The sequence below is a fragment of the Streptomyces sp. CRCS-T-1 genome, from assembly GCF_024442335.1.
Taxonomy (GTDB): Bacteria; Actinomycetota; Actinomycetes; order Streptomycetales; family Streptomycetaceae; genus Streptomyces; species Streptomyces koelreuteriae.
This window is the reverse complement of record NZ_CP101651.1, coordinates 6599643-6695000: the sequence shown is the minus strand read 5'-3', so window position 1 is coordinate 6695000 and position 95358 is coordinate 6599643. Positions and strand designations below refer to the sequence as shown.

94 protein-coding genes, 1 rRNA gene, 1 pseudogene and 1 riboswitch (2 of these 97 running past the window's edge) are annotated in these 95358 nt (G+C 71.5%); of the genes and pseudogenes, 54 read left to right on the top strand and 42 right to left on the bottom strand.

Features of this window, described 5'->3' with window-relative positions; translation table 11 throughout:
- Both NNW99_RS30340 and NNW99_RS30335 read right to left on the bottom strand, forming a co-directional pair.
- Positions 1-193, bottom strand: a 16S ribosomal RNA gene (locus NNW99_RS30340); it reaches 1332 nt to the left of the window's first position.
- A gap of 537 nt (positions 194-730) precedes the next feature.
- Positions 731-1372, bottom strand: coding sequence for a DNA-3-methyladenine glycosylase (locus NNW99_RS30335; protein ID WP_215122355.1), 642 nt, complete (start codon positions 1370-1372; stop codon positions 731-733).
- A 145-nt stretch (positions 1373-1517) separates the two neighbouring features.
- On the opposite strand from NNW99_RS30335, the gene NNW99_RS30330 reads away from it, so the two are divergent.
- From NNW99_RS30330 to NNW99_RS30320, 3 genes are all read left to right on the top strand, one after another.
- A complete protein-coding gene (locus NNW99_RS30330; RefSeq protein WP_215122354.1) occupies positions 1518-2300 on the top strand; it encodes a sporulation protein in 783 nt (260 codons plus the stop codon).
- 41 nt (positions 2301-2341) lie between these two features.
- Positions 2342-2881: a YbhB/YbcL family Raf kinase inhibitor-like protein gene (locus NNW99_RS30325; protein WP_215122353.1), complete on the top strand. Its 540-nt coding sequence runs from the start codon at positions 2342-2344 to the stop codon at positions 2879-2881.
- A gap of 208 nt (positions 2882-3089) precedes the next feature.
- On the top strand, positions 3090-3596 hold the full coding sequence (locus NNW99_RS30320; protein WP_215122352.1) for an HNH endonuclease: 507 nt from the start codon (positions 3090-3092) through the stop codon (positions 3594-3596).
- Positions 3597-3680: 84 nt separating this feature from the next.
- Here NNW99_RS30320 and NNW99_RS30315 read toward each other — a convergent pair whose 3' ends face one another.
- From NNW99_RS30315 to NNW99_RS30305, 3 genes are all read right to left on the bottom strand, one after another.
- A complete protein-coding gene (locus NNW99_RS30315) occupies positions 3681-4640 on the bottom strand; it encodes an SPFH domain-containing protein (protein WP_215122351.1) in 960 nt (319 codons plus the stop codon).
- A gap of 131 nt (positions 4641-4771) precedes the next feature.
- Positions 4772-5203: an NfeD family protein gene (locus NNW99_RS30310; RefSeq protein ID WP_215122350.1), complete on the bottom strand. Its 432-nt coding sequence runs from the start codon at positions 5201-5203 to the stop codon at positions 4772-4774.
- A gap of 95 nt (positions 5204-5298) precedes the next feature.
- Positions 5299-6096 carry an ABC transporter ATP-binding protein gene (locus tag NNW99_RS30305; RefSeq protein WP_189730195.1) on the bottom strand — a complete coding sequence of 266 codons (798 nt, stop codon included), beginning with the start codon at positions 6094-6096 and terminating at the stop codon, positions 5299-5301.
- A 161-nt stretch (positions 6097-6257) separates the two neighbouring features.
- On the opposite strand from NNW99_RS30305, the gene NNW99_RS30300 reads away from it, so the two are divergent.
- A complete protein-coding gene (locus NNW99_RS30300; RefSeq protein ID WP_215122349.1) occupies positions 6258-7046 on the top strand; it encodes a hypothetical protein in 789 nt (262 codons plus the stop codon).
- Positions 7047-7244: 198 nt separating this feature from the next.
- On the opposite strand, the gene NNW99_RS30295 is transcribed toward NNW99_RS30300, so the two are convergent.
- The 3 genes from NNW99_RS30295 to NNW99_RS30285 all read right to left on the bottom strand — a co-directional run bounded on the left by NNW99_RS30295 (position 7245) and on the right by NNW99_RS30285 (position 9425).
- Complete coding sequence (locus tag NNW99_RS30295) at positions 7245-7490, bottom strand: chaplin (RefSeq protein WP_215122348.1); 246 nt, start codon at positions 7488-7490, stop codon at positions 7245-7247.
- A gap of 155 nt (positions 7491-7645) precedes the next feature.
- Complete coding sequence (locus NNW99_RS30290) at positions 7646-8287, bottom strand: response regulator transcription factor (RefSeq protein WP_189730201.1); 642 nt, start codon at positions 8285-8287, stop codon at positions 7646-7648.
- On the bottom strand, positions 8280-9425 hold the full coding sequence (locus NNW99_RS30285; protein ID WP_215122347.1) for a GAF domain-containing sensor histidine kinase: 1146 nt from the start codon (positions 9423-9425) through the stop codon (positions 8280-8282). Before NNW99_RS30285 ends, NNW99_RS30290 begins: the two co-directional genes overlap by 8 nt.
- A 236-nt stretch (positions 9426-9661) precedes the next feature.
- Between NNW99_RS30285 and NNW99_RS30280 the strand changes: the two genes are divergently transcribed.
- The 3 genes from NNW99_RS30280 (at position 9662) to NNW99_RS30270 (ending at position 12471) form a co-directional block, all read left to right on the top strand.
- On the top strand, positions 9662-10360 hold the full coding sequence (locus NNW99_RS30280; RefSeq protein ID WP_215122346.1) for an SDR family oxidoreductase: 699 nt from the start codon (positions 9662-9664) through the stop codon (positions 10358-10360).
- Positions 10357-11436: an S-adenosylmethionine:tRNA ribosyltransferase-isomerase gene (locus NNW99_RS30275; protein WP_215122345.1), complete on the top strand. Its 1080-nt coding sequence runs from the start codon at positions 10357-10359 to the stop codon at positions 11434-11436. The genes NNW99_RS30280 and NNW99_RS30275 overlap by 4 nt, the downstream gene beginning before the upstream one ends.
- Before the next feature lie 306 nt (positions 11437-11742).
- Positions 11743-12471 carry a transglycosylase SLT domain-containing protein gene (locus tag NNW99_RS30270; RefSeq protein WP_215122344.1) on the top strand — a complete coding sequence of 243 codons (729 nt, stop codon included), beginning with the start codon at positions 11743-11745 and terminating at the stop codon, positions 12469-12471.
- Positions 12472-12570: 99 nt separating this feature from the next.
- Here the strand turns inward: NNW99_RS30270 and NNW99_RS30265 are convergent, their stop codons facing one another.
- A complete protein-coding gene (locus NNW99_RS30265; RefSeq protein WP_215122343.1) occupies positions 12571-15090 on the bottom strand; it encodes an FHA domain-containing protein in 2520 nt (839 codons plus the stop codon).
- A gap of 241 nt (positions 15091-15331) precedes the next feature.
- On the opposite strand from NNW99_RS30265, the gene NNW99_RS30260 reads away from it, so the two are divergent.
- Positions 15332-17401 carry a streptophobe family protein gene (locus tag NNW99_RS30260; RefSeq protein ID WP_215122342.1) on the top strand — a complete coding sequence of 690 codons (2070 nt, stop codon included), beginning with the start codon at positions 15332-15334 and terminating at the stop codon, positions 17399-17401.
- A 129-nt stretch (positions 17402-17530) separates the two neighbouring features.
- Complete coding sequence (gene serB, locus NNW99_RS30255) at positions 17531-18745, top strand: phosphoserine phosphatase SerB (protein WP_215122341.1); 1215 nt, start codon at positions 17531-17533, stop codon at positions 18743-18745.
- A 70-nt stretch (positions 18746-18815) separates the two neighbouring features.
- Here the strand turns inward: serB and NNW99_RS30250 are convergent, their stop codons facing one another.
- From NNW99_RS30250 to NNW99_RS30235, 4 genes are all read right to left on the bottom strand, one after another.
- Positions 18816-19334, bottom strand: a complete 519-nt coding sequence (locus NNW99_RS30250; protein WP_215122340.1) for a histidine phosphatase family protein — start codon at positions 19332-19334, stop codon at positions 18816-18818.
- Between the two features lie 65 nt (positions 19335-19399).
- A complete protein-coding gene (locus tag NNW99_RS30245; protein ID WP_215122339.1) occupies positions 19400-19606 on the bottom strand; it encodes a hypothetical protein in 207 nt (68 codons plus the stop codon).
- 167 nt (positions 19607-19773) lie between these two features.
- A complete protein-coding gene (locus tag NNW99_RS30240; protein WP_106974401.1) occupies positions 19774-19890 on the bottom strand; it encodes an SGM_5486 family transporter-associated protein in 117 nt (38 codons plus the stop codon).
- A gap of 66 nt (positions 19891-19956) precedes the next feature.
- Positions 19957-21327 (bottom strand): CynX/NimT family MFS transporter, encoded by a 1371-nt coding sequence (locus NNW99_RS30235; RefSeq protein WP_215122338.1) that lies wholly within the window; start codon positions 21325-21327, stop codon positions 19957-19959.
- Between the two features lie 79 nt (positions 21328-21406).
- On the opposite strand from NNW99_RS30235, the gene NNW99_RS30230 reads away from it, so the two are divergent.
- Positions 21407-22099: a FadR/GntR family transcriptional regulator gene (locus NNW99_RS30230; protein WP_215122337.1), complete on the top strand. Its 693-nt coding sequence runs from the start codon at positions 21407-21409 to the stop codon at positions 22097-22099.
- On the opposite strand, the gene NNW99_RS30225 is transcribed toward NNW99_RS30230, so the two are convergent.
- The 3 genes from NNW99_RS30225 to fabG form a co-directional block, all read right to left on the bottom strand.
- The gene (locus tag NNW99_RS30225) at positions 22077-22433 is read right to left on the bottom strand and encodes a hypothetical protein (RefSeq protein ID WP_215122336.1); all 357 of its coding nucleotides are present in this window, start codon (positions 22431-22433) and stop codon (positions 22077-22079) included. The two genes, NNW99_RS30230 and NNW99_RS30225, sit on opposite strands and share 23 nt — an antisense overlap.
- 161 nt (positions 22434-22594) lie before the next feature.
- Positions 22595-23362, bottom strand: coding sequence for an enoyl-ACP reductase FabI (gene fabI, locus NNW99_RS30220; protein WP_215122335.1), 768 nt, complete (start codon positions 23360-23362; stop codon positions 22595-22597).
- Positions 23363-23367: 5 nt separating this feature from the next.
- Positions 23368-24072 (bottom strand): 3-oxoacyl-[acyl-carrier-protein] reductase, encoded by a 705-nt coding sequence (gene fabG / locus NNW99_RS30215; RefSeq protein ID WP_215122334.1) that lies wholly within the window; start codon positions 24070-24072, stop codon positions 23368-23370.
- A 274-nt stretch (positions 24073-24346) separates the two neighbouring features.
- On the opposite strand from fabG, the gene NNW99_RS30210 reads away from it, so the two are divergent.
- From NNW99_RS30210 to tyrS, 3 genes are all read left to right on the top strand, one after another.
- Positions 24347-25870, top strand: a complete 1524-nt coding sequence (locus NNW99_RS30210) for a TldD/PmbA family protein (protein WP_215122333.1) — start codon at positions 24347-24349, stop codon at positions 25868-25870.
- Complete coding sequence (locus NNW99_RS30205) at positions 25867-27261, top strand: metallopeptidase TldD-related protein (protein WP_215122332.1); 1395 nt, start codon at positions 25867-25869, stop codon at positions 27259-27261. The genes NNW99_RS30210 and NNW99_RS30205 overlap by 4 nt, the downstream gene beginning before the upstream one ends.
- A gap of 72 nt (positions 27262-27333) precedes the next feature.
- Positions 27334-28602 (top strand): tyrosine--tRNA ligase, encoded by a 1269-nt coding sequence (gene tyrS / locus NNW99_RS30200; RefSeq protein WP_215122331.1) that lies wholly within the window; start codon positions 27334-27336, stop codon positions 28600-28602.
- A 63-nt stretch (positions 28603-28665) separates the two neighbouring features.
- Here tyrS and NNW99_RS30195 read toward each other — a convergent pair whose 3' ends face one another.
- Entirely contained in the window at positions 28666-28941 is a 276-nt protein-coding gene (locus tag NNW99_RS30195) for a GlsB/YeaQ/YmgE family stress response membrane protein (protein WP_215122330.1), read from the bottom strand.
- A 244-nt stretch (positions 28942-29185) separates the two neighbouring features.
- Between NNW99_RS30195 and NNW99_RS30190 the strand changes: the two genes are divergently transcribed.
- Both NNW99_RS30190 and NNW99_RS30185 read left to right on the top strand, forming a co-directional pair.
- Positions 29186-29581: a DUF3099 domain-containing protein gene (locus NNW99_RS30190; RefSeq protein WP_215122329.1), complete on the top strand. Its 396-nt coding sequence runs from the start codon at positions 29186-29188 to the stop codon at positions 29579-29581.
- A gap of 216 nt (positions 29582-29797) precedes the next feature.
- Positions 29798-30004, top strand: a complete 207-nt coding sequence (locus NNW99_RS30185; RefSeq protein ID WP_189730241.1) for a hypothetical protein — start codon at positions 29798-29800, stop codon at positions 30002-30004.
- Between the two features lie 69 nt (positions 30005-30073).
- Here the strand turns inward: NNW99_RS30185 and moaA are convergent, their stop codons facing one another.
- The 3 genes from moaA to NNW99_RS30170 form a co-directional block, all read right to left on the bottom strand.
- Positions 30074-31063 carry a GTP 3',8-cyclase MoaA gene (moaA, locus tag NNW99_RS30180; protein WP_215122328.1) on the bottom strand — a complete coding sequence of 330 codons (990 nt, stop codon included), beginning with the start codon at positions 31061-31063 and terminating at the stop codon, positions 30074-30076.
- A 171-nt stretch (positions 31064-31234) separates the two neighbouring features.
- Positions 31235-32860 carry a cation acetate symporter gene (locus tag NNW99_RS30175; RefSeq protein WP_215122327.1) on the bottom strand — a complete coding sequence of 542 codons (1626 nt, stop codon included), beginning with the start codon at positions 32858-32860 and terminating at the stop codon, positions 31235-31237.
- Complete coding sequence (locus NNW99_RS30170) at positions 32857-33213, bottom strand: DUF485 domain-containing protein (RefSeq protein ID WP_215122326.1); 357 nt, start codon at positions 33211-33213, stop codon at positions 32857-32859. The genes NNW99_RS30175 and NNW99_RS30170 overlap by 4 nt, the downstream gene beginning before the upstream one ends.
- A gap of 255 nt (positions 33214-33468) precedes the next feature.
- Between NNW99_RS30170 and NNW99_RS30165 the strand changes: the two genes are divergently transcribed.
- From NNW99_RS30165 to NNW99_RS30155, 3 genes are all read left to right on the top strand, one after another.
- Complete coding sequence (locus NNW99_RS30165; protein WP_215122325.1) at positions 33469-34998, top strand: S8 family serine peptidase; 1530 nt, start codon at positions 33469-33471, stop codon at positions 34996-34998.
- 69 nt (positions 34999-35067) lie between these two features.
- Complete coding sequence (locus NNW99_RS30160; RefSeq protein ID WP_215122324.1) at positions 35068-36588, top strand: S8 family serine peptidase; 1521 nt, start codon at positions 35068-35070, stop codon at positions 36586-36588.
- A gap of 243 nt (positions 36589-36831) precedes the next feature.
- Positions 36832-37857 (top strand): CopD family protein, encoded by a 1026-nt coding sequence (locus NNW99_RS30155; protein WP_215122323.1) that lies wholly within the window; start codon positions 36832-36834, stop codon positions 37855-37857.
- A 3-nt stretch (positions 37858-37860) separates the two neighbouring features.
- On the opposite strand, the gene NNW99_RS30150 is transcribed toward NNW99_RS30155, so the two are convergent.
- Entirely contained in the window at positions 37861-38541 is a 681-nt protein-coding gene (locus tag NNW99_RS30150) for a lysoplasmalogenase (protein WP_215122322.1), read from the bottom strand.
- On the bottom strand, positions 38538-39584 hold the full coding sequence (locus tag NNW99_RS30145) for a sterol desaturase family protein (RefSeq protein ID WP_215122321.1): 1047 nt from the start codon (positions 39582-39584) through the stop codon (positions 38538-38540). Before NNW99_RS30145 ends, NNW99_RS30150 begins: the two co-directional genes overlap by 4 nt.
- A 290-nt stretch (positions 39585-39874) precedes the next feature.
- Here NNW99_RS30145 and NNW99_RS30140 point away from each other — a divergent pair, with 290 nt between their 5' ends.
- The 3 genes from NNW99_RS30140 (at position 39875) to NNW99_RS30130 (ending at position 42052) form a co-directional block, all read left to right on the top strand.
- Positions 39875-40864 (top strand): DEDDh family exonuclease, encoded by a 990-nt coding sequence (locus tag NNW99_RS30140; RefSeq protein ID WP_215122320.1) that lies wholly within the window; start codon positions 39875-39877, stop codon positions 40862-40864.
- 107 nt (positions 40865-40971) lie between these two features.
- On the top strand, positions 40972-41205 hold the full coding sequence (locus NNW99_RS30135) for a hypothetical protein (protein ID WP_215122319.1): 234 nt from the start codon (positions 40972-40974) through the stop codon (positions 41203-41205).
- Positions 41206-41254: 49 nt separating this feature from the next.
- Entirely contained in the window at positions 41255-42052 is a 798-nt protein-coding gene (locus tag NNW99_RS30130; RefSeq protein WP_215122318.1) for an SURF1 family protein, read from the top strand.
- Between the two features lie 483 nt (positions 42053-42535).
- Here the strand turns inward: NNW99_RS30130 and NNW99_RS30125 are convergent, their stop codons facing one another.
- Entirely contained in the window at positions 42536-44704 is a 2169-nt protein-coding gene (locus NNW99_RS30125; RefSeq protein ID WP_215122317.1) for a carbon starvation CstA family protein, read from the bottom strand.
- A 237-nt stretch (positions 44705-44941) separates the two neighbouring features.
- Here NNW99_RS30125 and NNW99_RS30120 point away from each other — a divergent pair, with 237 nt between their 5' ends.
- Genes NNW99_RS30120 through NNW99_RS30100 form a run of 5 tightly spaced genes read left to right on the top strand, consistent with a single transcriptional unit; the run spans position 44942 to position 49966 of the window.
- A complete protein-coding gene (locus NNW99_RS30120; protein ID WP_215122316.1) occupies positions 44942-46489 on the top strand; it encodes a sodium:solute symporter in 1548 nt (515 codons plus the stop codon).
- A complete protein-coding gene (locus tag NNW99_RS30115; protein ID WP_215122315.1) occupies positions 46486-47064 on the top strand; it encodes a sigma-70 family RNA polymerase sigma factor in 579 nt (192 codons plus the stop codon). Before NNW99_RS30120 ends, NNW99_RS30115 begins: the two co-directional genes overlap by 4 nt.
- Complete coding sequence (locus NNW99_RS30110) at positions 47061-47387, top strand: hypothetical protein (protein WP_215122314.1); 327 nt, start codon at positions 47061-47063, stop codon at positions 47385-47387. Before NNW99_RS30115 ends, NNW99_RS30110 begins: the two co-directional genes overlap by 4 nt.
- A 33-nt stretch (positions 47388-47420) precedes the next feature.
- Positions 47421-49205, top strand: a complete 1785-nt coding sequence (locus tag NNW99_RS30105) for a glycoside hydrolase family 15 protein (RefSeq protein WP_215122313.1) — start codon at positions 47421-47423, stop codon at positions 49203-49205.
- A gap of 5 nt (positions 49206-49210) precedes the next feature.
- A complete protein-coding gene (locus NNW99_RS30100; protein ID WP_215122312.1) occupies positions 49211-49966 on the top strand; it encodes an SDR family oxidoreductase in 756 nt (251 codons plus the stop codon).
- Positions 49967-49984: 18 nt separating this feature from the next.
- On the opposite strand, the gene amaP is transcribed toward NNW99_RS30100, so the two are convergent.
- Genes amaP through NNW99_RS30075 form a run of 5 tightly spaced genes read right to left on the bottom strand, consistent with a single transcriptional unit; the run spans position 49985 to position 52365 of the window.
- Positions 49985-50563: an alkaline shock response membrane anchor protein AmaP gene (gene amaP / locus NNW99_RS30095; RefSeq protein WP_215122311.1), complete on the bottom strand. Its 579-nt coding sequence runs from the start codon at positions 50561-50563 to the stop codon at positions 49985-49987.
- Between the two features lie 6 nt (positions 50564-50569).
- Entirely contained in the window at positions 50570-51283 is a 714-nt protein-coding gene (locus NNW99_RS30090) for a DUF6286 domain-containing protein (RefSeq protein WP_215122310.1), read from the bottom strand.
- A complete protein-coding gene (locus tag NNW99_RS30085; RefSeq protein ID WP_215122309.1) occupies positions 51280-51663 on the bottom strand; it encodes an Asp23/Gls24 family envelope stress response protein in 384 nt (127 codons plus the stop codon). Before NNW99_RS30085 ends, NNW99_RS30090 begins: the two co-directional genes overlap by 4 nt.
- Entirely contained in the window at positions 51660-51845 is a 186-nt protein-coding gene (locus NNW99_RS30080) for a hypothetical protein (protein ID WP_184599696.1), read from the bottom strand. The genes NNW99_RS30085 and NNW99_RS30080 overlap by 4 nt, the downstream gene beginning before the upstream one ends.
- Positions 51846-51891: 46 nt before the next feature.
- On the bottom strand, positions 51892-52365 hold the full coding sequence (locus tag NNW99_RS30075) for an Asp23/Gls24 family envelope stress response protein (RefSeq protein WP_215122308.1): 474 nt from the start codon (positions 52363-52365) through the stop codon (positions 51892-51894).
- Between the two features lie 87 nt (positions 52366-52452).
- Between NNW99_RS30075 and NNW99_RS30070 the strand changes: the two genes are divergently transcribed.
- Positions 52453-53166: a nucleopolyhedrovirus P10 family protein gene (locus tag NNW99_RS30070; protein WP_215122307.1), complete on the top strand. Its 714-nt coding sequence runs from the start codon at positions 52453-52455 to the stop codon at positions 53164-53166.
- 9 nt (positions 53167-53175) lie between these two features.
- Here the strand turns inward: NNW99_RS30070 and NNW99_RS30065 are convergent, their stop codons facing one another.
- From NNW99_RS30065 to NNW99_RS30055, 3 genes are all read right to left on the bottom strand, one after another.
- On the bottom strand, positions 53176-53979 hold the full coding sequence (locus NNW99_RS30065) for an enoyl-CoA hydratase/isomerase family protein (RefSeq protein ID WP_215122306.1): 804 nt from the start codon (positions 53977-53979) through the stop codon (positions 53176-53178).
- A 106-nt stretch (positions 53980-54085) separates the two neighbouring features.
- Positions 54086-54304, bottom strand: coding sequence for a helix-turn-helix domain-containing protein (locus NNW99_RS30060; protein WP_010037790.1), 219 nt, complete (start codon positions 54302-54304; stop codon positions 54086-54088).
- Between the two features lie 352 nt (positions 54305-54656).
- Positions 54657-56255 carry an ABC-F family ATP-binding cassette domain-containing protein gene (locus NNW99_RS30055; RefSeq protein WP_215122305.1) on the bottom strand — a complete coding sequence of 533 codons (1599 nt, stop codon included), beginning with the start codon at positions 56253-56255 and terminating at the stop codon, positions 54657-54659.
- Positions 56256-56412: 157 nt separating this feature from the next.
- Between NNW99_RS30055 and NNW99_RS30050 the strand changes: the two genes are divergently transcribed.
- Positions 56413-56826, top strand: coding sequence for a VOC family protein (locus NNW99_RS30050; protein ID WP_215122304.1), 414 nt, complete (start codon positions 56413-56415; stop codon positions 56824-56826).
- Between the two features lie 200 nt (positions 56827-57026).
- On the opposite strand, the gene NNW99_RS30045 is transcribed toward NNW99_RS30050, so the two are convergent.
- From NNW99_RS30045 to NNW99_RS30035, 3 genes are all read right to left on the bottom strand, one after another.
- Positions 57027-58277, bottom strand: coding sequence for a hypothetical protein (locus NNW99_RS30045; protein WP_251057977.1), 1251 nt, complete (start codon positions 58275-58277; stop codon positions 57027-57029).
- 352 nt (positions 58278-58629) lie between these two features.
- Complete coding sequence (locus tag NNW99_RS30040) at positions 58630-59754, bottom strand: alpha/beta hydrolase (RefSeq protein ID WP_215122302.1); 1125 nt, start codon at positions 59752-59754, stop codon at positions 58630-58632.
- A 380-nt stretch (positions 59755-60134) separates the two neighbouring features.
- Positions 60135-60866, bottom strand: a complete 732-nt coding sequence (locus tag NNW99_RS30035) for a class II aldolase/adducin family protein (protein WP_215122301.1) — start codon at positions 60864-60866, stop codon at positions 60135-60137.
- Positions 60867-61047: 181 nt separating this feature from the next.
- Here NNW99_RS30035 and NNW99_RS30030 point away from each other — a divergent pair, with 181 nt between their 5' ends.
- The 11 genes and pseudogenes from NNW99_RS30030 (at position 61048) to cobC (ending at position 72597) form a co-directional block, all read left to right on the top strand.
- Entirely contained in the window at positions 61048-61596 is a 549-nt protein-coding gene (locus tag NNW99_RS30030) for a GH25 family lysozyme (protein WP_370869213.1), read from the top strand.
- A 144-nt stretch (positions 61597-61740) separates the two neighbouring features.
- Positions 61741-62982: an inorganic phosphate transporter gene (locus tag NNW99_RS30025; RefSeq protein WP_215122300.1), complete on the top strand. Its 1242-nt coding sequence runs from the start codon at positions 61741-61743 to the stop codon at positions 62980-62982.
- Positions 62983-63016: 34 nt separating this feature from the next.
- Complete coding sequence (locus NNW99_RS30020; RefSeq protein WP_184599685.1) at positions 63017-63238, top strand: hypothetical protein; 222 nt, start codon at positions 63017-63019, stop codon at positions 63236-63238.
- Positions 63239-63430: 192 nt separating this feature from the next.
- Positions 63431-63504: riboswitch (cobalamin riboswitch) on the top strand.
- Positions 63505-63624: 120 nt separating this feature from the next.
- Complete coding sequence (locus NNW99_RS30015; RefSeq protein WP_215122299.1) at positions 63625-64566, top strand: cobalamin biosynthesis protein; 942 nt, start codon at positions 63625-63627, stop codon at positions 64564-64566.
- Complete coding sequence (locus NNW99_RS30010) at positions 64563-66074, top strand: cobyric acid synthase (RefSeq protein ID WP_215122298.1); 1512 nt, start codon at positions 64563-64565, stop codon at positions 66072-66074. The genes NNW99_RS30015 and NNW99_RS30010 overlap by 4 nt, the downstream gene beginning before the upstream one ends.
- A 130-nt stretch (positions 66075-66204) precedes the next feature.
- Positions 66205-68226: a putative cobaltochelatase gene (locus NNW99_RS30005; protein WP_215122297.1), complete on the top strand. Its 2022-nt coding sequence runs from the start codon at positions 66205-66207 to the stop codon at positions 68224-68226.
- Positions 68226-68825 (top strand): cob(I)yrinic acid a,c-diamide adenosyltransferase, encoded by a 600-nt coding sequence (gene cobO / locus NNW99_RS30000; RefSeq protein WP_215122296.1) that lies wholly within the window; start codon positions 68226-68228, stop codon positions 68823-68825. Before NNW99_RS30005 ends, cobO begins: the two co-directional genes overlap by 1 nt.
- Positions 68825-70207, top strand: a complete 1383-nt coding sequence (locus NNW99_RS29995) for a cobyrinate a,c-diamide synthase (protein WP_215122295.1) — start codon at positions 68825-68827, stop codon at positions 70205-70207. Before cobO ends, NNW99_RS29995 begins: the two co-directional genes overlap by 1 nt.
- Before the next feature lie 17 nt (positions 70208-70224).
- Positions 70225-70632, top strand: a pseudogene (locus NNW99_RS29990) (cobalamin biosynthesis protein); the annotation flags it as partial.
- 101 nt (positions 70633-70733) lie between these two features.
- Positions 70734-71552 carry a sirohydrochlorin chelatase gene (locus tag NNW99_RS29985; protein WP_215122293.1) on the top strand — a complete coding sequence of 273 codons (819 nt, stop codon included), beginning with the start codon at positions 70734-70736 and terminating at the stop codon, positions 71550-71552.
- Entirely contained in the window at positions 71542-72597 is a 1056-nt protein-coding gene (gene cobC / locus NNW99_RS29980) for an Rv2231c family pyridoxal phosphate-dependent protein CobC (protein ID WP_215122292.1), read from the top strand. Before NNW99_RS29985 ends, cobC begins: the two co-directional genes overlap by 11 nt.
- 34 nt (positions 72598-72631) lie before the next feature.
- Here the strand turns inward: cobC and NNW99_RS29975 are convergent, their stop codons facing one another.
- Positions 72632-73567 carry an SCO1860 family LAETG-anchored protein gene (locus NNW99_RS29975; protein WP_215122291.1) on the bottom strand — a complete coding sequence of 312 codons (936 nt, stop codon included), beginning with the start codon at positions 73565-73567 and terminating at the stop codon, positions 72632-72634.
- Positions 73568-73723: 156 nt separating this feature from the next.
- On the bottom strand, positions 73724-74815 hold the full coding sequence (locus NNW99_RS29970; protein ID WP_215122290.1) for an amidohydrolase family protein: 1092 nt from the start codon (positions 74813-74815) through the stop codon (positions 73724-73726).
- A 120-nt stretch (positions 74816-74935) separates the two neighbouring features.
- Between NNW99_RS29970 and NNW99_RS29965 the strand changes: the two genes are divergently transcribed.
- From NNW99_RS29965 to thpD, 6 genes are all read left to right on the top strand, one after another.
- Positions 74936-76036 (top strand): alanine--glyoxylate aminotransferase family protein, encoded by a 1101-nt coding sequence (locus NNW99_RS29965; RefSeq protein ID WP_215122289.1) that lies wholly within the window; start codon positions 74936-74938, stop codon positions 76034-76036.
- A gap of 369 nt (positions 76037-76405) precedes the next feature.
- Complete coding sequence (locus NNW99_RS29960; protein WP_215122288.1) at positions 76406-76945, top strand: DinB family protein; 540 nt, start codon at positions 76406-76408, stop codon at positions 76943-76945.
- A 339-nt stretch (positions 76946-77284) separates the two neighbouring features.
- Complete coding sequence (gene ectA, locus NNW99_RS29955; protein ID WP_215122287.1) at positions 77285-77791, top strand: diaminobutyrate acetyltransferase; 507 nt, start codon at positions 77285-77287, stop codon at positions 77789-77791.
- A gap of 59 nt (positions 77792-77850) precedes the next feature.
- The gene (ectB, locus tag NNW99_RS29950) at positions 77851-79122 is read left to right on the top strand and encodes a diaminobutyrate--2-oxoglutarate transaminase (protein ID WP_215122286.1); all 1272 of its coding nucleotides are present in this window, start codon (positions 77851-77853) and stop codon (positions 79120-79122) included.
- A gap of 44 nt (positions 79123-79166) precedes the next feature.
- Complete coding sequence (locus NNW99_RS29945; RefSeq protein WP_184599670.1) at positions 79167-79565, top strand: ectoine synthase; 399 nt, start codon at positions 79167-79169, stop codon at positions 79563-79565.
- Positions 79566-79571: 6 nt separating this feature from the next.
- A complete protein-coding gene (gene thpD, locus NNW99_RS29940; RefSeq protein ID WP_215122285.1) occupies positions 79572-80480 on the top strand; it encodes an ectoine hydroxylase in 909 nt (302 codons plus the stop codon).
- 78 nt (positions 80481-80558) lie between these two features.
- Here the strand turns inward: thpD and NNW99_RS29935 are convergent, their stop codons facing one another.
- The 5 genes from NNW99_RS29935 to NNW99_RS29915 all read right to left on the bottom strand — a co-directional run bounded on the left by NNW99_RS29935 (position 80559) and on the right by NNW99_RS29915 (position 85299).
- Positions 80559-81611 carry an aminotransferase class V-fold PLP-dependent enzyme gene (locus NNW99_RS29935; RefSeq protein ID WP_215122284.1) on the bottom strand — a complete coding sequence of 351 codons (1053 nt, stop codon included), beginning with the start codon at positions 81609-81611 and terminating at the stop codon, positions 80559-80561.
- A gap of 97 nt (positions 81612-81708) precedes the next feature.
- The gene (locus NNW99_RS29930; RefSeq protein WP_215122283.1) at positions 81709-82431 is read right to left on the bottom strand and encodes a DsbA family oxidoreductase; all 723 of its coding nucleotides are present in this window, start codon (positions 82429-82431) and stop codon (positions 81709-81711) included.
- A gap of 65 nt (positions 82432-82496) precedes the next feature.
- Positions 82497-83012: a GNAT family N-acetyltransferase gene (locus tag NNW99_RS29925; protein ID WP_215122282.1), complete on the bottom strand. Its 516-nt coding sequence runs from the start codon at positions 83010-83012 to the stop codon at positions 82497-82499.
- Positions 83013-83061: 49 nt separating this feature from the next.
- The gene (locus tag NNW99_RS29920) at positions 83062-83670 is read right to left on the bottom strand and encodes a DUF1349 domain-containing protein (protein ID WP_215122281.1); all 609 of its coding nucleotides are present in this window, start codon (positions 83668-83670) and stop codon (positions 83062-83064) included.
- Positions 83671-83769: 99 nt separating this feature from the next.
- The gene (locus NNW99_RS29915) at positions 83770-85299 is read right to left on the bottom strand and encodes an aldehyde dehydrogenase (NADP(+)) (RefSeq protein WP_215122280.1); all 1530 of its coding nucleotides are present in this window, start codon (positions 85297-85299) and stop codon (positions 83770-83772) included.
- A 150-nt stretch (positions 85300-85449) separates the two neighbouring features.
- Here NNW99_RS29915 and NNW99_RS29910 point away from each other — a divergent pair, with 150 nt between their 5' ends.
- The 6 genes from NNW99_RS29910 (at position 85450) to NNW99_RS29885 (ending at position 91273) form a co-directional block, all read left to right on the top strand.
- Positions 85450-86223 carry an IclR family transcriptional regulator gene (locus tag NNW99_RS29910; RefSeq protein ID WP_189730338.1) on the top strand — a complete coding sequence of 258 codons (774 nt, stop codon included), beginning with the start codon at positions 85450-85452 and terminating at the stop codon, positions 86221-86223.
- A 3-nt stretch (positions 86224-86226) separates the two neighbouring features.
- Positions 86227-86697 (top strand): GNAT family N-acetyltransferase, encoded by a 471-nt coding sequence (locus NNW99_RS29905; RefSeq protein ID WP_215122279.1) that lies wholly within the window; start codon positions 86227-86229, stop codon positions 86695-86697.
- A gap of 90 nt (positions 86698-86787) precedes the next feature.
- A complete protein-coding gene (locus NNW99_RS29900; protein WP_215122278.1) occupies positions 86788-87795 on the top strand; it encodes a hypothetical protein in 1008 nt (335 codons plus the stop codon).
- Positions 87792-89045: a sensor histidine kinase gene (locus NNW99_RS29895; RefSeq protein WP_215122277.1), complete on the top strand. Its 1254-nt coding sequence runs from the start codon at positions 87792-87794 to the stop codon at positions 89043-89045. The genes NNW99_RS29900 and NNW99_RS29895 overlap by 4 nt, the downstream gene beginning before the upstream one ends.
- A 53-nt stretch (positions 89046-89098) precedes the next feature.
- Positions 89099-89761, top strand: coding sequence for a response regulator transcription factor (locus tag NNW99_RS29890; RefSeq protein WP_215122276.1), 663 nt, complete (start codon positions 89099-89101; stop codon positions 89759-89761).
- Positions 89762-89815: 54 nt separating this feature from the next.
- Complete coding sequence (locus NNW99_RS29885) at positions 89816-91273, top strand: penicillin-binding protein 2 (protein ID WP_215122275.1); 1458 nt, start codon at positions 89816-89818, stop codon at positions 91271-91273.
- 96 nt (positions 91274-91369) lie between these two features.
- On the opposite strand, the gene NNW99_RS29880 is transcribed toward NNW99_RS29885, so the two are convergent.
- Positions 91370-92827, bottom strand: a complete 1458-nt coding sequence (locus NNW99_RS29880) for an NCS2 family permease (protein ID WP_215122274.1) — start codon at positions 92825-92827, stop codon at positions 91370-91372.
- 271 nt (positions 92828-93098) lie between these two features.
- On the opposite strand from NNW99_RS29880, the gene NNW99_RS29875 reads away from it, so the two are divergent.
- The 3 genes from NNW99_RS29875 to NNW99_RS29865 all read left to right on the top strand — a co-directional run.
- Positions 93099-93704 (top strand): SigE family RNA polymerase sigma factor, encoded by a 606-nt coding sequence (locus tag NNW99_RS29875; protein WP_215122273.1) that lies wholly within the window; start codon positions 93099-93101, stop codon positions 93702-93704.
- Positions 93701-94591 (top strand): hypothetical protein, encoded by an 891-nt coding sequence (locus NNW99_RS29870; protein WP_215122272.1) that lies wholly within the window; start codon positions 93701-93703, stop codon positions 94589-94591. Before NNW99_RS29875 ends, NNW99_RS29870 begins: the two co-directional genes overlap by 4 nt.
- Before the next feature lie 275 nt (positions 94592-94866).
- On the top strand, positions 94867-95358 hold the beginning of the coding sequence (locus NNW99_RS29865) for an alpha/beta hydrolase (RefSeq protein ID WP_215122271.1). The gene runs 1152 nt beyond the window's last position; 492 of the gene's 1644 nt are visible here — the first part of the coding sequence; its start codon is at positions 94867-94869; its stop codon lies off the right edge, out of view.

The window sequence follows — 95358 nt, the reverse complement described above, 5'->3', positions numbered from 1 at the left end:
CACTCAGGAGAGTGGAGGTGTTATCCGGTATTAGACCCCGTTTCCAGGGCTTGTCCCAGAGTGAAGGGCAGATTGCCCACGTGTTACTCACCCGTTCGCCACTAATCCACCCCGAAGGGCTTCATCGTTCGACTTGCATGTGTTAAGCACGCCGCCAGCGTTCGTCCTGAGCCAGGATCAAACTCTCCGTGAATGTGTACTCGGCCAGTAAATTAATACAGCCGGTCGACACCACGAGAGCGGAACAGTCAGGCGGAATAGGCCCGACCGTTCACAGCGTCCTCGCTGTGTTTTTTCAAAGGAACCTCGTCCCAGCGAATGCTGGAGACGGGGTATCAACATATCTGGCGTTGACTTTTGGCACGCTGTTGAGTTCTCAAGGAACGGTCGCTTCCTTTGTACTCACCCTCTCGGGCTTTCCTCCGGGCGCTTCCCTTCGGTCTTGCGTTTCCGACTCTATCAGATCCTTTTTCGATCCGATTCCCTGTCGGCGGGATTTGCCGTGGGGCCTTGGCTTTCGCCTGTCGGCCTTTCGACATTCACTACGTTAGCCGATTCGCCGTCCAACTCATAATCGAGTCTGTCGACATCGAATTCAGGCATGCGGGCACGCCGAATTCGCCCCTGCTGAGGGGAGTGACTAGGTAGTGGGTTGGCCGCTTCCGAGTGCTGGCGATTGCCGTACCCGTTTCAGCGGCTCGGGCCACATTACGCACCTTGCGAGGACGCGTCAACTTCGACGGCGCCTCGGGACATGGGCGCGATAGGGGCTGACCGTCGGGTCGCCGGCGACCCAGAAGCGCCACGGGTGTACGGCTCCGTCGCCGGACACCCCGGTGCGGGGGCCGTTGAGTACCTGGTCGGAGGGCACGGGAGTACCGGTCAGCATGCGGAGAGGGGTGTCCTCGGGGGTGCACGCGTCCGTGCCGTCCAGGGAGCGGTCCACGCCCAGGGCCGTGGCCAGTCGGGCGGGGCCTTTGGCCAGTTCCTTTTCGTTGCGGGCCGAGAGTCGACGGGTGCGGGCCAGTTCGGCGCCCTCGATGATCTCGCCGGCGCGAAGCAGGACCGCGCTCGCCTTGTCCTCGGGGCCGCACACCAGGTTCATGCAGAACCACATGCCATAGGTGAAGTAGACGTAGACGTGTCCGGGCGGACCGAACATCACGCCGTTGCGGGCCGTGCGGCCCCGGTAGGCATGGGAGCCGGGGTCGTCGGAACCGTCGTAGGCCTCGACCTCTGTGAGGCGGAGGGCGATCGGACCGTCCGGGGTGGTGCGTACCAGGACGCGGCCGAGGAGATCAGGGGCGACATCGAGAACGGGCCGGTCGAAGAACTCCCTGGACAGGGGCGTACGGTCGGGGGTCGCGATCATGCCGTCCGAGGGTACTCAAGACAGGTGGTGCGGCGGGGTGGCCAGCGGGCACCGGCCTTGCCAGGGTGAGGGCATGGAACCGGCCACGGCCGGATCGCGTTTGTATGGATCAAGGATCCACCCGTAGTGGGCGAGAGGGAGAGACATGGCGTTCAAGAAGCTGCTCGCGAGCCTGGGGGCCGGCGGGGCTTCGGTCGAGACGGTGCTGCACGAGGTCAACGTCGTCCCGGGCGGCGTCGTCCAGGGTGAGGTGCGGATCCAGGGCGGGTCCGTGAACCAGCAGATCGAGGGGCTCTCGGTCGGGCTGCAGGCCAAGGTCGAGGTGGAGAGCGGCGACCAGGAGTACAAGCAGGACATCGAGTTCACGAAGTCGCGGCTGGGCGGGGCGTTCGAGCTCCAGGCGAACGCGGTGCACGCGGTGCCGTTCGGGCTGGAGATCCCGTGGGAGACCCCGATCACGATGATCGACGGGCAGGCGCTGCGCGGCATGAACATCGGGGTGTCCACGGAGCTGGAGATCGCGCGTGCCGTGGACTCCGGTGACCTGGACCCGGTCAACGTGCACCCGCTGCCGGCGCAGAAGGCGATCCTGGACGCGTTCATCCAGCTCGGCTTCCGGTTCAAGAACGCGGACATGGAACGCGGTGTCATCCGGGGTACGCGGCAGAAGCTGCCGTTCTACCAGGAGATCGAGTTCCACCCGCCGCAGCAGTACCGGGGGCTGAACCAGGTCGAGCTGAGCTTCGTGGCCGATGAGCAGGCCATGGACGTGGTGCTCGAGATGGACAAGAAGCCGGGGCTGTTCAGCGAGGGCAGCGACACCTTCCGCTCCTTCAAGGTGGGGCTGCAGGACTACCAGAGCACCGACTGGACCGCGTACCTCAACCAGTGGCTGTCCGAGGTCGGCAGCAAGCGCAACTGGTTCTAGGCTCGAGGCTGACTGAACGAAATCGATCAGGAGGTACCGAGGTGACCGAGCTCAAGCGGCGGCCGCTCCCCCACGACTTCCATCCGCCCGTACCGTCGTTCACGGTCACGAGCAAGGATGTCGAGGAAGGTGCGACGCTCCAGGACGCTCAGGTCTACGCGGCCGGCAACACCTCGCCGCAGTTGCGGTGGGAGGGCTTCCCGCCCGAGACCAAGAGCTTCGCCGTGACCTGCTACGACCCCGATGCCCCGACGGGCAGCGGTTTCTGGCACTGGGTGCTGTTCGACATTCCGGGCTCGGTGACCGAGCTGCCGGTGGGTGCGGGCAGTGGCGCGTTCGAGGGTCTGCCCGAGGGCGCGATCCAGGCGCGCAACGACTACGGAAGCAAGGAGTTCGGTGGTGCCGCGCCGCCGCCCGGGGACGGTTCCCACCGTTACGTGTTCACGGTGTACGCCGTGGATTCGGAGAAGCTCGGTCCGGATGCGGACGCTTCGCCTGCCGTCGTGGGCTTCAACCTGCGGTTTCACACCATCGGGCGGGCCCAGCTGATCGGTGAGTACGAGGTGCCCGCCGAAAGCTGAGCCGTCGTCCGGCGATCCCAGCGTTCACAGAACGTTTGCCCGCTCCTGGTCTTGGAATTGATCAGGAGCGGGCATTTTTGTTGCCGGGGGCACGGGGGTCACCCCCCGTGAGAGCAGCAGATATTGCGTTGTCCATCTCGGCGTGCCCGGCCAGAGTTGATCCCAGCCCGCCAGGGGGTGGGCCGGTGCACACGGGAGGTGGGCTGGTATGCGGGACACGCTGGTACTCAACGCGAGCTTCGAGCCGCTGTCGACGGTAACGCTGAACCGAGCCGTCGTTCTGGTGCTTCAGGACAAGGCCGTCGTCGAGCAGGCCCACCCCGAACTGCGGATGCGAGGAGCCGCGGTCGACATACCGGCGCCCCGGGTCATCAGGCTCTGCCAGTACGTACGGGTGCCCTTCCGAAGACGAGCTCCGTGGTCGCGGCGGGGTGTGCTGGTCCGGGACCGGAACCGGTGCGCGTACTGCGGGAGGCGGGCGACGACCGTCGACCACGTGGTGCCGCGGTCGCGGGGCGGACAGGACACCTGGCTGAACACGGTGGCCTCGTGTGCGGAGGACAATCACCGCAAGGCGAACCGGACTCCGGTGGAGGCGGGCATGCCGTTGCTTCAGGAGCCGTTCGAGCCGACACCGGCGGACGCGATGCTGCTGGCGCTGGGGCAGGACGACTTCGACGCGCTGCCGGAGTGGCTGGCGCAGCCCGCCGCCTAGCCGACCTGGCCTGACTGACATACGAAGGGGGCCCGCTTCTCCGGGAAGCGGGCCCCCTCGTGTGTGCCGGGCGTATGTGCCAGGTCAGTCGATGGACGGCTTCTCGCGGCGTTCCTGGGCGGGGACGGCGGCTCCGGAGCCGCCGCCGTTGCCGCCGGAACCGCCGCCGAGGCCGCCGAAGTTGCCCATCGCGCCGGAGAGGCCCTTGAGGGCGTCGCCGATCTCGCTGGGGACGATCCAGAGCTTGTTGGCGTCGCCCTCGGCGATCTTCGGGAGCATCTGGAGGTACTGGTAGGAGAGGAGCTTCTGGTCCGGGTCTCCGGCGTGGATGGCCTCGAAGACCGTACGGACGGCCTGGGCCTCGCCCTCGGCTCGCAGGGCGGCCGCCTTGGCCTCACCTTCGGCGCGCAGGATCTGGGACTGCTTCTCACCCTCGGCGCGCAGGATCTCCGACTGCCGGACACCTTCGGCCTGGAGGATCGCGGCGCGCTTGTCGCGGTCGGCGCGCATCTGCTTCTCCATCGAGTCCTGGATGGAGGTGGGCGGTTCGATCGCCTTGAGCTCGACGCGGTTGACGCGGATGCCCCACTTGCCGGTGGCCTCGTCGAGGACGCCGCGCAGGGCCGCGTTGATCTCCTCGCGGGAGGTCAGGGTCCGCTCCAGGTCCATGCCGCCGATGATGTTGCGCAGCGTGGTGACGGTGAGCTGCTCGATCGCCTGGATGTAGCTGGCGACTTCGTAGGTGGCGGCCCGCGCGTCGGTCACCTGGTAGTAGATGACGGTGTCGATGTTGACCACCAGGTTGTCCTGAGTGATCACCGGCTGCGGCGGGAAGGGGACGACCTGTTCACGCAGGTCGATGCGGTTGCGGATGGTGTCTATGAACGGGACCACGATGTTGAGGCCCGCGTTGAGTGTCCGCGTGTAGCGGCCGAACCGCTCGACGATGGCCGCGCTGGCCTGTGGGATGACTTGGATCGTCTTGATCAGGGCGATGAAGACCAACACCACCAGAATGATCAGGACGATGATGACCGGTTCCATCGTCGTTCCCCGTACCCTTCTCCGCCTCGGCGACTTCGGCAGATCTTATGGTTGTTGAAGATCTTGCTGGTCGAGTCTGTCAGACCGTCGCGTAGCTGGCGAGGAGTTCACTCCAGTTACGTCCTGCGAGGTCACATGACGATCGCAGTGGCTCCCTCGATGTCCACGACGTCCACTTCCTGGCCTACTTCGTAAGCGCGGTCGGTGTCGAGGGCGCGGGCCGACCAGACCTCTCCGGCCAGCTTGATCCGGCCGCCGGAGGCGTCGACGCGTTCCAGGACGACGGCTTGTCTGCCTTTCAGGGCGTCCACGCCCGTGGCGAATTGGGGTCGCTGGGCGCGATGCCGGTTCGCGATGGGCCGTACGACCGCGATGCCGGCGGTCGAGACGACGGCGAAGACCGCGACCTGGGCGACGGCTCCGCCGCCGAAGACGCCGGTGACCGTCGCCGCGGCGATGGCGCCCACCGCGAGCATGCCGAGTTCGGGCATCGCGGTGACCACGAGCGCGATGCCGAGCGCTGTCGCGCCGATCAGCCACCACAGCCATGCGTCGATTTCCACATGGTCATGGTAGGTCCGACGCCCCTGTCGCCGACAGGGCGCCCGGCGTGTGAAATGCCGTTCTTACTCTGGCACTTGTGCGGCGTGGGGCCGGGTCAGGACAGCGGGAGGCCCTGTGCGGTCCAGCGCTCGCCCGCCTGTTCGACGACGAGCGGGAGGCCGAAGCAGAGGGAGAGGTTGCGGGAGGTGAGTTCGAGCTCCAGCGGACCGGCGGCGAGGACCTTGCCCTGGCGGATCATGAGGACGTGGGTGAAGCCCGGGGGGATCTCCTCGACGTGGTGGGTGACCATGAGCATCGAGGGGGCGATGGGGTCCCGGGCGAGCCGGCCGAGGCGGCGGACGAGGTCCTCGCGGCCGCCGAGGTCGAGTCCGGCGGCGGGCTCGTCGAGGAGGAGCAGCTCGGGGTCGGTCATCAGGGCGCGGGCGATGAGGGTGCGCTTGCGCTCGCCCTCGGAGAGCGAGCCGAAGCGGCGCTCCAGGTAGTCGCTCATGCCGAGGCGGTCGAGGAAGGCGCGGGCGCGCCGCTCGTCGATCTCCTCGTAGTCCTCGTGCCAGGTGGCGGTCATGCCGTACGCGGCGGTCAGCACGGTCTCCAGGACCGTCTGGCGCTTGGGCAGCTTCTCGGTCATGGCGATGCCGGCCATGCCGATGCGCGGGCGCAGCTCGAAGACGTCGGTGCCGGGCCTGCCGAGGGTCTCGCCGAGGATGGCGGCGGTGCCCGAGCTGGGGAAGAGGTAGGTGGAAGCGAGGTTGAGGAGGGTGGTCTTGCCGGCGCCGTTCGGGCCCAGGATGACCCAGCGCTCGCCCTCCTTGACCGACCAGGAGACCTGGTCCACCAGAGCCCGGCCCTCGCGGACCACGGATACGTCCTGAAGCTCCAGAACATCGCTCATGAGCGCGTTGTCTCCCCTTGCAGTGTGGCCGGTCTCGGCTGTCGCGTAAGCCTGTGGCTCGGTCCGCCGCGCCGGTGGGCGCAGCCCTCCATGAAATCTACGCCACCGGTCGGTCCGGGCATTCCCTCGGTCCGGGTCTTGGGCTCTCTTAGGGTGGAGGCATGCTCTCGGAACCGCGTGCGGGACGTCTCGCAGCTTGGGGAAATGCCCTTTTGGCCGGACTTGTCTCACCTGATGACGCCGTGCTCGCCATCGTCGGCGAGGACGCGGTGCACCGGGTGGAGGGGCTGCCCGGGGAGTCGGCGCCCGTCGGGCTCACGCTCGCGCTGGGGCGGCTGCGGACGCTCGGGGTGACCGGGCTGCGGCTCGCGCTGCCCGCGCCCGGGCATCCGCTGGGGCTGAGCGGGCCGCCGGAGTTCAACGCGCGGGCGCTCGATGCCGAGCAGGCGGTGCTCTGTTACGGCGCCGCGTTCGGGCTGGTGCCGGAGGTGTACGAGGCCGGGCCCGACGGTGATGTGCATGTCGAGGTCGTCTGGCATGTGCTGGCGGTGCGGGAGGCGCCGCCCGCTGATGTGCCGTCGCTGGGTGAGGCCGAGCGGGAGCTGGCGGAGGCCCTGCGGGAGGCGACGGAGGTGCTGACGCGGCTGGATGTGGCCGGGTCGGGGCCGGTGGCCGCGGCGGCGATCGACGCGTATCGGGCGCGGGCCGAGCGGGGGCGGGAGGTGCTGGCGCCGGGGTACCCGCCGCGGGCGGTTCGGGTGCTGGAGTTGGCACAGCGGGTGGGGACGTTGATCGTGGTGGCGACGGAGAGTGGGCACGGGGGTGCGGTGAGTGCGTCCGAGATGGGGGCGCGGCGGGAGGCGTTGCGGCCGGTGGAGCGGACGGCTCGGCGGGCGCAGGTCGCTGCGTACAACTCCGTTGTGGAGGAGCGGGAGCGGGGCGTGCACTGACTCGGGGGTGTCGTGCTCGGCGTTGGGGCTGGGGGCGGGTGGGTGCGCGGCCCGGCGTAGCGGGGTGCCGCCTGCGCCCACCCGTGCCGCCCCTTGCGGCACGCATGCCCGCAGGCTGGGCGCGGCCGTAAACGACTGACGGCCTCCCGGGCAGGACCGGGAGGCCGGGGTCACCTTCGGCTCGAAGCTGAGGTGAAGTCAGTGGTTGACGGCGAGGTTGCCGAACGCCGGGTTCAGGACGCCGATGACGTTCACGCTGTTGCCGGAGACGTTGACCGGGACGTGCACCGGGGCCTGGACCACGTTGCCCGAGGCGACGCCGGGCGAGCCGATGGCGCTGCCGTCGGCGTGCGAGCCGTTCGTGGCGGAGGCCATGCCCGCACCGGCGGCCAGCAGTCCACCGGTCACCATCGTCACGGCAGCGGCCTTCTTCAGGTTCTTCACTTCTGAGCCCTCCTTGCGATCGCCGCGGCAGGCGCCGCGGCACGCACTGGAGAACGGCGGAGATCCGTCGAGGATGCGCCATGCGAGGGACATTCCCACGACAGTATGAATCTCGGTCCGGAGTGGAACCTTCCGCGTTGCCGCGGCGTGAGCGGTCAGCCGGTCACGCCATGGCGAACGGCCCACAGGGCGGCCTGCGTTCGGTCGGACAGGTCGAGCTTCATCAGGATGTTCGAGACGTGGGTCTTGACGGTCTTCTCGGAGAGGACGAGCGCGCGGGCGATCTCCCGGTTGGAGCGGCCGTCCGCGATCAGGCCGAGCACCTCGCGCTCCCGGTCGGTGAGCGAGCCGGCCCTTCCCGGCCCCGAGTTGGCCTCCTCCTGGGACAGCAGGGCGCCGGCGACCTCCGGCTGGAGGAGGATGTGCCCGGCGTGGACGGAGCGGATGGCTCCGGCGAGGGCGTCGGGGTCGACGTCCTTGTAGACATAGCCGGCGGCGCCCGCGCGCAGGGCCGGCACCACTGTGCGCTGCTCGGTGAAGCTGGTGACGACCAGCACGCGCGCGGGGTTGTCGAGTTCGCGGAGTCTGCGCAGGGCGTCGACGCCGTCCATGCCCGGCATCTTGACGTCCATGAGGATGACGTCGGGCTTCAACTCCTCGGCGCGGTCGACTCCCTCGGCGCCGTCCGCGGCCTCGCCGACGACCTCGATGTCGTCCTGCACCTCGAGGAAGGTGCGCAGGCCCCGGCGGACGACCTGATGGTCGTCGACGAGCAGTACCTTGATCGCGTCAGCCACCGGGGACCTCCATCTCGATCGTGGTGCCCTTGCCGGGCACCGATTCCACGGTCAGCGTGCCGCCGGCCCCGCTCGCCCGGTCCCGCATGGAGACCAGGCCCAGATGGCGCCCCGCGCGACGCACCGCCTGCGGGTCGAAGCCGCAGCCGTCGTCCGTGACGCGCAGGACGGCTCCGGCGCCGCGGCGGTCCAGGGTCACGTCGACGTGGTCGGCGCCGGAGTGGCGCAGGGCGTTGTGCAGGGCCTCCTGGGCGACGCGCAGGACGGCTTCCTCCTGGGATGCGGGCAGGGCCTTCACGCCGTGGCCCTCGAAGGTCACGCGGGCGCTGTGGGCGCGGTCGAGGACCTGGACCTGTGTGCGGAGGGTGGCCACGAGGCCGTCCTCGTCGAGGGCGGCGGGGCGCAACTCGACGACCGCTGCGCGCAGTTCGTCGGCGGCCTCGGCGGCGAGCGCGGCCACTTGGTGCAACTCGCCCTTGGCGCGGCCCGGATCGCGGTCGATCAGGGCCGCTGCCGCCTGGGCGGTGAGGCGCAGGGAGAACAGCTTCTGGCTGACCGCGTCGTGCAGTTCGTGGGCGAGGCGGGAGCGCTCCTCGGCGATGGTCAGTTCGCGGCTGCGTTCGTAGAGGCGGGCGTTGGTGAGGGCGATCGCGGCGTGCTGGGCGAGGATGCCGAGGAGTTCCTCGTCGTCCGCCGTGAAGCCGCAGCCGCCCTCGGGCTTCTCGCAGTTCTTGTTCGCGAGGAAGAGCGCGCCGATCACCTCGTCGCCGTCGCGGATCGGCAGGCCCAGGAAGTCGACCAGGTCGGGGTGGGCCTTCGGCCAGCCCTCGAAGCGGGGGTCCTTGCGGACGTCGGCGAGGCGCTCGGACCTGGCCTCGTGGAGCATCGCGGCGAGGATGCCGTGCTGGCGCGGGAGGGGGCCGATGGCCTTCCACTGTTCCTCGCTGACGCCGTCGACCACGAACTGCGCGAAGCCGCCGTGATCGTCCGGCACGCCGAGCGCGGCGTACTGCGCGTCGAGCAGCTCGCGGGCCGAGGCGACGATCGTCTTGAGGACGTCGCGCACCTCTAGATGCCTGCTCATGGCCAGCAACGCGGAGCTCACCGCGGCGAGGCCGGACCGGGGACCGTGACTCATGTCATCACGGTACCGGCGGGCTGTGACAGCGCGGATCGGACCAGTGGCGGCGGGTGCCCGGTCCGGTGGGCCTAGGTCGCGAGGCCCAGCCGGAAGGGCTACGCGGCCTAGGACCGGGGGCGCCGGGCCGGTGGCGTAGGGCGAAGGGACCCGGTGGATTGCGGCCCGCGTCCGAGGTGGTCGGGGCGGCTCCGTTCCTACGTTGAGGGCACGCGAACACGACAGAGGAGCCGATCATGCCGGTTGCGATCATCACCGGGGCCTCGAAAGGCCTGGGCCGTGCGCTCGCCGAGGCCCTGGCCGGGCGTGGCTGGGACCTGGTGCTCGATGCGAGGGGCGCCGAGGCGCTGGCGGAGGCGGCGGAGGCCGTCTCCGCGTACGGCACGCGGGTGACCGCCCTGCCCGGGGACGTCACCGACGCCGGGCACCGGGCGGAGCTGGTGTCGGCGGCGTGGCGGCTGGGCGGCGTCGACCTGCTGGTGCACAACGCGAGCGCGCTGGGCGCCGAGCCGCTGGTGCGGCTGGAGGAGCTGCCCCTGGAGGGGCTGCGCCGGGCGCTGGAGGTGAACCTCGTGGCGGGGCTCGGCCTGGTCCAGGAGGCGCTGCCGCTGCTGCGGGCTTCGGGGGCGGGCACGGTCGTCGCCGTCAGCTCGGACGCGGCGGCCGAGGCGTACGAGACCTGGGGCGGCTACGGGGCGTCCAAGGCGGCTCTGGACCATCTGACGGCGGTGCTCGCCGTGGAGGAGCCGGGGCTGCGGGTCTGGGCGGTGGATCCCGGGGACATGGCCACGGACCTGTATGCGGCGGCCGTACCGGACGATCATGATCCGCGGCAGGAGCCGGCGGCTGTGGTGCCGGGGTTCCTGCGGCTGCTGGACGAGCGTCCGGCGAGCGGGCGGTACGGGGCTCCGGCCCTGCTGGACGGGGCCCGATGACACCGGCCGTGCGGGTGCCGGAGGAGCTGTCGGCCCGGGTGCCGGTCGAGCAGCGGGGGCCCGGGCTGGGCCGGGACGCCGTACGGATGCTGGTGTCGCGGGGCTCCGAGGTGGCGCATCACACGTTCACGGAGCTGCCGCGGCTGTTGCGGGCGGGGGATCTGCTGGTGGTCAACACCTCGGCCACGCTGGCGGCGGCCGTCGACGGGTGGATCGGGCACGCACGCGTGGTCGTGCACTTCTCCACCTCCGGGGACGACGGCCGCTGGGCGGTGGAGCTGCGGGAGCCCGACGGGCGGGGCACCACGCGTGCGCGTGCGGGTGGGCCCGTGGGTACGGAGGTGCGTCTGCCGGGAGGAGTCCGGCTGGTGCTGGAGGAGCCGCTGAGCGGGCGGAGCGGGCGGCTGTGGTGGGCGCGGGTGGCCGGGCCCGGGGTCGCGGGGCTGCTGCGGGAGCACGGGCGGCCCATTCGCTACTCCTACACGGAGCGGGACCAGCCGCTGTCCGTCTACCAGACGGTGTTCGCGCTGCCGTCGGCGGACGGGGCGGGCTCCGCGGAGATGCCGAGTGCGGCGCGGCCCTTCACGGCGCGGCTGGTGGCGGAGCTGGTGGGCCGGGGGGTGTGGTTCGCGCCGGTCACGCTGCACACGGGGGTGGCGTCGGCGGAGGCGCACGAGCCGCCGTATCCGGAGCGCTTCGCGGTGCCCGCGGCGTCGGCGCGGCTGATCAACGCCGCGAGGGCCGGTGGGGGCCGGGTCCTGGCGGTCGGGACGACGGCGGTGCGGGCCGTGGAGTCGGCGGCGGGTGCCGACGGGGTCGTACGGCCGCGGGCCGGTTGGACCGGTCTGGTGGTGACACCGGAGCGCGGGGTGCGGGTGGTGGACGGGCTGCTGACCGGGCTGCACGAGCCGGAGGCCTCGCATCTGCTGATGCTGGAGGCGATCGCGGGGCGGGCTGCCATGGAGCGGGGCTACGAGGCCGCACTGCAGGGCCGTTACCTGTGGCACGAGTTCGGGGACGTGCACCTCGTCCTGCCCGGAAAGGCCCCTCACGCAGTGCATTGCTCAAGCAACTGACAGTGCAGCAGATCTTCGCCCGATGTGACCCCTCGCATAGGAGCCACGTCACGTACGAACGGACGTAGGAGACAAACTCGACCTATTGAGCGGCAACGACAGTCCAGTCTGCCCCGATTTGCTACTCCCTGATCCACTATCTCCCTTCGTACGTCACACCTTTGCCACGCCATTTTGCGGCCGCTAAGAATGGCTGCCGTCGCTCAGCGCCGTGGGTTCACCTCCGCGGCGTTTGTGTCGGAAACACACCGAGTCCAACGCCGGACGCCGAGCGACTCCCGCGCTATTCGAAGAGGTCCAACCACCATGCCCAAGAACATCTTCAGCCGTGGCCCCAGTCGTAACCTCACCCGTCACCACAAGATCGCCATGGCGGGTGTCGCCACCCTCGGTGCCGCCGCCATCGGGTTCTCCGCGGTGCCGAGCGGCGCTTCGACCAAGACCACGACGGAAGCCGCTCAGTCGGCTCCGGTGGCGTTCAGCAACCAGCAGATCAAGGACGTGAAGGCGAGCGTCACCGACCAGATGGCCGGTGCCAGCCTGAAGGCCGAGCAGATCGAGGCGAAGAAGAAGGCCGACGCCGCGGCTGCCGCCAAGAAGCAGGCCGCCGCCGAGGCCGCGAAGAAGAAGGCCGAGGCCGCGCGTGAGGCCAAGGAGGCCGCGAGCCGCGACGCCAAGCGCGCCGAGGCGAAGAAGGCCGCCAAGAAGACCTACCCGAACAACCTCGACGGCTGGATCCGCGAGTCGCTCGACGTCCTGAAGAAGCACGACATCCCGGCGTCCTACGACGGCATCCACCGCAACATCATCCGCGAGTCGGCCGGTGACCCGAAGGCCATCAACGACTGGGACATCAACGCCATCAACGGCGTCCCGTCGAAGGGCCTGCTGCAGGTCATCCCGCCGACGTTCAAGACCTGGCACGTCCCCGGCACGTCCTGGGACATCTACGACCCGGTCGCGAACATCACCGCCGCCTGCAACTACGCGGCCGACAAGTACGGCTCGATGGACAACGTCGACAGCGCGTACTGAGGTAGCGCGGGACCTCTGCTCGCTGAACGACAAAACGCCGAAGGGCGGCACCCTCCTGACGAGGTGCCGCCCTTCGGGGCGTCTTGCGTGAGGCGATGACTACTTGCGCATGACCTCGGGCTCGTGGCGGCGCAGGAAGCGGGCCACGAAGAAGCCGCAGAGCACGCCGAGCGCGAGGAGCGCGCCCATGTCCATGGCCCAGGCGCCGACCGTGTGCTCCCACAGCGGATCGTTGTCGCCGGCGGTCTCCGGCGGGGCGATCTTGTTGAAGTCCAGCGTGGCGCCGGCGGCGGCGACCGCCCAGCGCGACGGCATCAGGAACGAGAACTGGTTGACGCCGATCGAACCGTGCAGCGTGAACAGGCAGCCCGTGAAGACGACCTGGATGATGGCGAACATCACCAGCAGCGGCATGGTCTTCTCGGCGGTCTTCACCAGCGAGGAGATGATCAGGCCGAACATCATCGAGGTGAAGCCCAGGGCCATGATCGGCACGGACAGCTCGACGAGCGTGGCGCTGCCGAAGACCAGGCCCTCCTCGGGGATCTCCCGGCTGGAGAAGCCGATGACGCCGACCAGCAGGCCCTGCAGCACGGTGATCATGCCGAGCACGAACACCTTGGACATCAGATACGCCGAGCGTGACAGGCCGGTCGCGCGCTCCCGCTCGTAGATGACCCGTTCCTTGATCAGCTCACGGACGGAGTTCGCCGCGCCCGCGAAGCAGGCGCCGACCGCGAGGATCAGCAGGACCGTGGTGGCGGTGCCGTTCGGGATGATCCGGCCGGACTGCGGGTTGACCGGGTTCGGCAGCAGGCCCTTGTCCGCGTCGATGAGCAGGCTGACCGCGCCGAGCACGGCCGGCAGGATCACCATCAGGGCGAGGAAGCCCTTGTCGGACGCGATCACCGAGACATAGCGCCGCACCAGCGTGACGAACTGGGACATCCAGCCCTGTGGCTTCGGCGGCTTCATCGCCTGCATGGGCGGAACCTGTACGGACTGCGGCGCCACGGCGTCGATGTCCGCGGCGTACATCTGGTAGTGCTGCGAGCCCTTCCAGCGGCCCGCCCAGTCGTAGTCGCGGTAGTTCTCGAAGGCGGAGAAGACATCGGCCCAGGTGTCGTAGCCGAAGAAGTTCAGCGCCTCCTCGGGCGGGCCGAAGTAGGCGACGGAGCCGCCCGGCGCCATCACGAGGAGCTTGTCGCAGATCGCCAGCTCGGCCACGGAGTGGGTGACGACGAGGACGGTGCGTCCGTCGTCGGCGAGGCCGCGCAGCAGCTGCATGACGTCGCGGTCCATGCCCGGGTCGAGGCCGGAGGTCGGCTCGTCCAGGAAGATCAGCGAGGGCTTGGTGAGCAGCTCCAGGGCCACCGAGACGCGCTTGCGCTGGCCACCGGAGAGGGAGGTGACCTTCTTCTCCTTGTGGATGTCCAGCTTCAGCTCGCGCAGCACCTCGTCGATACGGGCCTCGCGCTCGCGGGCCGTTGTGTCGGCGGGGAAGCGGAGCTTGGCCGCGTACTTCAGGGCCTTCTTGACGGTCAGTTCCTTGTGCAGGATGTCGTCCTGCGGGACCAGACCGATGCGCTGGCGCAGCTCGGCGAACTGCTTGTAGAGGTTGCGGTTGTCGTAGAGGACCTCGCCCTGGTCGGCCGGGCGGTAGCCGGTGAGCGCCTTGAGCAGGGTCGACTTGCCGGAACCGGACGGGCCGATGACCGCGATGAGCGACTTCTCGGGGACGCCGAAGGAGACGTCCTTGAGGATCTGCTTGCCGCCGTCGACCGTGACGGTCAGGTGGCGGGCGGAGAAGGACACCTCACCGGTGTCGACGAACTCCTCTAGCCGGTCGCCGACGATCCGGAACGTCGAGTGACCGACGCCGACGACATCGGCCGGGCCGAGCAACTGCCCGCCGCCCTTGGGGATCGGCAGGCCGTTGACGTACGTGCCGTTGTGGGAGCCGAGGTCACGGATCTCCATACGGCCGTCGGGCGTGGCGTGGAACTCGGCGTGGTTCCGGGAGACCTGCAGGTCGGAGACGACCAGCTCGTTCTCCAGGGCACGGCCGATGCGCATCACGCGGCCGAGGGAGAACTGGTGGAACGTGGTGGGGCTGCGGTCGCCGTGGGCCGGCGGTGCCCCCGCGGCACCGCCGGGAGCCTGCTGCTGCGGGATGTGCCCACCGGACTGCTGCGGCTGCTGCTGTTGCCAGCCGGCCTGCGGAGCCTGCTGCTGGGCGGGCGCCTGCTGGGCCCAGCCGGGGTTCGCGCTCTGCGCGGCGTAGGGCTGCTGCTGGGGCTGGGCCTGCGGCGTGGCGACGGAGGCCGCGGCGTCGGAGAGGTTCAGACGCGGTCCGTCGGTGGCGTTGCCCAGGTTCACCGCCGAGCCCGGGCCGAGCTCCAGGTGGTGGATCCGCTGCCCCTGCACGAACGTGCCGTTGGTGCTGCCATGGTCCTCGATGACCCAACTGCGGCCGTTGAAACTGACCGTGGCGTGACGCCAGGAGACCCTGGCGTCGTCGAAGACGACGTCCCCCTGCGGATCACGTCCGAGGGTGTATGCCCTGGACGGATCGAGCGTCCAGGTACGTCCGTTTGATTCCAGTACGAGTTCCGGCACTCCATGCCCCACTGAGTTGTCCCCCGAGTTACCCCCGACATGGGGAGTCTAGGGATGTCGAACATCGGGGGGAACTATTTCAGGAGCGGCCCCCTGACCGAAAGTCGGGCCTTGTGAAAACCGCGCACGGACGCCTCGGCCGATTCCGTTGACGGGGTTGAAACCGGGCCGGAGAGTGGTATTTCGTCGCGAGGGGGACATGCGCGGAGTTCCCGCCGCGTAGCGGATCGGGGGGTCTGCCATGGGTGCCGGTACAGGTGTCGAGAGGGCGAGTGACGGCGCGCGCGTGCCGTGGGGGGACGTGCTGATGTCCGCCGTCGCCGCCGTGAGCTGGGCGTTGATCGGGATGGCGGGCACGGCGGCCCTGGGGCTGCGGCTGCTGGAGGCGGACACGGCGGGGTCGTTGGGGCCGATGACCGCGGCGGTGGTGGCCCTGGGGGCGGGTGGTTCGGTCACTCCGTCCGGAGATGTGTCGGTGTTCGGCCTCACGGGCGCGGAGGCGGACACGGCCATCGAGATCACGCCACTGGGGGTGAGCCTGGTCGGGGCGCTGCTGCTGTCGTACTTCTTCCTTCGGTCCTTGCGGGCGGCGGGAGTTGTGATATCACCGGCCGAACTCCTGGCGCGTGCCGGTGCGGTGGTCGCGTTGTTCGTGGCGATGCTGGGCGGGCTGGCCTGGGCGGGGCACGACGTCATCACGATCGACGGCGGCTCGCTGGGGCTGGACGACCTGACCGGCGGGGGCGGGGGCGGAAGCGGCGGCCTGGAGATCCCCGGGCTCGGGGACGCCGGGGACATCGGCGGGCTGCTGCCGGACCGGCTGGGGGACCTGGTCGACGCGCAGGCGGCGGTCGGGTTCTCGGTCGACACCGTGCCCACGCTGTTCGGCGGGCTCGGGTGGTCGGCCGGGATCCTCCTCGTCGCCCTGCTGGCCTCGCGCCGCACGCCGCTGCCGCGGGGGTGGGAGGCCGTGCACCGGGTCGTACGGCCGACCGTTTCCGCGGTGGTGACCGTGCTGCTGGTGGCCGTGGCGGCGGGGTTCGCCGCGGCGGCGTACGCGGCGAGCGGCGACGACCATCCCGGGCGCATCGCCGGCGCGGCACTGCTCGGGGCGCCGAACGGGGTGTGGCTGGGCGTGCCGATCGGCCTGTTCGTGCCGTGGGACGGCCGGGCAACGGGTGAACTGACCCGTTTCCTGCCGGACCCGCTGGACGATCTGCTCGTGGCCCGCCCCGACCAGCAGGTGACGCTGGGGAGGCTGGCCGAGTTGGACGGGCGGGTGTGGCTGCTGGGCGTGGCTGCGGCGCTGATGATGCTGCTGGCGGGGGTGCTGACGGCGGTGCGGTCGCCGGTGGGGAGCGTCGCGGGGGCGGCGGCGGTACGGGGTTCCGGTGCCCTCGGTTTCGCGGGCCGGTGCGCGCTGCGGCTGGGGGTCGCGACCGCGCTGGCCCTGCCGTTGCTGGCCTGGCTGACGGACGTGTCCGTGACCGCCTCCCTGTCCGTACTCGGCTTCGACGCGTTCGGTGCGGGCATCGAACTGCACGGGCATCTCGGCATGGCCCTGCTGCTGGGCGCGGTGTGGGGCGCGGGGGCCGGGGCGGTGGGGGCGTTGCTGGCGTGGGCGAGCGGGGGCGCGGGGCGGTCGGCGGCGGTGTTGGCCCGGGGGGATGGGGTGGCGGGGGCGGGGGGTGGCTCGGGGGTGGGCTCGTACGGCGAGGGCCAGGGCTGGCACGGCGAGGCTGGGCAGCACAGCGAGCGCACCGGCCGACACGGCGAGGGCACGGGCCCGTACGGCGAGGGCACCGGCTGGCCCAGCGCGGCCGGGCGGCGCGATGGGGGCCAGGGCTGGCACGGAGAGGACACGGGCCAGCACGCAGAGAGCACCGGGGCGGCCGGGAGTCAGAGCGAGCAGGCGTCGTACGGGAGGGAAGCCGGGCCCTACGCGCCAGGTACGCCGTACCGGCCGCCGAACCCGGCCACCAATCCCTACCTCCGGGTTCCGGAGGAACTGCGGGAGCCGGAGGACGCACGGCCCGGCGACGCACGCCGGGGCCCGCATGACGAAGGGCAACCGGACGGAGGACGGTCGGACACCCCGGACGCGGGACGGCCGGACACAAGGCCCACCGAACCCGGCAACGGCGACGTGTACGGCGCGCCCACCGTGGCGCGGCCGGTCGGGCCGCCTCCGCGAGGCCCCCGGCAGCCGCCCGGGCCGCGGAGCGGGAACGGGCCGCCTCCCCGGCCGGACGACGGGCCGCCGCCCCCGCCTCCTCCCCCGCCGCCGCGGAAACCGCGGGGCGGGAGGTGATCCCGAGGCCGGAGGGACGCCGTACCGGCACGCAAGATTCACGCCATCGACACGACACCCAGTGTTCGCCGTCCGCCAGCCGGACCTCAGGGGCGGTGTGACCTGCCTGCCCGATACGGTGGAACCACCATGAGCGCATCGCAGACCTCGTCCTCTGACGTCCCCACCCTCCTTGTCAAGATCTTCGGCAAGGACAGGCCGGGCATCACGGCCGGCCTCTTCGACACCCTCGCGGCCTTCTCCGTCGACGTCGTCGACATCGAGCAGGTCGTCACCCGTGGCCGGATGGTGCTGTGCGCGCTCGTGACCGAGCCGCCCCCCGGACTCGAGGGAGATCTGCGGGCGACCGTCCATAGCTGGGCCGAGTCGATGAAGATGCAGGCGGAGATCATCTCCGGCCTCGGCGACAACCGGCCGCGCGGACTGGGCCGCTCCCTGGTCACCGTGCTCGGGCATCCGCTCACCTCGGAGGCGACCGCCGCGGTCACCGCGCGGATCACCAGGACCGGCGGCAACATCGACCGTATCTTCCGGCTCGCCAAGTACCCCGTGACCGCCGTCGAGTTCGCCGTGTCCGGTGTGGAGACCGAGCCGCTGCGCACCGCCCTGGCGCCCGACGCGGCGAAGCTCGGCATCGACGTGGCGGTCGTCGCCGCCGGTCTGTACCGGCGAGCGCAGCGCCTGGTCGTCATGGACGTCGACTCGACGCTCATCCAGGACGAGGTCATCGAGCTGTTCGCCGCGCACGCCGGCTGCGAGGACAAGGTCGCCGAGGTGACGGCGGCCGCGATGCGCGGGGATCTGGACTTCGAGCAGTCCCTGCACGCGCGCGTGGCGCTGCTGGAGGGGCTGGACGCCTCGGTGGTGGACAAGGTGCGCAGCGAGGTCCGGCTGACGCCGGGCGCCCGCACCCTGATCCGTACGCTGAAGCGGCTCGGCTACCAAGTCGGTGTCGTCTCGGGCGGGTTCACCCAGGTCACCGACGATCTGAAGGAGCGGCTGGGGCTGGACTTCGCCCAGGCCAACACGCTGGAGATCGTCGACGGCAGGCTGACGGGCAAGGTCACCGGCGAGATCGTCGACCGCGCGGGCAAGGCGCGGCTGCTGCGCCGGTTCGCGGCGGAGGCGGGCGTGCCGCTGTCGCAGACCGTGGCGATCGGTGACGGTGCGAACGACCTGGACATGCTGAACGCGGCCGGTCTGGGTGTCGCCTTCAACGCCAAGCCGGTGGTGCGCGAGGCCGCGCACACGGCGGTGAATTTCCCGTTCCTGGACACGGTGCTGTACCTGCTGGGCGTCACGCGCGAAGAGGTCGAGGCGGCGGACACCCTCGACACGGTCTGAAGCAGGCAGGAGGGCCCGGCACCGTGCGGTGCCGGGCCCCTGTCACTGCCCCACGGTCACGCGGCGACGGTCACTCGGTCGGCGCCCAGTAGTCGCCCAGCGCGGCCACGCCGGGCTCCACGTTCTTCCATGACCCGGTGAACGACAGGACGGCGAAGGCGGCGGCCGGGAAGCCACGGCGGTCCATCCGCTCGCGGGCGTCGTCCTCGGCCGAGCCCGCCAGGATGTCGGCGAGGCCCTGGATGCCCGGGTTGTGGCCGATCATGAGGACGTTCCGCACATCGTCGGGGGTCTCGTTGAGCACGGCGATCAGTTCGCCCGGGGAGGCCTCGTAGATCCGCTCTTCGTAGACGGTTTTCGGCCGATGCGGGAACTCATGGACGGCGAGCTTCCAGGTTTCCCGGGTCCGGACCGAGGTGGAGCACAGGGCCAGGTCGACTGGGATGCCGGTGTCGGCCAGCCTGCGCCCGGCCTCCGCCGCGTCTTTTCGGCCCCGGTCGGCAAGCGGACGCTCGTGATCGGTCACCTGTGGCCAGTCGGCTTTCGCATGGCGGAAGAGGACAATCGTGCGGGGTTCTGCGACGCTCATGAGATCCAGCTTCGCATGAAACACGCCATGGGGCGCAGGGAGTTGACCACCGGCTTCGGCCGTGCTCAGCGGGCTGTCAGCTGCTGGAGCCGCTCGAAGAGGTGGGTGACCACGGGGTCACCGGTGGCAGCGTGGGCTCCGGAGGGGTTCAGGATCAGGACGAGCAGCGCGGTGAAGAGAAGCGCCGGCAGGGCCAGGGCCCACCAGGGGAGCCTGCTGTCGACGCCGGACCGGGTCGCCGGGTGGGGCGGGGTCTGCGTAGGGGCCGACATGGGTGCCTCCGCTCTTCGAGTGGCCGGTGGCCCCCGTCTCGCGGCCACACCTCGAAGTTACGGAATCGGCGGCGGCCAACCCATCCGGTGACCCACCCACTTGACCCTGACCCTCACCCCCTAGGGGACAGGGGGGCCAGCCCCACCATCGGCGGGGCGAGGGCCGGTCACGGCGAGGCGATCGTGGCGATGACGCCGATGACGATGAAGATCGCGAAGAAGGCGCCGAACACGAGCAGCATCTTCTTCTGACCATGCTGGGGATTCGGATCGAGCACTGGCATGGGGCAAGTGTCGCACCCACCCCGGGCGCGGTACGCCCCGGGGTGAGGCCGACGCCGCGCGCCGGTTCAGCGGCCCGCCTCCTCCTCCACCGTGCGGTCGCGGCCCGCCAGCCAGCCGACCACCATCTGCGGGACCATCAGGGCGCCCATCAGTGTGAGCGGCAGGCCCCAGCCGCCACTGTGCTGGTAGAGGACGCCCACCAGGAGCGGCCCCGGGATGGAGATCAGGTAGCCGGTGCTCTGTGCGAACGCCGACAGCTGGGCCACGCCCGGGCCGGTCTTGGCCCGCATACCGACCATGGTGAGGGCGAGCGGGAAAGCGCAGTTCGCGATGCCGAGCAGCAGGGCCCAGGCCCAGGCGCCCTCGGCCGGCGCGAGATACAGCCCGGCGTAGCCGATCAGGCCGCAGACGCCCAGGGTGAGCACGATCGGGCCCTGGTGCGGCAGCCGGGTGGCCAGGCGGGGTATGACGAAGGCCAGGGGCACGCCCATCACCATGGTGAGCGCCAGCAGCAGCCCGGCGGTGCCCGCGGGCACTCCGGCGTCCCGGAAGATCTGCGCCATCCAGCCCATGGTGATGTAGGCGGCGGTGGCCTGGAGCCCGAAGAAGACGGCCAGCGCCCAGGCGGTACGGCTCCGGGTGATCCGCAACTGCGGCGCCTCCACGCGCGTGGGGTCCGTCCGCACAGGGGTCGAGGTCTCCGTCGCCGCGTCCGGGCCGCGCGTCACCCCGTCGCCGTCGCCGTCGGCCCGCCGCCCCGGCCCCGACGCCGCCGCACGCCCCCGTACGAACGGCAGCCACGGCAGGATCGCCGCGACGGCGAGTCCCGCCCACAGGGCCAGCCCCGACTGCCAGCTCCCGCCCAGGGCGTCGGAGACGGGCACCGTGACCGCGGCCGCGAGGGCCGTGCCCAGGGCGAGTCCCATGGAGTAGACGCCGGTCATGGAGCCCACGCGGTCGGGGAACCACTGCTTGACGATGACCGGCATCAGGACGTTGCTGACGGCGATGCCCATGAGGGCGAGGGCGCTGGCGGCCAGGAAGCCGGCCGTGCCGCCCGCGTACGGCCGTATCGCCAGGCCGGAGGCGATGGCGACCATGCCGGCGCAGACCACGGCGCCCGCTCCGAAGCGGCGGGCGAGCCGCGGGGCCATGACGCCGAAGACGGCGAAGCACAGCGGCGGCACGGAGGTGAGCAGCCCGGCCACGCTGCCGCTCATGCCGAGCCCGTCGCGGACCTCCTCCAGGAGGGCGCCGAGGCTGGTGATGGCGGGCCGGAGGTTCAGGGCGGACAGCACGATGCCGAGGACGAGCAGCCGTGTCGTCCACGCGCGCGTGGACGGGCCGCCCGGTTTCCCGGCGTCGTGCGCGGCCGAGCTGCGAACGGTCGGGGGCGTCATGGTCCGGGTTTCCTCACTAGCCATGAGGCCCATCATAGAATCATGGGATGATTGACTGTCCAATCCGTCCGCTCCTCGGCTGCCGTCCGGCGCCCCGGCCGTGCGAAGGTGAGCCATGCCTCTGAGCCATCCCCGTCGTTCGGCGCTGTCCGAACAGGTCATCGCCGCGCTGCGGGCCCAGATCACGTCGGGCGAGTGGCCGGTCGGCTCCCGTATCCCGACCGAGCCGGAGCTGGTCGAGCAGCTGGGCGTCGCCCGCAACACGGTCCGTGAGGCCGTCCGCGCGCTCGCGCACAACGGCCTGCTGGACATCCGCCAGGGCTCCGGCACCTATGTCGTGGCGACCAGTGAGCTGGCGGGGGTGATGCAGCGGCGGTTCGCCGGCGCCGACCCCCGGCACATCGCCGAGCTGCGCTCCACGCTGGAGTCGTCCGCGTCCCGGCTGGCCGCCGAGCGGCGGACCGAGAAGGACCTCAAGCAGCTCGACGCGCTGCTGCTGCGGCGTGAGGAGGCCTGGGAGTCGGGTGACGCGGAGGCGTTCGTGACCGCGGACGCGACCTTCCACCTGGCCGTGGTCTCCGCCTCCCACAACGACGTGATGACCGCCATGTACGCCGACCTGGGCGAGGTGCTGCGGGACTGGCTGCGCGAGGACGTCGGCGAGGAGCTGACGCCGGAGACGTACATGGACCACGGGCGGCTGCTCGACGCGATCCGCGTGGGAGACGCGGACCGGGCGGGGACGGAGGCGGCCCGCTATCCGTTCCTGTGCCGGCTGGGCGGGATCAGCTCGTCCTCCGGTGGCTGACCCAGGCGGCGTCGACTTCCTTCCAGCAGCGCCCCTTGAGCCGCACGGTCTGCGCGGGCCCGGCCTCCACCGGGGAGCTGTCCGTGTCGATGTCCCACCAGCGGGCGCACTCGACGTGCAGGCTCACGCGGTCGGGCTCCGGAAAGGGGTTGTGACAGTACGCGGTCACCCTGGAGTCGTGGACGCGGATCCGGCACGCGGCACCGAAGGGGGCGGCCCGCTCCCGCTCGTCGTCGTCGGCGGGCACGCGCGCGTGCGGCACCGCCTCGTATGCCAGGGTCAGGACGAGAGCGACAGCGACGGACAGTGAGGCCGTTCGGCGGGACAAGCGCACAAGGGGACCTCCTCGGCCGTGCTGGGGAGGGGACCGCGTGGTGAACGCGTACTCCAGAGTGCCCGGTCACAGGCCTCCCCCGCCCGGCCGGAGCGGCCGAACGGGTGACGCCCCGCTCCCCGCGCGCTGCGGGGAACGGGGCGTCGACGGCGTACGGGAGATCAGGCGCCGATGGCGTGCAGACCGCCGTCCACGTGGATGATCTCGCCCGTGGTCTTCGGGAACCAGTCGCTCAGCAGCGCGACGATGCCGCGGCCGGCCGGCTCGGGGTCCTTGAGGTCCCACTCCAGCGGCGAACGGTCGTCCCAGACGGCGGCCAGCTCGCCGAAGCCCGGGATGGACTTGGCGGCCATGGAGGCCAGCGGGCCGGCGGAGACGAGGTTGCAGCGGATGTTCTGCTTGCCCAGGTCACGGGCGACGTAGCGGCTGGTGGCCTCCAGGGCGGCCTTGGCCGGGCCCATCCAGTCGTACTGCGGCCAGGCGAACTTCGCGTCGAAGGTCAGACCGACGACCGAGCCGCCGTTCTGCATCAGCGGCAGGCAGGCCATGGTCAGCGACTTCAGGGAGTACGCCGAGACGTGCATCGCGGTGGAGACCGACTCGAACGGCGTGTTCAGGAAGTTGCCGCCGAGGGCGTCCTGCGGGGCGAAGCCGATGGAGTGCACGACACCGTCGAGGCCGCCCAGCTCCTCGCCGACGATGTCGGCCAGCCGCCCGAGGTGCTCGTCGTTGGTGACGTCGAGCTCGATGACCTTGGTGGGCTTCGGGAGCTTCTTGGCGATGCGCTCGGTCAGCGTGGGCCGCGGGAAGGCGGTCAGGATGATCTCGGCGCCCTGCTCCTGGGCCAGCTTGGCGGCGTGGAAGGCGATGGAGGACTCCATCAGCACACCGGTGATCAGGACGCGCTTGCCCTCGAGAATTCCGCTCATGGTGATCAGTGACCCATTCCCAGTCCGCCGTCAACGGGAATGACGGCTCCAGTGATGTACGAGGCGTCGTCCGAGGCGAGGAACCGCACCGTCGCGGCGACCTCCTCGGGTCGCGCGTACCGGCCGAGCGGCACCTGCTTCACGATGCCCTCACGCTGCTCGTCGGTGAGCACCTTGGTCATGTCGGTGTCGACGAAGCCGGGCGCGACGACGTTGAAGGTGAGGTTGCGCGAGCCCAGCTCACGGGCGAGGGAGCGCGCGAAGCCGACCAGGGCGGCCTTGGAGGCGGCGTAGTTGGCCTGGCCCGGGCCGCCGTAGAGGCCGACGACCGAGGAGATCAGGACGACGCGGCCCTTCTTGGCCCGCAGCATGCCGCGGTTGGCGCGCTTGACCACACGGAAGGTGCCGGTGAGGTTGGTGTCGATGACCGAGGTGAAGTCCTCCTCGGACATGCGCATCAGGAGCTGGTCCTTGGTGATGCCGGCGTTGGCGACGAGTACCTCGACGGGGCCGTGGTTCTCCTCGATCTCCTTGTAGGCCTGCTCCACCTGCTCGGGGTCGGTGATGTCGCACCTGACGGCCAGGAAGCCCGCCGGCGGCTCACCCGAGCGGTATGTGATGGCGACCTTGTCGCCGGCATCGGCGAAAGCGCGGGCGATGGCGAGGCCGATGCCCCGGTTGCCTCCGGTGACGAGAACCGAGCGGCTCAACGGATCACCCTTTCGATAGCGGTCTGATTACGCCCGCCCGGGCGCCTGGACGACAGACGGCGATGACAGGCGGCTTCTTCGAAAACCTATCGGTCCGGGCACGCCCGCGGAGAATCGGGCACCGACAGTGGCGTAGGGGACTCACTGTCGGGTCCCTACAGAAAGCCACGCACCCGGGGTACGGAAACTCGTGGCCCGCGCGCGTGCGGGACGACATGATCGGAGCAGTCACGCAGTACGGCGACCACGCTCACCTCGACAGAAAGAGACGGCGGTGCCTCATACCATCGACGAGGCCTTCACGGCCCTCCCCCTACGCGCCCTCGCCGACGCGGCCCTCGCACGCGCGCGTGCGCTCGGCGCCGAGCACGCGGACTTCCGGTTCGAGCGGGTGCGGGGCGCCTCCTGGCGGTTCCGGGACGCCAAGCCCGCCGGGTCGTCGGACACCACCGACCTCGGGTACGCGGTGCGCGTGGTGCACGGCGGGACATGGGGTTTCGCGTCCGGCGTCGACCTCAGCCTGGACGCCGCCGCCAGGGTCGCCGGGCAGGCGGTCGCCATGGCGAAGCTGTCCGCCCAGGTGATCAAGGCGGCCGGGTCGGACGAGCGCGTGGAGCTGGCGAGCGAGCCGGTGCACTCCGAGAAGACCTGGGTCTCGTCGTACGAGATCGATCCGTTCACCGTGCCCGACGAGGAGAAGGCCGGGCTGATCGCGGACTGGAGCGCGCGGCTGCTGGCGGCCGACGGGGTGGACCATGTCGACGCCTCGCTGCTCACCGTCCACGAGAACAAGTTCTACGCCGACACCGCGGGGACCGTGACCACGCAGCAGCGGGTACGGCTGCACCCCGTGTTCAACGCCGTGTCGGTGGACGAGTCGAGCGGCGAGTTCGACTCGATGCGCACCCTCGCGCCGCCCGTGGGACGCGGCTGGGAGTACCTGAGGGGTACCGGCTGGGACTGGGAGGGCGAGCTGGAGCGGATCCCGGAGCTGCTCGCCGAGAAGATGCGCGCGCCGAGTGTCGATCCGGGTCTGTACGACCTGGTCGTCGACCCGTCCAACCTGTGGCTGACCATTCACGAGTCCATCGGGCACGCGACCGAGCTGGACCGGGCCCTCGGCTACGAGGCCGCCTACGCCGGCACCTCCTTCGCCACGTTCGACCAGCTGGGCAAGTTGCGCTACGGCTCGGAGCTGATGAACGTCACCGGCGACCGCACCGCCGAGCACGGCCTCGCCACCATCGGGTACGACGACGAGGGCGTCGCGGGCCAGTCCTGGGACCTCGTCAAGGACGGCACCCTCGTCGGCTACCAGCTCGACCGGCGGATCGCGAAGCTGACCGGGTCCGAGCGCTCCAACGGCTGCGCCTACGCCGACTCCCCCGGGCATGTGCCGGTGCAGCGCATGGCCAATGTGTCGTTGCGGCCGGACCCGGCCGGGATGTCGACCGAGGATCTGATCGGGGGCGTGGAGCGGGGGATCTACGTCGTCGGTGACCGGTCCTGGTCGATCGACATGCAGCGCTACAACTTCCAGTTCACCGGGCAGCGCTTCTACCGGATCGAGAACGGGCGGCTCGCCGGGCAGCTGCGGGACGTGGCCTACCAGGCGACGACCACCGACTTCTGGGGTTCCATGTCCGCCGTCGGTGGTCCGGGGACCTATGTCCTGGGCGGCGCCTTCAATTGCGGCAAGGCGCAGCCGGGCCAGGTCGCGGCTGTGTCGCACGGCTGCCCGTCGGCCCTCTTCAAGGGCGTCAACATTTTGAACACGACCCAGGAGGCCGGTCGATGAGCGCGCGTTCCAGCAAGCCGCACGAGGTCGTCGAGCGCGCCCTCGCACTGTCCCGGGCGGACGGCTGTGTCGTCATCGCCGACGAGCAGTCCACCGCCAATCTGCGCTGGGCGGGCAACGCCCTGACCACGAACGGTGTCACGCGCGGGCGCACGCTCACCGTCATCGCCACGGTGGACGGCAAGGAGGGCACGGCCTCGGGTGTGGTGTCACGGTCCGCCGTGACCGCCGACGAACTGGAGCCCCTGGTGCGGGCCGCGGAGGCCGCCGCGCGCGGTGCCGGGCCCGCCGAGGACGCGCAGCCGCTGGTCACGGGCGTGGCCGCGAGCCCGGAGTTCACGGAGGCGCCCGCCGAGACCTCCTCCGCGGTGTTCGCCGACTTCGCCCCGGCGCTCGGCGAGGCCTTCGCACGCGCGCGTGCGGGCGGCCGGGAGCTGTACGGCTTCGCCAACCACGAACTGGTGTCGACGTACCTGGGCACCTCCACGGGGCTGCGGCTGCGGCACGACCAGCCGAACGGGACGCTGGAGCTGAACGCCAAGTCCCCGGACCGGACCCGGTCCGCGTGGGCCGGGCGCTCCACGCGGGACTTCAAGGACGTCGACCCGGCGGCCCTGGACGCGGAGCTGGCGGTGCGCCTCGGGTGGGCCGAGCGGCGTGTGGAGCTGCCCGCGGGCCGGTACGAGACGCTGCTGCCGCCGTCGGCCGTGGCCGATCTGCTGATCTACCAGCTGTGGTCGGCGTCGGGCCGGGACGCGGTCGAGGGCCGCACGGTGTTCTCCCAGCCGGGCGGGGGCACGCGGGTCGGCGAGAAGCTGACCGACCTGCCGCTGACCCTGCGCAGCGATCCGCACGAGCCCGGCCTGGAGTCGGCGCCCTTCGTGATCGCGCACTCCTCCGGCGGCGACGAGTCGGTGTTCGACAACGGGCTGCCGCTCACGGCCACCGAGTGGCTGCGCGAGGGCGAGCTGCGGCATCTGACGACCAGCCGCCACAGCGCGGGCCTGACCGGTCTGCCGGTGGCGCCGGGCATCGACAACGTGATCCTGGACGGGGGCGAGGACCGCTCCCTGGACGAGATGGTCGCGAACACCGAGCGCGGGCTGCTGCTGACCTGCCTGTGGTACATCCGCGAGGTCGACCCGGCGTCGCTGCTGCTGACGGGTCTGACCCGGGACGGCGTGTACCTGGTCGAGAACGGCGAGGTGACCGGCGAGGTGAACAACTTCCGGTTCAACGAGACGCCGGTCGGTCTGCTGGGCCGGGTGACGGAGGCCGGGCGGACGGAGAAGACGCTGCCGAGGGAATGGAGCGACTGGTTCACCAGGGCCGCGATGCCTGCCCTGCGGGTGCCCGACTTCAATATGAGCTCTGTCAGTCAGGGCGTATAACCTCGTACCTGATTACGAGACCAATCGATGGGGCCCGCTCCACGCGGGCCCGCTCAAGGAGATACGAGAACCGTGACGGACATCGTCGACGAGCTGAAGTGGCGCGGGCTTTTCGCCCTGTCCACTGACGAGGACGCTTTGCGCAAGGCGCTCGCGGACGGTCCCGTCACGTTCTATTGCGGCTTCGACCCGACGGCGCCGTCGTTGCACGTGGGGCACCTGGTGCAGGTGCTCACCGTGCGGCGGCTCCAGCAGGCCGGTCACCGGCCGCTGGCGCTGGTCGGCGGTGCCACGGGCCTGATCGGCGACCCGCGTCCGACGGCGGAGCGCACGCTGAACGACCCGGAGACGGTGACCGGCTGGGTCGGCAAGCTGCGTTCCCAGATCGAGCCGTTCCTGACCTTCGAGGGCGAGAACGCGGCCGTCATGGTCAACAACCTCGACTGGACGGAGAACCTCTCCGCGATCGAGTTCCTGCGGGACATCGGCAAGCACTTCCGCGTCAACAAGATGCTGACGAAGGACTCCGTGGCCCGGCGTCTGGAGTCCTCCGAGGGCATCAGCTACACGGAGTTCAGCTACCAGCTCCTCCAGGGCATGGACTTCCTCCAGCTCTACCGCAGGTACGGCTGCACGCTCCAGCAGGGCGGCAGCGACCAGTGGGGCAACCTCACGGCGGGCCTGGACCTGATCCACCGCCTGGAGCCGGACGCCGCGGTGCACGCCCTGGCGACGCCGCTGATGACCAAGGCGGACGGCACCAAGTTCGGCAAGACCGAGGGCGGCGCCGTCTGGCTCGACCCGGAGATGACGACGCCGTACGCGTTCTACCAGTTCTGGCTGAACGTGGACGACCGGGACATCTCCAAGTACATGCGCATCCTGTCCTTCCGCTCCCGTGCGGAGCTGGAGGAGCTGGAGCAGCAGACCGAAGAGCGTCCGCAGGCCCGTGCCGCGCAGCGCGCCCTGGCCGAGGAGCTGACGACGCTGGTGCACGGCGCGGACCAGACGGCCGCCGTGATCGCCGCGTCCAAGGCCCTCTTCGGGCAGGGCGAGCTGGCGGAGCTGGACGACAGGACGCTGGCCGCGGCCCTGTCGGAGGTGCCGCACATCCAGGTCTCCGAGCTCGGCCCGGTCGTCGACCTGTTCGCCGAGGTCGGCCTGGTGGCCAGCAAGTCGGCCGCGCGCCGCACGGTCAAGGAGGGCGGTGCCTACGTGAACAACGTCAAGGTCGCCGCCGAGGACGAGGTCCCCGCCAAGGAGGACCTGCTGCACGGCCGCTGGCTGGTGCTGCGCCGGGGCAAGAAGAACCTGGCGGCCGTCGAGGTCACGGGCGGCTGAGCACGCCTGCGAAGGGGGCCGTCTCCGGTGCGGAGGCGGCCCCCTTCGCCGTGCGCCCCGCCGTCACGCCCGCTGTCTGTCTCCCCGTGCGGCCGTCCAGGCCTTGTCGCCGAGGCCGACGAGGATGATCGCCATCGCCAGCTGGAAGACATGCCGCCACCAGTCGATGCCCGAGGTGGCGTCGACGCCGGCCGCCCGGGCGATGGCGTTGCCGGCGATGCCTCCGATGATGCCCAGGATGACGGTCAGCCACAGAGGCAGATGCTGCTTGCCCGGAATGATCGCCTTGGCGAGCAGGCCGAGTACCAGTCCCACGATGATCGCCCACAACCAGCCCATCGGTGCCTCCTCGTACGGCTCGACGTGAGCTCTACGGCCAGTGTCGGCCCAGGTGCCCTACGCCGCATGCCGGGGATGGCCGTACGCGCCACAGCGCACGCCGTCCACCTCGGCCGGACGGGCCCCGGTCTCGTGGCGGGCGCAGCCGCGGCGTACCGTGGGAGCTGTCCTGGTCAGGTTCCCCGGCCGGCCCGGGACGGCCACGGGGCGGGGAGAGTCCGATACGGGCGGATGGTGGAATGCGATGCGGAAGCAGCATGGCGACGGCAACGTCCAGGTTTTCCGGATCACCGGCGCCCGGACCGGACTTCAGGAGGACGTACGCGGGCGGCAGCGCCGGTACGTGATCTCGATGACGGTCCGCACGATCTCCGTGATCCTCGCGGCCACGTTGTGGAACGTCGAACGGCACGTCGCCATCGTGGCGTTGGTGCTCGGGCTGGTGCTGCCGTACATCGCGGTGGTGATCGCGAACGCCGGGCGCGAGAACGCGCCGTCTCTGCCGTCGACGTTCGTGGCGGCGCCGACGCGTCCGATGATCGCGCCGTCGGAGGCGCGGGACGGCTCCGCGGAATCCGCGGCGGAAGATGCCGCGTCCGGGGCCGCGCCGGGTGCGAAGACCGATTCGCACGAGCGATAGGGACGCGCGGGGGCGGGCACAAACGGAAGTCATCTTCCCGCCAAGCTCAAGAAAAGCTCAGATCAATCATGTTGTTCAGGTGCCGGGCTCGGGGTTACCCGTGACATACTTCGTACGCGCTCCGCATCCCCCGTCGGAGCGACGGACCGACGCCGGGCAGCTCCCCCCGTGGCTGCTCGGCGTCGCCTTTTCTGTGTGCAGTGGTGAGACAAAGCTGTGAGTGACGAGACGCCGATCTGTTCCGCGAAGGGTTGCCGCGTCGACGCGGTGTGGGTGCTTGCGTGGAACAACCCGAAGATTCATACGCCGGAGCGGCGCAAGACGTGGCTGGCGTGTGAGGAGCATCGCGAGCATTTGTCGCAGTTCCTCGGGGTGCGGGGGTTTTTGAAAGACGTGGTGCTTTTCGAGGAGTGGGACGGCTGAGTTCCGGCTTCGTCTGCGGCCCGGTGGGGGTTGTTCGCGCAGTTCCCCGCGCCCCCTTGGGGCGCTCCTCTATCCCCCGATAGCGGACATGGGCCGGTCCGGCTGTACGAAGGTCGGGTCGTCCAAGCCCGCTCCCGCCTTCTTGCCCCACATCGCCAGGCGCCAGATGCGGGCGATCTCCTCGTCGGGGGCGTCGGAGCGGAGGGCGGCTCGGAGGTCGGTTTCCTCTTGGGCGAAGAGGCAGGTGCGTATCTGTCCGTCGGCGGTGAGGCGGGTGCGGTCGCAGGCCGCGCAGAAGGGGCGGGTGACGGAGGCGATGACGCCGACGACATGCGGCCCGCCGTTCACCAGCCAGCGCTCCGCCGGGGCCGAGCCGCGCTTCTCCTCGCCCTCGGCGGTCAGCTCGAAGCGGGTGCGCAGGGAGGTCAGGATGTCGCCTGCCGTGATCATGCCGTCGCGCTTCCAGCCGTGCTGGGCGTCCAGGGGCATCTGCTCGATGAAGCGCAGCTCGTAGTCGTGCTCCACGGCCCAGGCGAGGAGGTCCGGGGCCTCGTCGCCGTTGAGACCCGGCATCAGGACTGAGTTGACCTTGACCGGGGTCAGGCCGGCGTCGCGGGCGGCGTGCAGGCCCTCGATGACGTCCTGGTGGCGGTTGCGGCGGGTGAGGGTCTTGAAGACGTCCGGGCGCAGTGTGTCGAGGGAGACGTTGACCCGGTCCAGGCCCGCCTCCTTGAGGGCGGCCGCCGTGCGCTTGAGGCCGATGCCGTTGGTCGTGAGGGACATCTGGGGGCGCCGGTCGAGGGCCGCGACGCGCTCGACGATGCCGACCAGGCCGGGGCGCAGCAGGGGCTCGCCGCCGGTGAAGCGGACCTCCTCGATACCGAGGGAGGTGACCGCGATGTCGATCAGGCGGACGATCTCGTCGTCCGTGAGCAGGTCCGGCTTGGCCAGCCACTGCAGGCCTTCCTCGGGCATGCAGTAGGTGCAGCGCAGATTGCACCGGTCGGTCAGCGAGACCCTCAGGTCGGTGGCCACTCGGCCGTAGGTGTCGATGAGCACGTGGGCCCCCTCCCTCGACGCGGATCGTGCCCGGAGCACTTCCTCTCCGACACCTGCGAGCCTACGTGACCCCACCGACAACTCCACAGGCCCGATCCCACGACGCACAGCGCGGCCGCGCCGCAGGGACCTGGAGGTTCCTACGACACGGCCGCGTGAGGGGGTTGGTGCTCAGTGGGCGCCGGTGCCGGTCAGAGACCTGACCTCCAGCTCGGCGTACTTCTTGGCGTCCGGCTCCTCCTTGGACAGGACGGTGCCGAGCCAGCCCATGAGGAAGCCGAAGGGGATGGAGATGATGCCCGGGTTCTTCAGCGGGAACCAGGCGAAGTCCACCTCGGGGAACATCGCCTTGGGGTCGCCGGAGACGACGGGCGAGAACAGCACCAGGCCGACGGCGACGATCAGACCGCCGTAGATCGACCACAGGGCGCCCTGGGTGGTGAAGCGCTTCCAGAAGAGGCTGTAGAGGATCGTCGGCAGGTTGGCGGAGGCCGCGACCGCGAAGGCGAGGGCGACCAGACCGGCCACGTTCAGGTCGCGGGCGAGGGCGCCGAGGCCGATGGAGACGACGCCGATGAGGACGGTCGCCCAGCGGGCCGCGCGGACCTCCTCGGCGCCGGACGCCTTCCCCTTGCGGATGACGTTGGCGTAGATGTCGTGCGCGAAGGACGACGACGAGGCGAGGGTGAGGCCGGCGACGACGGCGAGGATCGTCGCGAAGGCGACCGCCGAGATCGTGGCGAGCAGGATCGCGCCCCAGGTGGAGTCGACACCGCCGAGGTGCAGGGCGAGCAGGGGTGCCGCCGTGTTGCCTGACGGGTTGGAGGCGATGATCTCGTCCTGGGAGATCAGCGCGGCGGCGCCGAAGCCGAGGGCGATGGTCATCAGGTAGAAGCCGCCGATGATGCCGATCGCCCAGTTCACGGACTTACGGGCCGCCTTGGCGTCGGGCACCGTGTAGAAGCGGATCAGGATGTGCGGCAGACCGGCCGTGCCGAGCACCAGGGCGATGCCCAGGGAGACGAAGTCCAGCTTGGAGGTGCCGGTCATGCCGTACTGGAGGCCGGGCTCCAGGAAGGCGGCGCCCTTGCCGCTGTTCTCGGCGGCCGTGCCGAGCAGGTCGGAGATGTTGAAGTTGAACTTCAGCAGCACCAGGAAGGTGATGAGGAGCGTGCCGCCGATGAGCAGCACGGCCTTGACCATCTGGACCCAGGTGGTGCCCTTCATACCGCCGATGGAGACGTACACGACCATCAGCAGGCCGACGAGGGCGACGATGAGGATCTTGCCCGCGTCGGAGGTGATGCCGAGCAGCAGCGAGACGAGGACGCCCGCGCCGGCCATCTGGGCCAGCAGGTAGAAGATCGACACGACGATCGTGGACGTACCGGCGGCGGTGCGGACCGGGCGCTGGCGCATGCGGTACGCGAGCACGTCGCCCATGGTGTAGCGGCCGGAGTTGCGCAGCGGCTCCGCCACCAGGAGGAGGGCGACCAGCCAGGCGACCAGGAAGCCGATGGAGTACAGGAAGCCGTCGTAGCCGAAGAGGGCGATCGCGCCCGCGATGCCGAGGAAGGACGCGGCCGACATGTAGTCGCCGGAGACCGCGAGTCCGTTCTGGAAGGCGCTGAACTGGCGGCCGCCCGCGTAGAAGTCGGCGGCGTCCTTGGTCTGGCGGCCTGCCCAGACGGTGATGCCGAGCGTGGCCAGGACGAACAGCGCGAACAGGGTGATGATCAGCGGCCGGTGCTCGCTGGCCTCGTTCGCGGCGAGCAGGGTGTGCTGTACGGAGCTCATGCGCCGCCCTCCATCCGGGTCTTGATGGCCTCGGCCTTGGGGTCGAGCTTCGCGGCGGCGTGCCGCGAGTACCACCAGGCGATGAGGAACGTGGTGATGAACTGGGCGATGCCGAGGACGAAGGCGACGTTGATGTTGCCGAACAGCTTGGTGCCCATGAGGCCGCCCGCGTAGTTCGACAGCAGCACGTACAGCAGGTACCAGGCGATGAAGGCGACGGTCAGCGGGAAGGCGAAGGAGCGGTAGGAGCGGCGCAGTTCACCGAACTCCGCGCTCTCCTGCACCTCGGCGAACTCCTCGGGTGAGGGGAGTTTGTGTTGCTCTTTCGAGGGGGGCGGTGCATCGGTGGACACGGAGAGTCTCCTCGTGACGACGGAAGCGGTTCGAACGGGGGGCGGAGGCGAGTGTCCTCGCGCTCCCTGCTCAACGTCACGGCGGCACGCGAGAACCGGTTCAACTGCCCGGCGTTCTTTCCGAAGTCGTTTCGGCAAACCGTTGCTGGCCAGCGAGAGCGCGGGATAGCTTCGCCCTGAACCACCCGTCATGTACCTGCCCGAGCACCACCTGTGCCTCGGGCCGGTTTCGTTTCCGGATGATGTGGAGACCCCATGTCCCAGCTGCGTTCCAGACGCCGGCTCGCCCTCGCCGTGCCCGTCGTGCTGTCGCTGACGGCCTCGTTGGGCTTTCTGCCCGCCGCCGCGTCGGCCGCCCCGCGCGTGGAGTCGTCCGCGCCCTCGGCGGACGCGCCCCAGCTGGCGTACGTCGTCAACACCAAGGTGGACCGTCGCACCATCTCGTCGGTGAAGAAGGCGATCGGGAAGGCCGGCGGCTCGGTCGTCACCACGTACGAGCGGATCGGCGTGATCGTCGTCCACTCCTCGAACGCCGACTTCGCCACGTCCATACGCAAGGTGCGCGGCGTCCAGTCGGCGGGTGCGACCAGGACGACGCCGCTGACCGCCGCGGGGACGAAGGAGGAGGGCGCGGCGCAGTATCTGACCGACGCCCAGGCCGCGCGGGTCGAGGCCGCCTCGGCGAAGGCGCCCGACAGCGAGCCCCTCGAGGCCGACCAGTGGGATCTGCGGGCGATAGGCGCCGACAAGGCCGCGAAGATCAACCCGGGCAGCCGCAAGGTGACCGTCGCCGTGATCGACACCGGCGTCGACGACACCCACCCCGACATCGCCCCGAACTTCTCCGCGTCGCAGTCCGCCAACTGCGCCGGTGGCAAGCCCGACACCAGCGAGGGCGCCTGGCGGCCGTACACGCCCGAGGACTACCACGGCACGCATGTCGCCGGTGAGATAGCCGCCGCCCGCAACGGCACAGGCGTGGCGGGCGTCGCCCCCGGGGTGAAGGTCTCCAGCATCAACGTGACCGACCGGGCGAACGGCCTCTTCTACCCGGAGAGCGTCGTGTGCGCCTTCGTGTTCGCCGCCGACCACGGCGTCGAGATCACGAACAACAGCTACTACGTCGACCCGTGGCTGTACAACTGCATGGACGACCCGGACCAGCGGGCCATCGTCGACGCGGTCAACCGGGCGCAGCTGTACGCCCAGAAGAAGGGCACGCTGCACGTCGCCTCGGCGGGCAACTCCAACCACGACCTGGACTCGGACGCGATCCTCGACGACTCCAGCCCGGACGACTCCACCCCGGTGGAGCGCACGATCGACCCGCACGAGTGCTTCGACGTCCCGACCCAGCTGCCGGGTGTCGTCACGGTGAGCGCGACGGGCGTCAACCATCTCAAGTCGTACTACTCGACGTACGGCAAGGGCGTCGTGGACGTCGCGGCGCCGGGCGGTGACGGGCGCTACCAGATACCCGACACGCCCTCGAAGAACGGCCGCATCCTGTCCACCATGCCGGGCGGCACCTGGGGCTTCCTCCAGGGCACCTCGATGGCCGCTCCGCACGCCTCCGGCGTCGCCGCGCTGCTGAAGTCCGAGCACCCCAAGGCGTCTCCGGCCCAGCTCCAGGGGCTGCTGAAGGCGCAGGCCGACCGGACCGCCTGCCCCGAGTCCTACGACCAGGACGGCAACGGCACCCAGGACGCCACGTGCGAGGGCGGCAAGCGGGTCAACGGCTTCTACGGACACGGCATCGTCAACGCGCTGCGCGCGGTCAAGTGACCTGTGCATCCTGAGACTTCACGCACCGTCAGCTCGTACCGCTCGTACCGCGAACCTACTGGAGACACCATGACAGCGCCGCACGCGCGCTACCGCCGCGCCGTCGCGATCCCGGCCGGGATGGCGATGGCCACGGCCCTCGCGTTCCTGCCGAACTCCACGGCGACGGCCGCCGTGGACGCCGCTCCGGCGGTCTCGGCCGACGCGACGCCGCTCAGCTACGTGGTCAACGTCAAGCCGGGGCACGGCACTTCGGCGTATGTGAAGAAGGCCGTCGGCAAGGCCGGGGGCACGATCGTGACGTCGTACGACCAGATAGGCGTCATCGTCGTCCACTCCTCGAACCCCGACTTCGCCAAGACCGTCCGCAAGGTGCGGGGCGTGCAGTCGGCCGGGGCCACCCGGACCAAGCCGCTGCCCGCGGCGACGACGGGTGACCTCGGCACGCCGAAGGCGCTGAGCGCGGCCGAGGTCGCGAAGGCCGAGGCCCCCGCCGGGCAGGACCCGCTCCAGCCCCAGCAGTGGGACCTGCCGGCCATCAAGGCGGACAAGGCGCACGAGAAGTCGCTGGGCAGCAAGAAGGTCACGGTCGCGGTGATCGACACCGGGGTCGACGACACGCACCCCGACATCGCGCCCAACTTCGACCGCAAGGCGTCGGTCAACTGTGTGTCGGGCAAGCCGGACACCGCGGACGGGGCCTGGCGGCCGAGCGCCGCGGAGAGCCCGCACGGCACCCACGTCGCCGGTGAGATCGCCGCCGCCAAGAACGGTGTCGGCATGACCGGTGTCGCGCCCGGGGTGAAGGTCTCCGGCATCAAGGTGTCCAACCCGGACGGCTTCTTCTACACGGAGGCCGTGGTGTGCGGCTTCGTGTGGGCGGCCGAGCACGGGGTCGACGTCACGAACAACAGCTATTACACCGACCCCTGGTACTTCAACTGCGGCGACGACCCGGACCAGAAGGCGCTGCTGGACGCGGTCGGCCGGGCCTCGCGGTACGCGGAGAAGAAGGGCGCGGTCAACGTCGCGGCGGCGGGCAACGAGAACTACGACCTGTCGGCCGACGAGATCACCGACCCGTCGTCCCCGAACGACACCACGCCGGGCGACCGGACCGTCGACCCCTCGGAGTGCCTCGACATCCCGACCCAGCTGCCGGGTGTCGTCACGGTCGCCTCGACGGGCGCGAAGGGCATCAAGTCGTCCTTCTCCAACTACGGGCTGGGCGTCGCCGACATCGCGGCCCCGGGCGGCGACTCGACCGCCTACCAGAAGCCGGAGGCGCCGGCCACGAGCGGGCTGATCCTGGGCACGCTGCCGGGCGGCAAGTGGGGCTACATGGCCGGTACGTCGATGGCGTCCCCGCACGTCGCGGGCGTCGCCGCCCTCATCAAGTCGACGCACCCGTACGCCTCCCCGGCCCTGGTGAAGGCCCTGCTCTACGCGGAGGCCGACGCCACGCCGTGCACGGACCCCTACGACATCGACGCCGACGGCAAGGTCGACGCGGTGTGCGAGGGCTCCAAGAACCGCAACGGCTTCTACGGCTGGGGCATCGCGGACGCGCTGGACGCGGTGACCAAGTAGAGCTCATGTGAAGGCACGACGGGCCGGGCGGGGACACCTGCCCGGCCCGTCGTGTGTCCGCGGCTCGCGGGAAGCGCGGTGTGGGTGTTCGCCGGTCGTAGGACCTGCGAAGGCCTGCGTCGGCCCGACTACGCCATGTGAGTGACATCGACTGCGGCTGGGGTGGTCGGCCGCGTCCAAGGCCGACCTGAGTTCGCTCCCCTGGACTTGCCCGATCATGTGAAGGTTGGTGAAGATCTTGGGGTGACCTTGACAAGACCCACGCCAGGAGTGGCCGACAGCGGCGGGCGCGTCGGTGCGGGCCGGGCCGTTGTCGTCCTGGTCCTGGTGGCCCTGGGCGGGCTGATCCCGCTGCTCGGCCCGTCCACCGCGCTGCACGGCACCGGGGAGGCCGCGGCGCCCGGGGCCGGTGGCATCGCCCTGCTGCGCACGGTGCTGTTCGCGGCGCTGTGTGTGCCGGTCGGCGAGCTGTTCGTGAACCGGCTGGCGCGGTCCGTGCCGGGTGCGGAGGGGGCCGTCGGCCAGCCCTTGGACGCGCCCCGCAGTTGGTCGCCCTGCGCCGCCGGCGTCGGGTTCGTCGCCGCCTTGGGGCTCGCCTCGGTCGTGGCGACGGGCAATCTCGTCCCGGGCGGCCTGGCGGACATGGACGTCGGCGGGCTCCACGCGTCCCGGGACGGCAAGCTCGCCCTGCTCGAGGTCAACGCGTTCCTGGTGGCGGGGCTGTGCGCCGTGTCGCGCCGGCCGGCCACGCAGGTGTGGCCACTGGCCGCCGTGGTCGTCGCGGAGGCGCTGCGCGCGCACCCCCCGACCGAGCAGAGCCCGCTGACCGGCTCCGGGCTGACGCTCGTCCACCTGATCTGCGCGGCCTTGTGGGTGGGCGGTCTGCTGCACGCGCTGCGGACCCTGCGCCTGTGGCACGGCCGGTACGGCACCGGGGCGGGCGCGGCCCTGCTGGGCCTCTACGCGCGCGTGGCGGCCGTACTGCTCGCCGCCATCACCGCGACGGGGGTGTGGAGTTCGCTGCGCCGGATGCCGCCGGGGACGATCCTGGAGCAGCTCACGGCCACGGCGTACGGGCGCGCGCTGCTCGCCAAGGTGCTGCTCGTGGCCGCCGTCGCCGCCCTCGCCCTGTGGGCCCGGAGCCGACTGCGCCGGGCGGCCGATCCGCTGTCCGCCTGTGCGCCCGCGCGGGCGGAGGTCGTCGCCCTCGGCCTGGTGATCGCGGTGTCCGGGGTGCTGACGGCCCTTCCGGTGCCCATCCGCTGGTGAGCCTCAGACGGCCCGCATCTCGCCGTACGTCGCGGCCGGTGCCCTGCGCGCGTTGAGCGCCCCCAGCGTGCCGCCGGCCAGCAGGGCCTGCGCGGCGATGTACGTGAGCATGATCCAGAAGTCCGGCCTGGGCAGCTGCGGCCATTCGGCGACGCCGGTCGCGATGAGGGTGTCGGAGAGCAGGAACAGCGCGCCGCCGAGGCCGGCGAAGAGGCCGAGCCGGGTGCCGGAGCGGTACGCCATGGCCGTGAGCAGCAGGCTGTACCCGGCGACGGGCACGCGCAGGTCCGCGGGCAGGTCCGGCCACAGCAGCGCGACGGTCGTGACGAGGGCGATGCCGTAGCCGAGGGCGATCAGGCCCGCACGCGCGCGGGGGACCGCGTTCCGGCTGCCGTACGTCCTGAAGAGGACGAGATAGCAGACATGGCCGGCGGCGAAGGAGCCCATGCCGGCGAGGAAGGCCGGCTCGGCGTCGGACAGCAGCAGGACGTCACCGCCCCAGCCGAACAGCAGGGCGGCCAGCAGCAGCCGGGGCGCCTGGCGCAGAGCGGCCCACAGGGCCAGCAGCGGCATCAGCAGGGGCTTGGCCACGGTGTGCCCGGCGTCGAAGCCGACCGCGAGGGAGACGAGGTCGACGGCGGCGGCGAGGCCGAACGCGGCGAGGAGGAGGCGGGCGGGGGTCACGCCGACGTGCTCTCGCCGGCGGGGGTGGTCGCAGCCGTGGTGGGGTCCGTCGGCGGAGGCGTGGCTGAGTCTGACGGCCGGGCCGGGGCGGATTCCGTGGGCCGGGCCGGGGCCGTACCCGACGCCTTGGCCGTGGCCGTGGCCGTAGCCGTGGCCGTAGCCGTGGCCGTAGCCGTGGCCGTGGCCGTGGCCGTGGCCGTAGCCAGGGGTGCGGGTGCCGGGCCCCAGCCCGGGCCCATGAACACGCGTCCCGCGCGCTCGCGCCAGCTCCGCGCCGCCTTCAAGTCCCTCGCGATGGACACGTATTCGTGCGTCGCCACCTTCACCAGGTTGTACGTGTCGATGTTCTTGGTCAGTCCGTACCTCGGCCGTTCGGTCTCGGGGGCGAACGATCCGAACAGGCGGTCCCAGACGATGAGGATGCCGCCGAAGTTGCGGTCGAGGTAGCCGCCCTGGGAGGCGTGGTGGACGCGGTGGTGCGAGGGGGTGTTGAAGACGAACTCGAACCAGCGGGGCATCTTGTCGATCCGCTCGGTGTGGATCCAGAACTGGTAGACGAGGTTCGCGGAGGAGCAGAACGCGAGGGCGGCGGGGTGCACGCCGGCGGCTATGAGGGGGACGTAGAACGGCCACACGGTCAGGGACGTCCAGGGCTGGCGCAGCGCGGTGGTGAAGTTGAACTTCCGGCTGGAGTGGTGGACGACATGGCAGGCCCACAGGACGCGGATGACGTGGTGGCCGCGGTGGGACCAGTAGTAGAAGAAGTCCTGCCCGAGCAGCATCAGCGGGACGGTCCACCACAGAACGGGCACGTGCAGGGGCGTGAGTTCGTAGATGGCCGTATAAATGGCGAGGATCGGGATCTTCCAGAGGAAGTCGAAGACCAGACTGCCGAGGCCCATGCCGACGCTCGTGGCGGCGTCCTTCGCCTCGTAGCCCTCCGCGTCCTCGTCGGGATGGAGACGGTAGCTCACCATCTCGACCACGGTGAGCAGCACAAAGGCGGGGATCGACCACAGCACGACATCGGGCAGGTTCGGCATGCAAGCACCGTAGGACCGCCGTCCGGCCCCGACTAGACGTTGTTACCCACAAGTATTCTCGACGGTACGCGCTTGCTTCTTGGTGATCTCCACCAATCGGGAGGGGTCGACAAACGGACGACGGGGGTGACGGTGACCACCCGGACGCCCGGCAGAGTGACTGAGCATCGGTCAGACGTACGCCTCGCGAACGGACAGACCGGACAACCTGCCTGAGGGAGTATCGGAAGAGCCGGGTGAACGCACCTGGCGGGCCGCGGTGTCAGTCGTGGCCCGTATCCTCAGGGACCATGCTCGATGACCTGACGACCGCAGTGCCCTCTCCCACGTCATGGCCGGCCGCGTATCCCCAGGGGTACGCGGTTGTTGACGTGGAGACCACAGGTCTGGCCCGGGACGATCGCATCATCTCCGCGGCCGTCTACCGGCTCGACGCGCGCGGCGAGGTCGAGGACCACTGGTACTCGACGGTCAACCCGGAGCGCGACCCCGGCCCCGTGTGGATCCACGGACTGACGAGCGAGGCACTCGAGGGCGCGCCCCTCTTCCAGGACATCGCCGAGGAGTTCACGACCCGGCTCGAGGGACGGGTGCTCGTCGCGCACAACGCCGTCTTCGACTGGCAGATGATCGCCCGGGAGTACGCGCGGGCGCAGCGCGAGGCTCCGGTACGGCAGCGACTGTGCACCATCGCCCTGTCCAAGGAACTCGGGCTCCCGCTGCCCAACCACAAGCTGGAGTCCCTCGCCGCGCACTTCGGCGTCGTCCAGCAGCGGGCGCACCACGCGCTGGACGACGCGCGCGTGCTGGCCGAGGCGTTCCGGCCCAGCCTGAGGGCCGCGGCGGCGAACGGCGTACGGCTGCCGCTGCTGGAGTGCCGGCCGCTGACCGAGTGGTCGGACGGTCCCGCGCCCCGCATCGGACAGCAGGCGGGCTACGGCGGCTACCGGCCGACCAGTTGGCGTCCGGCCCGGAAGCGGCCCGCCTGCCCCTACCCCAACCCGGGGCGCTACGAGGTGGGCGGGCGGCTCAAGCAGGGCATGCGGGTCGCTTTCTCGGGTGACACCTCGGTGGAGCGCGACCTGCTGGAGGACCGCGCGACCGAGGCCGGGCTGCATGTGGCCACCAGCCTGTCCCGGCTCACCAGCCTGCTCGTCACGAACGACCCGGACTCGGGCACGTCCAAGGTGGTCAAGGCGCGGCAGTTCGGCACGCCGGTCGTGGACGAGGCGGCGTTCGGGCAGCTTCTCGCGGATGTGGAGCCGGCGTCGCAGGGGTGACCGGGGGCGCGGCGGCGCCGGGGGGCGACCGTACGGACGGGTGATTGGGCGGCGACTCGCCCGGCGCCCGCTCGCCCGGGCCGGGGTGACGGCTCACCCTGTGGCGCATGGCGACCTGTGAGGTATGTGGCAATCAGTACGGAATGACCTTCGAGGTGCACGCGCAGGGCGCGGTGCACGTCTTCGACTGCTTCTCCTGCGCGATCCACCGCATGGCACCCATCTGCGAGCACTGCCGGGTGCAGATCATCGGCCAGGGCGTGGAGGTCGAGGGCCAGTGGTACTGCGGGGCGCACTGCGCACGCGCGGAGGGAAAGGCGGGAATTGTCGACAAGGTGTGAAACCGTACCCGGCTGATCGCACCCCACGACCGAGTTGTACGGTCGTGGGGTGTACCGCTTCCTGATGTCCCGGCAGTGGGTGATCCTCACACTGATCGCCCTGCTTCTCATCCCCACGATGATCAGGCTGGGCATCTGGCAGATGCATCGCTACGAGGAGCGCACCGCCCGGAACCAGCTGGTCTCGGACGCGCTGGCGGCCGACCCGGTGCCCGTGGAGAAGCTGACGGAGCCCGGGCACACCGTCACCAGCGCCGAGCGGTACCGCACCGTGAGCGCGAAGGGTCGCTTCGACACCGAGGACGAGGTCGTCGTCCGCCGCCGCACCAACTCCGACGACGAGGTCGGCTACCACATCCTCACCCCGTTCGTCCTCGACGACGGCAAGGTCCTGCTGGTCAACCGGGGCTGGATCCCCTCCGACGGCCCGAGCCAGACCGCGTTCCCGAAGGTGCCCGCACCGCCGGCCGGCGAGGTCACCGTCACCGGGCGGCTGATGCCCGACGAGACGACCGAGGCGAGCGGCATCAAGAACCTTCAAGGCCTGCCGGACCGGCAGATCATGCTGATCAACAGCGAGCAGGAGGCACGGCGCCTGGACGCCCGGGTGCTCGGCGGCTACATCGCCCAGACGGCCCCCGAGCCCAAGGGCGACACCCCCGAACTCCTCGGCAACCCGGGCGAGGAGGACGCCGCGCTGAACTACGCCTACGCCTATCAGTGGTGGCTGTTCGCCGCGGCCGTCCCGGTCGGCTGGGTGATCCTGGCCCGCCGCGAAGCCCGCGACCGGGCCCAGAAGGCGGCCGAGGCCGCCGACACGACGGAGACCGAGCCGGCGACCGTGTGACCACGCGGGACGAAGACCGAGCCGACGGCCACGTAACCACCGACGCGACGAAGACCGACCCGGCGACCGTGTGACCGCCGGCAGTCGCCCTCCCCACGGTCCAGGTCGACGGCCGCCCCAGCGTCCAGGTCAGCAGCCGCCCGCGGCCACGTCGACAGCAACGCCCCTGCGGCCGCCCCGGGCCACTGGCGGCGGCACGGCTCAAGCCGAGCCCTGGGCCGTCACCAGCAGCACCCCGGCGGAGCGGGTCCCGACCCAGCGATCAGAGCAGCGCCAGCAGACCGACGACCCGCAGCACGCCCACAGGCCCGTCCCCGGCCCCATCTGCAGGCCCGCCCCCGGTCCGCCGGCAGCACCTCCCCCGCGCCCGCTCCGCCCCCGGGGCCGGTCAGCAGCACCTCCCCCGCGGCCCGGACCCCCGGTCCAGCGTGCGCAGCAGTTCGCGGACGTACCAGGACACGGCCCGTGCCCAGCGCACCGCCCTCATGAGCGGGCTCCCGCCAGGGGCTCGGCCGGCTCCTCTCCCGGCTTCTGCCCCGGCAGCTCGATGCGGGACTCGACGTACGGTGCCTCGGTGGTCGGCAAGGGACCCGGGGCGCGGATCGCCCGTACGCACACCACCGCCGCGTTCACGAGCACCACGGCGACCAGCAGCAGGAAGAGGGCGATCAGGACGCCGTCGACCGTGGAGTTGGTGACGACGGTCCGCATGTCGGCCGGGCTCTTGGCGGGCGGCAGGATCTGGCCGGCGTCGAGGGCGTCGGCGTAGCGGGCGCGCTGGGCGAAGAAGCCCACCTTCGGGTCGTCGGAGAAGATCTTCTGCCAGCCGGCGGTGAAGGTGATGGCGACGACCCAGGCGAGCGGGACGCCGGTGACCCAGGCCCAGCGCAGTTTCCCGGACTTGATCAGTACCGTGGTGCAGACGGCCAGGGCGATCGCGGCGAGCAGCTGGTTGGCGATGCCGAAGAGCGGGAAGAGCTGGTTGATTCCGCCGAGCGGGTCGGTGGCGCCGGTGTAGAGGAAGTAGCCCCAGGCCGCGACAACCAGGGCGCTGCACAGCCAGATGCCCGGCTTCCAGTTGACCCGGCCGGCCGGCTTCCAGACGTTGCCGAGCATGTCCTGGAGCATGAAGCGGCCGACCCGGGTGCCCGCGTCCACGGTCGTCAGGATGAACAGCGCCTCGAACATGATCGCGAAGTGGTACCAGAAGGCCTTCATCGCGGTGCCGCCGATGACCCCGGAGAAGATCTCCGACATGCCGACCGCGAGGGTCGGGGCTCCTCCCGAGCGGGCGATCAACGTCTGTTCCTCCACGGCCTTGGCGGCCTGGGTGAGCTGGTCGGGGGTGATCGTGAAGCCGAGTCCGGCGACCGCGTGGGACGCCGACTCGGCCGTGGTGCCGAGGAGGGCCGCCGGGGCGTTCATGGCGTAGTACAGGCCCGGCTCCAGAGTGGCCGCCGCGATCAGCGCCATGATCGCGACGAACGACTCCATCAGCATGGCGCCGTAGCCGATCATCCGGACCTGGGACTCCTTCTGGATCAGCTTCGGCGTGGTGCCGGAGGCGACCAGGGCGTGGAAGCCGGAGAGCGCCCCGCAGGCGATGGTGATGAAGAGGAAGGGGAAGAGCGAGCCCGCGAAGACGGGTCCCGCGCCCGTCGAGGCGAAGTCGGTCACCGCGTCCGCGCGCAGGACCGGGGCGGCGACCACCACGCCCACCGCCAGCATCGCGATCGTGCCGATCTTCATGAAGGTGGAGAGGTAGTCGCGCGGCGCGAGCAGCATCCACACCGGCAGCACGGAGGCGACGAAGCCGTAGCCGACCAGGCAGAACACGAGGGTCGTGGGGCTGAGGGTGAAGGCGGAGGCCAGGGAGGACTGCTGGATCCAGCTGCCCCCGACGATGGCGAGCAGCAGAAGCGCGACGCCGATCAGGCTGGTCTCGACGACCCGGCCCGGGCGCAGGATGTGCAGCCAGAAGCCCATGAACAGGGCGATGGGGATGGTCATCGCGACGGAGAAGGTGCCCCACGGGGAGTGGGCGAGGGCGTTGACGACGACCAGGGCCAGCACACCCAGCAGGATGATCATGATGGCGAACACGGCGATCAGGGCGGCGGCCCCGCCCCAGCGGCCGATCTCGTCCCGGGCCATCTGCCCGAGCGACTTCCCGTCCCGCCGCATGGACAGGAACAGCACGACCATGTCCTGCACCGCGCCCGCGAAGATCACACCGGCGACGATCCACAGCGTCCCGGGCAGATAGCCCATCTGCGCCGCGAGGACCGGCCCCACCAGCGGCCCGGCGCCGGCGATCGCGGCGAAGTGGTGGCCGAGCAGCACCCGGCGGTCGGTGGGGTGGAAGTCGACGCCGTCCTCGAGGCGCTCGGCGGGCGTGGCCCGGCGGTCGTCGGGCCCCAGCACCCGCCGGGCGACGAAGCGGGAGTAGAAACGGTAGGCGATGGCGTACGAGCCGAGCGCCGCGACGACCAGCCAGACCGCCGAGATCTCCTCGCCCCGGGCGAGGGCGAGGACGCCCCAGGCGATCGCGCCGAGCAGGGAGAGGGCGGCCCAGAGCAGGAGGGACTTCAGGGGCATTCGCCGCTTTTCTGGCGCTGACCGGTCGGATTCGGGCAGGACTGATACGGGCATGGCGGCTCCTCACCGTGGCGGTGGTGTGCGACAGGACCTGCGCGGGGGCCGGTGCGGGGGCGCTTCCCCGACCTGCGCACCTCTCCCGCTCGCTGTCGGTCTGTGCAAGAGTTGCGCTCCCGCCGGAAGTGGATGACACGGCGTTCCCAGAAGATTTCCCGCAGGTTCCCTGTCCTCCGGACGGGCCGTCCGCGCAACTCTCGCGCGAGGGCAAAGGCACACCAAGGACGGTGACCCATGGCTGACGGCGCCATGACCGCGACGTTTCTCGCCGTGATCGGCGGGGCGTCGCTGCTCGCGGTCACCGCACGGCGGCTGCGTCCGGTGGACCGGCTGCCCTCCCTGGAGGGCTGGGCACTGGCCGACCGAAGCCTCGGCCCCGGCTGGACCTGGCTGCTGCTCGGCGGCACGATCTTCACCGCGTACACCTTCACCGCCGTGCCCGGTCTCGCGTACGGCAACGGCGCTCCGGCCTTCTTCGCGGTGCCGTACACGGTGATCGTCTGCCCGCTCGCCTTCGTGCTGCTGAGCCGCCTGTGGAGCGTGGCCCGCCGGCACGGCTATATCACCGCCGCCGATTTCGTGCGGGGCCGGTACGGGTCGCCGCCGCTGGCCCTGGTGGTCGCGCTGACCGGGATCCTCGCGACGATGCCGTACCTGGCGCTGCAGCTGATCGGCATCCGGGCCGTGCTGACGGCCGGAGGCGTCCATCCCCGGGGCCTGGCCGGGGACCTGGTGCTGGTGGCGCTGTTCGCGGGGCTCGCGGTGGCCACATACCGGCACGGGCTGCGCGCGCCCACGGTCATCTCGGCGCTGAAGGCGGTGGCCGTGTTCGGCTCGCTGACCGCCGTGACCTGGCTGGTCCTCGAACGGTTCGGCGGCCCCGGCCCGGTCTTCGACGGCGCCGCGGCGCGGCTGGGCGATCCGGCGCTGCTGCTGTCCCCCGCCCAGCAGCCCGCCTACGCCACCCTCGCCCTCGGCTCCGCCCTCGCCCTGCTGATGTATCCGCATGTGCTCACCGCCGGTTTCGCCGCCGACGGGCCCCGCACCCTGCGCAAGGTCTCGGTGGCGCTGCCGGCCTGGACCGGGCTGCTCGCGCTGTTCGGGTTCCTCGGCTTCGCCGCCCTCGCGGCGGGGGTGCGGGCGCCGCGCGGTGGTGCCGAGGCGGCCGTGCCGATGCTGGTCGACCGGCTGATGCCGGCGCCGCTGGCCGGGCTGGTGTTCGCCGCGATCGCCGTGGGGGCGCTCGTCCCGGCGGCGGTGATGTCGATCGCCGCGGCGACGAGCTTCGTACGCAACGTCTACGTCGAGTACGTCCAGCCGACCGCCACGCCCAAGCGCCAGGTGCGCATCGCCAAGGCGGTGTCGATCACCGCGAAGGCGGGGGCCGTGGCGTTCGTGTTCGGGCTGCGCGACCAGGACGCCATCAACCTCCAGCTGCTCGGCGGCGTGTGGATCCTGCAGATCTTCCCGGCCGTGGCCGTCGGGCTGTTCACCGGGCGGCTGCACCCTCGGGCGCTGCTCGCCGGGTGGGCCGTGGGCATGGTCTCGGGGACGTACCTGGTGGTGCGCGAGGGGTTCTCCTCGATCGTGCCGCTCGGCACCGGCGCCGGGCCGCTGGAGATCTACGCCGGGCTCGCGGCCCTGCTGCTCAATCTGGCCGTCGCGGTGGCCGGCACCCCGGTGCTGGACCGGCTGGGCGTTCCGCGCGGCGCCGACTCGACCGACCTGCCGTCCCGCCTGACCGTCCGGCGACGCCCGGAGACCGGAGCGAACAACCCGTGAGACGCAGACAGAACTCCCCCACCGTGCCCCCGGCCGCCGCCGTGCCCCTGCCTCCCGCGGCTGCCGACCCGGCCGACCTGGAGCGGGAGACGGGCGTGGCCCGCCTCTTCGAGGTGCACTACTCCTCGATGCTGCGGCTCGCGGTCCTGCTGGGCGCCGACGACCCGGAGAACGTGGTGGCCGAGGCGTACTACCAGATCTACCGCAAGTGGCGGCGCCTGCGGGACGCGGCCGCCGCGGAGGCGTATCTGCGGTCCACCGTCTGCAATCTGACGCGGATGCGGATACGCCACCTCCAGGTCGCCCGCCGGCACGAGGAGAACCCGCCGAGCCCGCCGGACGAGATGGTCGCCTCCGCCGAGCACGCCGCGCTGCTGCGCGACGACCAGCGCGTGCTCATCGACGCGCTCCAGCAGTTGCCGCCGAGGCAGCGCGAGGCGCTGGTGCTGCGGCACTGGCTCGGTCTGAAGGAGAGTGAGATAGCCGACGCGATGGGCATCTCCGGCGGTTCGGTCAAGACCCACACGGCACGCGGCATCGCCGCCCTGACCCAGGCGATGGAGGCACGGCGATGAAGGACACGAGCCCGGACCGGACCGGGCACGGCGACGGCCGCACCGAACGCGAGCTGCGCGAGGCCCTTGAGGCCCTGGCCGGCGGCGTGCTCCCCGACCCCGACGCCTATCGCACGGCACGCGGTGAGTGGCTGCGGCGCGAACGCCGGCGGCGGCTCGTGCTCGCCGTGCTGATCGCGGTCGTCTTCACCCTGGCCGTGTTGATCGGTCTGTGGGTGCTCAACCAGACACCGTCGGATCCCGGAGTCATCTTCTCCGGCACCGGCACCGGCACCGCCGCACCCGCCGCCGAGGGCCGGTCACTCCCCCGGCTCCACCCCTGATTGCGGGCCCTACTTGCCGGGAACCCGCACTGCGTGCATACGGGTATCGAGGACTACGCGCTCATCGGTGACGAACAGACGGCGGCCCTGGTGGGCACGGACGGGTCCGTCGACTGGCTGTGTCTGCCCCGCTTCGACTCGGCCGCCTGCTTCGCCAAACTGCTCGGCGACGAGGACAACGGCTACTGGCGCATCGCCCCCGTGGGGGCGGACCGGTGCACCCGGCGCGCCTACCGCCACGACACCCTCGTCCTGGACACCGAGTGGGAGACCGAACAGGGGGCGGTCCGGGTCACCGACCTGATGCCCCAGCGCGACGAGGCCCCCGACCTCGTACGGATCGTCGAGGGGCTGGACGGCGAGGTGACGCTCCACAGTGCCATCAAGCTGCGCTTCGACTACGGCTCGATCATGCCGTGGATGCGCCGGTCCGACGGCCACCGGGTCGCCGTGGCCGGACCGGACTCCACCTGGCTGCGCAGCGAGCCGGAGGTGCGCAGCTGGGGCGAGGACTTCGGTACGCACGCGGAGTTCACCGTCAAGAAGGGCGAGAAGGTCGCGTTCGTCCTGACCTGGCACCCCTCCCACGAGGAGCGCCCGTCGCTCGTCGACCCGCACGAGGCGCTGCGGCACAGCGTCGAGGACTGGCGGGCCTGGGTGTCGCGCTGCCGCTACCAAGGGCCGTACCGGGACGCCGTCGTCCGCTCCCTGATCACCCTCAAGGCGCTCACCTACGCCCCGACCGGCGGCATCGTCGCCGCCCTCACCACCTCGCTGCCCGAGGAGCCGGGCGGGGTGCGCAACTGGGACTACCGCTACTGCTGGCTGCGCGACTCCACCCTCACCCTGGGGGCGCTGCTGGCGGCGGGCTACCAGGACGAGGCCGAGGCCTGGCGGAACTGGCTGCTGCGCGCGGTCGCGGGCGACCCGGCCGATCTGCAGATCATGTACGGCCTGGCGGGCGAGCGGCGGCTGCCCGAGTCCGAGCTGCCGTGGCTGTCGGGGTTCGCCGGGTCCCGGCCCGTCCGCATCGGCAACGACGCCGTGAACCAGCTCCAGCTGGACGTCTACGGCGAGGTCATGGACTCCCTGTCGCTGGCCCGCGAGTCGGGCCTGACCGCCCAGCCGGACGTGTGGGCGCTGCAGACGGCCCTGATGGACTTCCTGCGGACGAACTGGCGCCAGCCCGACGAGGGGCTGTGGGAGGTGCGCGGCGGCCGGCGCCAGTTCGTGCACTCGAAGGTGATGGTGTGGGTGGCCGCCGACCGTGCCGTGCGCACCATGGAGCGCCATCCGGAGCTGGACGGCGACCTGGAGGGCTGGCGCGCGCTGCGCGAGGAGGTGCACCGCGAGGTGTGCGAGAAGGGCTTCGACGCCGAACGCAACACCTTCACGCAGTCCTACGGTTCACGCGAACTGGACGCGGCGCTGCTGCTCATCCCGCGCGTCGGCTTCCTGCCGCCCGACGATCCGCGCGTCATCGGCACCATCGACGCGATCCGCGAGGAGCTGGACCACCACGGGCTGCTGCTGCGCTACACGACCGACGACGCGGACGTCGACGGACTGCCCGGTTCCGAGGGCACCTTCGTGGTGTGCTCGTTCTGGCTCGCGGACGCCCTGTACATGACGGGCCGGACGAAGGAGGCCCGCGAGCTGTTCGAGCGGCTGGTGGGGCTGGCCAACGACGTCGGTCTGCTGTCCGAGGAGTTCGACCCCGTGTCCGGCCGGCAGCTCGGCAACTTCCCGCAGGCGTTCAGCCACATCGGCCTCGTGAACACCGCCCTCGCCCTGTTCGGCGAGGAGGGGGCAGGATAGGGACCATGGATCTTGGACTGAAGGACCGGGTGTACGTCGTCACCGGGGCCACGCGAGGCCTCGGCAACGCTTCCGCGCGCGAGCTGGTCGCGGACGGGGCGAAGGTGGTCGTCTCGGGCAGGGACGACAAGAGCGTCGCCGAGACGGCGGACGCGCTGGGCCCGAACGCGGTCGGGGTGGCCGTCGACAACGCCGACCCCGAGGCGGCGGCCCGGCTGATCGGGGCCGCGCGGGAGAACTTCGGGCGCTTCAACGGTGTCCTGATCAGCGTGGGCGGCCCGCCGGCCGGGTTCGTCGCCGACAACACCGACGAGCAGTGGCAGGCGGCGTTCGAGTCGGTGTTCCTCGGTGCCGTACGGCTGGCCCGCGCCGCCGCCTCCGAGCTGGAGGCCGGGGGCGTCATCGGGTTCGTGCTGTCCGGCTCGGTGTACGAGCCGATTCCGGGGCTGACGATCTCGAACGGGCTGCGGCCCGGGCTGGCCGGGTTCGCCAAGTCGTTGTCGGAGGAGCTGGGGCCGCGGGGGATCCGGGTGGTCGGGGTGCTGCCCGGGCGCATCGACACGGACCGGGTGCGGCAGCTGGACGGCTTGTCGGCGGATCCCGAGGCGACCAGGGCGGCTTCGGAGTCGCGTATTCCGCTGCGGCGGTACGGGGCGCCGGAGGAGTTCGGCCGGGTGGCCGCGTTCCTGATGTCGCCGGCGGCGTCCTATCTGACCGGGGTCATGGTGCCGGTGGACGGCGGAGCGCGGCACGGGTTCTGAGACCCGAGTCCGACGTACTCAACTCACCCTCTCCGCACGGTGCTTGACGCCCCGCAGTCTCACCTCCGCCGGGAGTGAGTCGAGGCCCGCGGAGGTTCTGGCGTGGGCCAGGGCGCCGGTCGTCAGGTCGTGCAGGGCCGTTCCCGGGTCCACGTGCGGCTCCAGCGAGAGCCGTACGCGGGCCTCGGGGGTGGTACGGCGGCCCGTCAGACGCGCGTCGGCGCGGTCCACGCCGTCGGCCTGTTCCGCCTCCCCGGCGAGGGCGCTCTCCAGGGCCCGGCCGCGCAGCAGGGCGCCCTCGCCGTCGCCGGTGTCGACGAGGATCTCGGCGAGGCGGCGCCGGCGGAGGACCGCGACGAGCCACCACAGGGCGAGCAGCAGAACGACGGCGAGTACGGCGATGACGGTCGGCCACCACCAGCCGTCCTCCCGCCAGCGCGTGCGTTCGGCGTCGCTCAGCAGCACGTCGTGCCGGCTGTCGTGGATCCACCACGTGGGCACCGGGGCGCCGAGGCCGACGGCCAGCACCGAGCCGCCCAGCACCAGCAGCACGAGGCCCACGAGCCCGAGGAACACACGGTTGACGATCCGGAGCACCTCCGGTCACCCCTTCCGGCCGGGCCGCCGTACGCGCACCGACACCGCGGGGGGCCGGGACAGCCCCAGCCCGCGGACCGCGTCGGTGAGCACGGCGTCCAGTTCGGTTCGTACGTCGTCCAGTTCACGGAAGTGCGACGCGGCGCGGACCTTCGCCTTGGTCCGGCGCATCCGGACGTCCGCGGACTGCACGCCGGACACCTCCATGGCCCGGTCCCGCAGCGCGGACGCGGCGGCGTCGCGGTGCAGCCCGGCGTGTACGTCGGCGTGCGCGCGCCGCATCGGGAGCACGTCCCGCAGGCCGGGTGTGGCGGCCAGGACGAGCAGCCAGAGTCCGAGGGCGGCGGCCACTCCGGCCCCGACGAGCACCCAGACGTCGTCCAGGGGCCGTTCGGCGAGCTGCTGGGCGAGTTCCCGGCGCCAGCTCATGGCGGGCCGGTCGGCGCGCACGGACGCGACGTCGTACAGGAACAGTCCGGCGAGGCCCAGGAGCAGCAGCGCGACGATGCCGGCGGGGACGCGGCGCGCCGACCAGAAGCGGCTTTCGCGGCCGCCCTCTTCGTCGGGTGCGGCCGGCTGTCCCTCGGCTTCCGTCGGCTCGGACCGGTCGGACTGGTCGGGTCCCTCTCCGGTCTCCGACGGGTCGACGACCGGCAGTCGCTGTGTGCCGCCCTCGGACTCGGGCGGTTCGGCCGGGTCGGTGCCCCGGGGTTCGCTCATCGCGTCCTCCCCTGTGTCGCGCCGTGCCCGGCGACCGGATGGAGCCGCTCCACCTGGACGACGACCTCCGGCACCTCCATGCCCGCCAGGGTGCCCACTCGTTCGACGACTTGGCGACGCACCTGTCGGCAGCGGTCGCCGACGTCGCAGGGGTAGTCGAGTTCGACGTGCACCCGGACGTGGGCGACCTCGTGGTGGACGGCCACGCTCGCGGACGGGCGGCCGGCGTCGGGCGGCAGCGTCCCGACGGCCTCGCGGGCCGCCTGGGAGGCGATCTTCGCGACCACCCGGTCGGCGATCCTGGTCGCGCCGCGCTCTGCCGGCGGGACGGCGGTCAGGGGTCTGTCGAGTTCACCGGCCCCCGTGCTCACGGGCGTCACCGCCGCCGTTCGTGACGTGGACGGAAGAAGTCGCCGAAGTCCATGTCCCCTTCCAGGAACCGGCCGACGACGAAGCCGACGGCGCCCAACGCCGCCACCAGCAGGAAAGCGCCGAATCCACCGAAGTATCCGGCGAATGCCAACGCCATGCCGGCGATCATGCCGACCACGGCCATGCTCATGCGCTCCTCAGCTCCTCAGCCGCTGTGCCGTCCGGTGCCCCGTGCCTCACTGGATCCGCCGCTCGGGTTCCTCTTCCTCCTCGTCCGGCAGCTTCACATCGCTGACCGCGATGTTGACCTCGACGACCTCGAGGCCGGTCATCCGCTCGACGGCGGTGATGACGTTCTCCCGTACGTCGCGGGCGACATCGGCGATCGACACGCCGTAGTCGACGACGATCTCCAGGTCGAGAGCCGCCTGCACCTCGCCGACCTCGGCCTTCACGCCGCGGGTCACCGACTTCGTACCGCCGGGCACCCGGTCGCGTACGGCTCCGAAGGTGCGGGCGACTCCGCTGCCCATGGCGTGCACGCCGTCCACGTCGCGTGCGGCGAGCCCGGCGATCTTCTCCACGACGCCGTCAGCGATGGTCGTCCGTCCGCGCGAGCCCGGGTCTCCGCCACTGCGCTTGGCCAGCGGACTCCTGCGTGCCGCCGGCGATTCGGTCTCTCCGCCCCGGTTCTCCGTCATGTCAGTCATCGGCGTACGTCCTTTTCGGTTGTCGTCCTGCGACCACCGTAAGCACGGTTACGTGGTTGCGCGCCTCTGATGCGGCAGGCTGGAGGAATGACGGCCGACCGGTGGACGCAGGCAGTGAGACATCAGCTGGGCTTCGGCAGGCTCCTGCCGCTGGGTGACGCGCGCGACGGCGCGTGGATCTCCGAGCAGGCGGCCGAGGCGGTGTTGCGGCGCGCGGCCCAGGACGCTCCGGGCGTGCGCCTCGACACGCTCCGGGTCGCGCTCGCCGACCCGGAGGACACCCAGGAGCCGGCCGTACCGGCTCCGCCGAGCGCGCAGCCGCCCGGACCGCTGCGGGTGACGGTTGATTTCGCGGCCACGGCCTCGCAGCCGCTGCCGGCGACGGCGTCCCTCCTGCGGGCGACGCTGGCGACCGCCGCGACACAGCAGCTGGGTCTGACGGTGACGGAGGTGGACCTGCGCGTGGCGGGGCTGCTGGACGAGGAGACGGAACCCGGCCCCGCCGCGGGTCTCCCCGAACCTCCTCGGGCCGCGCGGCCCATGGACGGCGACGAGGGCCGGGTCGCGACCGCCGCCCTCGACGTCCCGGGCGTGCTTCACCTGACCGCCGCGCTGGGCCACCCCGTGCACATCGAGAACCTCCCGGGCGAGGCGGCGCTGCCGCACCGTCATGTCCGGCTGGAACTCGCGGTGGGCGCGGACCACCAGGCCCGTGAGGTGGCCCGCGCGGTGCGCACGGCGGTGCGCAGGACGCTGCCGGACCACCCGACGGTGGCGGTGGTGGTGAGCGGGATCGGCTGAGGTGCCGCCTCAGTCCCCGAGGCCCGCGAGGTCCCGCAGTCGGCGGGCCTGGGCCTGGCGCTCCGCGCCGCGCTGCGCCTCGTATGTGCGGTCCTGGGCGCCGCGCAGCAGCGCCTTGGTCTCGACGACGGCGTCACGGGGCGCGGCGAGGACGGCCGAGGCGAGGTCGCGGACGGTGTCGTCGAGCTGGTCGGCGGGCACGGCCACGTTGGCCAGGCCGGTGTTCACGGCCTCCGCGGCCGTGACGAAGCGCCCGGTCACGCAGATCTCCAGCGCGCGGGCGTATCCGACGAGTCCCACCAGCGGATGCGTGCCCGTCAGATCGGGCACGAGTCCGAGGCTGGTCTCGCGCATGGCGAACTGCACGTCGTCGGCGACGACGCGCAGGTCGCAGGCGAGGGCCAGCTGGAAGCCCGCCCCGATGGCATGCCCCTGGACGGCGGCGACGGAGACGATGTCGCTGCGCCGCCACCAGGTGAACGCCTGCTGGTACTCGGCGATGGTCGCGTCCAGCTCGGCGTCGTCACCACGCGCGAGGTCGATGAACGACGGTTCCCCGTCGAAGCCCTCGGGCGTGAACGCCTGCCGGTCGAGACCGGCCGAGAAGGACTTGCCCTCGGCCCGCAGCACCACGACACGGACGGAGCCCGGCAGCTGCCGACCGGCCTCGGTCAGCGCCCGCCACAGAGCGGGGCTCTGCGCGTTGCGCTTGTCGGGGTTGGTCAGCGTCACCGTGGCGACCGCGTCGTCGACGGTGAGCCGTACGCCGTCCTTGTCGAGTACGGGAACGAGGTCCTTGTCGGGCGAAGCCATGGACGCCTCCGATGTGTGCGGTCAGCTAAGTGACTGCACAGTAACCACCCGGTCGATCAGCCGACCGACCGGGTGGCCACCATCGAAGCCGAGGGGCCACCCGGGGTCAGGCCGTGGCCTTTTTGCCCCGGGTCGCCCCGCCACGCCCTCGCAGCGTGACGCCCGACTCACTGAGCATGCGGTGCACAAAGCCATACGAGCGGCCGGTCTCCTCGGCCAACGCCCGGATGCTCGCACCGGCGTCGTACTTCTTCTTCAGGTCTGCCGCGAGCTTGTCGCGCGCGGCGCCGGTCACCCGGCTGCCCTTCTTCAGAGTCTCGGCCACCCGTGCCTCCTCATGGGAAGTGCGCTCTGGTCTCCTCATGATCACCCCTCCGGGCCTTGATGGCCACCCATTCGGCAAGGTCCGTGAGACAAGGTTGTGACGACGGGAGCACATCCCCACATCCGGAATACGCAATTCCGAAGATCGGCGCCCGTACACCCGAACGGATTGCTCCGGAAAATGCCAGGTCAGAAAGGCGTCGCGGCCGAGCCCGGAAGAATCGGGGGCTCGGCCGCGAAATCGATGTAGGACACACCTCGGTACGAGGAGATCTCACACAGATGATGGATCACCGCTAGGCCGAATGATCCATACGCCGTTGATCACGCATTCGATCAAGCGGCACTGACACTCAGGCCAGGGCGACGAGGTCCGCGTAGTCGGCGCCCCACAGGTCCTCGACGCCGTCGGGCAGCAGGATGATCCGCTCCGGCTGGAGCGCCTCGACCGCGCCCTCGTCGTGCGTGACGAGGACGACCGCGCCCTTGTAGGTGCGCAGCGCGCCGAGGATCTCCTCGCGGCTGGCCGGGTCGAGGTTGTTGGTGGGCTCGTCGAGGAGCAGGACGTTCGCCGAGGAGACCACCAGGGTGGCGAGGGCCAGGCGGGTCTTCTCGCCGCCGGAGAGGACCCCGGCCGGCTTGTCGACGTCGTCGCCGGAGAACAGGAACGAGCCGAGCGTCTTGCGGACCTCCACCAGGTCCAGGTCGGGGGCGGCCGAGCGCATGTTCTCCAGGACCGTGCGCTCCGGGTCGAGGGTCTCGTGCTCCTGCGCGTAGTAGCCGAGCTTGAGGCCGTGGCCCTCGATGACCTCGCCGGTGTCGGGCTTCTCGGCCCCGCCGAGCAGCCGGAGCAGGGTCGTCTTGCCCGCGCCGTTGAGGCCGAGGATGACGACGCGCGAGCCCTTGTCGATGGCCAGGTCGACGTCGGTGAAGATCTCCAGCGAGCCGTAGGACTTGGACAGGCCCTCGGCCATGAGCGGGGTCTTGCCGCACGGGGAGGGCTCGGGGAAGCGCAGCTTGGCGACCTTGTCGGACTTCCGCTCGGCCTCCAGGCCGGCCAGCAGCTTGTCCGCCCGGCGGGCCATGTTCTGCGCGGCGACGGTCTTGGTGGCCTTGGCCCGCATCTTGTCGGCCTGCGAATGCAGCGCGGAGGCCTTTTTCTCGGCGTTCTGCCGCTCGCGCTTGCGGCGCTTCTCGTCGGCCTCGCGCTGCTGCTGGTAGAGCTTCCAGCCCATGTTGTAGACATCGATCTGGGAGCGGTTGGCGTCCAGGTAGAACACCTTGTTCACGACCGTCTCGACCAGTTCGACGTCGTGGGAGATCACGATGAAGCCGCCGCGGTAGGTCTTCAGGTAGTCCCGCAGCCAGATGATCGAGTCGGCGTCGAGGTGGTTGGTCGGCTCGTCGAGCAGCAGCGTGTCCGCGTCGGAGAACAGGATGCGGGCCAGCTCGATACGGCGGCGCTGACCGCCGGAGAGCGTGTGCAGGGGCTGGCCGAGCACGCGGTCGGGCAGGTTGAGCGCGGCGGCGATGGTGGCGGCCTCGGCCTCGGCGGCGTACCCGCCCTTGGTGAGGAACTCCGTCTCCTGGCGCTCGTACTGCTTGAGCGCCTTCTCGCGGGTGCCGCCCGTGCCTGTGGCGATGCGCTGCTCGTTCTCGCGCATCTTGCGGATCAGTATGTCCAGGCCGCGCGCGGAGAGGATGCGGTCGCGGGCGAGGATGTCGAGGTCGCCGGTGCGGGGGTCCTGCGGGAGGTAGCCGACCTCGCCGGAGCGGGTGATGGTGCCGCCGGCCGGGATGCCGTCACCGGCGAGGCACTTGGTGAGGGTGGTCTTCCCTGCGCCGTTGCGGCCGACCAGGCCGATGCGGTCGCCCTTGGCGACACGGAAGGTGGCGTTTTCGATGAGGACGCGGGCACCGGCGCGCAGCTCGATACCGGAGGCGGAGATCACGGACAGACTCCAGGGCGGATACGGGGGCGGGATGGGCGGCTGAGGACGTTCCCGCCGTCTAATGCGCGAGGAGAATGGCCATAGGAGACAGTCTAACGGGGACGTGCAACCACCTTTTGTCTGAGTCAGGCAGCGGGACAACGAGGAAGTGATCGCCATGGCAGGCTCGTCCGGCGGACGTCCGAGCATCTATCCGACGCTGCTCTACGCGGACGCGAAGAGTGCGATCCGGCAGCTCACCGAGGCCTTCGGCTTCACGGAGCTGTCGGTGTACGAGGGCGAGGACGGCTCGGTGATGCACGCCGAGCTGACGCAGGGCAACGGCGCGGTGATGGTCGGCACCAAGGGCCGCGGCGGCGTCTTCGACGCGGCCATGAAGGGCGCGGGCACCACGGGGGTGTACGTGGTGGTGGACGACGTGGACGCACACCACCGCCGCGCCGTCGACCACGGCGTGGAGATCGTGATGCCCCCGACGGACCAGGACTACGGCTCGCGGGACTACATGGCCCGGGACCTCGAGGGCAATATCTGGAGCTTCGGGACGTACGCGCCCGAGATCGCGGGCTGACCCCGCGAATCTCCTAGGGCCTGTCGTTTGGATCAGGTCGCAGGAAATCGGCGGTTCCACGCAATCGCCGGTGAGCGGGGTCTGGTGCGTGCAGCTGCAAGGCGGAGGAGGGCGGCGATGCGGAGCATCGGCAACCGACGACAACGCGGCAGATGTGCGTGCCAGACCCCGCGTCTGCGGCGTGATCCAAACGACAGGCCCTAGCCGCCGCCGGTGTGCACCTGGAACGCGGCCCGGCGTACGGCCTTGGCCAGGGCCGGGTCGGGGTGGGCGGCGGCGAGGGCGACCAGGACCTGCACGGTGCGGGGGTGTCCCACGGCGCGTACCTCGTCGAGGAGCATCGGGACGGTCGGCTGCACCGCGGACTCCAGATGGCGCACCAGCAGCGGGGCCTCACCGTGGTCGGCGACGGCGGCCGCGGTGTCCACCCACAGCCAGGTCGCCTCCTCACGGGTGAGGACCTCGTGGGCGTCCTCCGGGTCGGCCCCGTCGTGCACGGCCAGCCACAGCAGCGCGTACGGCCTGAGCGTCGGCTCGGCCAGCACACCGCGGACGTCGGGCTCGGCGGGGGCGCCGACGACGCGCAGCGCCTCGAAGGCGAGGCCGCGCAGCAGGGCGTCCTCGCCGCGGGCGGCACCGAGCAGTTCGGTGACGGCGCTGCCGACGGGGCGGGCGGCGAGCCAGGCGCGGTACTCGGCGCGGGCCGCGTTCGGGCGGAGCTGGGCGCAGCCGCGGAGCATGTCCTCGGCCGCCTGCTCGATGTTCCCGGCGGGGCTCTGCGCGGCGACGCAGATCTGCTCCAGCTTGACCCAGACGGCCCAGCTCCCGAGCGGGGTGAGCGTGGCCTGGCCGTCGCCGTAGGTGAGGGCGCCGACGGAGGCGAGGGCGCGCAGGGCCCAGTCGAGGAGGGGGGCGAGCGGGGCGTCGGTGGGCTCCGGCTCGGCCACCGGCTCGGGCTGAGGGCCGTAGGGGATCTCGCAGCGTGCGGTGCGCAGCTCGGTGACGCGCTGCTCCAGGAGGTCGAGGAGCTGCTCCACGGGGACGGGTCCGGCGGAGAGCTGGAGGAAGGAGAGCGCCTGCGGCATGGCCGAGACGACCTCGGCGACGGCGGCGGCCTCGCGGTCCCCGGGCTCCGGGTGGGCGAGCGACCAGGCGTCGAAGAGGGCGACCCAGCCGCGCAGGACGGCGCTGTCGTCGCGGTCCCAGGCGCGCAGCCGCCAGCCGGGGCGGGCGCTGTCGCCGTGCACCTCGACGAGGCCGGCGAGGCGGGCGGTGTCCCAGTCGCCTCGGACCTGAGCCGGGGTCAGCCCCAGGTCGCGGGCGGCCCGTTCGGCGGTCGCGTCGGAGAGGGTGGCCTTGCCGTCGGCGGTGGCGCTGTCCCCGCCGGGGCCGAGCGCGGCGTCGGCCCAGCGGGCGACGCGGGCCGCGGCGGCCAGACCTGAGCGCGCCATTCTGGCCAGCTCCGCCGGTGCCGGGGTGCCCTCCGGGGGGCGCGGTGCGGGTCGGCGCGAGCGCCGCTGGTTCATCGCTCTGGGGGCGGCGGCCAGGGGTCGCGGGCGGACGAGTCGAAGCCTGGAGTCGCGCGGGATACGGGACGTCACGGGTGCAGTCTTCCGGTTGACGGTCCGAAAACCCAAACGGAATGTCACGGCGGGCTACGGGGATGGCCAACGCACGGGTTCCCGGGAGCGGCCGAGGCCGGGAACAAGCCAGTGGTACGACGCTAAACGGAATCATCGCGACCGGTCGGCGGGGAGCGGGGCGGGACAGGGGTCGCGACGGGGCGCGGGGGCGGTGGACGGGTCACATGAGCGGCGTCAGGAAGCGGCGCAGCGCCTCCTCGTACCCTTGCGGGTCGGCGTTCCACATCGCCGAGTGGGGCGCGTTGCCGACGGTGTACAGAGCGACCATGTCGGGGCGCGCGTCGGCGAGGTGACGGGAGAACCGCCAGGGAGCCACGGTGTCGTCCGGTCCGTGGACGACGAGCGCCGGGACGTGGAGCCCGTCGAAGGAGGCCGGGCCCGCGACGCCGTCGTCGTGCAGGCCGGTGCGGCCCTGGGCGGCGCGGACCGCGAGGGGCAGCAGCGGGCCCGGGGTGCGGCGGGCCGCGGCGAGGGCGCGCAGGGTGGTCTGCCAGCTGAGCACCGGGGAGTCCAGGACCAGCCCCGAGACGCGGTCGCGCAGTCCCGAGCGGGCGGCGGCGCGCAGGGCCATGGTGGCGCCGGTGGACCAGCCGTGCAGGACGACCTGCCGGGCGCCGTGGCCCACGGCGTAGCGGATCGCCGCGTCGAGGTCGCGCCACTCGGTCTCGCCGAGGTGGTTCAGCCCGTCGGGGCGGCGGGGCGCGCCCAGGTCGCCGCGGTAGGCGAGGGCGAGCACGGGGAAGCGGTTGCGGTGCAGGAACTCCATGACGTTCATGGCCAGTTCCCGCGTGGTGCCCAGGCCGTGCACGGCGATCACCCAGGTGTCCCGGGCGCCGGGCACGAACCACGCGGGCAGGGAGCCGAGTTCGCCGGGGATGTCGACGTCGGTGTGTTCGAGGCCGAGGGCGTCGCCCGGGTTGCCGACGTACACGTTCGGGGTGAGCCAGGCCTTGTCCCCGGACTTCAGGGTGCCGTGCGTGACGCTCTCCAGCCGGCGTACGACGGTGTCGGCGGTGTCGGCGGTGCCCAGCACCGGGCCGACCACCGCGTGGGAGCCGTCACCGGAGAGGCCGTAACGGCCGGGCCGCAGGGCGGCCAGGTCCCGGGTGAGGCTGATCTGCCCGGCGGCGGTGCCGTGCACGGTGAGCCGGGGTTCGGTGGGCAGCGGCCTGCCGGGAGGCGCCTTGAGCGCGGCGTCGCTGGCGAACCGCCCGGCGGCCACAGCGGCCACACCGGCTCCGATCACAGCGGTGACGGCAACGGCCGCCGCGTTGACAGTGCGCACGGCTCCAGTGTCCCGGGGGACGGGGCGAGGGACCAGTGGGCGGGGTCGGTGGGGTGACGGGCGCGGGTGGCCGGCAGGGCGGTTGTGCGCGCCGGGCGGGCCCGGGCGGTCGGCGGAACGGGGGCAGCGCCCTCAGGGCGGGGCGCCGGTGGCCGGCGGAGCGGTGATCGCACCCGCAGGGCGAGCGGCCGCACGAGCGGGCGGGATACCAACGGCCAGCGCAGCCGTGGCCGCGCGAGCAGGACGGAACGCCGGTGACCCACAGCGCGGCGACCGCGCGGGCAGCGGCGCCCTGGGTGCGGGCGGGGAGGGGCGCAGTCGAAGGAGCCGTCGGACGGGAGAGGCCCTCCGTGCCGGTGCGGTGAGGTCCCGGAGGGAGGTCAGCCGCGCTGGCCGTAGCCCCTTAGCCGGTCTTGCACCTCGGCCAGCTGGTCCGTGGACAGCAGGCTCGGGGACAGGCCCGGGACCGAGGTGGCGGTCAGCCAGAGGCGGCACATCCATTCGAGCTGGGCGGTGCGGTCGTAGGCCTGGTCCAGGGTCGCGCCGTGGGTGATCGTGCCGTGGTTGCGGAGGAGGCAGCCGGAGCGGTCGGCGAGGGCGTGGAGCATGTTCTCGGCCAACTCGTCGCTGCCGTACGTCGCATACGGGGCAACCCGGACGGGTCCGCCGAGTGCCGCGGCCATGTAGTGGATCAGCGGGAGCTCGCTCACGAGGGTCGAGACGGCCGTCGCGTGCACGGCGTGGGTGTGGACGACGGCGCGGACGCCGGTCGTGCGGTAGACGGCGAGGTGCATGGGCAGCTCGCTGGTCGGGACGAGCGTGCCGAGGACCTGCCGGCCGTCGAGGTCGACCCCGGTCACGTCGTCCGGCGCCAGCCGGTCGTAGGGCACGCCCGACGGCGTGACCAGCACGGTGTCCCCGACGCGCACCGAGACGTTGCCGGACGTTCCGACGACGAGCCCCTCGGCGACCGTCCGGCGGGCCGTCGCGACGAGGTCCTCCCAGGCGCGCGCCTCCTCCGCTCGCACACCGCTCCGCCGTGACTCCCCCGCATCCTGTCCGCCGCCTCCGATGTCCCCCGTGTCCCGCTCGTCGCCTCGCTGCTCAGCCATGCGGCGATCCTGCCAGGCGGCCCTTCAACGCGCCGCCGGGCGGGGGCACTTTAGGCCGGAAACCGAGCATCCGTAAGGGCGCATACCTGCGCAAATCAGTCGCGGATCACTGCTGGCCGGAGATCATCGGATATTCAACGGTCCTCCAGTACTCTCTGGGGGATTTGCCGTGCACGTTGCCATTCCGGGGGGAATCGCATGGCCCGTGACCACCTGTCGATCCGTCGCCGCGGCCGTTCGCGCGGCGGGCCTCGTCCGCGGCGCCTACCACTTCGCCCTGCCGAACAGGTCGTCCGGCCGGGCCCAGGCGGCCCACTTCGTGCGCAACGGCGGCGACTGGAGCGCGGACGGCTGGACACTGCCGCCGGCGCTCGACATCGAGTACAACCCGTACGACAAGAGGCACAAGTGCTACGGCCTGAGCAAGGCCGGGATGACCGGCTGGATCAAGTCGTTCAGCGACGAGGTCAAGCGGCTCGCGGGCCGCCGCCCGGTGATCTACACGACCACCCACTGGTGGAACACCTGCACGGGCAACAGTCGTGCCTTCGCAGCGAACCACCACCTGTGGGTCGCCCGCTACGACGCGGCGAGCCCGGGACGGCTGCCGGCCGGCTGGGCATCCTGGACCTTCTGGCAGTACGACAACGGCGACGGCACTCTTCCGGGTGACCAGAATCTCTTCGACGGGTCACTCGATCGACTGAAACAGTTGGCGCGGGGCAGTTGATCGTTGGGGCACAAGGGCCGCTGAACCAGGGCGGAATGACGGCCCCCTGTTGCGGACACCCCTGCGCCCCTCCCAGTTCATCTTCCGTTCACTCGGGTTACCTACGTTCGTCCCGCCAACGACGCCGAACGATTGCCTGGGTAAATGGAAAGCTTCTCGCTGATCCTCGCGATTGTGGTGGTAACCGCACTCGCGTTCGATTTCACGAACGGTTTCCACGACACCGCGAACGCGATGGCCACGACCATTTCCACGGGCGCCATGAGACCGAAGATCGCGGTGGCCATGTCCGCGGTCCTCAATCTGGTCGGTGCCTTCCTGTCCGTCGAAGTCGCGAACACGATCTCCAAAGGCCTCGTCGACGAGGCCGGAATCCGCCCCGAGGTCATCTTCGCCGCCTTGGTCGGAGCGATCCTCTGGAACCTGCTGACCTGGCTCGTCGGTCTGCCGTCCAGTTCGTCGCACGCCCTGATGGGCGGCCTGATCGGTGCCACGATCGCCTCGGCGGGCGTCGGCGCGGTGCACGGCGACGTCCTGGTCACCAAGGTGCTGATCCCGGCGGTCGCCGCTCCGCTGGTCGCGGGCATCGCCGCGCTGCTCGCCAGCCGGCTGACGTACTCCCTCGGCAAGAAGGCCGACGGCGAGGCCTCCAAGAAGGGCTACCGCGCCGGCCAGATCGCCTCCGCGGGCCTGGTCTCGCTCGCCCACGGCACCAACGACGCCCAGAAGACGATGGGTGTCATCACCCTCGCCCTGGTCGCCGGCGGCGCCGTCGCCCCCGACTCCGACCCGCCCATGTGGGTCATCCTCTCGGCGGGCATCGCCATCGCGCTCGGCACCTACCTCGGCGGCTGGCGCATCATCCGCACCATGGGCAAGGGCCTGACCGACCTCCAGCCGCAGCAGGGCTTCGCCGCCCAGACCAGCGCGGCGACGGTCATCCTGGCCTCCTCGCACCTCGGCTTCTCCCTCTCCACCACCCACTCCGTGTCCGGCGCGGTGATGGGCGCGGGGCTCGGCCGCAAGGGCGGCGTGGTCCGCTGGTCGACGGCGACGCGGATGTTCGTCGCCTGGGGTCTGACGCTGCCGGCGGCGGCCCTGGTGGGCGCGCTCGCCGAGTACGTGACCGGGTTCGGGAACTGGGGCACGGCGGTCGTGGCGATCTTCCTGGTCGTCTCCAGCGCGGTGATCTGGAAGCTGTCGCGCCGTGAGGTCGTCGACCACACCAACGTCAACGAGGTCGACGAGGAGCCGGCCGGTGTCGTGACCACCGCGATCGCCGCGGTGACGCCGCCTCCGGCGGGCCCGTCCGAGGAACTGGCCGCCACGATCCCGGCCCAGGCCTCCGCCGACCGGAAGCCCTCCACCACGACCACCACGGTCTGATCCCGCCCACCGGTGACAAGGAAGAATCTCTGAGATGAAGATCGACTGGGCGACCCTCGGCTCCGTCTTCGGCGTCAGCCTCGTGGCCACCGTGACCCTCGTCGGCCTGTTCACCCTCGGCATCACCGGCCTGTCGCGCCGCGAGCGTGCGGTGGCGGCGGGCGGGTCCGCGGGACTCGCGGTGACGGGCGCGTACGCGTGCTTCGCGGCGTGTGCGGCGGCTGTCGGGTACGGGATCTATCTGATCGTGGCCTGAGCACGATCGTCTGTTGCCGGGCGGCACGGGGCTTTGGTCCCGGGCCGCCCGGTCGCCGTTCACGGGACAGCCGTCGGCACCCCCCGCCAGGCAGGCGGTGTGGGCTTGTCCACACTCTCCCCTCGCAGGTCAACGGCAAGTTGACGGCTGTTCGCGGCCGTGGTGGACTGCCGGGGCCAATGCGGCGGCAGGAGAGGAAGCCGGTGGAAGTCCGGCGCGGTCCCGCCACTGTCACCGGGGTAGCACTCACCGGGAGCCAGGAACTCTCACCGCCGGTCTCGTCGAACCAGGGCGTGGACACCCTGAGTGAGGACATATCGCCATGTTCGGCTGCCGATCCAGGGTCAGTACCCCGCCGTTGTCCGCCTCCTCGGCCGGCTGAGCCCATGGGTGCCGGTCGCGTCCACGCGTACGGTGCCGCCGCCGGTCTGATCGGTGATCTGCTGCTCGGCGATCCTCGCCGGGGGCATCCGGTCGCCGCGTTCGGGCGGGCCGCGGGCGCGGTGGAGAGGGTGTTGTGGCGGGACCACCGGGGGTGGGGCGCGCTGCACACCGTGGTGTGCGCGGGCGGCGCCGTCGCGCTGGGGGCCGTCGCCGCGCGTGCCGTGCGGACTTCCGCCCCCGCGTCGATCGGACTGACCGGTGTCGCCACCTGGGCCGTCGTCGGGGGGACTTCGCTGGCCCGGGAGGCGCAGGCCATCGGGCGCGCCCTGGAGGCCGGGGACGTAGAAGCGGCCCGCGCGCGGCTGCCGCATCTGTGCGGACGGGATCCACAGGCACTCGACGCCGACGGAATCGCCCGGGCCGTCGTCGAATCCGTTGCCGAGAACACCTCCGACGCCGTCGTGGGAGCGCTCGTGTGGGGGGCCGTCGGCGGAGTGCCGGGGCTTCTCGGGTTCCGGGCCGTCAACACCCTCGACGCCATGGTCGGGCACAAGTCGGCCCGGTACCGGCGCTACGGGTGGGCCTCCGCGCGGCTGGACGACGTCGCGGGCTGGCCGGGGGCCCGGCTGACCGCCGTACTCGCGACCGTGGCCGGGGGCGATCCGCGGGGAGCCGTGGCGGCCTGGCGTGCCGACGCCGCCAAGCATCCGAGTCCCAACGCCGGTCCCGTGGAGGCCTCGTTCGCGGGGGCGCTCGGGGTGCGGCTCGGCGGCACCCTGTCCTACGGCGGGCGTGTGGAGCACCGGCCCGTGCTGAACGACGCGGGGCGCGGCGTCGAAACCCGGGACATCGATCGGGCCGTACGGCTGTCCAGGCGTGTCGGCTGGCTCGCGCTCGGCGTCTGTGTCGCCGCGCGCCACATCGTGAAGGGGCGTACGTCATGACGGGCGGTGGGCTTCTCGTCGCCGGTACCACCTCCGACGCCGGCAAGAGCGTCGTGACCGCCGGGATCTGCCGGTGGCTGGTGCGCCAGGGCGTCAAGGTCGCGCCCTTCAAGGCGCAGAACATGTCCCTGAATTCGTTCGTGACGCGGGAGGGCGCCGAGATCGGGCGGGCGCAGGCCATGCAGGCGCAGGCCTGCCGGGTGGAGCCGACCGCGCTGATGAATCCGGTGCTGCTCAAGCCCGGCGGGGAGCAGAGCAGCCAGGTCGTGCTGCTGGGCAAGCCGGTCGGCGAGCTCAGTGCGCGCGGGTATCACGGAGGGCGGCAGCAGAGGCTGCTCGGGACGGTGCTGGACTGCCTGGAGCAGTTGCGGGGCACGTATGACGCGGTGATCTGTGAGGGGGCCGGTTCGCCCGCCGAGATCAATCTGCGGCGGACGGACATCGTCAACATGGGGATCGCCCGGGGCGCCGGGCTTCCCGTGCTCGTGGTCGGCGACATCGACCGGGGCGGGGTCTTCGCCTCGTTCTTCGGGACCGTCGCCCTGCTCTCGCGCGAGGACCAGGACTGTGTCGCGGGGTTCCTCGTCAACAAGTTCCGCGGGGACGTCTCCCTGCTGGAGCCGGGGCTCGAGATGCTCCACGGCCTCACCGGGCGGCACACCTACGGCGTTCTGCCCTTCCGGCACGGACTCGGGATCGACGAGGAGGACGGGCTGCGCGTCTCCCTGCGGGGGACGGTCCGGGAGTCCGTCGTCGCGCCGCCCGTCGGTGAGGACGTGCTGCGCGTCGCCGTCTGCGCGGTGCCGCTCATGTCCAACTTCACCGATGTCGACGCGCTGGCCGCCGAACCCGGTGTCGTCGTGCGGTTCGTGGACCGGCCCGAGGAGCTGGCCGACGCCGACCTCGTCATCGTGCCCGGGACCCGGGGCACCGTGCGTGCCCTGGAGTGGCTCAGGGAGCGCGGGCTGGCCGACGCGCTGCGGCGCAGGGCCGCCGAGCAGCGGCCGGTCCTCGGCATCTGCGGCGGCTTCCAGATCCTCGGCGAGCACATCGAGGACGACGTCGAGAGCCGCCTCGGTCATGTCGACGGGCTCGGGGTCCTGCCCGTACGGGTGCGGTTCGCGCGCGAGAAGACCCTCACCCGGCCGGTGGGCGAGGCCCTCGGGGAGCCGGTCGAGGGCTACGAGATCCACCACGGGGTCGCCGAAGTCACCGGCGGCGACCCCTTCTTGGACGGCTGCCGGGTCGGCCAGACCTGGGGCACGCACTGGCACGGCTCGCTGGAGTCGGACGGATTCCGGCGTGCCTTCCTGCGCGAGGTCGCGGCCGCAGCGGGCCGCCGCTTCGTACCGGCGCCGGACACCTCGTTCGCCGCGCTGCGCGAGGAGCAGCTCGACCGGCTCGGCGATCTGATCGAACAGCACGCGGACACGGACGCGCTGTGGCGGCTCATCGAGTCCGGCGCGCCGCCGGGGCTGCCCTTCGTCCCGCCGGGAGCGCCCGCATGAGGGCCGTGGCGGTGAGGCCGACCGCCCGCGGGGCGGCCCCGGGCCACCTGAGACGCTGGACCAGCTGCCCGATCCACCCGCGACGCGACATCCATCCGCAACTCGAAGGCGACTTGGAGGACGACGAAAAGTGACCACCCCCTTTCCGTTCACGGCCGTGGTCGGCCAGGACGATCTGCGGCTCGCGCTGCTGCTGAACGCCGTGTCACCGGCGGTCGGCGGTGTGCTGGTGCGCGGCGAGAAGGGCACGGCCAAGTCGACGGCCGTGCGGGCGCTGTCGGCGCTCATGCCGGAGGTGGACGTCGTCTCCGAGTGCCGCTTCTCCTGCGACCCCGGCTCGCCCGACCCCGGCTGCCCGGACGGGCCGCACGAGCCGGGGGGCTTCGCCTCCCGCCCGGCCCGCATGGTCGAGCTGCCCGTCGGCGCCTCCGAGGACCGGCTGGTGGGCGCGCTGGACATCGAACGGGCCCTGTCCGAGGGCGTGAAGGCCTTCGAGCCCGGCCTGCTCGCCGACGCGCACCGCGGCATCCTCTACGTCGACGAGGTCAACCTCCTCCACGACCACCTGGTCGACCTGCTGCTGGACGCGGCCGCGATGGGCGCCTCGTACGTGGAACGCGAGGGCGTCTCCGTGCGGCACGCCGCCCGCTTCCTGCTGGTCGGCACCATGAACCCCGAAGAGGGCGAGCTGCGGCCGCAGTTGCTCGACCGGTTCGGGCTGACCGTCGAGGTCGCGGCCTCGCGGGAGCCCGATCAGCGCGTCGAGGTCGTACGGCGTCGGCTGGCCTACGACGACGACCCGGCCGGGTTCGCCGCCCGCTGGGCCGAGGAGGAGGCCGACGTACGGGCCCGGATCGTGGCCGCGAAGAAGCTGCTGCCGTCGGTGCGGCTGGGCGACGACGCGCTGCGGCAGATCGCGGCGACCTGCGCGGCCTTCGAGGTGGACGGCATGCGCGCCGACATCGTGATGGCCCGGACCGCGACCGCGCTGGCGGCCTGGGCGGGGCGTACGGACGTGCTCGCCGAGGACGTACGGCAGGCCGCGCTGCTCGCGCTGCCGCACCGCCGGCGCCGCAACCCCTTCGACGCGCCGGGACTTGACGAGGACAAGCTGGACGAGACCCTGGAGGAGTTCTCCGGGGACGACGACCCGGACCCCGACCCGGATCCGGACCCCGGCTCGGGGCCGGACGGGCCCGACGGAGGCGGTGGACAGCCGGCCCCCGACGAGGGCCCCCGGGGCGGGGACCAGGAGGCCCGGCCGGAGGGCGAGCAGGAAGGGCAGCCGCAGCCGCAGCCCTCGGGAGCCGGCGAACAGTCGGCCGCACGCCCGTCCGAACCCTTCCGGACCAAGGTGCTGAGCGTGCCCGGACTCGGCGAGGGTGCCGCCGGGCGGCGTTCGAGGGCCCGCACCGAACACGGCCGGACCACGGGCGCCCGGCGGCCGAAGGGCTCCCTCACCAAGCTGCACCTGGCGGCGACCGTGCAGGCCGCGGCCCCGCACCAGCGGGCGCGCGGGCGGTCCGGGCCGGGACTCGTGGTGCGCCGGGACGACCTGCGGCAGGCCACCCGCGAGGGACGCGAGGGCAACCTCGTGCTGTTCGTGGTGGACGCCTCCGGGTCGATGGCGGCGCGGCAGCGGATGAGCGCCGTGAAGGGTGCCGTGCTGTCGCTGCTGCTGGACGCCTACCAGCGGCGGGACAAGGTGGGTCTGGTGACCTTCCGGGGGTCGGGCGCGGACGTCGCGCTGCCGCCGACCTCGTCCGTGGACGCGGCGGCGACCCGGCTGGAGTCGCTGCCGACCGGCGGCCGTACGCCGCTGTCGGCCGGGCTGCTGCGCGCGCACGACGTGCTGCGGGTGGAGCGGCTGCGCGATCCCGCGCGGCGGCCGCTGGTCGTGGTGGTGACGGACGGACGGGCCACCGGGGGCCCGGAGCCGGTCGCCCTGGCCGGGCGTGCGGCGCGGCTGTTCGCGGCCGAGGGCGTCGCGTCCGTCGTCGTGGACTGCGAGACGGGTCCGGTGCGGCTGGGGCTCGCCGGGCAGCTCGCGGGTGAGCTGGGCGGCACCGCCGTGACGCTGGACGAGCTGCGGGCGGACTCCATCGCCGGGCTGGTCAAGGATGTGCAGGGTACTTCGAGGAGGGCCGCGTAATGCCGCAGGGACAGCCGAGTGTCGTACCGGACGACGGTCTGACGACCCGACAGCGCCGCAACCGGCCGCTCGTCTTCGTGCACACGGGCATCGGCAAGGGCAAGTCCACCGCCGCCTTCGGGCTCGCGCTGCGGGCCTGGAACCAGGGCTGGCCGATCGGGGTGTTCCAGTTCGTCAAGTCGGCGAAGTGGAAGGTCGGCGAGGAGAACGCGCTGCGGGTGCTCGGGGCGTCCGGTGAGGGCGGGTCCGTCGACTGGCACAAGATGGGCGAGGGCTGGTCGTGGGTGCAGCGCGACGGGCAGATGGACAACGAGGAGAAGGCCCGGGAGGGCTGGGAGCAGGTCAAGCGGGACCTGGCTGCCGAGACGTACAAGCTGTATGTGCTGGACGAGTTCGCCTATCCGCTGCACTGGGGCTGGATCGACACCGACGAGGTCGTGGAGGTGCTGCGCAGCCGGCCCGGGACCCAGCATGTCGTGATCACCGGGCGGAACGCGCCCGAGAAGCTCGTCGACTTCGCGGACCTCGTGACCGACATGTCCAAGGTGAAGCACCCCATGGACGCCGGTCAGAAGGGGCAGAGGGGCATCGAGTGGTGATGTCCTCCTCCGTCCCACGACTGGTCGTCGCCGCGCCTGCTTCCGGCAGCGGCAAGACCACCGTTGCCACGGGGCTGATGGCCGCGTTCGCCGCGCGGGGACTCGCCGTGTCCCCGCACAAGGTCGGGCCGGACTACATCGACCCCGGGTATCACGCGCTCGCGAGCGGGCGCCTGGGACGGAACCTCGACGCCTATCTGTGCGGGCCGGACCTGGTCGGGCCGTTGTTCCTGCACGGGGCGCGAGGGTGTGACATCGCCGTCGTCGAGGGCGTGATGGGGCTCTTCGACGGGGCGGCCGGTGAGGGCGAGCTGGCGTCGACGGCTCATGTCGCCAAGCTGCTGCGGGCGCCGGTGGTGCTGGTCGTCGACGCGTCGTCGCAGTCCCGGTCGGTGGCGGCGCTGGTGCACGGGTTCACCACCTGGGATCCGGAGGTGCGGGTCGGGGGCGTGATCCTGAACAAGGTTGCGACGGACCGGCACGAGTGGCTGCTGCGGGAGGCCATGGAACAGGTCGGGGTGCCGGTGCTCGGGGTGCTGCGGCGGGCGCCGCAGGTCGACACGCCGTCGCGGCATCTGGGGCTGGTGCCGGTCGCCGAGCGGCGCGAGGAGGCGGTCGGCGCGGTCGAGGCCATGGCCGCGCAGGTCGCCGAGGGGTGCGATCTGGACGCGTTGATGCGGCTGGCCCGGAGCGCGGGCGCGTTGTCCGGCGCGGCGTGGGACGCGGCCGAGGCGGTCTCCACGCCCGACCGCCGTCCGACGCGGTCGCAGCAGAGCGCCCGGCCGCGCGTCGCCGTGGCCGGCGGTGAGGCGTTCACCTTCTCCTACGCCGAGCACACCGAGCTGCTCACCGCAGCCGGTGCCGAGGTCGTGCCCTTCGATCCCCTGCGGGACGAGGACCTGCCCGAGGGAACGAGCGGGCTGGTGATCGGGGGCGGGTTCCCGGAGGTGTACGTCTCCGAGCTGTCGGCCAACGAAGCCCTGCGCAAGGCCGTCGCCGGCCTGGCCGAGAGCGGCGCCCCGGTCGCCGCCGAGTGCGCGGGGCTGCTGTATCTGTGCCGGGAGCTGGACGGGCAGCCGATGTGCGGGGTGCTGGACGCCACGGCCCGGATGACGCGGCGGCTCACCCTGGGCTACCGGGACGCCGTGGCGGTCGGCGACAGTGTGCTCGCGGCCGCGGGGACCCGGATGCGGGGTCACGAATTCCATCGCACCACCGTGGAGCCCGGCTCGGGTCCCGATCCCGCCTGGGGGTTCCGGACCCCGGAGCGGCGGGTCGAGGGCTTCGTACGGCGCGGTGTGCACGCGAGCTATCTGCACACCCACTGGGCGTCAGAGCCCGGTGCCGTCCTCCGGTTCGTGGAGAGGTGCCGGACGTCATGAGCGGCAGGCTGGTCGGCGTCGGGATCGGGACGTCGCGGGGTGTCTGTGCCGAGGAGGTGCTCGGGCTGGTCGAGGACACCCTGCGGGAGGCCGGGCTGTCCGTGGCATGCGTCGCCGAGCTGGCCACGGTCGACGGCAAGGCCGGGGAGCCGGGCGTGGTCGAGGCCGCGCGGCGGCTCGGGGTGCCCCTGGTGACGTACTCCGCCGCGGAGTTGGCGGAAGTCGAGGTGCCGAACCCGTCCGACGTGCCGCTCGCCGCCGCCGGTACCCCGTCGGTGGCCGAGGCCGCCGCGCTCGCCGGCGGGGGTGAACTCCTCGTCCCCAAGCGGAAGTCGGCCGCGAGCCCGGCGCGGGCGACCTGCGCCGTCGTACGGCGGCCGGGGCACGGAGGGCTCGCGGTGGACGGGCTCGGGGCCGATGCCCGACCGGACACCTCTCGCGACATCGAGACGGCCGCGGCGGGCATCGCGTACCGTGCCGCGCTCAACGTCCCGCCGTACCACCCCACTTCCGCCGAGGAGCACCTGTGACCACCCCTCCCGCCCTGCTCATCGCCGGCCAAGGCACCCGCGACGACACCGGATCCGAGGCGTTCCGCGCGTTCGTACGCCAGCTGGGGGCCCGGCGCCCCGAACTGCCCGTCGCGGGCGGCTTCGCCGAGCCGTCGCGGCCGCCGCTGGGCGACGCCGTCGCCGAGCTGGTGGAGCGGGGCGTACGGCACTTCACCGCCGTTCCGCTGGTGCTGGTGCCCGCCGGGACCGCCCAGGGCGGCATCCGGGCGGCCCTGGCCCGTGAGAAGGAGCGGCACCCGGGGATCTCGTACTCGTACGGGCCCCCGCTCGGCCCGCATCCGGCGCTGCTGGACGTGCTGGAACGGCGGCTGGACGAGGCGCTGGGCGGTGCCGGGGCACGCAGGCCGGGTGACCGGGCCGATGTGACGGTGCTGCTGGTGGGGCCCGGGTCCACGGACCCGGACGCCAACGCCGAGGTGCACAGGGCGGCGCGGCTGCTGTGGGAGGGGCGCGGGTACGCGGGGGTCGAGACGGCGTTCGCTTCGCTGGCGGCGCCGGACGTGCCGAACGGGCTCGACCGGTGTGTACGGCTCGGGGCCCGGCGGATCGTGGTCCTGCCGTACTTCCTGTTCACCGGCGTCCAGCCGGACCGGGTGCGGCAGCAGACGGAGGGCTGGGCGGAGGCGCACCCGGAGATCGAGGTGTGCTCGGCGGGCGTCATCGGTCCGGAGCCGGAGCTGCTGGACCTGGTGTGGGAGCGGTACGAGGAGGCCGTCGCGGGCCGTCACGCGGCCGGGCACGTCCACCGGGAGGCGGACTCGCATGCGCACTGAGAGCGGGCACGATCTGCGCCACCACGGGGACGCGGAGGTCCGGGACGACGGCGGCTCGCTCGTCGATCTCGCCGTGAACGTCCGGGCCGACACTCCCCCGGTGTGGCTGCGGGAGCACATCGCGGCGTCGCTGGGCGGGCTCGCGGCCTACCCCGACGGTCGGGCCGCACGGGCGGCGGTGGCGGAGCGGCACGGGCTGCCTTCGGAGCGGGTGCTGCTGACGGCGGGCGCCGCGGAGGCGTTCGTGCTGCTGGCGCGGGCGCTGAAGGTGCAGCGGCCGGTCGTCGTCCATCCGCAGTTCACGGAGCCGGAGGCGGCGCTGCGGGACGCGGGGCACACGGTCGGCCGGGTGCTGCTGCGCGCGCGGGACGGCTTCCGGCTGGACCCGGCGGACGTGCCCGAGGACGCGGACCTGGTGGTGATCGGCAATCCGACGAACCCGACGTCGGTGCTGCACCCTGCCGGGACGATCGCCGGGCTCGCCCGTCCCGGGCGGGTTCTGGTGGTGGACGAGGCGTTCATGGACGCGGTGCCGGGTGAGCGCGAGGCCCTCGCGGGCCGCGTCGACGTCCCCGGTCTGGTGGTGCTGCGCAGCCTGACCAAGACCTGGGGGCTGGCCGGGCTGCGCATCGGGTACGTGCTGGCGGCGCCCGAGACCATCGAGGACCTGGAGCGGGCGCAGCCGCTGTGGCCGGTGTCGACACCGGCGCTGGCGGCGGCGCGGGCGTGCGTGGGCCCCCGGGGCGTGGCCGAGGCGGCCCACGCCGCCCATCGCGTCGCCGCGGACCGCGCCCACCTGGTGGCGGGCCTCGCACGGTTCGCCGAGGCCGGGGTGCGGACGGTCGAGCCGGCCGAGGGCCCCTTCCTCCTGATCCGCCTGCCGCAGGCGGCCGCCGTCCGCAGCCGCCTGCGGGACCTCGGCTACGCCGTGCGCCGTGGCGACACCTTCCCCGGCCTGGACGAGGAATGGCTCCGGCTGGCGGTACGGGACCGGACGACGACGGACGGGTTCCTGCGGGCGCTGGAGCGCGCGGTGACCGGCTGACGGTTCACCGTCACACCCCAGGCGGCTGGTTCACTCAGCCCCGGCGACGTGCCAGGGCCACCGCTCCCCCGCCGACGGCGAGGAGGGCGATCGCGCCGCCCATGATGTACGGGGTCGTCGAGCTGCCGCCCGTGTCGGCCAGGTTCTCCTCGGCGGGCGCGCCCTGGGGCTCGATCGCTGCGGGGGCGTCGGACGGCTCGGCGGAGGGGGCGGTGGACGGGTCGGCCGGTGGCTGTGCGGCGGGGGCGGACTTCGGTGTCTCGCAGGTCGCCTCGGCCAGGGTGAGCGTGCCGTTCACCTCGGCCACGTTCAGCTTCAACGGGTTGACGGACACCTTGAGTCGGAGGGCGGTGGCGGTGGCCGTGCGGGACGTCGTCTCCGTCTTGCGGAGGTCCAGGCGTACGTCGCCGACGCCCGGCACCTTGACGTCCGTCGGGCCGCCGGCGGTGAGGGTGACGCGCTTGCCGAGCACGGTGACCGAGCCGGGCAGGTCGGTCGTGGCGACGGGCTTCCTCCCGGCCTCGCAGACGGCCTTCGCGGTGACCTGCTCGATCTCGATGACCGACAGCAGCGGCAGGCCGGGGACATGGACGCGGGCCCGGGCCAGAGTGGTGCTGCCCTCGGCCTTCGTGGCGGTCGCGGTCGCTCTCGCCTCGGCCACGTCCGCGCGCAGCACGCTGAAGGGCTTTCCGCCGTTCACCCCGTCCAGGCGGGCGGTCAGCGCGGCCTTCTCGGCGCTCTGCGGGGCCTGGACCTCGTTGAGGGAGACGGTGAGCGGGGCCTCGACCGACTTGTTCAGCAGGGAGACGTCGAGGCCGGTGCGCAGGACGACGGCGCTCGCGCGTCCGTGGTCGCCGGTGGCGTGCGCCGGGCTCACGCCGGTCAGTGCCACGGGCCCGGCGGCGAGGGCCGTGGCCGTCGCCACGGTGGCCAGACGGCGTGCGGGCATGCGGAAGGAAGTGCTGTTCACGGTGGGGACTCCTGGAGTGACAGGCTCGGGACCCGGAAAGAATCGCGCACCCGGCGTACAGCGTCAGCGATCTGACGTCTCTTCACTCCAACGTGGCGATACCGTGGAAGTTTTCGAATCCCCCGGCACAGGCGTTCCCTCGTGTCACCCGCTCGGCTACCCGACCACGCGCCCGTTCAGCACCACCCGGCGCGGCGCCGCCAGGACCCCCACGTCGGCCCGCGGGTCCTGGTCGTAGACGACCAGGTCGGCCGGGGCGCCCTCGTCCAGGCCGGGGCGGCCGAGCCAGCTGCGGGCCGTCCAGGTTCCGGCCGCCAGGGCGTCGAGGGGCGGGATGCCTGCGGTGACCAGTTCGGCGACCTCGGCCGCCGCCAGGCCGTGGGCGATGCTGCCGCCGGCGTCGGTGCCGACGAAGACGGGGATGCCGGCGTCGTAGGCGTTCCGGACGGTGTCGTAGCGGCGTTCGTGGAGCCGGCGCATATGGGCCGACCATTGCGGGAACCGGGACTCTCCGCCGTCGGCGAGCTGCGGGAAGGTGGCGATGTTGACCAGGGTCGGGACGATGGCGACGCCCCGTTCGGCGAACAGCGGGATGAGGTCCTCGGTCAGGCCCGTCGCGTGCTCGATGCAGTCGATGCCGGCCTCGACGAGGTCCCGCAGGGAGTCCTCAGCGAAGCAGTGCGCGGTGACGCGGGCGCCCAGGCGGTGGGCCTCGGCGATCGCCGCCTCCACCGCGCCCCGGGGCCAGCAGGCCGACAGATCGCCGAGGTCGCGGTCGATCCAGTCGCCGACCAGCTTGACCCAGCCGTCGCCGCGCCGGGCCTCCTGGGCGACGTAGGCGACGAGATCCTCCGGCTCGACCTCCCAGGCGTAGTTGCGGATGTAGCGACGGGTGCGCGCGATGTGCCGCCCGGCGCGGATGATCTTCGGCAGGTCCTCGCGGTCGTCGATCCAGCGGGTGTCGGAGGGCGAGCCCGCGTCGCGGATCAGCAGCGTGCCCGCCTCCCGGTCGGTCAGGGCCTGCTTCTCGGCGACGTCCTGCGGGACCGCGCCGTGCCGGTCGAGTCCCACGTGGCAGTGCGCGTCGACGAGGCCGGGCAGGGCCCAGCCCTTGACGGTGCGGATGTCACGGGCACCGGCGGGACGGTCGTAGGAGACGCGGCCGTCCACCACCCACAGTTCGTCGCGGACGTCCTCGGGCCCGACGAGCACCCGTCCCTTCACGTGCAGCACCGTGCGATCGCTCATGCATCGCACCCTAATGAGCCGCGGACCTCGGCTGCGAGGGGGCACCTACCCGCCGGTTACCCTCGATGCCGTCGGCCCCGGGCAGACGGCGCCCGCCCCGTGAACGAAGAGAGCCCCACCGTGACGCACCCGTTTCTGGACCTGGCCCCGCTCGGCGCGGACCGCTTCGCCGCGATCGAGGACCGTGTGGCGCGGCTGCTGAGCACCGAGCAGGACGTCGTGATCACGCAGGGCGAGGCGCTGCTGCCGCTGGAGGGCGCGATCCGTGCCGCGGCCGGGCCGGGGACGACGGCGCTGAACGTCATCACGGGCCCCTACGGGCAGACCTTCGGCGACTGGCTGCGGGACTGCGGTGCCACGGTGGTCGACCTGGCGGTGCCCTTCCACACGGCGGTCACGGCCGAGCAGATCCGGCAGGCCTTCGCCGAGCATCCGGAGATCGACTTCGTGTCGCTGGTGCACGCGGAGGCGGCGACCGGCAACACCAACCCGGTCGCGGAGATCGGCGAGGTCGTGCGGGCGCACGGGGCGCTGTTCTACCTGGACGCGGTGGCGTCGATCGGGGCCGAGCCGGTGCTGACCGACGCGTGGGGCGTGGACCTGTGCGTGATCGGCGCGCAGAAGGCCATGGGCGGTCCCGCCGGTGTCTCGGCGGTGTCGGTGAGCGAGCGGGCCTGGGCCCGGATGGCGGCGAACCCGAGGGCGCCGCGCCGGTCGTATCTGTCGCTCCTCGACTGGAAGGAGCGGTGGATCGACGGCGGCCGCAAGGCGCTGCCGCACGCTCCGGCGCAGCTGGAGATGCTCGGGCTGGAGGCGTGTGTGGAGCGGATCGAGGCGGTGGGGCTGGATGCCGTGATGGCCCGGCACGCCTCCGCCGCGGCGGCGACGCGGGCCGGGGCGGTCGCGCTCGGTGGTGGCCTTGAGCCGTATGTGTACGAGGCGCGGGACGCGGCGCCCGTCGCGACGACGCTCCGGGTGCCGTCGGGGGTGGTGGCGTCGGAGCTGGTGGCGAGGGCGCTGGAGGCGGATCCGGCACTGCCGGTCGCCGCCGGTGGGGGTGCGCTGGCCAAGGAGATGATCCGGGTCAACCACTATGGGGCGGATGCGACGCGGGGGGCTGTGCGGGCGAGTCTGGCGGCGTTGGGGGTGGCTCTCTCCGAGCAGGGGCTGACGGTGGACGTGGAGGGGGCGCTGCGGGCCGTGGAGGGGGCGTGGCGGTAGTTCGAGGGCTGAGGTCTTGATCGGGGGCTGAGGTGGGGGCTGAGGTTCTCGGTTTTCGCCCCCGCCGCCCCTTCCCGTCCCTGTCCCAGGGGCTCCGCCCCTTCAACCCCGCCGGGGGCTGCGCCCCCAGACCCCCGCTTCGGCCTGAACGGCCTCGTCCTCAAGCGCCGGACGGGCTGGAAGCAGGCACCGGCCGTTGTCACCGGACGGCCTGGAAGGCCGGCGCCCCCCCAATGTCGCCGGACGGGCCGGAAGGCCGGCGCCCCCGTTGCCACCGGACGGGCTGGAAGGCCGATACCGGCCGATGTCACCGGACGGGCCGGATGGCAGACACCGGCCGGTGTCAGTGGCCCGTGCCATGCTCGGCGTATGACGAGCGACACATCCGCCGAACTCACCCCGACGCTTCCCGACGGCCGCCCCGTGCCTCATCTGAGTGGTGACGAGCGGGCCATGCTGGAGAGCTGGCTGGACTTTCACCGGGCCACGCTGGCGCTGAAGTGCGCGGGGCTCGACGACGCGCAGGTGCGGATGCCGGCGGCCGAGCCGTCCGCGCTGACGCTGTTGGGGCTGGTGCAGCATCTCGCCGAGGTGGAGCGGAACTGGTTCCAGAGAGTGACCGCCGGCCTCGACGCGCCGCCGCTGTTCGAGGACCCGACCGGTTACGCGCTGCAGCCGGGGCGGGGCCTCGACGAGGCGCTGGGGATCTGGCGGCGGGAGATCGCGCGTGGGCGGGAGCTGTGCGGCGGGCTGCCGCTGGACCACGTCGGGCGGGTCGCCGAGGGGCCGGTGCCGGGGATGGAGGTCAGCCTGCGGTGGGTGCTGATTCACATGATCGAGGAGTACGCGCGGCACAACGGTCACGCCGATCTCCTGCGAGAACGCATCGACGGAGTGACCGGGGCCTGAATTGCAGATACTTTCCGCTCTGCCCCGCATGTAAGCTGGCCCACAATTAAGAATTCATCAAGGAACAGCTTCCCGTATTCTTCTGCCCGCTTTCCCCGGTCCTAAACCCAGAGATTTTGAGGACACTCGGCGAGGAAATTCGGGCGCATCTCGTGGGGATTACATGGCTGTGACGCGTTACACACAGTGACCGCTTCGCCCGATTTTTCCGGGACGAAACCAGACATTTTACCACCCCCACACCTAAAGACTCGCGCCCGCGCGATAACACAGTCATGGCTCATACGTAACCCCGTCCGGCGATGCGATTTTGAATTTCTCTGGGTAAATTCAATTGGTATGACTGCCGTACAAGCGGACCCGCAAATCGACCGACCCACCGTGGCCGACGGAGCCGCACTGTGGCGGATGGCGAAGGACTCCAAGGTTCTGGACCTGAACTCGTCCTACAGCTATCTGCTCTGGTGCCGCGACTTCGCGGCCACGTCGGCCGTGGCGCGTGACGAGCACGGCGAGCCGATGGGCTTCATCACCGGGTACGTGCGGCCGGACAGCCCGCACACCCTGCTGGTCTGGCAGGTGGCCGTGGACGAGGCTCACCGCGGGCGCGGGCTGGCCGCCACGATGCTCGACGGTCTGGTCGCCCGGACCGTGGCCGAGCACGGGGTGACGACCGTGGAGACCACCATCACTCCGGGCAACGCCGCCTCGGAGCGCCTGTTCACATCGTTCGCCGAGCGTCACGGCGCCCGGCTGGAGCGCGAGGTGCTCTTCGACACGGCCGTGTTCCCCGACGGGCCGCACGACCCCGAGGTCCTGTACCGCATCGGTCCGCTGCCCCACTGAGACTTCCCGTCCCACCCCACTCCCGCAGAGTTTCCCCACGTACCTAGGAGCGATTCGTCGTGACCATCACCCAGCCCGACCTGAGTGTCTTCGAGACCGTTGAGTCCGAGGTGCGCAGCTACTGCCGCGGCTGGCCCACCGTCTTCGACCGCGCCGTGGGCAGCCGTATGTACGACGAGGACGGCCATGAGTACCTCGACTTCTTCGCCGGAGCCGGGTCACTGAACTACGGGCACAACAACCCGGTCCTGAAACGCGCCCTGATCGACTACCTGGAGCGTGACGGCGTCACGCACGGGCTCGACATGTCGACCACCGCCAAGCGCACGTTCCTGGAGGCCTTCCAGAACCTGCTGCTGCGGCCGCGTGACCTGCCGTACAAGGTCATGTTCCCCGGCCCGACCGGCACCAACGCCGTGGAGGCCGCGCTGAAGCTGGCGCGCAAGGTGAAGGGGCGCGAGTCGATCGTGTCCTTCACCAACGCCTTCCACGGCATGTCGCTGGGCTCGCTGGCCGTGACCGGCAACGCCTTCAAGCGGGCCGGCGCCGGTATACCGCTGGTGCACGGCACGCCCATGCCGTTCGACAACTACTTCGACGGCACCGTCGAGGACTTCCTGTGGTTCGAGCGGCTGCTGGAGGACCAGGGCTCCGGCCTGAACAAGCCGGCCGCCGTGATCGTCGAGACCGTGCAGGGCGAGGGCGGCATCAACGTGGCCCGGCCCGAGTGGCTGCGTGCCCTGTCCGAGCTGTGCGAGCGGCAGGACATGCTGCTCATCGTCGACGACATCCAGATGGGCTGCGGCCGTACCGGCGCCTTCTTCTCCTTCGAGGAGGCGGGCATCGTGCCGGACATCGTCACCGTCTCGAAGTCGATCAGCGGCTACGGCATGCCCATGTCGCTGTGCCTGTTCAAGCCGGAGCTGGACGTCTGGGAGCCCGGCGAGCACAACGGCACCTTCCGCGGCAACAACCCCGCGTTCGTCACGGCCACCGCGACGCTCGAGACGTACTGGGCCGACGGTTCCGCGATGGAGAAGCAGACCCGCAAGCGCGGCGAGCAGGTCGAGCAGGCGCTGATCTCCATCACCGAGGAGAACCTGGCCGACGTGAAGGAGTACCGGGGCCGCGGCCTGGTGTGGGGCCTGGAGTTCCACGACAAGGAGCGCGCGAACAAGGTCGCCAAGCGCGCCTTCGAGCTGGGGCTGCTGATCGAGACGTCCGGCCCCGAGAGCGAGGTCGTCAAGATGCTCCCCGCCCTCACCATCACCCCCGAAGAGCTGGACGAGGGCCTGCGCACGCTGGCCCGCGCCGTCCGAGAGACCGCCTGACACACCAACCGAAGCAGCACCCACCTAGGAGGCATCGCAGCACCGTGATTGTCCGTTCGTTCAAGGAGATCGAAGGTACCGACCGGCACGTGAAGTCGGCGTCCGGTACGTGGGAGAGCAAACGCATCGTCCTCGCCAAGGAGAAGGTCGGCTTCTCCCTGCATGAGACGGTCCTGTACGCGGGTACGGAGACATCGATGTGGTACGCGAACCACATCGAGGCCGTTGTCTGCGTGGAGGGCGAGGCCGAGCTCACCGACCACGAGACCGGGAAGTCGTACACGATCACGCCCGGCACCATGTACCTCCTGGACGGGCACGAGAAGCACACGCTGCGGATCAAGCAGGACTTCCGCTGCCTCTGCGTCTTCAACCCGCCTGTCACCGGACGGGAGGACCACGACGAGAACGGCGTTTACCCGCTGCTCACCGAGGAGGTGTGAGGCTTCATGACCGCCACCTACGACACGACCACCGGTATGCCGGACCTCTATCCGAGTCGTGGCGCCGCCGAGGTGCTGACGCCGCGCCAGGATCCGGTCGTCTGGGGCGCGCCCGACGCCCCGGGCCCGGTGGCGCCGGCCGACCTGTTGTCGTTCGAGCGTGACGGCTTCCTCGCCATCGACGAGCTGATCACCGAGGACGAGGTCGCCGTCTACCGGAACGAGCTGAACCGGCTGGTGCACGACCCGGACATGCGGGCCGACGAGCGGTCGATCGTCGAGCCGCAGTCCAAGGAGATCCGCACGGTCTTCGAGGTGCACAAGATCAGCGAGGTGTTCGCCAGGCTGGTGCGCGACGAGCGTGTCGTCGGCCGTGCGCGGCAGATCCTCGGCTCGGACGTCTACGTCCACCAGTCGCGGATCAACGTCAAGCCGGGGTTCGGGGCCAGTGGCTTCTACTGGCACTCGGACTTCGAGACGTGGCACGCCGAGGACGGTCTGCCGCGGATGCGCACGGTGTCGGTCTCGATCGCGCTGACCGAGAACTACGACACCAACGGCGGACTCATGATCATGCCGGGGTCGCACAAGACGTTCCTCGGGTGCTCGGGTGAGACGCCGAAGGACAACTACAAGAAGTCGCTGCAGATGCAGGACGCGGGCACGCCCTCCGACGAGGCGCTGAGCCACATGGCCTCGCAGCACGGCATCAAGTTGTTCACGGGCAAGGCCGGTTCGGCGACCTGGTTCGACTGCAACGCCATGCACGGTTCCGGCGACAACATCACGCCGTTCCCGCGCAGCAACGTGTTCATCGTGTTCAACAGCGTGGAGAACACGGCGGTCGAGCCGTTCGCGGCGCCGGTACGGCGTCCCGAGTTCATCGGCGCCCGGGAGTTCACGCCGGTGCGGTGATACCGCTGCGGTGACGCCCCTTTGAACACCGGGCCGGGCCTCCTCGTGTGGGACGGGAGGTCCGGCCCGGTCATGTCCTCAGCCGGACAGGACGTCCAGGAGCCGGTCGACGTCCGCCGGGGTGTTGTAGAGGTGGAACGCGGCCCGCAGATTGCCGGCCCGGTCGGACACCTCGATGCCCGCCCGGCTCAGCTCGCCCTGCCGGTGGCCGAGCCCCGGCACGGACACGATCGCCGAGCCCGGCGAGGGCACCGGCTCGTGTCCCAGCCCGGTCAGCCCGGCCCGGAAGCGGTCCGCGAGCGCGAGATCGTGGGCGTGCACGGCGTCGACGCCGAGTTCCTCGATCAGCGCCAGTGAGGCGCGCAGCCCGGCGTAGGTGAAGAGGGCCGGGCTGATGTCGAACCGCCGTGCGGAGTCGGCGAGTTGCTCGACGGGGCCGTAGCAGCTGTCCCAGGGGATCTCGCCGGCGACCCAGCCGGCGAGCAGCGGGGTGAGCCCGCCGAAGTCTTGCGGTGCGACGAAGAACGCGGCCCCGTGCGGCCCCATGAGCCATTTGAAGCCGACGGCGGCGAGGAAGTCGTCGGCGTCACCGTCCATGGGCAGCCAGCCGGCCGACTGCGAGGCGTCGACGTAGGTGCGGGCCCCGTGCGCCCGGGCCGCCTCGCGCACGGCCGGAAGGTCGGCGAGCCGGCCGTCGGCGGACTGGGCGGTGCTGACCGCGACGAGCGCGGTGCCGGGCCGGACGGACTCGGCGAGCCGCTCCAGGGGCACGGCCCGCACCTTGAGGTCGCCGCGCACATGGAACGGGTTCACCAGGGAGGCGAAGTCGGCCTCCGCCGTGAGGACTTCGGCACCGGCGGGCAGCGACGCCGCGATCAGCCCGCCGTACTCGGCGACCGAGGCCCCGGTCGCGACACGCTCCGCCGGCACCCCGGCCAGCCGGGCGAAGGACGCGCGGGCGGCCTCCACCTCCTCGTACAGGGGACCCAGGGGCGTGCCCTCGGCCCGCATCCGCACCGCCTGGTGCAGGGCGGTGACGGTACGGGCGGGCAGGAGCCCGTTGCTCGCGGTGTTGAGGTAGGTGTGCTTCGGGGTGAACTCGGCGCGGACGAGGTTCTCGAAGGTCTCCATGGGACCACTCTGCGTCCCGTGGGAACCCCCCGTCCATTGCCGATGTCTGCGTGATATCGCCAAGAGGCGCTTATGGATGCGCCCCGACCTGCGGTTTTCAGTGCTGGGGCACCGCACAGCCGTCCGGACCACACGCGTCCGCGCCGTCGGTGGATCCGCTCTCGACGATCTTCAGCGGCGCGCGCTCGCCGAAGGCCTGTGTCAGGGCCTGGGCGAAGACCTCGGCGGGCTGGGCGCCGGAGACGCCGTACTTGCGATCCAGCACGAAGAACGGCACACCGTTCGCGCCGAGCTCGGCGGCCTCCCGCTCGTCGGCCCGGACCTCGGCGGCGTAGGCCTCCGGGTCGGCGAGCACACCACGGACGGCGTCCTCGTCGAGCCCGGCGGCCACGGCCAGCTCCACGAGCCGCTCGTCCTCGCCGAAGACCGAGCGCTCCTCGGCGAAGTTGGCCCGGTACAGCACGTCGAGCAGCCGCTCCTGACGGCCGTGCTCCTTGGCGAGGTGGAGCAGACGGTGCATGTCGAAGGTGCTGCCGTGGTCGCGGCCCCGGGTGCGGTAGTCCAGGCCCTCGGCGGCGGCCTGCGCGCCCAGATTGTCCTCACCGGCCTCGGCCTGGGCGGCGCTCATCCCGTACTTCCTGGTGAGCATGGTGATCACGGGCTGGATGTCGTCCTTGGCACGGCCCGGGTCCAGCTCGAAGGAGCGGTGCACGACCTCGACCTCGTCGCGGTGCGGGAAGTCCCGCAGCGCCTTGTCGAAGCGGGCCTTGCCCACGTAGCACCAGGGGCAGGCGATGTCGCTCCAGATCTCGACGCGCATGTCTCGGCTCTCTCCAGCTCGTACGGGTTACGGAGACTCCCTCCGCCGAGTGCGTGAACGTTCAATCAGCGGGCTTCATTCCCCGGGACGGTGAGACGCAGCCGCATGTGGTGATCGTCCGGGGCGACCGGCGACTCCGGGTCCGCTGCCCACCCCTGGCGACCGTAGAAGCCCCGGGCCCGCTCATTGCTCACATGCACGTCGAGCCAGGCCGTACGCACCCCGCCGGTCCGCCACTCCGCGACGCACGCGGTGTGCAGGGCGGTGCCGATTCCGGCGCGCCAGCGGTCGGGGTCGACGTGGAACTGGAACAGCGTGACGGTGCCCGCGGGAGCCCCCTCCGCCCGGCGGAAGGAGGCGATCCCGGCCAGGCGCCCGTCACGCACCGCGCACAGCACCCGCCCGTCGGACCTCCCTATCGCCTCCCGCCACCGGCCCTGCCAGTCGGCCCCGTCGTCCGGGAACCCGTCCGGGTAGTAGGTGGCCCGGGCGCGCTGATGTAACGCGGCGACCTCCCCGGCTTCGGCGGGCAGTGCGGTCCTGATCTCCAGACCATCGACATTCGGGTTGGTTTCGATCATGCAGCACAGGACGCGCCGGGCGAGGGGGCGGTTCCCCCCCGGGCGAGCCTCAGCTGCCGTCGCGCAGGTCCTTCGGCCAGTTCGGGCGGAACTCGATGTGGTCGTACGTCACCACGCAACCCTCGCCCATCGGGGACTGGGTCATGAAGCCGACCAGGGCCGCGCCCGTCTCCTTCTCCTCGCCCAGGGTGAAGAGGCGGACGAAGGTCCAGTGTTCGCCGTCCCGGGAGGCGTGGAAGCCGAAGGCCCGGCCGGTGCGGCTGATCCGCAGCCAGACGGAACTGCCGTCCACAGTGAAGGAGTTGGCGTCGTCCGAGTGGCCCCGGGTGACGACCGTGCAGACGGTGGGGACGTCCGGGGAGTACTCAAGACACAGCTTCGCCCAGGCCCGCTCCCCGACATGCACATAGAGCACGCCCGCGTCGAAGGCCGCACCGAACCCCACGGTGACCCGGGCGATCAGCTGGAAGTCCCCTTCGGGCGCCCCGAGCAGCCGCGGCGCGTCGGCGGCGGGGTCCAGCCCCTCCCCGGTGGGCGGCACGAACCGATCCTGCCTGGGCCCGGCCCACCCGGACAGCACCCCGTCCTCATAAGACCAGTGACCATCAGGCCCATACGTACGCAGACCGAAAGGAAGTTCGGAAAGTTCCAGATCCATCCAACCAACTCTTCCAGGTCCCACCTGAAGGGGCGCGGGGAACTGCGCGACAAGCCACAACGAACCGGCAGCCCGCAACTCACCGCACCCCCCACGGCGCTACCGCTCCAACCGCCCGTCGAACCGCCGAGGCAGCCCCAACGGGTTGTCATCCCGAAGCTCCGCAGGAAGCAAAGCAGACGGCGCGTTCTGGTACGCCACCGGCCGCAACCACCGCTCGATAGCCGTACCCCCCACCGACGTGGACATAGAAGTCGTAGCCGGGTAAGGCCCACCGTGATGCTGCGCGGGCGCGACCGCAACCCCCGTCGGCCACCCATTGACCAGCACACGCCCGGCCAGCGGCGTCAGCTCCGCCAGGATCTCGGAACCCCGGCCCTCCCCCGCGGCCTCCTCCTCGGAGAGCTGCACGGTCGCCGTGAGATTCCCCGGCAGCCGCGACAGCACCGCCTTCACCTCGGCGTCGTCCTCGTAGCGGGCCACCACGGTGACCGGCCCGAAGCACTCCTCCAACAGCAGATCGTGCTCGCCCTCCGCGGCCAGCCGGCTCGCCGGGACGGTGAGGAAGCCCGCGCTGACGGTGTGGTCGCCGCCCGAGCCGGGCGTGACCGGGGACTCCACGTCGGCGAGCCGCGCGCGCTCGGCGACACCGGCGACGAAGTTGTCGCGCATGCGGTGGTCGAGCAGGACACCGGCGTCGGTGTCGCTGACGGCGTCGGTCAGGGACTTCAGCAGCGCGTCACCGGCGGCACCGGCGGGGGCGAGGACGAGGCCCGGCTTCACACAGAACTGGCCGACGCCCAGCGTCATCGACCCGGCGAGGCCGGCGCCGATCGCCTCGGCGCGCTCGGCGGCCGCGGCCTCGGTGACGACGACCGGGTTCAGGGAGCCCAGCTCGCCGTGGAAGGGGATCGGGACGGGGCGGGCGGCCGCCGCGTCGAAGAGGGCACGGCCACCGCGCACCGAGCCGGTGAAGCCGGCCGCCGCGACCAGCGGGTGCTGGATCAGCTCGACGCCGGCCTCGAAGCCGTGCACCAGCCCGACGACACCCTCGGGGATGCCGTGCCGGGCGGCGGCCCGGCGCAGCACCACGGCGACGTACTCGGACAGGGCCGGGTGGTCCGGGTGGGCCTTGACGACGACCGGGCAGCCGGCCGCGAGGGCGCTCGCGGTGTCGCCGCCCGCGACCGAGAAGGCGAAGGGGAAGTTCGACGCCGAGTAGACGGCGACGACGCCCAGCGGCACCTTGTAGCGGCGCAGGTCCGGGATCGGCGGGGTCGCGGTGTCGTCGGGGTGGTTGATGACGACGTCGAGGAAGGCGCCCTCGTCGACTATGTCGGCGAAGGCCCGAAGCTGGTAGCAGGTGCGGGCGAGTTCGCCGGTCAGCCGGACCGGGCCGAGCGCGGACTCGGCGTCGGCGGTCTCGACGAGACCGTCCTTGGCCGCCTGCAGCTCGTCGGCGGCGGTGCGCAGGAAGGCCGAGCGGACGGCCCGGTCGGCGAGTGCGCCCCGCGCCTCGTCCGCGGCCCGGACGGCGGCGTCCACCTCCTGGGCTGTGGCCTCCACCGCAACCTGCTCGCGCTGCTTCCCGGTTCGGGGGTCGACACTCCAGACTGGTGCTGCTGCCACCGCGGGTCCCTCCACATTCGTTGCCGCATGCAATGCCGCAGTATGTACGTCATCACCAGGGATGTTCGATATACTGAACGCTGTCTCTGATGATGAATGCTGTCGGAGACTATATCTCCAGCTTCTCGTCGAACGAAGGGGTCAAGGGCGATGTCGGCAGGCGAGACAGGCGGCGGTGCGCAGGTCAAGAGCGCGGTGCGGACCGTGGAACTGCTGGAGTACTTCGCCGGCCGTCCCGGTATGCACTCCCTCGCGGCGGTCCAGGAGGCCGTCGGGTATCCCAAGTCCAGTCTGTACATGCTGCTGCGCACCCTGGTCGAGCTGGGCTGGGTGGAGACGGACGCGACGGGCACGCGGTACGGCATCGGCGTCCGGGCCCTGCTGGTCGGCACGTCGTACATCGACGGCGACGAGGTGGTCGCCTCGGCCCGGCCGACGCTGGACCGGCTCTCGGACGACACCACGGAGACCATCCACCTGGCCCGGCTGGACGGCACGAACGTCGTCTATCTCGCCACCCGTCAGTCGCAGCACTATCTGCGCCCCTTCACCCGGGTCGGCCGCCGGCTGCCCGCGCACTCCACGTCCCTCGGCAAGGCGCTGCTGAGCACGTACTCGGACGAGCAGGTCCGCAAGATGCTCCCGGAGACGCTGCCCGCGCTGACCGAGCACACCATCACCGACCGGGAGAAGCTCATCGAGGAGCTGCACCAGGTGCGGGAGCAGGGCTTCGCCGTGGACCGCGAGGAGAACACGCTGGGGCTGCGCTGCTTCGGTGTGGCGATCCCGTACCGCACTCCGGCGCGGGACGCGATCAGCTGCTCGGTGCCGGTGGCCCGGCTGACGCCGGCGCACGAACAGCTGGTGAAGGACGCGCTGTTCGACGCCCGGGACCGACTGACACTGGCCACCCGTAGGCTCTGAGGCATGAATGTCGAGCTGCGTACGGTCCACGACAGCGATCTGCCGGTCTTCTTCCGGCAGATGAACGACCCCGAGGCGCTGCACATGGCCGCCTTCACCCCCAAGGACCCGGCCGACCGGGCCGCCTTCGACGCCCATTGGGCCAGGATCCGCTCCTCGTCCGCCGTGATCCGCACCGTGCTGGCCGACGGTGACGTGGTCGGCAGCACGGCGGTGTACGGGGAGCCGGGCGAGCGCGAGGTGACGTACTGGGTCGACCGCGCGTACTGGGGCAAGGGCATCGCGACCGAGGCCCTGCGGGCCCTGGTGACGGAGGTGGACGAGCGTCCCCTCTACGCGCGGGCGGCCTCGGACAACGTGGGGTCGCTGCGGGTCCTGGAGAAGTGCGGGTTCCGTGTCGTGGCGTCGGCCCGGGGGTACGCGCAGGCCCGGGACGCCGAGATCGACGAGACGGTGCTGATCCTGGAGGGCTGAGAAACGCCCCAAGGGTCTCCCCCGTGCGGCGGAGGCGGATCGTCACCGTGCAGGACGTGCCGTCCGCCTCCCGCGCGGGAGCCTGATCGCATGACGCAGTCGATCACTCCCGTCGCCGCTCCCCGCCCCGCCGTCCGTCCGAGCCGCCCCCGGCGGTTGCTGCGTGCCGTCGCCGTCCTCTCGTGTCTGCCGTACCTCGGGCTCAAGGCCGCCTGGATCGCCGGTAGCCACATCGGTATCCCCGAGGGGAGCGCCCTGCTCGACGACCGTGTCGGCATGGCCGTGATCAACGCTCTCTCCGTGCTGCTGGACAGCGGGGTGATCGTGCTGGCGCTGGTGCTGACCCGGCCGTGGGGTCTGAGGGTGCCCGCCTGGTTGTTGGCGTTCCCGGTGTGGGTCGCCACCGGGCTGCTCGCGCCGATCATGACCGGGTTCCCGGCGCAGCTGGTCGTGAGGGCGTTCGGCGGCGGAGCCGCGCCGGGCCGGGGGCGTGACGCCTTCCTCCACTCCTGGGTGTTCACCGTGGTGTACAGCGGGTTCATCCTCCAAGGGATCGCTCTGGGCGCCCTGTTCGTGCTCTACGCCCGCGACCGCTGGGGGCACCTGTGGCGCGGCCGGGTGTGGGAGCTGCCGGTCGGGGTGGCCGGGCCCGCCCACCGCGCGCTGGCGGTCGCGGCCGCCGTGCTCGCCCTGCTGCCGCTCACCGTCCATCTCCTGTGGGCCTGTGGTGTGAGCGCCGGGCTCAGTGAGGGCCGGGCGGCGGACCGCACCTCCGACTTCCTCGTCCTGGAGGCCGTGTACGTGGTGTTCCTCGTCGCGGCCGTCGCCGCTGGCTTCCTGCTGGCGTTCCGGCGCGGCCGGGCCCTGCCCGTGGCGGTGCCGCTCGGGCTGGCCTGGGTCGGCTCGGGTGCCGTGGCCTGCTGGGGCGGCTGGCTGTCGCTGGCCTCGCTCGGCGGTGTGGAGGACATCGCCGACCGTCCGACGCCGCTGATGAGCCTCGCCTACGCTGGGCAGATGCTCGTCGGCTTCCTCGTCGCCGCCCTCGGCGTCTACTGGTTCGCGGAGCGCTCGGCCAGGACCGCTCGGCGGGCGGTGTGAGACAGGCCGCCCGGCTTCTGTTCGGCCGGCGGGCGCGGCTGCGCTGGATCCATCTGATCCTCGGCGGCGCGCTCGCCATGCCGTATGTGCTGGTGGGCTCGGTGATCATCGGCCCGGCCACCGGCAGCACGGACGTCTTCGGGTCCTTTCCCCTGCAGCTCGCCTCGTTCGGGGTGGGGCTGCCGCTCGCCGCCGTCACATCCGTGTTCCCGCTGACCCGGCCGCTGGAGGCCGCCGCCGTGCGCTGGCTGTGCGGTGTCGACGCGGACCGGCTCGCCTTCGGACCGGCCCGGACGCGGGGCGAGAAGGGGCGTACGGCGGCCTGGTTCACGCTGCATCTCGGGCTGGGCGGGATCATCGCCGGGATGTCGCTGGCCGTGCCGCCGTTCGCCGTGGCGCTGATCCTGCTGCCGCTCATCGCCGGGCTGCGCGGCACACCGTCCGGAGTGCCCGAAGCCCTGGACCAGGCCTGGGCGTTGGCGCTCATGCCGCTCGCGGGCGCGGCGATGCTGGTCGCCCTCGCGGGCTGCGCGGCAGGCGGCGGTGTGCTGCTGGCCCGCTGGGCGCCCGCCCTGCTCGGCCCGTCTCCCGAGGGCCGGCTGGCGGCGGCGGAGGCACGCGCCGCCGACCTCGCCGTACGCAACCGGCTGGCGCGGGAGCTGCACGACTCGGTCGGGCACGCGCTGAGCGCGGTCACCCTCCAGGCGAGCGCGGCCCGCCGGGTCCTCGACTCCGACCCGGAGTTCGTGCGCGAGGCGCTCGCCGCGATCGAGGACACGACCCGGCGTACCGTCGGCGAACTCGACGCCGTGCTGGGCGTGTTGCGCGAGGGCGACGGCCCCGGGACGGCCCCGGCACCCACCCTCGCCGGCGACCTCGACGGCCTGCTGTCCCGTACCCGGGCGGGCGGGGCCCGGGTCACGGCCACGATCGAAGCCGACCCGGAGGCGCTGCCTCCGCTGCTGTCCCGCGAGGCCTACCGCATCGTGCAGGAGGGGCTGAGCAACGCCCTCAGGCACGCCGGGCACCGGGTCGCCGTGGACGTGCGGATCGCGGTGGCGGACGGGGAGCTGGAGATCACCGTGGAGAATCCGGTGACCGGCCCGGCGCCCTCCCGGCCCGGCGGCGGCCACGGGCTGCGGGGCATCGCGGACCGGGCCAGGCTGCTGGGCGGGACGTCGACGGCCGGGCCGACCTCCGCACAGACCTGGCGGCTGCGCGTACGCCTGCCGATGAAGAGACCTGAATGAAGAGACCTGAATGACGGGACCGTACGAAGGCCCGCGACGACGAAAGGACCCGTATGACGCGCCCGGCACCCGTCCGTGTCGTCCTGGCCGACGACGAGCGCATGGTGCGCACCGCGCTGCGCGCCATCCTCTCCGCCGAGCCGGACCTGGAGGTGGTGGGCGAGGCGGCCACCGGTGCCGAGGCCGTGTCGGTCGTCCGGGAGCTGCGGCCGGACGTCGTCCTCATGGACGTGCGGATGCCGGAGATCGACGGCATCCGCGCCACCGAACAGATCCTGGCCACGCTGGACGAGCCGCCCCGGATCGTCGTCGTGACGACCTTCGAGAACGACTCCTACGTCTACGACGCGCTGCGCGCCGGAGCCGCCGGGTTCCTGCTGAAGCGGGCGGACGCCGACGCGCTCGTGCAGGCGGTCCGGCTGGTGGCGCGCAGCGACAGCCTGCTGTTCCCGGCGGCCGTCCGCACCCTGGCGACCGAGCACGCTCGCGCGCACCCCGCGCCGCCCGCATGGGTGGCGAAGCTCACGGGACGCGAGCGGGAGGTCCTGCGGCACATGGCGGAGGGGCAGACCAACGCGGAGATCGCCCGCCGGATGGAGGTCGGCCCCGCCACGGTGAAGTCGCACGTGGCGGCGGTGCTGGCCAAGACGGGCACACGGGACCGTACGCAGGCGGTCATCGCGGCGTACGAGGCGGGCTTTCTGAACGGGAGATGAGAAAACGGACGGGCGGGAACGATCCGCCCCTCCTGGTTCGTCCTCATGTTCGGGATGAACAAGACGATCAGGCGCGCGTCGGTCTTCGCGCTGCTGCTGGTGTTCGCTCTGCTGGTCAGGGCGACCTGGGTGCAGTTCTACGAGGGTCAGGCGCTCGCAGACGACAAGGACAACCGGCGGAACGCCATCGAGACGTACTCGGCGCCGCTCGGGAACATCATCGTGGGCGGCCGGTCGGTCACCGGCTCGACCCAGACGAAGACGGGCGACCTCAAGTACAAGCGCACATACACGGACGGTGAGCGGTACGCGGCGGTGACGGGCTACGCCTCGCAGGCGTACGCGCCGACGCAGCTGGAGGGCATCTACACCGACCTGCTGAACGGCACGGACAACCGGCTGAAGTCCGTGATGGACACCGTCACCAACCAGCGGGCCGAACCGGGCAACGTGGTCACCACCATCGACCCGGACGTGCAGAAGGCCGCCATCGACTCGCTCGGCGACAAGAAGGGCGGCGCCGTCGCCATCGACCCGAAGACCGGGAAGATCCTCGCGGTCGTGTCGACGCCGTCGTACGACCCCTCGTCGCTGACGGACGCCAACACCGCCGGAGCGGCCTGGAAGAAGCTGACGAGCGACCCGGAGAAGCCGCTGACCAACCGTGCGCTGCGGCAGCCGCTGCCGCCCGGCTCGACGTTCAAGCTGGTCGTGGCCGCGGCGGCGCTGGAGGACGGGCTGTACGACTCGGTGGACGACAAGACCGACAGCCCGGACCCGTACACACTGCCGGGCACCAGCACGAAGCTGTCGAACGAGAACCCGAACGCGCCCTGCACGGATGCCACGATCCGCACGGCGCTGCAGTACTCGTGCAACAACGTCTTCGCGAAGATGGCCGTCGAGCTCGGCCAGGACAAGGTGAAGGCGATGGCCGAGAAGTTCGGCTTCAACGACGACAACCTGGATGTGCCGGTCCGGGCCTACACGAGCGTGTACCCCTCGGACATGTACCCGTCGCAGACCGCCCTGACGGGCATCGGCCAGTTCGACGTCACCGCGACCCCGCTGCAGATGGCCATGGTGTCGGCGGCCATCGCCAACGACGGCAAGCTGGTCTCGCCGCACATGGTCTCGCAGATCACCAACAGCGGCGGGGATGTGCTGGAGGACTACGACGACGAGGCGGACTCGAAGGAGATCGTCAGCTCCTCGACGGCCGAGCAGTTGCAGTCAGCGATGCAGACGGTCGTGAACAAGGGCACCGGCTCGAACGCGCAGATCGCGGGCGCGACCGTGGGCGGCAAGACCGGCACCGCCCAGCACGGCGAGAACAACAGCCAGGTGCCGTACGCCTGGTTCACCTCCTACGGGAAGTCCGACTCGTCGGGCAAGGAGGTAGCCGTGGCGGTCATGGTCGAGCAGTCGAACGCGGCCCGCTCGGAGGTCAGCGGCAACGGCCTGGCGGCTCCGGTCGCCAAGGCGATGATGGAAGCGGCGCTGAAGGGCTGAACCCCCGACTGAACCTTCGCCGTACGAAAGCCGTCTCTACAGACAGATGGGCCGCCCCCTTCCCCCCGGGGGCGGCCCTTCGCCTTGCCCCAGGCCCTACTTGGCGCCGAGCAGCTGCTCGATGGGGTCGATCGCGAAGTACACGAGGAACAGCGCCGAGGTCCCCCACAGCAGCCAGTGGACCTCCTTGGCCTTGCCGAGCACGGTTTTGATGACGACGTAGGCGAGGAAGCCGGCGCCGATGCCGTTGGTGATGGAGTAGGTGAACGGCATCACGGCGATGGTGAGGAACGCGGGGATGGCGATGTCGTACCGGTCCCAGTCGATGTGCTTGACCTGGGTCATCATCAGGAACCCGACGGCGACCAGGGCCGGGGCGGCCGCCTGCAGCGGGACGATGGTGAGCAGCGGGGTCAGGAACAGCGCGAGGGCGAACAGGCCGCCGGTGACGAGGTTGGAGAAGCCGGTGCGCGAGCCCTCGCCGACGCCGGCCGCCGACTCGATGTAGGAGGTCGCCGAGGAGGCGGAGGCGGCGCCGCCCGCGACCGCCGCGGCACCGTCGATCAGCAGCACCCGGCCGAGGTTCGGGACCTTGCCGTCCTCGTCCAGCAGACCCGCCTCGGCGCTGACGCCGACGACCGTGCCCATGGTGTCGAAGAAGTCGGACAGGATCAGGGTGAAGATCAGCAGGACGACGGTGATGACGCCGACGCCGGGGGCGCCGAACGCGCCGAACAGGTCGAAGTCGCCGATGAGTCCGAAGTCGGGGGTGTCGACGAGGTTGCTGGGCCAGGAGGGTGTGGTCAGGCCCCAGGTCTTGATGTCGGCGATGGAGTTGATCACGAGGGCCACCGCCGTCATGCCGACGATGCTGATGAGGATGGCGCCCTTGACCTTGCGGGCGAGCAGGGCGAGCGTCAGCAGCAGTCCGAGACAGAAGACGAGCATCGGCCAGCCGGCGAGGGTGCCGGTGCCGCCGAGCTGAACGGGCACGGTGGTGTTGGCGGCGTCCGGGATGCGGGTGACGAACCCGGCGTCGACGAAGCCGATGAAGGCGATGAACAGGCCGATGCCGACGCTGATCGCCTGCTTGAGCGGCTGGGGTATGGCGTGCATGACGGCCTCGCGCAGACCGGTCACCACCAGCACGCAGATCAGCAGGCCTTCGAGGACGATCAGGCCCATCGCGTCGTCCCAGCTCATCAGCGGGGCGATCTGGAAGGCGACCACGGCGTTCAGGCCGAGTCCGGCGGCGAGCGCGAGGGGCAGATTGCCGCCCACGCCCATGATGATCGTCATGACCGCGGCCACCAGGGCGGTGGCGGTGGTGAGTTGGACGGCGTCCAGCTGGTGCCCGAACTTGTCCTTCGCGCTGCCCAGGATGATGGGATTCAGGACAAGGATGTAGGCCATCGTGAAGAACGTGGCGAAGCCGCCGCGTATCTCACGGCCGAAGGTGGACCCCCGCTCGGAGATCTTGAAGAACCGGTCGACGCTGTTCACCGCTGGTGGTGCGGCGTCGGACCGGTCGGCCACCTTCTGCGATTCGGACATGACGAGTGCTCCTTGATGCCTGGGTGATCGGTGTGCGGGTGCTGGCTGGATTTTCCTCGCGTTGAACCACGTTCAGGTTTTCTTCGTGTTACGGAATCGAAGTCCGGCCCGCCATACGTTGTTCGAAGCTCCGTACGAACCATCCTGATGAACGCTGCTACGCTTCCCGATCTCGTCCGGGCCTCCCCCGGATGATCACATGTCATCTACATGACACGCACTGGCGCCCCCGTCCGGGAGTGCCCGAAGCCGCTGCGAGGAGAGGTCGCCCGTGGGCACAGTCGTCGACGACGCCGCCTCCGTGGAGTTCCACGCCTTCTTCGAGCGCCACTACGCCGAACTGTCCCGCCTGGCCTACCTGTTGACGGGCGAGTCGGACACCGCCGACGATCTGGCGGCGGACGCGTTACTGGCGCTGTGGCACCGCTGGGACCGGGTGCGCGCCGCCGACCATCCGGCGGCGTACGCCCGCGGGGTGGTCGCCAACCTGGCCCGCACCCGCATCCGCAGCGCGGTGCGCGAGCGGCGGCGGATCGCCCTGTTCTGGTCGCAGCGCGAGGAGAACATCGAGAACCCGGACGTCGCGGGCGTGGTCGACGTCCAGGAGGCGTTGCGCAGGCTGCCGTTCCGCAAGCGGGCCTGTGTGGTGCTGCGACACGCGTTCGACCTGTCGGAGAAGGACACCGCGCTCGCCCTCGGCGTCTCGGTGGGTACGGTGAAGAGCCAGACCTCGAAGGGGATGGCCGAACTGCAGCGGTTGCTGGGCACGAAGGGAGTGCCGCAGCGCATGCACGCGACGGTGGGCGCGCCCCGTTGCTCGCCCGCCGTGGAGGGCTTGCGGGCGCGCACCGGTGAGGGCGGAGGGAGGGACCGATGACCATGCGGCGGGACGTGCACGAGGACTTGCGCGCCCGGCTGCACGAGGCGGCCGGGGGGCACGAGCCCGACCGGGAGAGCATCCTGGCCCGGGTCGAGCGCGGCATGGCCGGTCCGGCCGTGTCCGCCCATCGGGCCACGCGTCCGCCGGTGTTCGGCTGGATGCGGGTGGCCGGGGCGACGGCCGCAGTGGCGGGCGTGCTGGCCGTGGGCGGTTACGCGGTCGCGTCCGCGGTGAAGGACGAGGCCGCCCCGCCGCAGCAGGAGGTGGCGACGTCGCCGACGCCCACGCCGTCGCCGGAGGCGACGAGCCGGCCACCCGTGCCACCGGCGGACCCCACGCCGAGCGCCTCGCCGGAGCGCCGCGAGTCCGCCCCGCCGCCCTCCGGGAAGCCGAGCGCCTCCGTCACCCCGCGGCCGCCCGCCGCCTCCACCGCCACCGAGGACGGGCCGCTGTGGTCGGACGGCTCCGTCGACCCGCACAGCAACGACTTCTGGGCGCAGAGCAACATCACGATCAAGACCCGTGAGGAACTGACCGCGCTGACCGTGCGGTTGAGCGTGGCCCAGACCGGCGGGGTCTCCGACGCGGGCGCCTGGCGGTCGCTGCCCGAGAACGACTTCACGCTCACGGTCGGCGAGCGGGACGGCTCCCTCGTCTACACCTGGACCCTCAAGGAGGGCCGCAAGGTCCCGGCCGGCGAGTGGGTCTTCGCGGGCCAGTTCGACCACGACCGCGGGGGGCGTGACGCGGGCGGGGACCGCTACACGGTGACGGCCGCGGCGGGGTCGGAGCGGGTGTCGGTGGGAGGGGGCTTCGCGGCGGTGGCCGGCGAAGACGGTGGGGAGAGCGCGGGCGGTGCGGACGAGGCCGGGGGCGACTCGTAGGGCTCGGTTCGGCTCGACGGGCCGGATTCGGCTCGACGGGCCGGATTCGGCTCGTCATGTCCCGGTTCGGCTCGCAGGGTTCCCCGCTCGACTCGCAGAGTCCCCAGACGGGGCGTGCGGTTCCCGTTCGGGTCGCTGGCTCCCTCGTTCGGCCGTTCGGCCATTCGGCCTCGGTCGGCTCGCGCCGGGCGTCTGCCCAAGGTGGCGTGGATGCGGATGCGTGCCGGCCTCCAACGCGTACGGGCGCCGGGCGCGAGGCCGTGGAGGGCACGAGCATGCGTATATCCCGACCGAGCAGGAGCCGACGGCGTGGTGCCGCGGCCGTCGTCGCGCTGGTGACCTGCTCGACCGTAGTGACCGGGCAGCACCTCGCCGTGGCCGGAGGCGGACCCGCCCCCTCGGGGCCGGCCCCGACGCTGGACTGGAGCCCCTGCGTCCAGGGCAGCCCGTACGACTGCGCGACCGCGAAGGTGCCCCTGGACTACGACGACCCGGGCGGCCGCACCATCGAGCTGGCCGTCGTCAGACGCAAGGCGACCGATCCCGGCCGCCGTATCGGCAGCCTGTTCTTCAACCCGGGCGGGCCCGGCGGGCCGGGAACGGTCCAGATGCCGCAGAACTACGAGGCGTTCCCGCGCGAGGTGCGGGAGCGGTTCGACATCGTGAGCTGGGACCCGCGCGGGATCGGCAACAGCACCGCGGTGAACTGCTTCGGGAGCCCCGAGGCGGCCGCCGAATGGGCCGGCGGGCACGCCGTGGGCTTCCCG

Excerpts from the sequence above, each read along its gene's own strand:
- NNW99_RS30335 (WP_215122355.1), bottom strand. The coding sequence starts at position 1,372 with ATGATCGCGACCCCCGACCGTACGCCCCTGTCCAGGGAGTTCTTCGAC.
- NNW99_RS30330 (WP_215122354.1), top strand. The coding sequence starts at position 1,518 with ATGGCGTTCAAGAAGCTGCTCGCGAGCCTGGGGGCCGGCGGGGCTTCG.
- NNW99_RS30320 (WP_215122352.1), top strand. The coding sequence starts at position 3,090 with ATGCGGGACACGCTGGTACTCAACGCGAGCTTCGAGCCGCTGTCGACG.
- NNW99_RS30315 (WP_215122351.1), bottom strand. The coding sequence starts at position 4,640 with ATGGAACCGGTCATCATCGTCCTGATCATTCTGGTGGTGTTGGTCTTC.
- NNW99_RS30305 (WP_189730195.1), bottom strand. The coding sequence starts at position 6,096 with ATGAGCGATGTTCTGGAGCTTCAGGACGTATCCGTGGTCCGCGAGGGC.
- NNW99_RS30300 (WP_215122349.1), top strand. The coding sequence starts at position 6,258 with ATGCTCTCGGAACCGCGTGCGGGACGTCTCGCAGCTTGGGGAAATGCC.
- NNW99_RS30285 (WP_215122347.1), bottom strand. The coding sequence starts at position 9,425 with ATGAGTCACGGTCCCCGGTCCGGCCTCGCCGCGGTGAGCTCCGCGTTG.
- NNW99_RS30280 (WP_215122346.1), top strand. The coding sequence starts at position 9,662 with ATGCCGGTTGCGATCATCACCGGGGCCTCGAAAGGCCTGGGCCGTGCG.
- NNW99_RS30275 (WP_215122345.1), top strand. The coding sequence starts at position 10,357 with ATGACACCGGCCGTGCGGGTGCCGGAGGAGCTGTCGGCCCGGGTGCCG.
- NNW99_RS30270 (WP_215122344.1), top strand. The coding sequence starts at position 11,743 with ATGCCCAAGAACATCTTCAGCCGTGGCCCCAGTCGTAACCTCACCCGT.
- NNW99_RS30260 (WP_215122342.1), top strand. The coding sequence starts at position 15,332 with ATGGGTGCCGGTACAGGTGTCGAGAGGGCGAGTGACGGCGCGCGCGTG.
- serB (WP_215122341.1), top strand. The coding sequence starts at position 17,531 with ATGAGCGCATCGCAGACCTCGTCCTCTGACGTCCCCACCCTCCTTGTC.
- NNW99_RS30250 (WP_215122340.1), bottom strand. The coding sequence starts at position 19,334 with ATGAGCGTCGCAGAACCCCGCACGATTGTCCTCTTCCGCCATGCGAAA.
- NNW99_RS30245 (WP_215122339.1), bottom strand. The coding sequence starts at position 19,606 with ATGTCGGCCCCTACGCAGACCCCGCCCCACCCGGCGACCCGGTCCGGC.
- NNW99_RS30240 (WP_106974401.1), bottom strand. The coding sequence starts at position 19,890 with ATGCCAGTGCTCGATCCGAATCCCCAGCATGGTCAGAAGAAGATGCTG.
- NNW99_RS30235 (WP_215122338.1), bottom strand. The coding sequence starts at position 21,327 with ATGATGGGCCTCATGGCTAGTGAGGAAACCCGGACCATGACGCCCCCG.
- NNW99_RS30230 (WP_215122337.1), top strand. The coding sequence starts at position 21,407 with ATGCCTCTGAGCCATCCCCGTCGTTCGGCGCTGTCCGAACAGGTCATC.
- fabI (WP_215122335.1), bottom strand. The coding sequence starts at position 23,362 with ATGAGCGGAATTCTCGAGGGCAAGCGCGTCCTGATCACCGGTGTGCTG.
- NNW99_RS30205 (WP_215122332.1), top strand. The coding sequence starts at position 25,867 with ATGAGCGCGCGTTCCAGCAAGCCGCACGAGGTCGTCGAGCGCGCCCTC.
- NNW99_RS30195 (WP_215122330.1), bottom strand. The coding sequence starts at position 28,941 with ATGGGCTGGTTGTGGGCGATCATCGTGGGACTGGTACTCGGCCTGCTC.
- NNW99_RS30190 (WP_215122329.1), top strand. The coding sequence starts at position 29,186 with ATGCGGAAGCAGCATGGCGACGGCAACGTCCAGGTTTTCCGGATCACC.
- NNW99_RS30175 (WP_215122327.1), bottom strand. The coding sequence starts at position 32,860 with ATGAGCTCCGTACAGCACACCCTGCTCGCCGCGAACGAGGCCAGCGAG.
- NNW99_RS30165 (WP_215122325.1), top strand. The coding sequence starts at position 33,469 with ATGTCCCAGCTGCGTTCCAGACGCCGGCTCGCCCTCGCCGTGCCCGTC.
- NNW99_RS30160 (WP_215122324.1), top strand. The coding sequence starts at position 35,068 with ATGACAGCGCCGCACGCGCGCTACCGCCGCGCCGTCGCGATCCCGGCC.
- NNW99_RS30145 (WP_215122321.1), bottom strand. The coding sequence starts at position 39,584 with ATGCCGAACCTGCCCGATGTCGTGCTGTGGTCGATCCCCGCCTTTGTG.
- NNW99_RS30140 (WP_215122320.1), top strand. The coding sequence starts at position 39,875 with ATGCTCGATGACCTGACGACCGCAGTGCCCTCTCCCACGTCATGGCCG.
- NNW99_RS30135 (WP_215122319.1), top strand. The coding sequence starts at position 40,972 with ATGGCGACCTGTGAGGTATGTGGCAATCAGTACGGAATGACCTTCGAG.
- NNW99_RS30125 (WP_215122317.1), bottom strand. The coding sequence starts at position 44,704 with ATGCCCGTATCAGTCCTGCCCGAATCCGACCGGTCAGCGCCAGAAAAG.
- NNW99_RS30120 (WP_215122316.1), top strand. The coding sequence starts at position 44,942 with ATGGCTGACGGCGCCATGACCGCGACGTTTCTCGCCGTGATCGGCGGG.
- NNW99_RS30110 (WP_215122314.1), top strand. The coding sequence starts at position 47,061 with ATGAAGGACACGAGCCCGGACCGGACCGGGCACGGCGACGGCCGCACC.
- NNW99_RS30100 (WP_215122312.1), top strand. The coding sequence starts at position 49,211 with ATGGATCTTGGACTGAAGGACCGGGTGTACGTCGTCACCGGGGCCACG.
- NNW99_RS30090 (WP_215122310.1), bottom strand. The coding sequence starts at position 51,283 with ATGAGCGAACCCCGGGGCACCGACCCGGCCGAACCGCCCGAGTCCGAG.
- NNW99_RS30080 (WP_184599696.1), bottom strand. The coding sequence starts at position 51,845 with ATGAGCATGGCCGTGGTCGGCATGATCGCCGGCATGGCGTTGGCATTC.
- NNW99_RS30075 (WP_215122308.1), bottom strand. The coding sequence starts at position 52,365 with ATGACTGACATGACGGAGAACCGGGGCGGAGAGACCGAATCGCCGGCG.
- NNW99_RS30070 (WP_215122307.1), top strand. The coding sequence starts at position 52,453 with ATGACGGCCGACCGGTGGACGCAGGCAGTGAGACATCAGCTGGGCTTC.
- NNW99_RS30065 (WP_215122306.1), bottom strand. The coding sequence starts at position 53,979 with ATGGCTTCGCCCGACAAGGACCTCGTTCCCGTACTCGACAAGGACGGC.
- NNW99_RS30050 (WP_215122304.1), top strand. The coding sequence starts at position 56,413 with ATGGCAGGCTCGTCCGGCGGACGTCCGAGCATCTATCCGACGCTGCTC.
- NNW99_RS30045 (WP_251057977.1), bottom strand. The coding sequence starts at position 58,277 with ATGGCGCGCTCAGGTCTGGCCGCCGCGGCCCGCGTCGCCCGCTGGGCC.
- NNW99_RS30035 (WP_215122301.1), bottom strand. The coding sequence starts at position 60,866 with ATGGCTGAGCAGCGAGGCGACGAGCGGGACACGGGGGACATCGGAGGC.
- NNW99_RS30025 (WP_215122300.1), top strand. The coding sequence starts at position 61,741 with ATGGAAAGCTTCTCGCTGATCCTCGCGATTGTGGTGGTAACCGCACTC.
- NNW99_RS30020 (WP_184599685.1), top strand. The coding sequence starts at position 63,017 with ATGAAGATCGACTGGGCGACCCTCGGCTCCGTCTTCGGCGTCAGCCTC.
- NNW99_RS30015 (WP_215122299.1), top strand. The coding sequence starts at position 63,625 with ATGGGTGCCGGTCGCGTCCACGCGTACGGTGCCGCCGCCGGTCTGATC.
- NNW99_RS30010 (WP_215122298.1), top strand. The coding sequence starts at position 64,563 with ATGACGGGCGGTGGGCTTCTCGTCGCCGGTACCACCTCCGACGCCGGC.
- cobO (WP_215122296.1), top strand. The coding sequence starts at position 68,226 with ATGCCGCAGGGACAGCCGAGTGTCGTACCGGACGACGGTCTGACGACC.
- NNW99_RS29995 (WP_215122295.1), top strand. The coding sequence starts at position 68,825 with ATGTCCTCCTCCGTCCCACGACTGGTCGTCGCCGCGCCTGCTTCCGGC.
- cobC (WP_215122292.1), top strand. The coding sequence starts at position 71,542 with ATGCGCACTGAGAGCGGGCACGATCTGCGCCACCACGGGGACGCGGAG.
- NNW99_RS29970 (WP_215122290.1), bottom strand. The coding sequence starts at position 74,815 with ATGAGCGATCGCACGGTGCTGCACGTGAAGGGACGGGTGCTCGTCGGG.
- NNW99_RS29960 (WP_215122288.1), top strand. The coding sequence starts at position 76,406 with ATGACGAGCGACACATCCGCCGAACTCACCCCGACGCTTCCCGACGGC.
- ectA (WP_215122287.1), top strand. The coding sequence starts at position 77,285 with ATGACTGCCGTACAAGCGGACCCGCAAATCGACCGACCCACCGTGGCC.
- thpD (WP_215122285.1), top strand. The coding sequence starts at position 79,572 with ATGACCGCCACCTACGACACGACCACCGGTATGCCGGACCTCTATCCG.
- NNW99_RS29935 (WP_215122284.1), bottom strand. The coding sequence starts at position 81,611 with ATGGAGACCTTCGAGAACCTCGTCCGCGCCGAGTTCACCCCGAAGCAC.
- NNW99_RS29930 (WP_215122283.1), bottom strand. The coding sequence starts at position 82,431 with ATGCGCGTCGAGATCTGGAGCGACATCGCCTGCCCCTGGTGCTACGTG.
- NNW99_RS29925 (WP_215122282.1), bottom strand. The coding sequence starts at position 83,012 with ATGATCGAAACCAACCCGAATGTCGATGGTCTGGAGATCAGGACCGCA.
- NNW99_RS29920 (WP_215122281.1), bottom strand. The coding sequence starts at position 83,670 with ATGGATCTGGAACTTTCCGAACTTCCTTTCGGTCTGCGTACGTATGGG.
- NNW99_RS29910 (WP_189730338.1), top strand. The coding sequence starts at position 85,450 with ATGTCGGCAGGCGAGACAGGCGGCGGTGCGCAGGTCAAGAGCGCGGTG.
- NNW99_RS29905 (WP_215122279.1), top strand. The coding sequence starts at position 86,227 with ATGAATGTCGAGCTGCGTACGGTCCACGACAGCGATCTGCCGGTCTTC.
- NNW99_RS29900 (WP_215122278.1), top strand. The coding sequence starts at position 86,788 with ATGACGCAGTCGATCACTCCCGTCGCCGCTCCCCGCCCCGCCGTCCGT.
- NNW99_RS29890 (WP_215122276.1), top strand. The coding sequence starts at position 89,099 with ATGACGCGCCCGGCACCCGTCCGTGTCGTCCTGGCCGACGACGAGCGC.
- NNW99_RS29885 (WP_215122275.1), top strand. The coding sequence starts at position 89,816 with ATGAACAAGACGATCAGGCGCGCGTCGGTCTTCGCGCTGCTGCTGGTG.
- NNW99_RS29880 (WP_215122274.1), bottom strand. The coding sequence starts at position 92,827 with ATGTCCGAATCGCAGAAGGTGGCCGACCGGTCCGACGCCGCACCACCA.
- NNW99_RS29870 (WP_215122272.1), top strand. The coding sequence starts at position 93,701 with ATGACCATGCGGCGGGACGTGCACGAGGACTTGCGCGCCCGGCTGCAC.